This is a genomic window from Paenibacillus sp. PK4536, from assembly GCF_028594455.2.
Classification (GTDB): Bacteria; Bacillota; Bacilli; order Paenibacillales; family Paenibacillaceae; genus Saccharibacillus; species Saccharibacillus nuruki.
In genome coordinates this window covers 977,510-1,092,852 of sequence record NZ_CP126313.1, presented here as the reverse complement: position 1 = coordinate 1,092,852, position 115,343 = coordinate 977,510, and the positions used below count along the sequence as shown (strand labels likewise).

Annotated in this window: 105 protein-coding genes, 1 pseudogene and 4 riboswitches (2 of these 110 running past the window's edge); of the genes and pseudogenes, 68 read left to right on the top strand and 38 right to left on the bottom strand. The window is 40.0% G+C overall.

Annotated features, from left to right (window positions below):
* On the top strand, positions 1–935 hold the 3' portion of the coding sequence (locus PO903_RS05100) for a type II asparaginase (RefSeq protein ID WP_502921679.1). Its footprint begins 148 nt before the window's first position; only the last 935 of its 1,083 coding nucleotides appear in the window; the start codon falls outside the window, past its left edge; it ends in the stop codon at positions 933–935.
* A gap of 80 nt (positions 936–1,015) precedes the next feature.
* Here PO903_RS05100 and PO903_RS05095 read toward each other — a convergent pair whose 3' ends face one another.
* Positions 1,016–1,942 (bottom strand): prenyltransferase, encoded by a 927-nt coding sequence (locus tag PO903_RS05095; RefSeq protein WP_273592801.1) that lies wholly within the window; start codon positions 1,940–1,942, stop codon positions 1,016–1,018.
* Between the two features lie 272 nt (positions 1,943–2,214).
* Between PO903_RS05095 and PO903_RS05090 the strand changes: the two genes are divergently transcribed.
* From PO903_RS05090 to ulaA, 4 genes are all read left to right on the top strand, one after another.
* Positions 2,215–3,360 (top strand): glycerate kinase family protein, encoded by a 1,146-nt coding sequence (locus tag PO903_RS05090; RefSeq protein WP_273592800.1) that lies wholly within the window; start codon positions 2,215–2,217, stop codon positions 3,358–3,360.
* Between the two features lie 417 nt (positions 3,361–3,777).
* On the top strand, positions 3,778–5,844 hold the full coding sequence (locus PO903_RS05085; protein ID WP_137224673.1) for a BglG family transcription antiterminator: 2,067 nt from the start codon (positions 3,778–3,780) through the stop codon (positions 5,842–5,844).
* Entirely contained in the window at positions 5,841–6,107 is a 267-nt protein-coding gene (locus tag PO903_RS05080) for a PTS sugar transporter subunit IIB (RefSeq protein ID WP_069326492.1), read from the top strand. Before PO903_RS05085 ends, PO903_RS05080 begins: the two co-directional genes overlap by 4 nt.
* 25 nt (positions 6,108–6,132) lie before the next feature.
* Positions 6,133–7,401, top strand: coding sequence for a PTS ascorbate transporter subunit IIC (gene ulaA, locus PO903_RS05075; protein ID WP_273592799.1), 1,269 nt, complete (start codon positions 6,133–6,135; stop codon positions 7,399–7,401).
* A 105-nt stretch (positions 7,402–7,506) separates the two neighbouring features.
* Here the strand turns inward: ulaA and PO903_RS05070 are convergent, their stop codons facing one another.
* Positions 7,507–8,268: an AIM24 family protein gene (locus PO903_RS05070; protein ID WP_137224669.1), complete on the bottom strand. Its 762-nt coding sequence runs from the start codon at positions 8,266–8,268 to the stop codon at positions 7,507–7,509.
* A 173-nt stretch (positions 8,269–8,441) separates the two neighbouring features.
* Between PO903_RS05070 and PO903_RS05065 the strand changes: the two genes are divergently transcribed.
* The 5 genes from PO903_RS05065 to PO903_RS05045 all read left to right on the top strand — a co-directional run bounded on the left by PO903_RS05065 (position 8,442) and on the right by PO903_RS05045 (position 12,663).
* Positions 8,442–8,783 carry a zinc ribbon domain-containing protein YjdM gene (locus tag PO903_RS05065; protein WP_273592798.1) on the top strand — a complete coding sequence of 114 codons (342 nt, stop codon included), beginning with the start codon at positions 8,442–8,444 and terminating at the stop codon, positions 8,781–8,783.
* 166 nt (positions 8,784–8,949) lie between these two features.
* A complete protein-coding gene (locus tag PO903_RS05060) occupies positions 8,950–10,020 on the top strand; it encodes a bifunctional transcriptional activator/DNA repair enzyme AdaA (RefSeq protein ID WP_273592797.1) in 1,071 nt (356 codons plus the stop codon).
* Positions 10,021–10,046: 26 nt separating this feature from the next.
* A complete protein-coding gene (locus PO903_RS05055; RefSeq protein ID WP_273592796.1) occupies positions 10,047–10,829 on the top strand; it encodes an isocitrate lyase/PEP mutase family protein in 783 nt (260 codons plus the stop codon).
* A 160-nt stretch (positions 10,830–10,989) separates the two neighbouring features.
* Positions 10,990–12,042 carry an LLM class flavin-dependent oxidoreductase gene (locus PO903_RS05050; RefSeq protein ID WP_273592795.1) on the top strand — a complete coding sequence of 351 codons (1,053 nt, stop codon included), beginning with the start codon at positions 10,990–10,992 and terminating at the stop codon, positions 12,040–12,042.
* Positions 12,043–12,375: 333 nt separating this feature from the next.
* A complete protein-coding gene (locus PO903_RS05045) occupies positions 12,376–12,663 on the top strand; it encodes a hypothetical protein (RefSeq protein WP_137224824.1) in 288 nt (95 codons plus the stop codon).
* A 42-nt stretch (positions 12,664–12,705) separates the two neighbouring features.
* Here the strand turns inward: PO903_RS05045 and PO903_RS05040 are convergent, their stop codons facing one another.
* Positions 12,706–13,530 carry an SEC-C motif-containing protein gene (locus PO903_RS05040; protein ID WP_273592794.1) on the bottom strand — a complete coding sequence of 275 codons (825 nt, stop codon included), beginning with the start codon at positions 13,528–13,530 and terminating at the stop codon, positions 12,706–12,708.
* Positions 13,531–13,770: 240 nt separating this feature from the next.
* Here PO903_RS05040 and PO903_RS05035 point away from each other — a divergent pair, with 240 nt between their 5' ends.
* Positions 13,771–14,568, top strand: a complete 798-nt coding sequence (locus PO903_RS05035) for a class I SAM-dependent methyltransferase (protein ID WP_137224660.1) — start codon at positions 13,771–13,773, stop codon at positions 14,566–14,568.
* Between the two features lie 96 nt (positions 14,569–14,664).
* On the opposite strand, the gene PO903_RS05030 is transcribed toward PO903_RS05035, so the two are convergent.
* A complete protein-coding gene (locus PO903_RS05030; protein WP_273592793.1) occupies positions 14,665–15,546 on the bottom strand; it encodes an arylamine N-acetyltransferase family protein in 882 nt (293 codons plus the stop codon).
* A gap of 191 nt (positions 15,547–15,737) precedes the next feature.
* Between PO903_RS05030 and PO903_RS05025 the strand changes: the two genes are divergently transcribed.
* From PO903_RS05025 to PO903_RS05015, 3 genes are all read left to right on the top strand, one after another.
* Positions 15,738–16,313, top strand: coding sequence for a GNAT family N-acetyltransferase (locus tag PO903_RS05025; protein ID WP_273592792.1), 576 nt, complete (start codon positions 15,738–15,740; stop codon positions 16,311–16,313).
* A gap of 86 nt (positions 16,314–16,399) precedes the next feature.
* On the top strand, positions 16,400–17,341 hold the full coding sequence (locus PO903_RS05020) for a helix-turn-helix transcriptional regulator (RefSeq protein ID WP_273592791.1): 942 nt from the start codon (positions 16,400–16,402) through the stop codon (positions 17,339–17,341).
* Positions 17,342–17,404: 63 nt separating this feature from the next.
* A complete protein-coding gene (locus PO903_RS05015; protein WP_273592790.1) occupies positions 17,405–17,908 on the top strand; it encodes a GyrI-like domain-containing protein in 504 nt (167 codons plus the stop codon).
* Positions 17,909–18,065: 157 nt separating this feature from the next.
* Here the strand turns inward: PO903_RS05015 and PO903_RS05010 are convergent, their stop codons facing one another.
* From PO903_RS05010 to PO903_RS04995, 4 genes are all read right to left on the bottom strand, one after another.
* Entirely contained in the window at positions 18,066–18,431 is a 366-nt protein-coding gene (locus PO903_RS05010; protein ID WP_137224654.1) for a helix-turn-helix domain-containing protein, read from the bottom strand.
* A gap of 17 nt (positions 18,432–18,448) precedes the next feature.
* The gene (locus tag PO903_RS05005; RefSeq protein ID WP_273592789.1) at positions 18,449–18,835 is read right to left on the bottom strand and encodes a type II toxin-antitoxin system RelE/ParE family toxin; all 387 of its coding nucleotides are present in this window, start codon (positions 18,833–18,835) and stop codon (positions 18,449–18,451) included.
* A 179-nt stretch (positions 18,836–19,014) separates the two neighbouring features.
* The gene (locus PO903_RS05000; protein ID WP_273594622.1) at positions 19,015–20,535 is read right to left on the bottom strand and encodes a diguanylate cyclase domain-containing protein; all 1,521 of its coding nucleotides are present in this window, start codon (positions 20,533–20,535) and stop codon (positions 19,015–19,017) included.
* 208 nt (positions 20,536–20,743) lie between these two features.
* Positions 20,744–21,598 (bottom strand): alpha/beta fold hydrolase, encoded by an 855-nt coding sequence (locus PO903_RS04995; protein WP_137224107.1) that lies wholly within the window; start codon positions 21,596–21,598, stop codon positions 20,744–20,746.
* 262 nt (positions 21,599–21,860) lie between these two features.
* Between PO903_RS04995 and ypfJ the strand changes: the two genes are divergently transcribed.
* On the top strand, positions 21,861–22,703 hold the full coding sequence (gene ypfJ / locus PO903_RS04990) for a KPN_02809 family neutral zinc metallopeptidase (protein ID WP_273592788.1): 843 nt from the start codon (positions 21,861–21,863) through the stop codon (positions 22,701–22,703).
* Positions 22,704–22,771: 68 nt separating this feature from the next.
* Here ypfJ and PO903_RS04985 read toward each other — a convergent pair whose 3' ends face one another.
* Together PO903_RS04985 and PO903_RS04980 are read right to left on the bottom strand one after the other, a co-directional pair.
* Positions 22,772–23,311: a hypothetical protein gene (locus PO903_RS04985; RefSeq protein WP_069326513.1), complete on the bottom strand. Its 540-nt coding sequence runs from the start codon at positions 23,309–23,311 to the stop codon at positions 22,772–22,774.
* A 342-nt stretch (positions 23,312–23,653) separates the two neighbouring features.
* Complete coding sequence (locus tag PO903_RS04980; protein ID WP_273592787.1) at positions 23,654–26,233, bottom strand: winged helix-turn-helix domain-containing protein; 2,580 nt, start codon at positions 26,231–26,233, stop codon at positions 23,654–23,656.
* Positions 26,234–26,387: 154 nt separating this feature from the next.
* Here PO903_RS04980 and PO903_RS04975 point away from each other — a divergent pair, with 154 nt between their 5' ends.
* The gene (locus PO903_RS04975) at positions 26,388–27,155 is read left to right on the top strand and encodes a TIM barrel protein (protein WP_241669395.1); all 768 of its coding nucleotides are present in this window, start codon (positions 26,388–26,390) and stop codon (positions 27,153–27,155) included.
* 112 nt (positions 27,156–27,267) lie between these two features.
* Here PO903_RS04975 and PO903_RS04970 read toward each other — a convergent pair whose 3' ends face one another.
* Positions 27,268–28,626 (bottom strand): hydroxysqualene dehydroxylase, encoded by a 1,359-nt coding sequence (locus PO903_RS04970; RefSeq protein ID WP_273592786.1) that lies wholly within the window; start codon positions 28,624–28,626, stop codon positions 27,268–27,270.
* Positions 28,627–28,763: 137 nt separating this feature from the next.
* Here PO903_RS04970 and PO903_RS04965 point away from each other — a divergent pair, with 137 nt between their 5' ends.
* From PO903_RS04965 to PO903_RS22280, 3 genes and pseudogenes are all read left to right on the top strand, one after another.
* Positions 28,764–29,165 carry a GNAT family N-acetyltransferase gene (locus PO903_RS04965; protein WP_273592785.1) on the top strand — a complete coding sequence of 134 codons (402 nt, stop codon included), beginning with the start codon at positions 28,764–28,766 and terminating at the stop codon, positions 29,163–29,165.
* Between the two features lie 160 nt (positions 29,166–29,325).
* On the top strand, positions 29,326–29,682 hold the full coding sequence (locus PO903_RS04960; RefSeq protein WP_069326517.1) for a nucleotide excision repair endonuclease: 357 nt from the start codon (positions 29,326–29,328) through the stop codon (positions 29,680–29,682).
* A gap of 119 nt (positions 29,683–29,801) precedes the next feature.
* Positions 29,802–30,673 (top strand): annotated as a pseudogene (locus PO903_RS22280) (Abi family protein).
* A gap of 95 nt (positions 30,674–30,768) precedes the next feature.
* Here PO903_RS22280 and rluF read toward each other — a convergent pair.
* Both rluF and PO903_RS04940 read right to left on the bottom strand, forming a co-directional pair.
* The gene (gene rluF, locus PO903_RS04945; protein ID WP_273592782.1) at positions 30,769–31,476 is read right to left on the bottom strand and encodes a 23S rRNA pseudouridine(2604) synthase RluF; all 708 of its coding nucleotides are present in this window, start codon (positions 31,474–31,476) and stop codon (positions 30,769–30,771) included.
* Positions 31,477–31,592: 116 nt separating this feature from the next.
* The gene (locus PO903_RS04940) at positions 31,593–32,489 is read right to left on the bottom strand and encodes a TIGR01777 family oxidoreductase (RefSeq protein ID WP_273594621.1); all 897 of its coding nucleotides are present in this window, start codon (positions 32,487–32,489) and stop codon (positions 31,593–31,595) included.
* A 171-nt stretch (positions 32,490–32,660) separates the two neighbouring features.
* Positions 32,661–32,764: riboswitch (TPP riboswitch) on the top strand.
* 144 nt (positions 32,765–32,908) lie between these two features.
* Here PO903_RS04940 and tenA point away from each other — a divergent pair.
* From tenA to PO903_RS04920, 4 genes are read left to right on the top strand one after another with little or no spacing between them, the layout of a single operon-like run.
* Positions 32,909–33,595: a thiaminase II gene (gene tenA, locus PO903_RS04935; RefSeq protein WP_273592781.1), complete on the top strand. Its 687-nt coding sequence runs from the start codon at positions 32,909–32,911 to the stop codon at positions 33,593–33,595.
* A 17-nt stretch (positions 33,596–33,612) separates the two neighbouring features.
* Positions 33,613–34,209: an ECF transporter S component gene (locus PO903_RS04930; protein ID WP_069326610.1), complete on the top strand. Its 597-nt coding sequence runs from the start codon at positions 33,613–33,615 to the stop codon at positions 34,207–34,209.
* Positions 34,187–35,785, top strand: a complete 1,599-nt coding sequence (locus PO903_RS04925) for an ABC transporter ATP-binding protein (protein ID WP_273592780.1) — start codon at positions 34,187–34,189, stop codon at positions 35,783–35,785. Before PO903_RS04930 ends, PO903_RS04925 begins: the two co-directional genes overlap by 23 nt.
* Entirely contained in the window at positions 35,782–36,522 is a 741-nt protein-coding gene (locus PO903_RS04920; RefSeq protein ID WP_273592779.1) for an energy-coupling factor transporter transmembrane component T family protein, read from the top strand. The genes PO903_RS04925 and PO903_RS04920 overlap by 4 nt, the downstream gene beginning before the upstream one ends.
* Positions 36,523–36,783: 261 nt before the next feature.
* On the opposite strand, the gene PO903_RS04915 is transcribed toward PO903_RS04920, so the two are convergent.
* The gene (locus PO903_RS04915; protein ID WP_273592778.1) at positions 36,784–37,161 is read right to left on the bottom strand and encodes a nuclear transport factor 2 family protein; all 378 of its coding nucleotides are present in this window, start codon (positions 37,159–37,161) and stop codon (positions 36,784–36,786) included.
* A 168-nt stretch (positions 37,162–37,329) separates the two neighbouring features.
* On the opposite strand from PO903_RS04915, the gene PO903_RS04910 reads away from it, so the two are divergent.
* From PO903_RS04910 to PO903_RS04885, 6 genes are all read left to right on the top strand, one after another.
* Positions 37,330–37,647, top strand: coding sequence for an ArsR/SmtB family transcription factor (locus PO903_RS04910; RefSeq protein ID WP_069326524.1), 318 nt, complete (start codon positions 37,330–37,332; stop codon positions 37,645–37,647).
* 43 nt (positions 37,648–37,690) lie between these two features.
* Entirely contained in the window at positions 37,691–38,791 is a 1,101-nt protein-coding gene (gene rlmN / locus PO903_RS04905) for a dual-specificity RNA methyltransferase RlmN (protein ID WP_069326525.1), read from the top strand.
* Positions 38,792–39,039: 248 nt separating this feature from the next.
* On the top strand, positions 39,040–40,155 hold the full coding sequence (locus PO903_RS04900) for a glycosyl hydrolase family 8 (protein ID WP_137224081.1): 1,116 nt from the start codon (positions 39,040–39,042) through the stop codon (positions 40,153–40,155).
* Positions 40,156–41,061, top strand: a complete 906-nt coding sequence (locus PO903_RS04895) for a GGDEF domain-containing protein (RefSeq protein ID WP_273592777.1) — start codon at positions 40,156–40,158, stop codon at positions 41,059–41,061.
* A 32-nt stretch (positions 41,062–41,093) separates the two neighbouring features.
* Positions 41,094–41,237, top strand: a complete 144-nt coding sequence (locus PO903_RS04890) for a hypothetical protein (RefSeq protein WP_175425122.1) — start codon at positions 41,094–41,096, stop codon at positions 41,235–41,237.
* Positions 41,230–42,525, top strand: a complete 1,296-nt coding sequence (locus PO903_RS04885) for a glycosyltransferase family 2 protein (RefSeq protein ID WP_069326528.1) — start codon at positions 41,230–41,232, stop codon at positions 42,523–42,525. Before PO903_RS04890 ends, PO903_RS04885 begins: the two co-directional genes overlap by 8 nt.
* A gap of 88 nt (positions 42,526–42,613) precedes the next feature.
* Here PO903_RS04885 and PO903_RS04880 read toward each other — a convergent pair whose 3' ends face one another.
* Entirely contained in the window at positions 42,614–44,107 is a 1,494-nt protein-coding gene (locus PO903_RS04880; RefSeq protein ID WP_137224075.1) for a peptide MFS transporter, read from the bottom strand.
* Between the two features lie 263 nt (positions 44,108–44,370).
* Between PO903_RS04880 and PO903_RS04875 the strand changes: the two genes are divergently transcribed.
* The 3 genes from PO903_RS04875 (at position 44,371) to PO903_RS04865 (ending at position 46,347) form a co-directional block, all read left to right on the top strand.
* The gene (locus PO903_RS04875) at positions 44,371–45,048 is read left to right on the top strand and encodes a TIGR00266 family protein (protein WP_069326530.1); all 678 of its coding nucleotides are present in this window, start codon (positions 44,371–44,373) and stop codon (positions 45,046–45,048) included.
* 236 nt (positions 45,049–45,284) lie between these two features.
* Entirely contained in the window at positions 45,285–45,770 is a 486-nt protein-coding gene (gene greA / locus PO903_RS04870; RefSeq protein WP_069326531.1) for a transcription elongation factor GreA, read from the top strand.
* Between the two features lie 73 nt (positions 45,771–45,843).
* Entirely contained in the window at positions 45,844–46,347 is a 504-nt protein-coding gene (locus tag PO903_RS04865; protein WP_273592776.1) for a GNAT family N-acetyltransferase, read from the top strand.
* Positions 46,348–46,406: 59 nt separating this feature from the next.
* On the opposite strand, the gene PO903_RS04860 is transcribed toward PO903_RS04865, so the two are convergent.
* Positions 46,407–47,306 (bottom strand): PhzF family phenazine biosynthesis protein, encoded by a 900-nt coding sequence (locus PO903_RS04860; RefSeq protein ID WP_273592775.1) that lies wholly within the window; start codon positions 47,304–47,306, stop codon positions 46,407–46,409.
* A 249-nt stretch (positions 47,307–47,555) separates the two neighbouring features.
* Here PO903_RS04860 and PO903_RS04855 point away from each other — a divergent pair, with 249 nt between their 5' ends.
* The 4 genes from PO903_RS04855 to PO903_RS04840 all read left to right on the top strand — a co-directional run bounded on the left by PO903_RS04855 (position 47,556) and on the right by PO903_RS04840 (position 52,555).
* On the top strand, positions 47,556–48,662 hold the full coding sequence (locus tag PO903_RS04855) for a discoidin domain-containing protein (protein WP_273592774.1): 1,107 nt from the start codon (positions 47,556–47,558) through the stop codon (positions 48,660–48,662).
* A 135-nt stretch (positions 48,663–48,797) separates the two neighbouring features.
* Complete coding sequence (locus tag PO903_RS04850) at positions 48,798–49,373, top strand: hypothetical protein (protein WP_273592773.1); 576 nt, start codon at positions 48,798–48,800, stop codon at positions 49,371–49,373.
* A 191-nt stretch (positions 49,374–49,564) separates the two neighbouring features.
* Entirely contained in the window at positions 49,565–51,010 is a 1,446-nt protein-coding gene (locus tag PO903_RS04845; RefSeq protein WP_273592772.1) for a DEAD/DEAH box helicase, read from the top strand.
* Between the two features lie 450 nt (positions 51,011–51,460).
* Positions 51,461–52,555: a metallophosphoesterase gene (locus tag PO903_RS04840; protein WP_273592771.1), complete on the top strand. Its 1,095-nt coding sequence runs from the start codon at positions 51,461–51,463 to the stop codon at positions 52,553–52,555.
* A 148-nt stretch (positions 52,556–52,703) separates the two neighbouring features.
* Here PO903_RS04840 and PO903_RS04835 read toward each other — a convergent pair whose 3' ends face one another.
* The 5 genes from PO903_RS04835 to PO903_RS04815 all read right to left on the bottom strand — a co-directional run bounded on the left by PO903_RS04835 (position 52,704) and on the right by PO903_RS04815 (position 57,649).
* Complete coding sequence (locus tag PO903_RS04835; protein WP_273592770.1) at positions 52,704–54,596, bottom strand: FtsX-like permease family protein; 1,893 nt, start codon at positions 54,594–54,596, stop codon at positions 52,704–52,706.
* Positions 54,571–55,335, bottom strand: coding sequence for an ABC transporter ATP-binding protein (locus tag PO903_RS04830; protein WP_069326537.1), 765 nt, complete (start codon positions 55,333–55,335; stop codon positions 54,571–54,573). Before PO903_RS04830 ends, PO903_RS04835 begins: the two co-directional genes overlap by 26 nt.
* A gap of 101 nt (positions 55,336–55,436) precedes the next feature.
* Positions 55,437–56,432, bottom strand: coding sequence for a sensor histidine kinase (locus tag PO903_RS04825; protein WP_273592769.1), 996 nt, complete (start codon positions 56,430–56,432; stop codon positions 55,437–55,439).
* Positions 56,429–57,136 (bottom strand): response regulator transcription factor, encoded by a 708-nt coding sequence (locus tag PO903_RS04820; RefSeq protein ID WP_273592768.1) that lies wholly within the window; start codon positions 57,134–57,136, stop codon positions 56,429–56,431. The genes PO903_RS04825 and PO903_RS04820 overlap by 4 nt, the downstream gene beginning before the upstream one ends.
* Positions 57,137–57,280: 144 nt before the next feature.
* The gene (locus PO903_RS04815) at positions 57,281–57,649 is read right to left on the bottom strand and encodes a YxeA family protein (protein ID WP_273592767.1); all 369 of its coding nucleotides are present in this window, start codon (positions 57,647–57,649) and stop codon (positions 57,281–57,283) included.
* 182 nt (positions 57,650–57,831) lie between these two features.
* Here PO903_RS04815 and PO903_RS04810 point away from each other — a divergent pair, with 182 nt between their 5' ends.
* The 7 genes from PO903_RS04810 to PO903_RS04780 all read left to right on the top strand — a co-directional run bounded on the left by PO903_RS04810 (position 57,832) and on the right by PO903_RS04780 (position 65,223).
* A complete protein-coding gene (locus PO903_RS04810; RefSeq protein ID WP_069326541.1) occupies positions 57,832–58,863 on the top strand; it encodes a YdcF family protein in 1,032 nt (343 codons plus the stop codon).
* 115 nt (positions 58,864–58,978) lie between these two features.
* Positions 58,979–59,725: a dihydroorotate dehydrogenase electron transfer subunit gene (locus PO903_RS04805; RefSeq protein ID WP_273592766.1), complete on the top strand. Its 747-nt coding sequence runs from the start codon at positions 58,979–58,981 to the stop codon at positions 59,723–59,725.
* Positions 59,706–60,638 (top strand): dihydroorotate dehydrogenase, encoded by a 933-nt coding sequence (locus tag PO903_RS04800; protein WP_273592765.1) that lies wholly within the window; start codon positions 59,706–59,708, stop codon positions 60,636–60,638. Before PO903_RS04805 ends, PO903_RS04800 begins: the two co-directional genes overlap by 20 nt.
* Before the next feature lie 574 nt (positions 60,639–61,212).
* Positions 61,213–61,316, top strand: a riboswitch (purine riboswitch).
* Between the two features lie 182 nt (positions 61,317–61,498).
* Positions 61,499–62,131, top strand: coding sequence for a xanthine phosphoribosyltransferase (locus PO903_RS04795; RefSeq protein ID WP_273592764.1), 633 nt, complete (start codon positions 61,499–61,501; stop codon positions 62,129–62,131).
* Positions 62,125–63,486 carry a nucleobase:cation symporter-2 family protein gene (locus PO903_RS04790; protein WP_273592763.1) on the top strand — a complete coding sequence of 454 codons (1,362 nt, stop codon included), beginning with the start codon at positions 62,125–62,127 and terminating at the stop codon, positions 63,484–63,486. The genes PO903_RS04795 and PO903_RS04790 overlap by 7 nt, the downstream gene beginning before the upstream one ends.
* Before the next feature lie 174 nt (positions 63,487–63,660).
* On the top strand, positions 63,661–64,593 hold the full coding sequence (locus PO903_RS04785; protein WP_273592762.1) for a helix-turn-helix transcriptional regulator: 933 nt from the start codon (positions 63,661–63,663) through the stop codon (positions 64,591–64,593).
* A gap of 84 nt (positions 64,594–64,677) precedes the next feature.
* Positions 64,678–65,223 (top strand): DinB family protein, encoded by a 546-nt coding sequence (locus tag PO903_RS04780; RefSeq protein ID WP_069326548.1) that lies wholly within the window; start codon positions 64,678–64,680, stop codon positions 65,221–65,223.
* A gap of 42 nt (positions 65,224–65,265) precedes the next feature.
* Here PO903_RS04780 and PO903_RS04775 read toward each other — a convergent pair whose 3' ends face one another.
* Together PO903_RS04775 and PO903_RS04770 are read right to left on the bottom strand one after the other, a co-directional pair.
* Positions 65,266–66,231, bottom strand: coding sequence for a serine hydrolase domain-containing protein (locus tag PO903_RS04775; RefSeq protein ID WP_273592761.1), 966 nt, complete (start codon positions 66,229–66,231; stop codon positions 65,266–65,268).
* Between the two features lie 166 nt (positions 66,232–66,397).
* Positions 66,398–67,528, bottom strand: a complete 1,131-nt coding sequence (locus PO903_RS04770) for a glycoside hydrolase family 88/105 protein (RefSeq protein ID WP_241669389.1) — start codon at positions 67,526–67,528, stop codon at positions 66,398–66,400.
* A 382-nt stretch (positions 67,529–67,910) separates the two neighbouring features.
* Here PO903_RS04770 and mmuM point away from each other — a divergent pair, with 382 nt between their 5' ends.
* The 3 genes from mmuM (at position 67,911) to PO903_RS04755 (ending at position 71,481) form a co-directional block, all read left to right on the top strand.
* Positions 67,911–68,903 carry a homocysteine S-methyltransferase gene (gene mmuM, locus PO903_RS04765; protein ID WP_273592760.1) on the top strand — a complete coding sequence of 331 codons (993 nt, stop codon included), beginning with the start codon at positions 67,911–67,913 and terminating at the stop codon, positions 68,901–68,903.
* Between the two features lie 93 nt (positions 68,904–68,996).
* Positions 68,997–70,412 carry an amino acid permease gene (locus PO903_RS04760; protein ID WP_273592759.1) on the top strand — a complete coding sequence of 472 codons (1,416 nt, stop codon included), beginning with the start codon at positions 68,997–68,999 and terminating at the stop codon, positions 70,410–70,412.
* A 67-nt stretch (positions 70,413–70,479) separates the two neighbouring features.
* Positions 70,480–71,481, top strand: a complete 1,002-nt coding sequence (locus tag PO903_RS04755; RefSeq protein WP_069326553.1) for an asparaginase — start codon at positions 70,480–70,482, stop codon at positions 71,479–71,481.
* 95 nt (positions 71,482–71,576) lie between these two features.
* On the opposite strand, the gene PO903_RS04750 is transcribed toward PO903_RS04755, so the two are convergent.
* Both PO903_RS04750 and PO903_RS04745 read right to left on the bottom strand, forming a co-directional pair.
* Complete coding sequence (locus tag PO903_RS04750) at positions 71,577–71,927, bottom strand: KGG domain-containing protein (RefSeq protein ID WP_069326554.1); 351 nt, start codon at positions 71,925–71,927, stop codon at positions 71,577–71,579.
* 247 nt (positions 71,928–72,174) lie between these two features.
* Positions 72,175–73,980 (bottom strand): ABC transporter substrate-binding protein, encoded by a 1,806-nt coding sequence (locus PO903_RS04745; RefSeq protein WP_273592758.1) that lies wholly within the window; start codon positions 73,978–73,980, stop codon positions 72,175–72,177.
* 645 nt (positions 73,981–74,625) lie between these two features.
* Here PO903_RS04745 and PO903_RS04740 point away from each other — a divergent pair.
* A complete protein-coding gene (locus tag PO903_RS04740) occupies positions 74,626–76,206 on the top strand; it encodes a DUF4153 domain-containing protein (protein WP_273592757.1) in 1,581 nt (526 codons plus the stop codon).
* Positions 76,207–76,242: 36 nt separating this feature from the next.
* Positions 76,243–76,536, top strand: a complete 294-nt coding sequence (locus tag PO903_RS04735) for a hypothetical protein (protein WP_273592756.1) — start codon at positions 76,243–76,245, stop codon at positions 76,534–76,536.
* 132 nt (positions 76,537–76,668) lie between these two features.
* Here the strand turns inward: PO903_RS04735 and PO903_RS04730 are convergent, their stop codons facing one another.
* Positions 76,669–77,358, bottom strand: a complete 690-nt coding sequence (locus PO903_RS04730) for an SDR family oxidoreductase (protein WP_273592755.1) — start codon at positions 77,356–77,358, stop codon at positions 76,669–76,671.
* A 228-nt stretch (positions 77,359–77,586) separates the two neighbouring features.
* Between PO903_RS04730 and PO903_RS04725 the strand changes: the two genes are divergently transcribed.
* The gene (locus PO903_RS04725; protein ID WP_161594279.1) at positions 77,587–78,435 is read left to right on the top strand and encodes a GNAT family N-acetyltransferase; all 849 of its coding nucleotides are present in this window, start codon (positions 77,587–77,589) and stop codon (positions 78,433–78,435) included.
* A 99-nt stretch (positions 78,436–78,534) separates the two neighbouring features.
* On the opposite strand, the gene PO903_RS04720 is transcribed toward PO903_RS04725, so the two are convergent.
* Entirely contained in the window at positions 78,535–79,194 is a 660-nt protein-coding gene (locus PO903_RS04720) for a universal stress protein (protein ID WP_502921664.1), read from the bottom strand.
* A gap of 41 nt (positions 79,195–79,235) precedes the next feature.
* On the bottom strand, positions 79,236–79,694 hold the full coding sequence (locus PO903_RS04715; RefSeq protein ID WP_137224019.1) for a hypothetical protein: 459 nt from the start codon (positions 79,692–79,694) through the stop codon (positions 79,236–79,238).
* 393 nt (positions 79,695–80,087) lie between these two features.
* Positions 80,088–80,281: riboswitch (cyclic di-AMP (ydaO/yuaA leader) on the top strand.
* A 120-nt stretch (positions 80,282–80,401) separates the two neighbouring features.
* Here PO903_RS04715 and PO903_RS04710 point away from each other — a divergent pair.
* The 8 genes from PO903_RS04710 to PO903_RS04675 all read left to right on the top strand — a co-directional run bounded on the left by PO903_RS04710 (position 80,402) and on the right by PO903_RS04675 (position 85,712).
* Positions 80,402–80,797, top strand: coding sequence for a hypothetical protein (locus PO903_RS04710; RefSeq protein ID WP_069326562.1), 396 nt, complete (start codon positions 80,402–80,404; stop codon positions 80,795–80,797).
* 94 nt (positions 80,798–80,891) lie between these two features.
* Positions 80,892–81,608 carry an oxidoreductase gene (locus tag PO903_RS04705; protein WP_273592753.1) on the top strand — a complete coding sequence of 239 codons (717 nt, stop codon included), beginning with the start codon at positions 80,892–80,894 and terminating at the stop codon, positions 81,606–81,608.
* A 50-nt stretch (positions 81,609–81,658) separates the two neighbouring features.
* Positions 81,659–81,982 carry a hypothetical protein gene (locus tag PO903_RS04700; RefSeq protein WP_273592752.1) on the top strand — a complete coding sequence of 108 codons (324 nt, stop codon included), beginning with the start codon at positions 81,659–81,661 and terminating at the stop codon, positions 81,980–81,982.
* Positions 81,982–82,518: a hypothetical protein gene (locus PO903_RS04695; RefSeq protein WP_273592751.1), complete on the top strand. Its 537-nt coding sequence runs from the start codon at positions 81,982–81,984 to the stop codon at positions 82,516–82,518. Before PO903_RS04700 ends, PO903_RS04695 begins: the two co-directional genes overlap by 1 nt.
* Positions 82,518–83,075, top strand: coding sequence for a GNAT family N-acetyltransferase (locus PO903_RS04690; protein WP_273592750.1), 558 nt, complete (start codon positions 82,518–82,520; stop codon positions 83,073–83,075). Before PO903_RS04695 ends, PO903_RS04690 begins: the two co-directional genes overlap by 1 nt.
* Before the next feature lie 110 nt (positions 83,076–83,185).
* Positions 83,186–84,553, top strand: coding sequence for a sodium-dependent transporter (locus PO903_RS04685; protein ID WP_069326566.1), 1,368 nt, complete (start codon positions 83,186–83,188; stop codon positions 84,551–84,553).
* Positions 84,554–84,583: 30 nt separating this feature from the next.
* Positions 84,584–85,084, top strand: a complete 501-nt coding sequence (locus tag PO903_RS04680; protein ID WP_069326567.1) for a DinB family protein — start codon at positions 84,584–84,586, stop codon at positions 85,082–85,084.
* Positions 85,085–85,277: 193 nt separating this feature from the next.
* Entirely contained in the window at positions 85,278–85,712 is a 435-nt protein-coding gene (locus tag PO903_RS04675) for a DUF6526 family protein (RefSeq protein WP_069326614.1), read from the top strand.
* Between the two features lie 224 nt (positions 85,713–85,936).
* Here PO903_RS04675 and PO903_RS04670 read toward each other — a convergent pair whose 3' ends face one another.
* Positions 85,937–86,872: an aldo/keto reductase gene (locus PO903_RS04670; RefSeq protein WP_273592749.1), complete on the bottom strand. Its 936-nt coding sequence runs from the start codon at positions 86,870–86,872 to the stop codon at positions 85,937–85,939.
* Positions 86,873–87,379: 507 nt separating this feature from the next.
* On the opposite strand from PO903_RS04670, the gene PO903_RS04665 reads away from it, so the two are divergent.
* On the top strand, positions 87,380–87,715 hold the full coding sequence (locus tag PO903_RS04665; protein ID WP_273592748.1) for a DUF1475 family protein: 336 nt from the start codon (positions 87,380–87,382) through the stop codon (positions 87,713–87,715).
* Between the two features lie 167 nt (positions 87,716–87,882).
* Here PO903_RS04665 and PO903_RS04660 read toward each other — a convergent pair whose 3' ends face one another.
* A complete protein-coding gene (locus tag PO903_RS04660) occupies positions 87,883–91,719 on the bottom strand; it encodes an S-layer homology domain-containing protein (protein WP_273592747.1) in 3,837 nt (1,278 codons plus the stop codon).
* A 483-nt stretch (positions 91,720–92,202) separates the two neighbouring features.
* On the opposite strand from PO903_RS04660, the gene PO903_RS04655 reads away from it, so the two are divergent.
* The 4 genes from PO903_RS04655 to PO903_RS04640 all read left to right on the top strand — a co-directional run bounded on the left by PO903_RS04655 (position 92,203) and on the right by PO903_RS04640 (position 96,710).
* A complete protein-coding gene (locus PO903_RS04655) occupies positions 92,203–93,630 on the top strand; it encodes an ABC transporter substrate-binding protein (protein ID WP_069326571.1) in 1,428 nt (475 codons plus the stop codon).
* Between the two features lie 107 nt (positions 93,631–93,737).
* On the top strand, positions 93,738–94,820 hold the full coding sequence (locus PO903_RS04650) for a carbohydrate ABC transporter permease (RefSeq protein WP_069326572.1): 1,083 nt from the start codon (positions 93,738–93,740) through the stop codon (positions 94,818–94,820).
* Positions 94,820–95,923, top strand: coding sequence for a carbohydrate ABC transporter permease (locus PO903_RS04645; protein WP_069326573.1), 1,104 nt, complete (start codon positions 94,820–94,822; stop codon positions 95,921–95,923). The genes PO903_RS04650 and PO903_RS04645 overlap by 1 nt, the downstream gene beginning before the upstream one ends.
* Before the next feature lie 148 nt (positions 95,924–96,071).
* Positions 96,072–96,710 carry a methyltransferase gene (locus PO903_RS04640; RefSeq protein WP_069326574.1) on the top strand — a complete coding sequence of 213 codons (639 nt, stop codon included), beginning with the start codon at positions 96,072–96,074 and terminating at the stop codon, positions 96,708–96,710.
* 74 nt (positions 96,711–96,784) lie between these two features.
* Here PO903_RS04640 and PO903_RS04635 read toward each other — a convergent pair whose 3' ends face one another.
* Positions 96,785–97,408 (bottom strand): acetate uptake transporter, encoded by a 624-nt coding sequence (locus PO903_RS04635; RefSeq protein WP_069326575.1) that lies wholly within the window; start codon positions 97,406–97,408, stop codon positions 96,785–96,787.
* A 265-nt stretch (positions 97,409–97,673) separates the two neighbouring features.
* Here PO903_RS04635 and PO903_RS04630 point away from each other — a divergent pair, with 265 nt between their 5' ends.
* Entirely contained in the window at positions 97,674–98,822 is a 1,149-nt protein-coding gene (locus PO903_RS04630; protein WP_273592746.1) for a GGDEF domain-containing protein, read from the top strand.
* A gap of 140 nt (positions 98,823–98,962) precedes the next feature.
* On the opposite strand, the gene PO903_RS04625 is transcribed toward PO903_RS04630, so the two are convergent.
* On the bottom strand, positions 98,963–99,802 hold the full coding sequence (locus PO903_RS04625; protein ID WP_193555955.1) for a methyl-accepting chemotaxis protein: 840 nt from the start codon (positions 99,800–99,802) through the stop codon (positions 98,963–98,965).
* Positions 99,803–100,000: 198 nt separating this feature from the next.
* On the bottom strand, positions 100,001–100,843 hold the full coding sequence (locus PO903_RS04620; RefSeq protein ID WP_137223999.1) for a methyl-accepting chemotaxis protein: 843 nt from the start codon (positions 100,841–100,843) through the stop codon (positions 100,001–100,003).
* A gap of 336 nt (positions 100,844–101,179) precedes the next feature.
* Between PO903_RS04620 and PO903_RS04615 the strand changes: the two genes are divergently transcribed.
* The gene (locus PO903_RS04615; protein ID WP_273592745.1) at positions 101,180–101,890 is read left to right on the top strand and encodes a helix-turn-helix domain-containing protein; all 711 of its coding nucleotides are present in this window, start codon (positions 101,180–101,182) and stop codon (positions 101,888–101,890) included.
* A gap of 114 nt (positions 101,891–102,004) precedes the next feature.
* On the opposite strand, the gene PO903_RS04610 is transcribed toward PO903_RS04615, so the two are convergent.
* From PO903_RS04610 to PO903_RS04595, 4 genes are all read right to left on the bottom strand, one after another.
* A complete protein-coding gene (locus PO903_RS04610) occupies positions 102,005–102,274 on the bottom strand; it encodes a YkgJ family cysteine cluster protein (protein ID WP_273592744.1) in 270 nt (89 codons plus the stop codon).
* A 38-nt stretch (positions 102,275–102,312) separates the two neighbouring features.
* Entirely contained in the window at positions 102,313–103,431 is a 1,119-nt protein-coding gene (locus PO903_RS04605; protein ID WP_273592743.1) for a 5-methyltetrahydropteroyltriglutamate--homocysteine S-methyltransferase, read from the bottom strand.
* 63 nt (positions 103,432–103,494) lie between these two features.
* Positions 103,495–104,733: a peptidase T gene (pepT, locus tag PO903_RS04600; protein ID WP_273592742.1), complete on the bottom strand. Its 1,239-nt coding sequence runs from the start codon at positions 104,731–104,733 to the stop codon at positions 103,495–103,497.
* 210 nt (positions 104,734–104,943) lie between these two features.
* Entirely contained in the window at positions 104,944–106,500 is a 1,557-nt protein-coding gene (locus PO903_RS04595) for an NAD(P)H-binding protein (RefSeq protein ID WP_273592741.1), read from the bottom strand.
* 290 nt (positions 106,501–106,790) lie between these two features.
* Between PO903_RS04595 and PO903_RS04590 the strand changes: the two genes are divergently transcribed.
* Positions 106,791–107,393: a YjgB family protein gene (locus PO903_RS04590; protein ID WP_273592740.1), complete on the top strand. Its 603-nt coding sequence runs from the start codon at positions 106,791–106,793 to the stop codon at positions 107,391–107,393.
* Positions 107,394–107,503: 110 nt separating this feature from the next.
* Here the strand turns inward: PO903_RS04590 and PO903_RS04585 are convergent, their stop codons facing one another.
* Positions 107,504–108,328 carry a class I SAM-dependent methyltransferase gene (locus PO903_RS04585; protein WP_273592739.1) on the bottom strand — a complete coding sequence of 275 codons (825 nt, stop codon included), beginning with the start codon at positions 108,326–108,328 and terminating at the stop codon, positions 107,504–107,506.
* Between the two features lie 180 nt (positions 108,329–108,508).
* On the opposite strand from PO903_RS04585, the gene PO903_RS04580 reads away from it, so the two are divergent.
* The 3 genes from PO903_RS04580 to PO903_RS04570 form a co-directional block, all read left to right on the top strand.
* Positions 108,509–109,585: a branched-chain amino acid aminotransferase gene (locus tag PO903_RS04580; RefSeq protein ID WP_273592738.1), complete on the top strand. Its 1,077-nt coding sequence runs from the start codon at positions 108,509–108,511 to the stop codon at positions 109,583–109,585.
* Positions 109,586–109,730: 145 nt separating this feature from the next.
* Entirely contained in the window at positions 109,731–110,654 is a 924-nt protein-coding gene (locus tag PO903_RS04575; RefSeq protein WP_273592737.1) for a hypothetical protein, read from the top strand.
* 621 nt (positions 110,655–111,275) lie between these two features.
* A riboswitch (cobalamin riboswitch) is annotated at positions 111,276–111,475 on the top strand.
* A 171-nt stretch (positions 111,476–111,646) separates the two neighbouring features.
* Positions 111,647–115,343, top strand: partial view of an S-layer homology domain-containing protein gene (locus tag PO903_RS04570; RefSeq protein WP_273592736.1) — the 5' portion only. The gene runs 365 nt beyond the window's last position; 3,697 of the gene's 4,062 nt are visible here — the first part of the coding sequence; its start codon is at positions 111,647–111,649; its stop codon lies beyond the right edge, outside the window.

Sequence of the window (115,343 nt, the reverse complement as noted above, 5' to 3'; positions counted from 1 at the left end):
CCGAATCCAACACCGATGTAACTGGATATAAAGCAGGTGCACTAGGGATTGATGTACTGATCAATGCGGTACCTGAAATGAAAAAAGTAGCAGATATTAGTGGCGAACAAATTGCTAATGTGGGTAGCCCTGACATAGACAATGCTGTTTTGCTCCAATTAGCCAATCGGATCAATGAGTTACTGGCTTCAGATGATGTCGATGGGATTGTAGTAACACATGGTACAGATACATTAGAAGAAACGGCTTATTTTCTAGATTTAGTTGTCAAAAGTGATAAGCCTGTAGTCGTTGTAGGCGCAATGCGTCCAGCAACAGCGATCAGTGCGGATGGTTCATTTAACTTATACAATGCGGTCAAAATTGCGAGTAACCCTGAAGCCACTGGCAAAGGTGTGATGATTGCTCTCAATGATCGGATTGGCGCAGCACGTTATATTACCAAAACTAACACCACAGGAACAGATACATTTAAATCAGTAGAACAAGGTTATCTTGGTGTAGTATCAGGCAATAAAGTGTACTTTTATAATCAATCTACACGCAAACACACAGCCAATACTATTTTTGATGTGAAAGGCATAACGGAATTACCACAGGTTGATATTTTATACGAATATCAAAATAATGGTAGTTATCTGTATGATGCGGCAGTAGCTTCAGGCGCTAAAGGCATTGTAGTGGCAGGGAGTGGCAATGGATCGTTATCTACACGTTCAAGTGAAGGTGCCGCTAGGGCTGTTGATCAAGGAGTAACCGTAGTTCGTTCTACACGTACAGGTAGCGGTGTTGTCACTCCGTTAGATTCGGATGCTGAAATTGGAACACTATATGCAGATTCACTTAATCCGCAGAAAGCCCGTATTCTGTTGATGCTAGCACTTACTCAGACGAAAGATCCTAAGACCATTCAAAGTTACTTTGAAGCTTATTAAAAGTAGGACGTAATTAGAAATGTGTAATAAAAGAGTCGATACCGATGATGAAGCTAGACGGTATCGACTCTTTTTGTTATTTAGATAAATATGCCTAACCATACTGCATTGATCATAGCGAGCAATAACAATTTTTTCTCACAAGTAGTCACTTGCTCGGCATTCTGTGTATCTGTTTTGATAATAAAAAAGATAGACAAGATCACAATTATAACCACTCCGATTGCTGCCCATAACCGATCTGTACCTAACCATAATCCACATAATCCGATCAAAATCATATATACAATCGCAGGCAATGCACTATATTTTGGACCGAACATAGCCACTGACCAGACTACACTTGTCCGCTTCACCGGAGAAGCTTGTTGATCGGCTTGTAGATCAGGAATATGGTGAATCATTACCCATGCAATACAATAGAGCGCATTAATGACTGCATTTTGGACTGCCCATTCTGGAAAATCGCCTAACATGATCCAGACGCCTGCTAATCCTAAGAAAAAAGCAGATGGAAATGTACTTAACCATTCACCTGCCAATGGAATATAACTGAATCGTAACGGGGGTAGCGAATATGAAGCGGCTCCCCAGACACCGATTACCAGCAATAACGCTAACGGATAATAACCGAGTAAAGCAAGGATTCCAGCAATGACTAATAACCCGATTGCAAGACCATAACCGATCCATTTGAGTGTATGCGGAGCGATACGACCTTCTTGAATAACGCGACTACCCCCGGATAAGTAAGCAGGGCTATGTTGATCTGTCCCTGATAAGTAATCGGTATAATCATTCAGTGCATGGGTTAATGCGCCATGAATAACAAAGCAACCTACCAGTAACAACAAGGAGACAGCACTCAAGACTCCATTAGGCAGATCATAATAAGCAAACAGTGGAAAAACTCCTGAAAAGATAATGACGACACTAGAAGCAATAACAGCAACCGGTCGCAACAATCGTAGACCATTTTTCAAAAATAACATCGCCGATGGATTCAAGCAGTTAGCTCCTTTCATAGATCAAAGATAATATGTATTCTGTGATATGCTTCTTTGTCTATTACCCTCATTGAAATGAATTGGACGCATAAATATTCAAGCGATGATGATAAAATGTATAGGTCATTTGCACAATCCATTTCGTCTTTTTATCAATATTTTTTTGAATTTGATAGCGCTATACTGAGAGTATGTTTAACAAAACAATACGAGAAATGCAGATAGAAGAATGGACGATCCTTTACAGATTTATACTGTAGTGAGGTGAGAAGATGAATAAACCAACATTTTTATTAGCACCCGATTCATTCAAAGAAAGTATGACTGCCAAAGAAGTCTGTATCGCTATGGAAAAAGGGTTACGTAAAGTCTATCCAGAAGCACAATATATTCATGTTCCGATGGCAGATGGCGGAGAAGGTACGGTTCAATCGCTAGTCGATGCTTCAGGTGGACAATTGTATCAGAAAAAAGTGACAGGTCCGCTCGGAACACCCGTAACCGCTGTTTACGGTATTATGGGCGATGGTAGTACAGGTGTGATCGAGATGGCTTCAGCCAGTGGTATCCATCATGTCAATCAGAATACTCGTAATCCACTCATAACAACGACTTACGGCACCGGTGAATTGATTCGAGAGTGTATAGATCGTGGGATGAACAAGATCATTATTGGTATCGGTGGAAGTGCGACAAATGATGGTGGCACAGGAATGGCGGAAGCCTTAGGAGTGCGCTTTCTTGATGCTGAGGGGCAACCGCTTGCGCGAGGCGGTGGTGATCTGAATCGATTAATAACGATTGATATCTCTTTACTTGATCCACGTCTGCAAGAAGTGCAGTTGATTGTGGCTTGTGATGTCACCAATCCATTGTGTGGTGAAGATGGAGCTTCACGGGTATTTGGTCCACAAAAAGGAGCTACACCTGAGATGATCCAGCAATTGGATGATAACTTGAACCATTATGCTAGCATGGTCAAACACCAATTGGATCAAGATGTCGCTTATCTTCCGGGTGCAGGGGCGGCAGGTGGATTAGGTGCAGGATTGATGATTTTTACACAAGCTGTTTTGCAAAAAGGGATCGATATCGTGATCGAATATAGTGGCTTAGTAGAGAAATTAAAACAAGCTGATTTTGTATTTACAGGTGAAGGTGGAATCGATTCTCAGACCAAATTTGGTAAAACACCTTACGGTGTGGCTCGGGCGGCGCAGGCATCAGGTAAGCAAGTGATTGCGATTGCGGGTTATATTGGAGAAGGTATTGATACATTATACGATGAAGGGATTGATGCCATATTTGGGATCGTGCCTGGAGCGTCTGATCTTCCTTCTTTATTGCAAGCAGGGCCACACAATGTAGAACGTACCTGTGAAAATATTGCTAGAATACTGGCTTTGCATGATCAATAAAGAGAAGTAACATTTCACGAGCTAATCAGCTAATCAGCAGGTATTATCAACATATAAAAGGATTCCAAAGCGTTCCCGTAGAGATATTCGGGAACGTTTTTTGGTAGGAGTGATAGTGATTCCTAGTTGAGACTGATGACGGAATAAGAGAGCTCCAAATAAGGATAGGATAACCAATCGCTGGGTGAAACTTCTTGTTGTTGGAATGGCTTGATATATAAGACTGTTGTTTTGACAAGGAGATCAATATGATAAGCAGTAACTTCTTTTTAATTCCTGTGAATATGTTCCTTTTGAATCTGCTTGGCAAAGGAAGTGTATATTGTTGTGCAGATTAGTCGACAATAAAGGGACTCAAAAACAGTATAGATTTGTTATGTATTATTGTATCTTTATCACAAGGGAGGCAACACAAAGATGATTTTAGATGAACGAAGTGCCGGCATCTTACAATTACTCCAACAGTCATCTGCGCTTACGATGGTCGAATTGGAAACTCATATGGAGCTTACCCGAAGACAGTTGCAATACAGCATTAACAAAATAAATGATTGGTTAGTGCATCACGGTTACTCGGTGATCTCGTACGATCGGCAAGTGGGTTACTACTTAACGGATGTGATACGAGCAGAAGACGTACCTGTAAAGTTAACCAAGCGCTCGTATCTCTTTTCAGAAGGAGATCGGGAAAAGGTATTCGGACTGCTGTTGCTATTAAGTCCGGAATCGCTGTCGGTGTATCACTTTCAGTCGATCGCCAGCGTATCTCGTAATACCGTACTCAAAGATTTGCAACGACTCAAGTTGAAATTGCATACCTATAAGCTGTCGATCGAGTACTCAAAAAAAGATGGATACGTGCTCAAAGGAAGCAACCATCGCAAACGCCATTTGATCGAAGAATGGTTGCCAGAAGTGTTGAATAGCCCGAGTCATTTATTGATTATTCAATGTATCTGGGAAGAGCAAGCTGAACAGCTGGAACAGATCCGTCAGCAGTTGGAACATGTAGAGCATCAACTGGCTATTAGCTTTGCTGATGAGCGTCTACAAGAACTGACTTACCTGATGCTATGTACCGATCAACTGATTGGCAAAGGTTCTACTTTACCGGTACAACAAAGTTGGGAAGAGTTAACCGGCACACAGGAGTATCAACTGGTGAAGCAAATGGTTCAATCGTCTGCTTTTAGACAGCCATGGAATCAAAACGAATGTCTGTATGCGACGCTACATTTGCTTAGTATGAACCGCACGCGAGACATTTCACCACTACAAGAAGATAAAGTCATACAGCAGTTAATTCGTGAGATTGTGTCCGAATTTGAACGTTGGGCATGTGTCAGTCTGCAAGATCAAGAACTATTGTATCAGCAACTATATGTGCATTTAAGACCAGCTTATTATCGCATGTTGTATGGAATTTCATTGATCAATCATATGACCGAGCGGATTCAGAAGGTCTATCCTGAACTTCATCATTTAACTCACAAAGCGCTGATTCCACTTGAAAAAAGTATTGGGGTCAAAGTGCCTGAAGATGAAGCCGCTTACTTTACGATTCATTTTGGTGGATGGCTACGCAGGCAGGGGACGGTACTGGATGATCGTAAGCGAGCCATTGTCGTATGTGCGAACGGGATAGGAATCAGTCATATTCTGATGTATACGCTACGTGAAATGTTTCCTGAGCTGTTGTTTTTAGATGCTTTGTCGGTACGAGGTATGGCGAATTATAACTTGAGTTATGATCTGGTGTTCTCTACGGTACATTTGAGAACCTCTGCGCCACTGTTCGTGGTTCCACCGATTATGGAGATTCCAGATAAACAAAAGCTACGACAACAAGTGATGCAAGAATTATACGGATACACGATCGAAAAAGTAGATACTGCTTCACTGCTCAAAGTGATTGGTCAGCATGCTACGATTTTGCAACCGGATGAATTAGAAAAAGCCTTACAAGCACACATTTATACCTATACGCATAGAACAAATAAGCATTCCCTAGAGGGGGCAGAGAAACCTGTGCTGGAACAATTGATTACAGAAAAGACGATCACTTTCCAGTCGAATGTCAGCGATTGGAAAGAAGCGATTGCAGTAGCCTCTCAGCCACTATTAGAGATGGGTACGATCGAAGAAGAATATATTGAAGCGATGATCCAATCGATCGAACAAAATGGGCCGTATGTGGTGATTACACCAGGAGTAGCGATTCCACATGCTCGTCCAGATCAAGGGGTACGCTCGTTATCCATGAGCTTTTTGCGCTTAGAAGAAGCGGTTTATTTTGCCCCGGATAAGCCTGTACGTTTGATAATTATTTTGGCGGCGGCAGATCGTTCGTCTCATTTGCGAGCACTAGTGCAATTGACACATCTGCTTGGCGAGCCATCCAATATCGAAGATATTTTGAACAGTCCAGATAAAAATGTACTCATGCAATATATTCATCACTATTCTAAGGAGGAAACAGAATGAAAATTATGGTCGTATGTGGAAACGGATTGGGAAGCAGCTTTATTATGGAGATCAATATCAAGAAAGCATTAACTGAAATGGGCAAAGTAGCAGATGTGGATCACACCGATCTATCGTCAGCCAAATCCGAGCAAGCTGATATCTTTATCGGCGCGGCAGATATTATGGCACAACTCAGTGATGGGGGTCGTACTGTCGTATCCCTTGAAAATATGATGAGTATCCCTGAAATTAAATCCAAATTAGAACCGCTTCTAGCTTGATTTTAGGGAAGAAGGTAGAGCCGATATGATGAATTTAATAATGAACGATATTCTAGGCACACCGTCGATACTGGTCGGACTGTTTGCGCTTATCGGACTTCTTTTACAGCGCAAGCCTATTGCTACCGTCGTCTCCGGTACACTCAAAACGATTATGGGTTTTGTGATTATTGGAGCAGGGGCAACCGTATTAACAGGTGCTCTAGATATCTTTGGTCAAATGTTTACGCATGCTTTTCAAGTTCCCGGCATTATCCCGACCAATGAAGCGATTGTTGCGGCAGCGCAAAGTCAATTCGGAGCATCTACGGCTCTTATTATGGTCTTCGGGATGATCGTTAATATTATACTGGCACGTTTTACACCGCTAAAATACATTTTCTTAACCGGACATCATACTTTATTTATGGCTTGTCTCATTGCGGTATCTTTAACCGTTGGTGGTATGAGTGGTGCACCACTGGTGATTGTAGGATCAATTATTTTGGGATTATGTATGGTGGTATTCCCGGCGATTTTACAACCGTATGTACGCCAGATTACAGGTAGTGACGATTTTGCTGTCGGGCATTTTGGTTCGATCGGTTATTTTGTCTCCGCTACGATTGGTAAATGGTTTGGAAATAAAGAAAAAACAACCGAACAGATCAAAGTTCCCCAATCGTTAGGCTTTTTGCGAGATACTTCTGTAGCAGTATCTCTAACGATGTCGATCTTCTTTATTGTTGTAGCTTTATTTGCAGGACAAGAGTATATTCAGACGGAATTGTCTGGGGGTTCTAACTTTATCGTCTTTTCTCTGATTCAAGCGATAACCTTTGCAGCAGGCGTATACATTATTCTTGCCGGCGTACGGATGTTGATTGCAGAGATTGTACCTGCTTTTAAAGGGATTGCCGAGAAATGGGCTCCAAATACGAAGCCTGCCCTCGATTGCCCGACCGTATTTCCTTTTGCACCGAATGCAGTCATTATCGGCTTTTTGTTTAGCTTTTTAGCTGGATTGTTGTCGATGTTTATTTTACCGGCTGTCGGCTTAAAAGTGATTATTCCTGGATTGGTTCCTCACTTTTTCACAGGCGCAGCGGCAGGTGTATTCGGTAATGCAACAGGTGGACGGCGTGGAGCGATGATGGGTGCGTTTGCCAATGGATTATTAATTAGTTTCTTACCCGCTATACTGCTGATCTTCCTGACACAGTTCGGATTTGGTGGTTCTACGTTTGGCGATACCGACTTTGGCGCTGTAGGAATTATCATTATAGGTCTTATGAAGGTTTTCGGAGCGGCGTAATACAGTATGTAGATCTTAGAAGTTGGTCATAAAGTAAAAGGTAAAGAATGCTTAAAAGCGTTCTTTACCTTTTTGTGATACCACATGAGAAGAGTCTAATGTGTATTAGTTAGAAGGTGGAGCTAACCAGACCGTTCCTGTACCACGATAGACGTTCACTAATCCTTCGCCAGATGCCAAAGAACCCATTTTGGTTTTGCCTGATTTCTCGACGGTAAAGTTGAGTGTATTCGACCACATCATCGCAAAGTTTCCATCGACTTTGAGCACATCATTTTGCAGTTCAATCACTACTGCTTCTTCAGCAGGAACAGGTGCTTCGAGAGCAATAACACCTTTACCACTAGCGCTCATGTTAAATAATCCTTCACCACCAAGTACAGCAGAAGAAAAGTTACTACGGGCGACAACGCCGATTTTGAGTGTCGTCTCACAAGCCAGAAACAATCCATCATCCATGACAATTTCATCGTTATCAACATCAATTAACCAGATATATTTGTAGGTTGGTTCTAACAGAATCGTACCTGTTCCATTATAGAGTGGCTTGATCGAACCTGTACCTGTTGCCGCTCCACTAAGGAAACCCCGTACTGCTCCACCAGCGCCTTTGACGCCTGTCGTCATTTCCATATTACCGACCGTATATTGCATCGCTCCAGCACGCATCATAATTTCACTATTGTTAATCTCGATCATTAATTGTTTGCGGTGCATGTTGCTTTTGGACATATAATATTGAGCAGTCGCTTCGCCCACCGAGGTACAACTGAGATCTTTGATATACTCCAAGACTGTGAAGCTACCCACTTTGTCTTTGATCACCGTATTGCTGTTATCGGTAAGGTTATTAATCGTAAAAGCCATATGTAACGCCTCCTGTTCATATAGTAAAAGGATACCTCTAGTTTAACTAAATAAAGCGCAATAAGGAAATAATAGTTACTCTTGAATAAAGATTTGTACAACTTCCAACTCTATGGCAAAATATAAGCATAAACAGGTTGTCACATGAACCGAACGAATGGAGAAATGAAAAGATGTCAAGCTTGCCTAATTGCCCTAAATGTCATTCTGAATATACATATGAAGATGGTGATATGTTAATCTGCCCGGAATGTGCGTATGAATGGAATCCAACCGCTGAAGCTAATTCGGCTGACGAAGAAAAAGTCGTTAAAGATGCTAACGGCAATATTTTACAAGATGGCGATTCGATCACGATTATCAAAGACTTAAAAGTCAAAGGCAGTTCTTCTACACTCAAAATCGGTACAAAAGTCAAAAATATTCGTCTGGTTGACGGCGATCATGATATCGACTGCAAAATCGATGGCTTTGGTGCAATGAAATTGAAGTCTGAATTTGTGAAAAAGATTTAATCTACTGATTTAAAAAGGATTATACAGTCGTCTTTTAACAGCAATCAAGCTAAGCATTGTGCTTAGCTTTTTTCGTATAAAAAAAATCAATGCCTGAATTTCGGCGATGAAGATACAGTCGGGAAATTATAATCAACGTATCCACTTCTTGTAAAGGAGCCTCTCTATGATCTCACCTGAATACCAGCAAGAGTATTACCAAGCATTACTTGAAAAAAAGACAGAATACGAAGGATTGTTCTATGTCGGTGTCAAAACGACAGGTGTATTTTGTCGTCCGACGTGTCCAGCGCGTAAGCCGAAGTTTGAAAACTGTGAGTTCTATGCAACAGCGCAACAAGCATTACTCGCTTCCTATCGCCCATGCCAGCGTTGTCGCCCTTTATCGCATCCCAACCATGTGTCTGATGTGGTGCGTTTACTGGTTGAAGCTGTCGAAAAAGAACCCGAAAAGCGCTGGCGTGAAGAAGATTTTCGCCAATTGTCGGTAGATGAATCTACAGCTCGTCGCCAATTTAAAAAGCGTTTTGGGATGACATTTGTTGAATATGCACGGGCTCGGCGTATGGGATTAGCACTCAAACATATTCGTGCCGGACAGACTGTTATTGATACACAATTATCCGCAGGTTATGAGTCGAGCAGTGGATTTCGAGATGCTTTTGCACGCATTATGGGTGCAGCACCGACTTTACTAACAGAAGATCGTATACTCAAAGCTTCTTGGATCGATACAACACTCGGGCCAATGATCGCTATAGCAAGTGAAGAAGCATTATATCTATTAGAATTTGTAGATCGTAGAGGACTAGAACGTGAAGTCGAACGATTACGCATCAAGACCCGATCGGCGATTATTCCGGGTATGACCGAACCGATTCGCTTAATCGAGCAACAGTTGAATGAGTATTTTGCAGGAGCACGTACTACATTTACAGCACCGTTAGCGTTATTAGGTTCTCCTTTTCAACAACAAGTATGGGAGCAATTAATGAAGATTCCAGCAGGAGAAACACGTTCTTACGCTCAGATTGCGATAGCGCTAGGTAGACCATCTGCTTTTCGCGCGGTTGCTCAAGCGAATGGAGCGAATCCATTGGCACTTGTAGTTCCTTGTCATCGAGTGATTAATTCCAATGGAGAACTGGGTGGCTATGGCGGTGGACTCACACGTAAAGCATGGTTATTACAAAATGAACAAGCTCAAGTCACACAAGCTCAACGTAAAGAACAATAAACCAACATAGAAGGAGAGTCTGCTGAATGTCTACGCAAATACAGCAAGCACAAGTATTACATGATCTACATGTGAAAGGAAATCCGCTCATTCTGGTCAATATCTGGGATGCAGGTAGCGCAGCTGTGATTGAACGTACAGGCGCTAAAGTGATTGCAACAGGTAGTTGGTCAGTAGCTACTGCACACGGGTATGAAGATGGACAAGCGGTACCTTTTGCACAGGTGATCGCGAATCTTAAACAGATCAAGCACAACGTACAGTTGCCTATCACGGTTGATATCGAAAGTGGTTACGGGGATACACCTGAACACGTCTCTCAATCGGTACAAATGATTATCGAAGCAGGCGCTGTAGGGATCAATATCGAAGATCAGATTATTGGTGAACAACGATTATATTCGGTAGAAGAGCAGTGTGCACGTATATCAGCTGCACGTCAGGCGGCGGATCAGTTAGGGATTCCTTTATTCATTAATGCACGTACCGATATTTTCTTACAAGCCGATCCGCTATCTTCAGTTTCTATGCAAAAGGAACATACAGAACATGCTTTAATGCGTGCTACAGCGTATGCGAATGCTGGGGCTAATGGATTTTTTGTACCCGGATTAAGCGATGCTTCTTCGATTCAAATGTTATGTACTCACTCTCCATTACCGATCAATATTATGTTTACTACAGACACCCCTTCATTGAAAGAATTATCATCATGGGGAGTATCCCGAATTAGTTATGGACCTTCACCCTATCAGCAAGTGATGCATACGTTACAAAAAATAGGTCAGGACGCATTATCCTATGAATGATTGCTTTTTTATTCTTCTTTTTATCTATATTTGTTATAAAAGACTTGATATTCATCTAAAAAAGGTTCAATATAAAGATATTACTTGTAAAGTTAGTAAATAACAAATTTATAGCGATATAGATAAAAATAAATAGAATAAGAAAGCAGGGAATTTTTCCATGGAAATAGGTATAAGCACATTTGTAGAAACTTCACCCGATGCACAAACTGGTGAAGTGATGAGTCATGCACAACGTATTCGTGAAGTAGTAGAAGAGATTGTACTTGCGGATCAAGTAGGACTGGATGTATACGGAGTAGGGGAGCATCATCGGGAAGATTATGCGGCTTCTTCACCAGCGGTCATTTTAGCTGCGGCGGCTTCGCAAACTGAGCGTATTCGTTTATCGAGTGCAGTTACCGTTCTTTCTTCAGCGGATCCTGTACGTGTATTTCAAGATTTTGCGACACTGGATGGTATCTCGAATGGACGAGCTGAGATTATGGCGGGACGGGGTTCTTTTATCGAATCGTTCCCATTATTCGGCTATGATCTGGATGATTATAATGAATTATTTGATGAGAAGTTAGATTTGCTGTTAAAAATTAGAGCTTCTGAAAAAGTAAGCTGGCAGGGACAGCATCGTGCTGCTATTCATAATCTAGGTGTCTATCCACGTCCTGTGCAAGAGTTATTGCCAGTATGGATAGGCAGTGGAGGCAATACAGAGTCTGTGATTCGTGCAGGTATGTTAGGCTTACCGTTAGTCCTAGCCATTATTGGCGGACAACCTGCTCAATTCGCTCCATTGGTTGAGCTGTATTACAAAGCAGCAGCGCACGCTGGACATGATGCTTCAACATTGTCTGTTGCTTGTCACTCCCATGGATTTATTGCAGATACAACCGAACTTGCAGTAGAGCAATTTTTCCCTTCCACACAACAAAGTATGAATAAGCTTGGTAAAGAGCGTGGATGGGGTCCTTATACACGCAATAGCTTTGATGCTGCACGTAGTGAGCAAGGTGCGCTTTATGTAGGTGATCCAGCTACAGTCGCTCGCAAAATTATTAATTTGCGTAAACAGGTTGGGATTACTCGATTCTTTTTACATGCACCCGTCGGCACGATGCCACATGATCAAGTTATGCATGGAATCGAATTGTTAGGTAAAGAAGTAGCTCCACTGGTTCGTGCCGAAGTGGTAGAGTGGGAAGCAAGCAATAAATAAAGATCCCTATCACCTTCAGTGAAGCATTTATACGTAACCGTATATGTGACGCTGAAGGTTTTTCCTATTTGTCACCATCATCTTTATCTATTGTACAATGAGCGATGGATAATTTCTGCGATCTGTTTCTGGGTATCTACAGCGGTTAATGGTATAATAAGAAGAAGTATGTTATAGAAGAAGTCATAGTAAGTATCTACATTCTATTTTAGATGTAGAAGTATGGTGCTTTCTGTTGGAATAGCTTACAATAACAAGATGTTTGCAATCGAACGAAAGTTATCTATTGCTAAAACCCAATATAGGAGTGGTCATTTGAAAAAGCAAAAACCGATGTCAATGGAAGATTTGTTGAAAGATTTGCAAGGGCAAAAAGAAGCACAGGGCGAAGGATATGTATCTTTAGATATGTTGTTTAATCCAACGTTTATGAGCAAATACTCTAGTTTGAAAAGCTTTGAAGAATTTTTGAAAAAAGGTAACTTCCAAGCGGATACGCTAGATGAAATTCAGAATGTCGAAGGCGAACTATTTGATCGCCATGTGAATCGTGAGACTGATTTTAGCGATTGGAAATCCATGTTAAACAAAGCTAACGCAGAGTATACGCACAAGAAATAATTGAAAAAAGAGCAACGATAGCTAATTATCGTTGCTCTTTTTTTATTTTCCTGTATATTGAGCCATTTTATCATTATGATCTTGCAACGAAAGTTCAAAGTTATCCAGATTACCAATATCTGTTGTGACACCGCCACCATGCTTGGCGTATAACACTAACCAGTACATAATCGGATATTGGCGTAGCGGACGGCGCTTCGGTCCAATCATCACATCAGCAACGCGTTCATATTCGCTCCAACGATCGGCAATATTAGGAGTGATCTTGCGATGAGGCTTGCCACCGGGAATATATTCGCATATTTTTTCAGGACGAAGACGTTCTTTCCATGTGCCATAAAAGGTATGCGAACTTCCATGTGTTCGGCAAATAAAGGGACGTACAGGATACACACGACAAGTCCCTTTTTCTGCATCTAATAAAGGACAAGCAAAACTATTACGTGTAGCATGATGACGAATCGCATCCAATTCTTCATGCGTACTGGTTGGATTGGCTAATGAAGCATACATTGGTGGATTCTCGATACGAAATGTTTCCCAATCGGTAGCGGCTTTGGCAAAAGCTTGTTGAATATCAGCCTGACTCCAATTGCGCTTCATATAGATCAATAACAATTCAAATTCCACTTGGGAGATCGGCACATAATCTGAACAACAAGCACGGCAACCAGCCGAACAAGGAGGTTGCTGTACACTTGTCGCCCGATAATCTTCGATCGTCTGATCGACTTCTTGGTACAGGTGATACAGATGAGCAGCACGACTATCCGGTGCAGCTGTTTTATGGCAATGTTTCAGCTTTTGCCCGCTTCCACAAAAGCAGAGTTGATTTCGAGAAAATGAATAAGACATTGTATCGGACACAGATGAAGTCACGTCCTTTCCTGTTGCTAACGTTCGGTATACATATAGACTATTATATCGCTAATTGGAAATGAAGTTCTAGTTATCGATGCCAATGAGTCATGATACAGATGATATACATCCAGCACCGCTAGATCTAAATTCAATAAAAAGCGATAAAAATAACTACACCTATCAATAAGATGGTACGATAGGTAAAATAATATTTTTGTGCGTTATGCCTATTATGGAGGGTTTGTTATGGAATCATCGCAACAGAATAAGAATGCATGGAACAACGGTACGTATCAATCATGGGTTAACCGCTTTGGTACACCTGAGGAAGCGGCTGAGAAAATCAAACAAGATCCGCAAAAACGGATCGGGACTGCTTTTAAACATATGGAAGAACATATACAGGGCAAAAAAATCATCAATTTACTTGGTTCTAATGGTAATAAAGCGGTGGCTTTAGCGCTACTTGGTGCTGAACTAACAATCGTTGATTTCTCGGCTGAAAATGAGCAATATGCTCAAGATTTGGCACGTGCCGCAGGCGTACCTTTGCAATATATCGTGTCGGATGTGTTGCAATTGCCGTTAAATGAGCTTAACCATCAATATGATATTGTCTTTATGGAATTTGGAATTTTGCATTATTTTACTGACTTACAGCCATTATTCCATGTGGTGTCCAGCTTGCTTGCTTCAGGTGGACGATTGGTATTACAAGATTTCCATCCGATCTCAACCAAGCTGATTACGTCTAAAGGCACAACCGCTAATATCCGTAAGCACAAAGTGACAGGCGATTACTTTGATACTTCATTAACAGAAAAAGCGGTCTCGTATTCCAAGTATGCCGAATCCGATCAAGCGGACAAAGACGAGCAAAAAGTGTATTTACGTCAGTGGACGATTGGTGAGATTGTGACAGCAGTAGCGACATCCGGTCTGATGATCAAAGTACTCGAAGAATTGCCTAATCAATCATCAGAAGTGTTTGACAAAGGGATTCCCAAAACATTTACCGTAGTTGCAGAGCAATTGCATTCGTAATCAAAATACATGTATACAAACAGCAAAGCCACTCCCGATACAGGAGTGGCTTTTTAGTCTTTTCTAGATATAGTATCTACGTTTGTAGATAATGATTTACGAATAGCTTGGTAATCCTTTGGTCTGTTTCCATTGTTCATGTGCTTGCTGTACTCGTTTCCAGATATCATCTTTTTCAACAGCACTATAGCGGCTCAATGACTCACCGAACACATGATGTAATTGATCTATCCAGTCTTTTTGATTGGTAATTTCAGTATGCTGAACGCCTGTAACATCGATCGTTTTGAGCATACATCCACGTAATTCATGACTGGCATGTTCATCACGCTGGCGCAAAAGAAATACATCAAACCATGGAGACTGCGCAGAGCGACTGTAGAATTCATGATTCGCTTGAAAAGGTTCGAGATCGGATACCACTTGATGATCAATATCAACACCGACAATCGAAGCACGAGCATCATGCTCTAACCGCCATCCTTTGGGATCAATACTGGAAGCAGCCACTTGATATTGAAAAGGAGATTGAGCATAAGCACCATAACTCAAAGGCAGTGGCGTATACGGCATATCACCTAGTCCTACATCAATAATCCACGGTTGAGTTATGCCTTGCTCATCTTCGATATGAACAGTTAACCCCAGATGAAACGAATTGATACGTGGCTCTGTTCCTAAAGGTTGTACCCCTGCACGATGCCAGTCTACCTGATAACCTAGAGAGCGTAACAATGTACTGAATGCTCCGTTAAGATGAAAACAATATCCACTTCGTCCGCTTAACAGTAAAGGGATCGATTGCTCAAGATCTATACTTGCCGGATGCCCTGTGAAAATATCGACGGTTTGCCAGGAAAAGCGTCGTATATGAGCTTGATGCAGTTGGAAGAGATAGGTTAACGTAGGGGGTTGAATGTCTTCGATACCTAATTGCTTTAGATACATTTGAATTTCTGCTGTAGATAATGTGTACATAGATACTCACCTCAATTATATTAAATGTAATGGAATTAGAATGGTAAAATAGGAAGAGTAGAACTATATGTAGTATACGAGAAGATGAGATACCTTGGGCGACCTAAATCCCCTAACTGTAACGGTACAGATAACACATAGAAGCATTTGTCCACTACAATACATCACCTAAAAGGAGTATAACGATCATTATGAGCGACTTATTTGCATTTGAACAGTTCCCCCAGTTAGAGACATCACGTTTTGTACTAAGACAAGCACAGCCTGAAGATAGTCATGATCTATACGAATTGTATGCGGATGAAGCTGTAGTTGAATATATGCCATTTACTCCATTTACATCGGTAGATGAAGCACTGGATGAGATGAAATGGTATACACGTATTTTTGCAGAACAATCAGGGTTACGCTGGATGATTGAAGATCGTGAGCATGCCAAAGTGATCGGAACATGCGGATTTCTAGGATATGAACAAGAGCATCATCGGGCTGAACTAGGTTACGATCTATCTTCTGCGTATTGGGGCAAAGGGATTATGAAAGAAGTCGCTTTATGTATTATTCAGTTTGGATTTGAACAAATAGAACTGAATAAAATTGAAGCCAAAATCGAACCAAAGAATCAAGCCTCGATCCGTCTGATGGAAAAGTTAGAATTTGTACAAGAAGGTCTACTTAGACAACATGAATATGAAAATGGGAAGTATGTGGATCTTGCAGTATTTGCTCTATTACAAAGTGAATATGTAGCGAAGACGAAATCGTAAGATATTTTGCTTTGCAAAAATCACTTTTGACTGCACTAGAAGATGCCGCGCTTTAATTGCCAAGCGCTAAGAGGTAAGGAGATATTATGAAAATAGATCGATTACTTGCGATCACTGTACTGTTACTGAATCGACAACGAATCAGCGCCAAAGAATTAGCCGCACGCTTTGAAGTATCGACCAAAACCATTTATCGAGATATTGATACGCTCAGTCAAGCAGGTATTCCAATCGTTGCTCATCAAGGAACAACAGGTGGATTTGAGATTATGGAGCAGTATACGATTGCTCGTCAATTTCTAACCTTAAGCGAGATTGATGCGATGATCTCTGCGGTAAAAGGCATGACTACTGTATTTAATGATCAGATGTTTGCGACTTTACTGGATAAAGTTCAGGCGTTACTTCGACCGACAGATCGGATGCAGACACCGATTCAACATGCAGGCATTGTGTTTGACTTCAATCCGTGGGGGCAAAATCCAGCAACACGTGACAAAGTGAATCTATTGCGCGAAGCGATCACGAATACATACAAAGTACATCTACACTATCTCAATACAAATGGCATTGAAAGTGAACGAGCTGTCGAACCGTCCGCTTTGATTTTAAAAGGATATGTCTGGTATCTGCATGCTTATTGTACATTACGCGAAGAATTTCGCTTATTCCGCCTGTCTCGTATATTAGAATTAGAATGTACACAGGATTCGTTTAATCCACGGGCGATTCCTGATTGGGATCAGTATCAATGGAACAATAGCAACACTTATGAAGAACAACGACAAAACGTAACGTTACTATTTGGCGCTCAAGTGCGCTATCGTCTAAATGATATGTTTGATCCTGATTGGATTTCGTTGCAATCGGATGGACGTATTGAAGTTCAAGGTGCTTTTATAATCGATGATTGGTTCTATAATATGTTATTGAGCTTTGGAGATCAGGTTCGTATTCAGACTCCTGCGGAACTGATTCCAGAATTAATTGGACGAGCGCAAAAAGTCATCGACAGTTATTCTAACTAGACAGACTGTTGTCTATATTCCCTCTGTATACTTGAGATCAAAGAACAGAAAGAGGGATGAATAATGAATACAGTAGCGACAACGACGATTATCGACTTACCTGCTTTTGTCGTACATGGGATGGGTACACGCACTACGAATGTAGATGAATTAGGAATGGCTAATGCTCGCTTACCGCAGTTATGGGCATCCTACTTACATGCTAAAGCCCAGCATCCTTCGGCATCTTCGCAGTATGCTCCAACCTATGCGCTGTATACCGATTATGAAAGTGATGCTAGCGGAGCGTATACGGTGGTGATCGGGCAACAAGCAGACGATCATTTGGAGCAACCGATCACCAGACAACGGCAATTAGAGATCACTGTCCCTGCTAGCCGGTATATGGTATTTACGACATCGAAAGGACCTGTATTTGAGACAGTAGCTCAGACATGGGGCACGATCTGGAATTATTTTGAACATGCTTCTGAAGTGCGGACATATACAGGAGATTTTGAAGTGTATGAATCGACAGCCAATCCAGAGCAAGCGCAAGTGAAGATTTATATTGCAATTCAATCCTAGAAAGTATGTAATAAGTAAAAAAAGTTGCCTGTACCACTACAATTCGTATTATAAAACCCCAGTAAAGGATATTTAAACATTTCCATTACTGGGGTTAACTTATATAGATATAACTTAGTACACTAAAACCTTATTTTTAGAAAATATTTAAATTTGTTTAACTGAATGATTTTTCTCTTTTTGTTAGATTCTCATTCTCAATCGTTTGTTTAAAAGATTGTTTGATAGAAGGGTTAGCTAACATAAGTTGCATTAACCGAGTAGCAGATCCATTAGGAAGAGAACGTCCGATCTCCCAAGACTCTACTGTACGTGTAGATACACCAAGCACATCACCGAATGTTTTTTGTGTAGCATTTAGATCTTTTCTTAGCTCTTTAACTAAGGCAAAATCAATTTCGGGTAAATCACGTAATTTATAAGTGACAACCTCGACATGTTCTGTATTTCCCTGAGTATACTCATTCAATTGATTAACACTTTCTTCAAGAAAACTTTCAAAATTTATATTTTTCATACTCATATTTAAACACCACCCACTTATTGATTTTTTTTCAAATCTTTTATTCTATTCTTTATTATAGTTTTTTCTTTATCAGTAAGAGAGTCTTTGTCTGATTTCTTATAAATTATTAGCATTGAATATATACGGCGACCATACTTTGCATAAATAATTCGATAACCTCCACTTTTACCGGAGTTGTCATTTGAACTATCAAATCGTAATTTTATAGCGCCACCTGTACCTTGAACAATATCTCCCAAGACATTATTGGGATTTGTATTTGTTTCTTCATATAATCGGACTTGACTTTCAAGTCTTTTTTTATCTGCATCTGATAGTTCATAGAGCTCCCACAGTTTATTGAAAGCGTTTGGGTAAACAAATTGTAATTCAACATCTTCATTATACTTTCGTTTTCTCATACAGTGCTCTCCAGTTCTATAACCTTCGAATCTTGATTGTACGATTATATCGTATAATTCAACTATATACGATATAATGGTATGATTCAACTATATTAGTTTTTAGCAGGAGTTAAATTAATCCTAGAAATTATGTAAGAAAACCCGTTTATATCACAATCAGGTGATATAGACGGGTTTTATATTTTCAATTTACGTTGATGCTTATTACGATACATCGCTTTGTCTGCATGGTTCAATAGAGTATCGACATCTGTACCATCTTGCGGATAGATACTGGCTCCAGAACTCATTGAAATCGCTAATGTATCTTCTCCATATACAAATTGAGCTTGAGCAAATAGGGTATTGATCTGATTGAGAATTTTCTGTACTTGAATCTGGTGTTCGACAGGATGAATAAATAGAACAAATTCATCGCCTCCTAGACGTGCCACCATACCTGTATTTCCAACAGCTTGTTGAATAAGCTTGGCAGTATGCTGAAGCATTTCATCACCAGCTTGATGTCCATACCGATCATTGGTTTCTTTAAAATAATCGAGATCGATTAGAATAATAGCCAGTTGTTCTTGCTGTTGTTGAGCTTTAACCATACATTTTTCTAACTCTTGATAAAAGTAACGACGATTAGGAAGTTCTGTTAAAGAATCGTGATATGCAAGAAAAGCGATTTGACGTTGTTGCTCTTTTTTGATCGTAATATCACGCATAATAAGAATCACATGATCTTCATGATCCACAACGACATAATCCCCTTTGACCAGAATATCGATCCATTGCTCACCATTCCAGATTTTCGTCTCCATATCAATAATGCCTTGCTGTTGTTGGAGCTTCTTCCATAGTTCCTGACTTGCTATCGTATTCAAGTTGGTAATATCCAGATCGACAAATGAGAAGAGCTGTCTAGCACTTGGATTCGCTTCTTTGATCGTACCAGATCGACGTGCTAACAGAATCGCTGCTGGATTCATATCAAATAACTTTTTGTACCGATGGTGATTAAAATTTAAAAATTCGTACTTTTTCATGGCGACTTGTAATGTAAAACACCAGATCAATCCACCATAAAGATACGGATAAGGCGGAAGTTTCTCACCAAATTGGAAATATCCAAAAAAGGCAATCCAGCTCAAGGATAGGATCATACCGTATCTTAACACTCGATAGATCGCCTGATGTTCAGAAGAACGATTCGATGCTTGATAACGGGAAAGAAACACAAGTGAAGCAACACTGATCAGAATACTTGCAGTAAGAGCAGCATAATAAGAAGTATTATAAACAGGCAATTTCCAGATCCCTGCTGCGACAAATTGTTGTGAAGAAATATACTGCGTATCATTGATAATCCCTAACGGAATAATAAGGAGAGGAAGATAGAAAATATACGGATACAACCATTTTGGCATTTTGCGATACGTGCCAGAAATCTTGACGATAAAATGAAAACCCAACCCGGGTAAAATAATACCTACATTGGCGAACCAAAAAGCGGACAATACTGAACTATATTCAAGCGGTAATTGATAACGAACGTACTCTTCTAAAAAAAGTAAAAAGTAACATCCGATCGCAATACTCACCAAGCGATGTTCTGACTTTTTGGGATTACGTAACAAGACATCAATACCCATATAGAAAAAGAATAGCATCGGTAAAACATAGAGAACAATAGGAATCAGGGGTTCTAACACATTCAAACGTATATATCTCCTTTCCAATAGATTTAGAAGCAGAAGCCAACAGTGTATACCTGCTACACATACCTATTGTTCAATTAAAAATGAATAAGAGATACTATGTATAATATCGTCATTATGTGTCAAAAAATAAGCAGAAAAAAAGCTGACGATCATAACTGTATATCGCCAGCGTTTCTTTCTGTATCTATATTAAAATGACTTATAGATTATGGCTTGCTACGCCTGATGTATTATTGCCACCAGACATTTGATTCAAGAATAATAATAACTCTGAATTAAACTTCTCTTGCTCATCAAACATCATCGCATGACCGCTATCTTCAAACGCTACAAGGCGTGAATTAGGAATACTTTGTTGTGTTAATTCTGCTAACTTAGGATCACAGATTTTATCTTTTTGACCCTGAAAAATGACTGTCGGTACATTGATATGTGGCAAGTCTGCACGTAGGTCTTCATCACGTAGAGATTCTGCGGCTTTGATCGTGCCATGATTAGACGCTTGGAAACACAATAATTCTAACCATACCATCAGCGCTGCTCTAGACTTATGATGGGTAAATTTCAGACCAAATTGAGATAGCATTTTTGGACGATCTTCGTACGTCGGAATAATCAGTTGTGCATTCAGGTCTTCCTTCGTCATGTTATATTCAAAATCAGGACGCTGTGTAAATACAGGCGTTGCAGAACCCATCAATGCAAGGTGAGAGATGCCTTTTCCTTGATGACGTGCCATGTAACGAGTAGCCACTGCTCCACCCATAGAGAAACCAATCAATGCAGCGTTTTCAATCTGAAGCTCATCAATAACAGCTTTGAGATCATCTGCCATCCGGTCAAAAGAATAACTTTCCCACGGTGCATCCGATTTACCAAATCCACGGAAATCCATCCCGATACAGCGATATCCTTCTTTAGGCAAGATAGAGTATTGATATTCAAACATTTGACTATTAGCTGGCCAGCCGTGTAAAAATATAACAGGAATCCCTTCGCCAATATCTTCTACATAGATTTTCACATGATCTTCTACTTGTATATAACGTCCCATATCTGTCGCCTCCTGATGTGTAAGTGATTGTTACTGTATTAAACATATTTATTTGAAAAAAAACGCTATATTGCAAGATTAACTTTATTATGTAAAACGAATTTCTAAAAATCAGCGGGAAGATCATCTATGTAGATCCATACCAAATAAATAATTTATAGAGTGTAAACCAGAAAATTGGGATGTCCTAATTCTTTTGGGGTATATCATGTATACATACGTTAAAGCAAACGGTTTGGATCAGTCATTAGGGGGCAAAAAGATGAAGTTGCAAGGTAGAAGAACAAGTTCCAATGTAGAAGATCGCAGAGGTAAGGGCGGTAAAACGATTATTGGTGGAGGAATCGGCGGGATTATTATTATTTTGATTGTGACGTTGTTAGGAGGCAATCCTAGTGAATTATTGAACGGTACAACGTCGACAACGACCGAATCATCTGTACCCTATCAGGCAACTGCAGAAGAACAAGAGTTAGCGAATATGGTATCTGTAGTCTTAGCAAGTACAGAAGATGTCTGGACTGCCCAATTTAAAAAGCAAGGATTAACGTACAAGAATCCTACACTGGTACTGTATAACGATAGTGTTAATTCAGCTTGTGGTACAGCCAGTTCAGCAGTAGGGCCTTTTTATTGTCCGGGAGATCAGAAGCTGTATATTGATCTCAGCTTTTATGATGAACTTCAGCAAAAGTTCAAAGCGCCCGGTGATTTTGCCATGGCTTATGTGATTGCACATGAAGTAGGTCATCATGTACAGACACTGCTTGGAACTATGGATAAGATTCAATCTACCCGTCAAAATATGAGCGAAACGCAATACAACAAAGTGCAGGTTAAGTTAGAGTTGCAAGCCGATTATCTGGCAGGTGTCTGGGCACATGATGCGCAAGGAACGAACCTGTTAGAAGAAGGCGATCTCGAAGAAGCACTCACCGCAGCAAGCGCTGTTGGTGATGATACCCTTCAGAAGCAAGGACAGGGATATGTTGTACCAGATAGCTTTACACATGGTACATCAGAACAGCGTAAACGTTGGTTTTATAAAGGATTTGAGTCAGGCACGATCGCAGGTGGAGATACCTTTAATGCAAGTAGCTTATAAATAATTCAAAAAAAGTCTGGCAACAGGTTCTCTTTACCGAGGTAGAGAAATCCTGTAACCAGACTTTTTTATTGTTGTCCTTGTATAGCATGTTGTTTGCTATGTAAGTTCATAGCATAATGATAAAGTTGTTGGAAAGGAACCCGATATTCTTCAATTAATCCTTGTGGAGTGGCTAATGTAGAAGTCTTTTTCGCCAGCTTGGAACATAATCGCTGTAATGAAGGTTCAGAAGCAATCCAGAAGCGAACTTCTTTGATCCCCCGTCCAGACTGATCAATATGTTCTACTAAATGTTGCAGAGCATGTGTAAACATTTTGGTTTTACGATATTTAGGGCTGAAAATAATAGACTGAATCTGTATAACGTCGGTGTTATAGTAAGCATCTTCAGCAGTTCCATACAAGTAACTCCAAGCCCCTACCACTTCCTGATAAGCATCCAGACTGATAAAACATTCCTCTTCCAAAAGCAGTGGGAACGGTGTAAAACCAAGTGTGAATAATAAAGGATGAGGCGTAGGAAGCTTCACATGATTTTCCAAAACAAAGGTCATATATTGTTCTTGATACATAGCGTTGGAACAGACTTGCATACGATAGTTCATCATAAACGACTCCTTTGTGTATAAAGTAATGCCGACATAAATAACAACCATATCCCTTGGCTTCTAAGCTGAAAATAAGAGAAAAAGACCTCGATGTAATCTGCCGAATCGAGGTCTACAAAGATATGATGGGAGGAAACCGTTCGGATAGGTGTGATCATAGAAGAGATTCGAAAGATAACAGAAGATTTTATATTTAATGTCAATTATTCTCCCATGATCCGGGTTGTTTTTATTGTAGCAAACCAAGAAGTACGCATCTATTAACTAAAGTTAACTTCAATAGATTTTTATGACAGAGGAGTCACTTTTTTATGAAGTGTAATATATCATTTCATCAGATTAAGATTCTGAAAACAATTCCAATTCTTGTGATTTGAGCAGAGCTTGTACACGAGAATTCACTTCAAGCTTGTTGTATATTCGGTTGATGTATACTTTGATCGTACCGATGGTGAGTCCTAATTGATCCGCAATTTGTTGATTGGAATGACCTTGATGGATCAGCTTAAGCACTGCTAATTCTTTGGGTGTTAATGCTTCGATAAGATGAGTAGTTGTTGGAAAAGGCACTTTGCCTTCTGCTTCTAACACACGTAGTAACTTGGTAATATACTCAGACATCGTTGGATGGTTGGCTACGCTACGGGTATGGCTTAACTTTTGCAATAAGATATAGACAATATCGCCTTCATCTACAAATGTCCGTATATAGTCAAAAGGCAGTACTAATTCGATCGCTTGCTGAAGTAATAGCACAGCAGTATCGGTCTGTCCTTTGCGATAAGTACAAATAGACTGAAGCACAATAGACGTGCATTCAATATGAATTGCATGTTCATGTTCCGCTAAAAAACGAATCGAAGATAAGATTTCTAAAGCAGTATTGTATTCTTTTTTGACCATAAGTACACGTGCTAATACTGTAAATGCTAGAGATTGATCTAAAGAAACACGATGTTGTGGTGTGATCGCAATCGAATCGAGTGTATTAACCGCTTGCTCGATGTTGCCTTCGTATAGGTCTATCCATGCACTAAAAGCATAGAGATGTTTGCGCCAGTTATGATGTGCACTTTCTTCAAGCAGTTGCAAAGTGTTTTCCAGAATCGTCCGCGCTGTAATATACTGCTTTTCTTTTAGTTTCAACTTAATAGTCGTTAAGCGAAAAGGAACCAGTATTCCGGGAACCATACGGTAACTTTCTTGTTTGGATACCACTTGCAACCAGTGCATACAGGTCGTCAGATCATTGCGTTCATAAGCCCCTTCCGCAATCGCTTGCATAATATACTGACAGAGTAGGGACTGTTCTCCATGATGTTGAGTAAGAAAATGTACCATTTCTTTGCCGACATTGGCTGTTTGTTGGTTGAGCAGACCTTTCAGACCAAAAGCTGTATTTCGAACAAAAGGTTCACTTTTGTTATAATTAAAGTTGAAAAAAACCGATTCTTGAGGTAATTCGCGACCTGCATGATGCATAAAAGAAAACCATTCATCAAAGTTACGCGAGACAAAAATCATATTGGTTTTGACCAGAAATAAAATACCTAGATGCTTAGAAGCACTGCCTGTAAGACCTAGCTCTTGTATACGTTGCTCGCAAGCTTTGAGTAACTGTGCTGATTCTTCAAAACGATCTGTAATACTCAAAATAAAAGCATGAATCAAACACAGTTTAATCGTACATTCGTAGTCATCAGGGAACAAGGTGAACCAGTGCAGTAACGTATCCAGTTCACCTTTGCCTAGCCATTCTTCAATATGTTCATCTATTAATTGAGAAGCTTGTTCATAGTTATGCGCGATCAAAGAATGATCGATCGCTTCTTCGATCCAATGACGATCTTTGTAGAGTTGACTGGCTTTTTGATGCCCTTCGATCCACAGCGACTCAGATGATTGACGTAATACATTTTGCACAAATTCAGCAAACAAATGATGGTACCGATACCATTCTCCTTCTTCATCGAGCGGAATCAGAAATAGAGTCAATCGTTGCAGACGATGTAGTTTATCCTGACTATCACTGAGTCCGGTAAGTTGATCGCAGAGTTCAGCATTGATACGCTTCAAAATCGAAGTCTGTAACAAAAAAGATTGCAGTTCTTCGTCTAACCGACTCCACACTTCTTGAAATAAGTAATCGGCAATATTGCGATGCTTTCCATTAAAATCTAGAAAAAAGCGATGCTGATCATCACCTTGTTGAATTGAAATCAAAGCCAACTGAATACCGGCAATCCAGCCTTCAGTCTGTTCAACAAGCATATGAATCATTTCTGAAGGTAATGAATAGCCCATCGTTTGCTTGCAAAATAAAGATACTTCTTCTTCTGAAAAAGCCATTTCGCCAGCAGCTATAATATTTAATTGTTGTCGTACCAACCATTTGCCGATATGTACAAAAGGAAGAGCATGACGAGAAGAGATATACAGATGCACATGCCTCGGTAAATAGTCGATGAGATACGAAAGACTGTTGTGAATATCCGGACTTCGAATAAAGTGATAGTCATCCAAAATGATCGCTAACGGTTGCTCTACTTTTTCTAATTCATAAATAAACATATCGATAAAAGAAGTCATTCCGCTTATGGATGAACTGGACAATAGCGGTAACAATCGTTCTTCCAGATCAGGAATCCGATAACAAGATAACGAATAGATAACATAACGCCAGAATCTGCGCTGATCGTTATCTCGTTCATCTAATGATAACCACGCATACGGTTGTTTTTTCTCATATAGCCATTGTCCAAGCAGAGTTGATTTGCCGCTACCTGCTGGCGCATACACCATATTGACTCTAAAATTCATGCCTTGTTCTACACGATGAATCCATTCGGGACGGTCGATCGTATAGGTTCGAATCATCGGTTTAGAGACTTTTGTTTTTAACAATATAGAACTTTCCATAGATCCCGTCCTGTCTCCTTGGATTACGATAAAAGGTTTTTACAAAGGCTCTTATCCTAATTGATCAAGGTTTATTTCGTATATTGTAATATATAGATACATCAAAAACGATAGAATAGATAGAGCGAAAAAAGGAGAGAATACAGTGAATTATATGCGACTAAAAGGAAGCTTAGATCAGCCTAGCCTAGATAATCGGCTTTCCTATAACCCTGAGATTATTGAATTTTACCTGAGTGCTACAGATATGCAACGAACAGACTTTATTCGTACTCGAATACGCGAGTTAAAAGCCAGAGGAGTTACAGTATATTTACACCATCCATCCCGATATCAACATACCTTTTTAGATATTATGAGCACAAATTTAGAATTGCGCCGATTTTATCATGAATCGACTCAACAATTGGTTCAAATTTGTAAAGAAGAAGGAGCTAAATGTGTGTTACATGCACATTATGTACGCAGTGAGAATGCAGAAGTATCACGCGAACGAACGATAGCTTTGCGAGAAGAGATTGCAGCTATTTTAGAATACGGACGAGAACAGATTGTCTGGGAAGATTCAACAGAAGGACTGTTTTGCTATTCTAATCCATACTTAATCGATGATCTGATTATCCCATTATCATTGCCTTTAAATGTAGATGTCAGTCATACCTTTATCGCCTTCCGGGGAGATAATCATAAATTACGTGAAGTGCTTGAGCGTACAGCACCTTATGCAGTGTACTATCATCTGGTAGATAGTATGGGACAAGTGCATGATTCTTTACCGTTAGGAGAGGGTCTTATCGATTGGCAGATGGTGAAGCCGTTTGTAGAGGGGAAAGATTATATTTTTGAAATTAATCTTGTAGGCGATCACAGCGATTGTACACCTATGGTGGAAAGTGCGAAGTATTTTGCAGCATTATCATAAGTTCATAAGTACCTGATCCATAAAAAATACACCAATATCAAAATACAGAAAAAGACCTTAATCCATGCTAGACGGATATAAGGTCTTTTTTCTGCTTATCTATTGTTTATATTTATAGGACGCGTCCTGTCAAAATACCAGTAGCTGCTCGTCTGCCAGAGATTGCCGCACCTTCCATAGTAGCAAGTAACGGTTGGTCTGTATAATCGCCAGCTAGAAAAAGACCATCGATCGGAGTGATCTGTTTGGGACGTTTGTGTTCATTGCCTTTAGCCAGACGATAGAAATTCTCTTTCCCTCGTATAATTCGATATTGGGTCATCGTATCTACATTAGGTAGATCCACTTCGTGTAGCGATTTTTTGGTGATTTCCCAGACTTCTTCATCCGGCAGATCAATTAAGCTATCAGGATCAACCAGAATAATCGAAGCTCGTCCTGTTGGACGCTTAAATGTTGTACGGGATTGTTCGCTAAATGACCCTAATTGTGTACCCGGGCCAAACGTTGTATGATCAGCATCTGCTAATTTCTCTGTCGCTTCAAATTGTGCAGTTACATAAGGCATCGATTCTAATGACAAGAAATCCTGAAACCATTCATGATTATGGAAATGTTCAGACAATAACATTTGAGCACGGCGAATATTTGTGGCAACAACTACTTGCTCTCCATAAATCTGTGAACTGTCTTCTAACTGCACACCGACTACTTTTTCGTTATCATATAATAAATGAGACACCGTTTTACCTGTCAGCACTTGTCCACCACGTTCTTCGATCGCTTTGGCAAGAGGACCTGTCATCACATCGGTCATGCCTCCTTTGAAAGCCCCAATACGTACTTTGGGTAGACGCGGTAAAGCAGGAGCGAATAGACCGAAAAACGCATACGCTGAGTATTCTTCGATAGGCAAAAAGAATATGCCTGATGATAATGGTTGAATCAATCGTTCGATTGCATCTGTCGACACGCTATATTTTTCCGCATATGCTTTGATCGAGTATTGATCCAAGTAATGTGGTTTGCTGATATAATCTTTAAATCCAGCTGTAAAAAAAGGAATTAGAGACGCTTTATCGGCGGGGGAAATAAGATCGTTATTACCCAACGCGCCAGCAATCGTTTTGAGAGGGGCTTTGAACGGATCGAGTCCAAATGTACCCTGTGCTTCGGTATGACGAATATTGGTTGTTTCTTCCCAGTGCACCATGTCACTCATCGAAATGCCTGCATTTTTTAGAATTTCAGGAAGCACTGTATAATAACCTAGAAATTTATGAAATCCAGATTCCACTTCCATCCCATCTTCTACCCAGTTAGCAGTTCGTCCACCAATATAAGGAGCGGCTTCAAGTACCATAACACGCTTACCTTTATCCGCTAATTCAAATGCGCAACAAAGACCAGCAAGTCCTGATCCAATAATAATGGTAGGTTCTAGCGAAGAGTCATTTTGCATATGTACCATAATTAAGTTCACCAACCTTTTCATCTTTTACTAAAGTATTAACCATTAATAGGGAGCATCAACTTTATTTGTATACATTTGTATTCAGTATATAGATTCTTTGTTATGATTTGAGATAAAAAAGGGGTTGAAATGAGATGCAGATTATTCATCGTATTCCATCTGTGGAAGAGTATTTGGCTCTACGCAAGGTTTCAGGTTTAAGTGAAATGAGTGTCGAAGGAGCCACTAAAGGGTTGCCGAATACACTGTTTGCTGTTGTGCTTGAAGAAGAAGAGCAAGCGATAGGGATGGGTCGAGTCGTAGGCGATGGCGGATTGTTTTTTCATATTACCGATATCTGTGTACGTCCTGAATATCAAGGTAAAGGATACGGCAAAGCGATTATGCGTGAAATCAAAACATACTTAGAAGAGAATGCATCTCCTCAATCCCATGCGGTATTATTTGCAGATCCACCAGCAGATCAATTGTATGCTCAGTACGGATTTACTTATACAGCTCCTCATTCCTTGGGCATGTGGTGGAAAAAGGAATAGAATTTTTCAAACCGTTGGTTTTCACAAACGATACTGACTGCTAATCATTAGAAACCTATAGAGATGATAGTCTACAACATGGTAAGATGAGAGTATTCGTAGTTTTCGAGTGCAAATTATGATAGGATAAACACCTATATAGAATGAGGAAGTGACCATATTGATTAATATAACAATCCCAACAGCGGATGTTACCATTACGAAACAAATTAACCCTGAGCTTAGCCATATTTATGGATTTACCGATTTTCATCTGATTTCGCGTGAAACAGGCGGTATCTTTATGTTCTATAACGAACAAGATGAATTACTATTTGTTGGTAAAGCACGTAAGCTTAGACCACGCGTCAAAAAGCATTTCGAAGATACCGTATCACCGATCAAAGATCACCGTGATGAAGTGACGAAGATTGAAGTCTGCTTGATCGACAACGCTATGGATCGTGAGATTTATGAGACGTACATTATCAATACACTACATGCGAAATACAATGTAGAAAAAGTATTTTACAAGTAAAATGGTGTTGATAGATAGATATTAATCATTTATAATTAAGTTAACAGATCTCGCCACGCATACCTTAGGGTTGCGCACCAGGGCGAGACAATTTTTTTATATGGAGTTATTTACATACAATGAAAATTATCCCTCACTCTATTAAGCCTTCCAAAACTGTTGAAGAGCAACTCGATATTTTCAAATCAAGAGGATTAATTATTGAGAATGAAGAATGGGCAAAGAGCATACTGACTCATATTAGTTATTATCGATTAACTGCGTATACGTTGTCTTTAAAAAATGGAAATCAATTTAATAAAAAGGTCACGTTCGAGAATATTTATCATCTTTATGAGTTTGATCTAAAATTAAGATCTTTGGTAATGGAAGTTACTGAAACTATTGAAATCTCTATGCGTACACATATTTCTCTTACACTTTCCCAAAATATGATGGCATGGGTTATATGTATGCTGAAAATTTTATGGATTCAGATAAACATGATAATTTTATCAAAGAATTAAATAGAACCCTTGAGCTGTCTAAAGATGTTTTTGTTAAGCATTACTATTCGAAATATGCTGGTGAGTTTCCTGTATGGGTAGCTATGGAAATTACTACTTTTGGAATGATATCTAAATTGTTCAAAAACTTAAAGAAGGAAGATAAAGACTACATAGGATATATGTATTATGGCGGTATAAAAGGGTTTTATATAGGTAGTTGGCTACATTCGATTAGTAATCTTAGAAATATATGTGCTCATTATGGACGAGTGTACAATAGAAATTTTCCACATCCTCCTCAATTATTTAAAAAAGATAAGCCAAAAATTATAGATGATAAGAAAGTTTTTTCGACCATTTTGATTATGAAATACTTCATCCCAAACAAAGATGTATGGAATGATTGGTTAGAAAAACTTAAAAATTTACTTGATATGTATTCAGAAATAGATCGAACATTAATAGGATTTCCGCCAGATTGGTATACTGTTTTAAAAAAATGAAATAATAATCTAAGTGAAAAAGACCTCTTTTATTTGATCCGATACCTTACATTCGGTAACAGATCATCAAAGAGGTCTTTTTATTTTTCGTTGTATTAGCGTTTTTTCGGCGTATATTCGAGATCACGGAATAAGCGATTGAGTTCATCGGTGGTAAGATCACGCCACTTGCCTATTGGTAAGTTACCCAGACGAATATTCATAATACGTGTACGGCGTAGTGCACGTACTTCATAACCAAGAGCAGAGCACATCCGGCGAATTTGACGATTCAATCCTTGGGTCAAAATGATTTTGAATACATATTTGGATTGTTGAACGACCTGACAAGGCAATGTAACCGTATCGAGAATCTCTACACCAGACGCCATGTTTTTTAGAAAAGAAGGCGTAATCGGTTGATCGACCGTTACGATATATTCTTTTTCATGTTTATTTTCAGCACGTAAAATTTCGTTGACGATATCGCCATCATTGGTCAGCATAATCAAGCCATCCGAGTCTTTATCGAGTCGCCCGACATGGAAAATACGTAAAGGATGATTAACAAAATCAACGATATTCCCCCGAATATGACGCTCGGTTGTACTGGTGATGCCTACCGGTTTGTTAAGCACGATATAGACATTTTCCTGTTCCACTTGGATCGGCTTGCCATTCACTCGAACGTCGTCGCCTTCTTCCACCTGACTTCCAAGCTCTGCAACCACACCATTGATCGTGACAATACCTTCATTGATCCATTTATCAGCACCCCGGCGGGATGTAATTCCAGATTCACTAATATATTTATTAATTCGCACGTATAAGCACACCTTTAACTCTAATTTTTGAGTCAGCTATTCTGCTCGAACTCAAGTCTATCTCTACGATACCCTTTTTTGCTGTATTTTAAAAGAATCATTCACAGATCTATAGATTATGACTTGGTATGCAAAATATGTTGCAGTGCTTTTTCCAAGCGACCGTATTTGAACATGAATCCTTCTTTGATCAGGCGATTAGGAACCACCCAGCGGCTTTTAAGTACCAATTCAGGCTCGGTACGGATGATTCGAGCACCCAGATTCAGCATCCATGTAGACGCAGGCAGACCGCCTTTACGATGCATCACTTTGCGCATGGTCGCCATCAGTTCCCGATTGGTGACTGGATTCGGCGACGTACAGTTAAATACTCCTTCCAGAGATTCCCACTCTTGAATAAATAAAATAATTTGGAATAAATCTTCAACATGAATCCAGCTAAACATCTGCTTGCCTGATCCTTGATGACCCCCTAGTCCAAAGCGAACAAGATTTTGAAAAGGAGTCATAACTCCACCGCCTGGGCCCAGTACAATTGCTATTCGTAATGCCGCTTGTCGTGTATGAGGAAGGTTAAACGCGAAAAAAGCTTCTTCCCAAGCTTTGGCAACATTCACTGAAAAGCCAGTCCCGATCTCGCCTTTCGTCTCGGTCATCGGACGATCTTCTGCATGACGATAAATAGTCGCTGTACTGGAATTCATCCATACCGCAGGTGGATGCTCACAATCCAAGATAGCGTTTCCAAGAGTCTGTGTGGTTTCTACTCGGGAATTCATAATCTCACGTTTGTTCTGCTCGTTATAACGACAATTGACCGATTTCCCCGCCAGATTAATCACCATCTCTGCGCCATCTAACGCTTGCACAATCCCTTGATAATCATCCCATGCGATATGTGGAGATTGTCTGGAAATGATCTGAACATCTATATTCATAGCTGTAAATTTTTTTTCCAAATACTGCCCGATAAATCCGGTACCGCCTGCTAATACCACTTTACGTGTCATCCCCATCAACTCACTTCTATTCAGATATTTTAATCTGCGTGCAAATACCTAATAATATCTATATTTTACACCATTTTATAAGTGTATAACGGTAAAAAAAGGAAACCACAAGATTCTTATAGCAGTTGACAGTCTCTTCAATCGTGTGTACAGTAAGATGCAAATGAATCGAATGACCACTAGGGGAGCCTTTGTGTAGGCTGAGACGGGAAGATCCCGGACCCTTGGAACCTGATCTAGTTCATACTAGCGTAGGAAAGTGGAGACTGTGCAAGAGTACCTGTACAATACGTACACCTATTCTGCCGCTCCATCACGGGGCGGCTTTTTTGCATGTATTTTTCCATATATTCCAGCAGTGGTCCTTCTTTATTAACCAAGCATCGATCATGATGCTTCAATCTAAGGAGGATACAATCATGACATTTTCACAGGAAATTAGACAGGCAGCAGACCCTATTTTTGAAGCGATTTTCAATCATCCCTTTGTTCAAGGCATTGCCAAAGGTGATCTGCGTAGTGAGCAGTTAATCCATTATGTAAAACAAGATTTTGAGTATTTGAATTCATTTATGCGTATCTATGGAACAGCGATTGCCAAGTGTCCAACACGCGAAGATATGGCGATGTTTAATGAACAGATTTCATTTGTGCTTCATAGTGAAATTCATCCTCATAATAATTTCTGTGATGTAGCAGGCGTAAGATATGAAGATTTACAAGGATACGCGCTTTCGCCTTCGTCTCATCATTATATTCGTCATATGTTAACGGTAGCTCATGAAGGTGATCTGGGTGATATTTTGGCTGTATTATTGCCTTGTCCGTGGACATACTGGGAAATTGGTGTGAAGTTACTGGAAGAGGTGAAGCCTGATGCATCTCATCCTTTTTATGATTGGATCAGCTTCTATGGCAATCGAACAGATACAATAACGCATCAATTTTGCGCTCGCTTAGATCAATGGGCAGAGCAGACAACACCTACACATCGTGCACGTATGAAAGAACATTTTCTACTGAGCTGTCAATTTGAATATATGTTCTGGGACATGGCTTACACGCTACAAGATTGGCCTGTACCGATGGAGGTTGCACGCGTATGAATGCTCAGCCGATCCATATGACATGGAAAATGAAAGAGGTTGTGTTAACAGTTATTTTAGCCGTAGCTTGCGGTGTGATTTATCTAGGATGGTCAACGTTATGGATACCGATCTCAGCACTGGTTGGACCGGTAGGTGCAGGATTTATGTTTGGCATCTGGATTATAGCAAGCCCGATTGTGGCTTATATTATTCGTAAGCCAGGCGCGGCGCTAATTGCTGAAGTAGCGGCAGCGGCTGTAGAGCTATTAACCGGTAGTCATTTTGGCTTATCTGCCTTATTGATCGGTGTGTTTCAAGGGATTGGAGCAGAGATTGCTTTCGCTCTATTTGGCTACAAACGATATAACTTGATGACTCTCATGTTGTCTGGTGCATTGGCAGCGGTAGGTGGAGTCCTTTATAACGTTATTGCTAACGGATTCGGTTACTATACAACTCAGGTATTGCTGTTAACGCTGATTATTCAAATGATCAGTGGAATGATTTTAGGTGGAGGGTTAGCTAAGATTGTCGTAGAAGCTTTGTGCAAAACAGGAGTGTTGGATCAATACGAAATTATGAAAGCACGTCGGAAGAAGGGAAAACCTAATGGAATCGCTTCTGGAGTGTAAAGACCTGTCGGTACGCTTTTATAATCGAGAAGCTAACGTTTTGAACGGTATTGATCTGTCGATTTCACGAGGTGAAAAAGTACTTATTTTGGGACCTAGTGGAAGTGGGAAGTCGACACTATTATCTGTGTTATCAGGCATTATTCCTGAACATGTAGAAGCCGAGGTGGAAGGTGAGATTCGATTAGCCCCTCAATGTGGAGTCATGTTCCAAGATCCAGATTCCCAGTTCTGTATGCTTCATGTGGATGAAGAGATCGCTTTTAGCTTAGAAAATCGCTTGATTCCCCGTGCTCAAATGGATGCCATGATAGAGACTGTCATGAAGCAAGTAGGTCTGGATATAGATGTGCATACGCCGATCGAGACATTGTCTGGTGGCATGAAGCAACGATTAGCATTAGCATGTCTGTTGGCACTTGAACCAGAAGTTCTTTTTTTCGATGAACCGACCGCACAATTAGATCCAGTCAGTCGTAAAGAAATCTTTCAATTGCTACATGAACTAGCAGATCAGCATGGACAGACAATGGTATTTGTCGAGCACACTTTAGATGGCTGTATACAGTGGATGGATCGAGTCATTCTTATGAATGCACAAGGCAGTATGATTGCGCAAGGAGAGCCAGCAGAGATGATCCAGCGATATCGTGCAGAGATGCAAGAAGCAGGCATCTGGCAACCCAAATTATTTCCGTATACATGGGAAGATGTGCAAGACTATCCTTCGCATCCATTAGCCCAGCGATTGCAACAGACTTTACAACAACGACGTGCTTCTGCATTAGATGCAGACCAAGAAAGTAAAGGTGGGTCTGCTATCATCGTAACCGAGCAACTGGATATCGGTTATCGTCAAAAGTCTGTGATGCGTGATATGAATATCCGTATTGCGTCAGGGGAATGGGTAGCGATTGTCGGTGCGAATGGAAGTGGCAAGAGCACATTTCTCAAAAGCCTGATCCGTCTAGAATGTATCCGTAGCGGACAACTTTACTTTCAAGATATCCCTTTGAAAAAGTGGAGTGATCGCGATCTATATGAGCAAGCAGGATTTGTTTTTCAAAATCCTGAACTGCAATTTGTGACAGATACTGTATTTGATGAGATTGCTTTTGGAGGACGACAACGCAATTGGAGCGAAGAAGAAGTGTATGCCAGAACGGTACAGTTGCTACAGGAATTTGGCTTAGAAAACTATCAGGATCAACATCCATTTACACTCAGTCTGGGGCAAAAGCGGCGCTTGAGTGTAGCGACTATGTTGTTATTTGACCAATCTTTACTTCTATTAGATGAACCGACCTTTGGACAAGATGCACGTACATCAGCTGAATTGATCAAGCGATTACAACAAAGGCAAGCACAAGGTACTACGATTGTGATGGTGACACACGATATGGATCTGGTCGATGAATACGCCAATCGAGTGATTGTGTTTGATCAGGGCAAAGTAATCTACAATGGTGCGCCGTATCATCTATTTACACATCCCGAATCTATCGGTCATCATGCGATTATTGCTCCGCTTCATTATCAACTGATGAAGCCAGAGAAGGAGCGGAGTATTATATGAAAAGCAATGACTCCTGGTTATCAACATTGAATCCGACGATCAAGTTGGTAACTCATTTGTTAGTGATGTGTGTATTGATGGCGGTGACTGATCCTCGGATCACCTTAGCGATCTGGATAGTAGCACTGGTGATTGGATTGACGCTAGGTGGATGGCGTATTCCTTATTTGCTCAAACGGTTATTGCCGTATACGATCTTTTTTGTGATGATTTTTTGGATGATGGCAGCCTTTGGTAAAGGGGAGCATACTCTGTGGCAATGGGGATGGTTCCATATCACCGAAGAAAGTCTAAACAATGGACTAATGATCGCACTTCGTATGCTTGGCTTTGTCACGTATGGCTTGCTGTTCACATCTACAACCGATCTGACTGCTATGATTATGAGTCTGGTCCACCAATGCCGATTGTCGCCTAAATGGGCTTATGGACTGTTAGCTGGATTTCGCTTTATCCCGCTTTTTCAGACGGAACTAGCTCAAATGAAATCAGCACATAAGATTAGAGGATATAAGCAGAAGAATAGTTGGAAATCCTTCATCCGCTACGCCCTACCGCTATTCACTCAGGGTATTCGGAAGTCTGAACGAATAGCGATAGCTATGGAAGCACGCGGATTCACAGGCACGCGCCAGCGCACGTATTATCTGACTCCGCAATTAACGGGGAAAGATGGATGGTATTGTGGATTATTGTTGGTAGTTGTTCTGTGTATAGCTGTAGTATTAAAAACATAGATTCATAGAAGGAGCATCTTGTTGTAGTCAAGATGCTCCTTCTTTTACCTTCTATAGTATTTGCATGCCGATCACAGCTTATGTAAACTTACTATAATTACCAATAGTCTTTAATAAAAAAGAGGTGAGCCTTTTGCATATCGTATGGAGCAGTTTGTTTATTACGATGGGAATACTGATTGCTATCGTTGCACTATTTACATGGATCACAATCACAGCTGTCAGATCCTATCGCAATAAACATTAATCTACATAGAAGTATCAATATTTACTAAAAGCATCTTGGTTTTCTTGTACATTTTCTAAATAGACAATCTGACCTTCTTCATTTACACGAGCAATATCAATGCCTGTTTTGGCATATACGGTTCCTTCGCTCGACATTCCACATACTGCCCAGCGGGATTCGTAGGTTCCGTTGTTTTGCAGTTCCCACGGTTCATGCATATGTTTGATATCGATATTATATTGATAGAACATGTCGATAAAGTTTTTGAATCCTTTACGTGATGATCCATTTAATACGATCTCTACATCAGGAATAAATAAATTCAGTAATTGTTCCATCGCTTGTTCATCAGTACGTGAAGCATCGAATAAGCGAAAATAGTCATTTAGTGTGTGTACTGCGGTTGTCATTTTACAAATCTCCCTTTGATTAAAAACACAATCATACCGTTATTTTGATTAATAGTTTGATGAAAATCGAACTAATAAAGTGTAGCACATTTTCAAAGTAATAAATAGTTCGACCAAAATCGTACTTTTCAATTGATAGTTGCTCCAATAAATGATAAGTTGAAGAGTATGAAAATATTAGAAGCTGTAGCACCGACACCAATCAAGCTTGTAGACGTATTCAGTGCACTAAGTGATCCTGTGCGACTGAAAATACTACTGTGTCTTGCCCATCATGGAGAAAAAAGCTGTGCAGGTTTTCAGATGAGTCATATTTCCAAATCAACATTGTCTCATCATGTTAAAATATTACGCGAAATAGGGCTTATCCAATTACGCATCGAAGGCAGACAGCATTTTTATAGCATTTGCCGCAGTGAACTAGACACTCAATTTCCTGGATTACTAACATCGATTCTTCAAACCGAAGAAGAAGATCTAGTGTAATCTGTATATTCTCAAATTTATTCGCTTTGAAAGAAGGTATACCATGAATAAACCGTCCATTTATGGATTAACATTAGATCAATTATCAGCATGGCTAGGTGAACGTGGACATAAGAAATTCCGCGCAAGTCAAGTCTGGGATTATTTGTATCGTCAGCGTGTAACTGAATTTAATAACATGACTGAAGTGAATCCTGCTTGTATCGCTTTGCTTACCGAGCACTTTGCGATTCAAACATTAACTGAACATGTGAAGCAAGAATCTGCCGATGGTACAGTAAAATTTCTGTTCCGTTTGGAAGATGGCAACTTGATCGAAACCGTATTGATGCGTCAGAAGTATGGTCAATCGGTCTGTGTCACCACGCAAGTAGGCTGTAATATTGGTTGTAGCTTTTGCGCTAGTGGTCTGATTAAGAAAAGTCGTGATCTAACCGCAGGTGAGATTGTCGAGCAGATTATGAAAGTACAATTTCATCTGGATGCAGCCGCGCAAGACCAATTGGTGACTCATATCGTAGTAATGGGTATCGGCGAACCATTTGATAACTTTGAAAATATGGTCGATTTCTTAAATATCGTGAAGGACCGCAAAGGTCTAGTTATCGCTCCTAAACGAATCACTGTATCTACAAGTGGTCTGCCTGATAAAATTAGAGAATTTGCAGATAGCGATCTTCAGGTCAATCTTGCACTTTCATTACATGCACCGAATAACGAATTACGTACACGTATTATGAAAATTAACCGTGCGTATCCGCTAGAGCAATTAATGTCTGCTGTAGAGTATTATCTGACCAAAACGAATCGTCGTATTATGTTAGAATACATTTTGCTACGTGATGTGAATGATCATCAAGAACATGCACAGCAATTAGCAGATCTGATCGCTCATATGAACAAATCAGCGAGTGTCAATCTAATCCCTTATAATCCGGTGGATGAGCATAGTCAGTATCAACGTAGCTCCCAAGAATCAATTATCACCTTCTATGATACGTTGAAAAAGAATGGTGTGAACTGTACGGTTCGCTTAGAGCACGGTACAGATATTGATGCCGCTTGCGGACAATTGCGCAGTAAACAGATCAAAAAAGCAGCACAAGCAGAAAAAGAAGAAAATCCAGTAGTTGTCGGTTCTTAAAAAACAGATGGATAAAGCCTTTCTTATCGTTAACTAGATAAATACGTGAAAATGCGAGCTGTCGGTCAACTTCGGCAGCTTTTTTTTTAATTTATTTTATAATGCATCGATCGTAGCTCAATCATAGTCAGATCGCACATCTTGTCGAATTTTGAAATAAAAAGTAATTATCTATCAAAAGTTAGCCGATAAATAGAGTATCATCACGAGCTAACGGAAAATAAGAACATACACCATAGGAGAACGATATGAGAAGAAATCAACATCATTTTGTAAAGAAATGGATGTTCTTTATGCTAGCATTCATTATCGTCATCGGAATTATATGGGGAGTCTATACATACCGGTCTCAACCCAGCATCCCCCCTACAGCAACCTTTATTACATCACACATGGTCAATGAAAATGGAACGTTAGCCAGTCGTCTTTTACCTGCTCCTTCAACCAATCCTGATATTGTCGCAGGGAAAGAAGCCTTGTCTGAATCGTTAGGATTATGGATGCAATATGCATTAATGACCGATGATCAGAAGAGTTTTGAACACAGTTATACGTTGTTGAATCAGTATTTTTTGAATCCAGAGAAGCATTATATTTATTGGAAATTAGAGCCGAATGGCCAGTCCAAAGTGAATACGAATGCACTGGGTGATGATCTGCGAATCGTAGGTGCATTATTACAAGCATCTACACAATGGCAACAGCAGAGTTATACCACAACAGCCAAGCAAATTGTCGATACATTACTTGCTTCAGATCAACAACATGGTTATCTGGTAGACTATCATGATTTTGAACACGGATATTCTGCAGATGTCCTGAGCTTAACGTATATTGATGTCCCTGCTCTGGAACAGATGAAGCAGACAAATATGATTTCTGCTGAAGAGTATAACAAGTACACCGATCTATTGCGGAATACTCCGAATGATGGAGTGTTTTACCCTAGAACGTATAGTGTAGCTACAGGCAAATACAATTATGACGATACGATTAATCTGATTGATCAATTGATTTTGGCTCTGCATCGTAGTGAATTGGGGCAACCTTCATTCGAATTGACCGCTTTTATGAAAAAAGAATTTGAGCAACACCATCAATTAGCCGGTCGCTATAAGCGTGCAGACCAGACAGCAGATGTGGCTTACGAATCACCAGCAGTCTACGGACTCGCAATCTTATTAGCCCTTCAGGAGAAAGATCAGGCTTGGGCAGAACAGTTATATGCTCAAATGTTGACGATGCGAGGCTGGGATCAAGCTTATCCGGGGGGCTATGTATTTGATGGCGACACCCATATTTTTGATAATTTATTTCCTCTTTTAGCGGAGACACTTTTGCAGAAGGGCAGTGAAACGAAGTAAATGAGAACGAGTCGGAAACGTAAAGAATTAAGTACGAATACGAGCCTTATTAGCCAGATGACATGGGGTTATATTATTTTGATTGTACTTGCGATGGTGCAAGAAATTCTTGTTTTTTTCAATATCTATACCAGCCACTCGTATAGTCTGCTAGAAATATCTTTAAATATCGTTGCGATGTGTGCTTTATTATTCGGATTTGTAGTTTCTATGGGCATTGCAGTAGTTGTTATTTTTATATTTTTAGTGACTTATTTTGTATGGATGGTGACATATGCGCCTGTAAATACGTTGATCTTTTTTGAGTTGTTTTTGATTCCTGCCAATATTCTAATAGCCGCGTTTATCAAATCGACATTGATCCGTAACAAAAGGGTCAGTGAGCGCCTAGAAGTTTTACGTAAACGTGATCCAGAAGTGGATTTGTATACATCGTTAGGTAATAAAAAAGCATTAGGCGATACGGTAGTGAAGCAATCGAATTTAGCCAGACGTTATTCAGATAGATACACATTCTCGGTAGCGATGTTCAAGATCGAATTTTTGGCATTGGTACAAGAATCGTTAGGCAGTCAGCTATACTCGCAACTATTGCTAGAGTTGTCCGAGACGATTCAGAAGCAGATTCGTTATGAAGATTATAAATTTTCGATTGAAGATGGACGTTTTATTATTTTGTGTCCTATGACAGATCAGCAGTATTTACAATTACTAACCGATCGGATCAAGAATGCCATGATGGATATGAAATTTTTGGACAAAAAAGGCAATGACTTGAAGCTGGTTATTCGTGCAGGAGCTTTCGTATTTCAAAAAGAGCAGTTTAGCACATACGAGAATATTGATGAGATTATTGCTGCTTTGGAACGCAACACCGAGACGGATTTGATTGCAGAATATATCTAACACAATGTCTATTGAAAAGGAGGTAATAATACATGGAATATACGAGTTGGTTTATCCCGCTTTGTATTGTAATTAGCAGTTTATTTGGGATCGCTATTATTGTATTGACGATCATGACACTGGTTTTTCGTGCCAATGTAAATAGAAAGTATGACCGGGGGAAAAATCATGTCTGATGCTATTTTACTCATCTCGATTATGAGTATTTGGATCGCTGTATTTGAATCCATTGTGATTATGTGGGGCGCGATTCGTTTTATGTTTAAGCAGAACAAAATCCCGACGGTGATTCCTGAAAATATGGATCATTTCCCAAGTGTTACCGTGATCGTACCTGCTCACAATGAAGAGATTGTGATCATATCTACTGTAGAGCATATTCTCAAGCTTAATTATCCACCAGAAAAAGTACAGATTATTATCGTTGCTGATAATTGTAGCGATAATACAGCAAGTCGCCTGCGAGAGTTGAAAGATAAGCCGCCTTATCGTGATCGGGACTTTACCATTATGGAACGTACCGGTAGCGGAGGGAAATCAGGAGCATTGAATGATGCAATGGTCATTTCTAAAGGGGAATGGTTATGTGTATATGATGCAGATGCTGCACCTGAGAAAAATGCACTTCTTTTTCTTACTCAAAAAGCGATGGAACAACCGGAGAAATATGGCGCTGTATTTGGTCGTAACAAAGCACGGAATCGCAGTCAAAACTTTCTATCCGGTTGTATCAATCTAGAGCTGATTACGATTCAGCGTGTTCATCACACAGGCATGTGGGAGTTATTTGGACTTGGAACGATTCCGGGTACGAACTTTATCGTACGCAAAGACTTGATGGAAGAGATCGGTGGTTGGGACCCTCAGGCGATTACCGAAGATACCGCAATTTCATTTGAAATTTTGACCCGTGGCAAGTTAATTGCACTGGCTCCACAAGCTGAAGCGTACCAACAAGAACCGGAACTACTTAGTGTTTATATGAAGCAACGGGAACGCTGGTCGAAAGGCAATTACAGCGTAGTTATGGACAATATTCATCATTTGTTCGATAAAACAAGCTGGCGTATTAAGCTTCATGTGATGTATTATGCGGCTAGCTACTTCTGGTTTATGATTGCGATTATCGTCTCGGATATCATTTTCCTCGCCAATATTGTGTATCAGATCATTGAGCTATTTAATCCAGCAGTGATTTCGCCATTCCAATTTGTAGGCGATGTGTATGTGTATCTCGTGATTGGTTGGGCACTGATGTATTATATCTATGTATTGCAGATTAATATGGCACTGGCGACAGATATCGGACAAAGTAATACACGTAACTTTATTTTATCGTGCGTCTCGTACTTCACGTATTCGCAACTGTTCCTGATTATTTCGGTCAAAGCATTCTTCTCGATTACGTATGATCGAATTACAGGTAGAGAAAGCAAATGGTACAAAACCAAACGCTTTGGCTAAAATAATAAGCTTTAATTATAAAAACAAAATAAAAGCCAGTCTCTATTGTAGAGGCTGGCTTTTATTTATTAGAGTGTACTTATTTATTTTACAGTACGCCCTTCATAAAGCTTTGAATTTTAGGTCCCATAATAAACAGAATAACACCTAACGCAATCGACACGCCGCCGATCACTCCGAAATAGATCATTTCTGTATCCGGGCTATAAAATTGCACAAGAATCGCATTAATCGCTTGCGCTGCTGCATTGGATAAAAACCATAGACTCATCGTTTGCGCAGAGAAAGCCGCAGGAGCAAGCTTAGTGGTTGCAGACAGCCCGACAGGAGAAAGGAATAATTCCCCAACGACAATAATAAAATAGCTCAGTACAAGCCACAGCGGGCTTACAAGTGCATTTTCACCACCGAAGTAAGAAGGAATAAGAATAACCAAGAAAGACAACCCGGCGAACAACAATCCTAATGAGAATTTACGTGGAATAATCGGTTGACGATTACCAAGCTTCAGCCAGATTGCTGCAAACACAGGTGATAACGCAATAATAAATAACGGGTTGAGCGATTGGAACCAAGCAGGAGCAATATGAATACCCATAAAGTCCAATTGCGTCCGTTTATCTGCATAGGTTGCGAGTACAGTTGATGTCTGTTCTTGAATCGACCAGAACATCACAGCCGCAATAAATAATGGAATATAAGCAAGTAGACGCGAACGCTCTACATCAGTTGTTTTTTTACTGCGATACATGGTGACAAAGTAACAGATTGGAATAAGTACTCCGAGTACAGCCACTACAGTTACAAAAGATTTTAACGTTAACCAGCCCATCATAATCGCTATAGCGACGATAATCGCAATAATCACAGCACTGATTGCAAAAATTTTGATCGTTGTTTTCTTCTCGTCAGCAGATAATGGATTACCCACGACTGTACCTGCTAGACCTAAATTTTTCTTTTTCGTCAACACAAAAACGACTAGCCCGATAAACATTCCGATAGCTGCTGTAGCAAAGCCCCAATGGAAGCCATAACTGGTCTGCAATCCACCGACGATCAATGGTGAGATAAATCCACCCAAGTTAATACTCATATAGAAAACACTAAAACCGGAATCACGACGATTGTCGCTCTCCGCATACATTTCGCCGACCACATTCGAAACGTTTGGTTTGAGTAATCCTGTACCGAGTACGATTAAGCCCATTGATACGAATAATAGCGGTACACTATTTGGAATAGCGAGCACAATATGACCGATCATAATCAAGACTCCGCCATAGAAGATCGCTTTGGATGAGCCAAATACCCGATCAGCTAACCAACCTCCAATAATACCGGACATGTAGACGAGTGATCCATAAATGGACATAATCGCAAGTGCGGTTGCTTCATCGAAGCCGAGTCCGCCTTTAGATACTTCATAGTACATATAGAATACAAGAATCGCTCTCATTCCATAATAAGAGAATCGCTCCCAGAATTCAGTGAAGAATAAAGTGAATAATCCTTTCGGATGACCGAAGAATCCTTTCTGCGGTACACTGTCTACAACTTGTTGCTTATTCACATCTGACACAAATGAACCTCCTGCTCTGAACATCTTTTATTTTCATGATAGAATACAGAATAGAACGTTAAATATTTACATATCATCATATAGGGCTATCGAAAATATTTACACGTCACTTCAGCAATCGAACCATCAGAATACAACATATTCTTCATATCATCAATGAGAAATTGCCGAGACGATTGAACCGAGCGCATATATACAACGCCAAAGGTGAAATGTCATAATATAAAATAAGCTTGATACATTGAGAGGATAGGTGAACAAAGATGAAATATGATATTTTGTATGAAGGCGCGTTTGCCATGTTGAAGGTACATATAGAGCAAGGAGAAGCGATCAAAGCCGAGTCAGGCGCTATGGTCTCTATGTCTCCAAATGTAGATATTAAAGGAACGATGGATGGCGGACTGATGGGCGGTCTAGGTCGTATGTTAACTGGAGAAAAATTCTTTTTTCAAGAATTGCGTTCCACTCGTGGCCCAGCAGAAGTATTACTTGCCCCTTCCAGTATAGGAGATGTTACTGCTGTTGAATTAGATGGATCCTATAGTCTGTATGTACAAAAAGACGGTTTTCTTGCTGGGACCGAAGGCATCGAAGTCGGCACACAGATGCAAAATCTGAAAAAAGGGTTATTTTCAGGTGAAGGATTCTTTATTATTGAAATTCGTGGAAAAGGCACAGTCTTCTTATCTTCCTACGGGTCGATTCATGCGATTAATCTAGCTCATGGGGAAGAAGTGATTGTCGATAATGCTCACCTTGTCGCATGGCCGGGTTATATGAATTATCAGATCGAAAAAGCATCGAAAGGCTGGTTATCCAGTGTCACCAGTGGAGAAGGAATCGTTTGTCGTTTCCGCGGTGAAGGTGTGATTTTGATCCAATCTCGTAATCCTGCTGGTTTTGGTAGTTGGATTAAGCAATTTATTCCGAATAAATAAGCATTTTACCGAAAAAGCTAAGCTAACTCAGATTCTCTGAGATGTGCTTGGCTTTTATTATTGAGATACAGATCTAGAAGGCAATAACAATAAGGATGAAAGTTGATGATTAACCAATGTATGCGTTTTATTGCGATCAGAACAGCATACCTCTTAAATTTAATCACTTTATTTTACAATTAAAGTAACGAAAGTGTGCCAATATAGCGTATACTGTTAAAGAGGGAGTTGAGCACATGGCTAAGGAAAAAGAAGAAATTATATTGACCCGAGAAGGTATCAATAAGCTGGAAGATGAGCTTGCAGAACTGAAGGGACCACGCCGTAAAGAGTTGTCACAACGTCTGAAACTGGCAATCAGTTATGGAGACTTGAAAGAAAACAGCGAATACCATTCGGCAAAAGACGATCAAGCATTTATGGAGACACGAGTTCTGATTTTAGAAAAAATGTTACGTAATGCACAGGTCGTAAATGCAGATAACTTGGATCTTTCCAAAGTCAGTATCGGTTCTACGATACTCCTACATGATTTGGAGTTCGGTGAAGATATCGAATACCAAATTGTCGGACCTGCTGAAGCAGACGTTATTAACAACAAGTTATCTTATGAAAGCCCGCTAGGTAAAGCGTTGATCGGACAAAAAGTCGGTAACACGATTACTTTTGAAGCGCCTATGGGAACATTCAAATATAAACTGTTGGAAATCAAAATCGTATAATTGCAGTTCAAAAGGCAAAGCCAAAGATTTTCTGAGGGCTTTGTTTTTTTATATCAGGGTAGGAGGGGATAAGATGGACATCAGACGTTTAACAAGTGAAGATGCAGTGTCCTATCGTGCACTTCGATTAAGGTCATTACAAGAAAATCCTGAAGCTTTTTTAGTTACATATGATAGCGAAGTCTCCAAACCGATCGAAGAGATACAACATAAGCTTCAACCCTCAAGTAAACGATTTACATTAGGTTGTTTTGATAAGCAAGAGCTTGTAGGAATGGTGACTTTTGTTAGAGAACAACATCTTAAAACGATACATAAAGGCAACATCTATGCGATGTACGTATCACCCGCTTGTAGAGGTCAAAAGATAGGCAAAGCGTTGATGAAAGAATTGGTACAAAGAGCCAGTGTACTGGAAGGATTAGAGCAGATCGGATTGACTGTCATTTCTGGAAATAGGGCAGCTAAGCAATTATATAGGAGTCTAGGCTTTACAGTATGTGGCTTGGAAAAGAATGCGTTGAAGTATGAGGGGCAGTATTGGGACGAAGAACGAATGGTATTGGAACTCGATTAACGATAAAAAAGGCAAAGCCGTATATACTAAGAGCTTTGCCTTTTTCTATTCTATCTAATTTAAATACTTAATTCCCCTCGGATCGTGATCGTTGCTGCTCCAGCGACTTTGATGATCGGATTATCTACACCTTTAGGGATAGCTTGTACATACAGTAGACCGGGTCTGCCAATCGCATGCCCTTGCGCGATCTGAAGTGCTGTAGTCCGATCTTGTGGAATAATTCCATTTAAATATAAAAAGCCTGCTAAAGCTCCATTTGCCGCACCTGTTACTGGATCTTCAGCAATGCCTATCGCAGGCGCAAAATCACGAGTATACAGATCATATTCTTGATGTGGCGTAAATGTGTAGAGATGGGTGGTCGCAATCTGGTGCTGTCGATTGTGTTGACTGAGAGCGATAAGGTCAGGGTTAGCTTGATCGATCGCTTGCTGTGTATGTACAGGAATAAGTAGATGCCAGTTCCCTGTATGGGCGAGTTGAATCGGATAAGCAGGATCGATTGCATCAACAGGAACACCAATCATAGCACTAAGTGTAGTAAGGTCTATAGTAAAAGGCTGAATCTGTGGGGTAACTTGTGTCATTTCGACCCGTTGTATTTTGCCGTCTTGTTGATGCCATACGACTGGAATTGCACCTGCTTGTGTACCTAGAACGACGCCATCTTGTTGCTGAGATAGTCCAAGTTCTGTAGCTAATAACCATGTTAAGCCGATCGTCGCATGTCCGCAAAAAGGAATCTCTTCAGTAGGTGTAAAATATCTTACTTTATAATCTATATCTGCTTGATCGGAAGGAAGTAAAAAGACCGATTCGGATAAGTTCAATTCTCGCGCAATCTGTTGCATTTCTAGACTGCTTAAATGTTCTGCATCTAATACCACACCTGCGGTATTACCCGTGAAAGGTTGATCTGTAAAAGCATCGACATGATACACTCTAATGGTTCTCAAAGAAAATCACTCCTTTTTATATAATAGATATATCGAGATAATTCGATATAAACATCATATACGTTGTTGAAGCATTTGTAAAATAGTTCGTTGAATCTATTAGTGAAAAGAAGTCAATCCCGTATGTATTTCATAGATTTGTATAATAAAGAATTTTACTCTAACAAGTGGTAACTCAAATACCGATAAACAATAAGGCAATATAAATAGGTTGAATAAATACGAAATCAAAAGGGGAAAATTCAGATTATGAAGAAGAAATTATTAAGTGCAATTATGTTTTTGAGCTTTATAGCAATACTAGGATGGAGTCATTCTACATATGCTGCAACAGATACGTATACAAGTCTTATTCCTACAATGACTACAGATACTTCTACTGTAGGAAAAGCTAGTGCTAGTGCAGTATATAGCGGATTGCCTGCTTGGAAAGCATTTGATGGTAAAAAATCGTATAGTACGAAAGTTCCGGATGCTTGGACAGCTTGGGGAACAGGATCAACTACTGGTTGGTTAGCATTTGAATTTAATCAGGCAACTGTAGTATCAAAATATACTGTTTATTATGGTCCTAGTGCTTCTGCTCGCACTCAACCTTTTGATACAGGGACTCCTAAAAACTGGGATTTTCAAGCTTCGAACGATAACACAGCTTGGACAACATTAGATACTCAATCTAATATCTCTGATTGGAAAGATCCAACCGCTAAAGAAATTACTTTAAGCAATACTACAGCTTATAAATTCTACCGTATAAATATTACGGGTAACAATGGAAACGTATCAGACAATGTAAAACTTTCTATTCACGAAATGCAGTTATTTGGAAAAGATGCTCCAGTGATGCCTAAAAATCTAGTAGCTACACCTGACAAAGCTACTTCAACAGTTGGCTTAACTTGGGATACATTGCAAAATGCTACAGCATATAATGTAAAACGTGCTATTACTGCTGGTGGCCCATATGAGACAATTGCTACAAATGTAACTGAAGCTACTTATAAAGATACTAAAGCAGATAAAAACCAAGCTTATTATTATGTAGTTTCAGCAGTTCTACCTACAGGCGAAAGCTATAACTCTAACGAAGTTAATGCAGAACTAACAACAGGAACAACTACGCCATCAGGTGGTCGTGTTCTGTTGGTTATTACTATGGTTAATGGTTTAGAAAAAGAATATGATTTGAGTGGTTCTGAGTATGCTCAATTTGTATCTTGGTATGATGCTAAAGCTAATGGAACAGGACCTAACCGTTATACTTTCAACAAAACATGGAATATGGGACCTTTCAAAGCAAGAACTGAAAATGTAGTATTTGATAAAATTATTACTTTTGATGCTAACGAATATTAAAATAAAAAAGTAGTATGATAAAGGTAGTTATCGAATTCCATTTGTGGAATAGATAGCTACTTTTTCCTTTATGAACGTAATGGGTAAGGAGTTGTATTACGTCTATTTTGCTGGATTGAAGGAGATATCGTTACTATGGATCAACTACCTACTCGTATCCATTTGGGAAAAGCTACACGACAAATTGCCAGATCACTTATTCGTTTGCCTCAAAGCGAACGATTTTCTCTTGCTCAGAAGTCTTCGTTGCTATTATCAACCAAAGAAATAAATACGATCAGCGCGGAATTATATTGGTTCCGACTGACTGCTTTGCAATTAGCATTCCTACTACATATGCAACACCAACAATACGCTCTCAATCGATACGAAGCCAGATATATGATGACGACGGCTATCGAATTAGCTTTTCAAGATGCAGATTTATCTCGTAAAGACACGACTAAGATTCGCAGTAAATTATCCGAGGAACTGGATTATTATTTTAACCAATTGGAATTAGATCACTTGACTGGAAAAGGTGTAGATACTTCAGCTATTATGCATGTGTTTGCAAGAAGAACGTTAGCTATTTGCCATCCTCTTCAAGCAGGAAATGATACAGATCGTCAACATGTGTTAGCGCAAGAAGCGACCATCATCTGGGATAAAGTCACAACAGAAGTCGAAGAATTATTAAAAAGGATCACTATTATTGAATTTGAGAAGTAAGATACTGCTTTTTTTACTATTTTCTCAAATGTTACTTACCAATATAGCGTATACTGGATAGAGTGAGTCAAAGTAGATATGATCTGTTACATGATCGCTGGGTATCGTTATCCAAGTAAGTGTATGTTCATTATTCAGCATGTTGGGTCGAGCGATCGAACATGTTAATTTATAAAAAGAAGAGGTATTTCATGAGTCAGTCTAATTTTCAAGAGTATGAATTAAGTGAAGATATTTTAAAAGCATTACAACAACTGGGCTATACACAACCTACTGAAGTACAGCAAAAAGTCATTCCAGTTGCACTAGAGCGTCAAGATCTTGTCGTGAAATCGCAAACCGGTAGTGGTAAAACGGCTGCCTTCGGGATTCCATTGTGTGAGCTAGTGGATTGGAACGAAAATAAACCCCAAGCGTTAGTCTTAACCCCTACACGCGAGCTTGCTGCACAGGTGAAAGAAGATATTACAAATATCGGGCGCTTTAAACGAATCAAAGCGACAGCCGTTTATGGAAAACAACCTTATGCGAAGCAAACACTTGAATTAAAACAGAAAAGTCATGTCGTTGTCGGTACACCTGGACGTGTATTGGATCATATTCAGCGGGGCACACTGGCTTTGGACAAAATAGAATTCCTCATTATCGATGAGGCCGATGAAATGCTAAATATGGGCTTTATTGAGCAGGTTGAAAATATTATCAAAGCATTGCCTAAAGACCGGACGACGTTATTGTTCTCTGCAACATTACCACAAGATATCGAACGTCTGTGTCACCGTCATATGCGTCAGCCTGAGCATATTGAGATTCAAGCGACAGGGCTTACGACAGCAACGATAGAGCATGCATTATACGAAGTGAAAGATTCAGACAAATTCACATTATTGCAAGATATTACAGTCGTTGAAAATCCAGATAGCTGTATTATTTTCTGTCGTACACAGGATAACGTGAATATGGTAAGTGAGCGGTTAACCGCTAATGATTACACATGTGCTAAGATTCATGGCGGAATGCTGCAAGAAGATCGCTTTGCTGTGATGGAAGATTTCAAACGTGGACAATTCCGTTATCTGGTAGCAACCGATGTGGCTGCTCGTGGAATTGATATCGACAATATTACACATGTGATCAACTATGATCTACCGCTGGAAAAAGAAAGCTATGTGCATCGTACAGGACGAACAGGACGTGCAGGCAAAAGCGGTCTAGCGATCACTTTTGTGACTCCGTTTGAAGATAAATTTTTGCGTGAAATTCAAGACTATATTGGATTTGCCATTCCGCATAAAGAAGCTCCTGATGCGGTAGAAGTGGATCGTGCGCGTGAAGCTTTTGAAGGTAAAATGGGGATTCGTGCAGAACGTAAACCTGCCAAAAGTGAGCAGTTGAATAAAGAAATTATGAAATTGTACTTTAATGGTGGCAAAAAGAAAAAACTGCGTGCTGTCGATTTCGTAGGGACGATTGCTCGTATCGAAGGCGTAACCGCTGAAGATATTGGAATTATTACGATTCAAGATAATGTGACATATGTTGAGATTCTGAACGGTAAAGGTCCTCATGTTTTGAAAGTGATGAAGGATACGACAGTTAAAGGTAAACTACTCAAAGTGCACAAAGCGTTGAAATAAAGTTGAAAAAAAGAGCCTATCACTATTGATAGGCTCTTACTTATTTCTATACCTTGTTCAATTCCTTTTTGAAAACCAGCTTCAACACCACGGCGTTCGCCTTCTGCCATTGCAGAATCGACAAGTGAAGCTTCATCATGCAAAAATTTCTGGCGGCTTCATAGCGCACACGAGCTTCACGATCCTAACTTAGAAATTCCAGAGTAGTCATCTGCTCTAACTTGAGTAGTTCAAGAGGACCAAGTAGTTCAGACGCAGGATAGTAACCTCCGATAGCTAAGTAAGTAGTAGAAATGAAGTCTAGCTTAGTATGTATTTACGTATTTTTGTAATCAAGAAATAAATTATACTTTTATCATTTGGTACATGATTGTATATCGTATATACTTATATAGAGATAGTAACAAGCAAAAAGTAATCATTATATAATAGAGACAGGAGTCAACCTATTTGTTAATCGGAATCATTGTTTTTGTTGTGTATAATCTGATCTTGCTGTATATGGGATGGAATGGTTGGGTATGGTTTGGACAGGTTTTACCAGATCATCATTTTGTAAGATATATCTTTGTTGTGGTGTTGCTTATTTTAGCTTATTCATTCTTCTTGAACTTCTGGGTACGTGAAAGTATCACCATTAAGTTAATAAGTGCATTCTGGTTTATGATGTTATACATTTTGATATTGTGGCTACCCGTAATGAACTTAGGAGTATTGATAACTCGTTTTACATCCTTATCTCAACATCTAGTCATTGTATGGGCGGGATGGAGTACATTGCTTGTGTTTGTGATTGTAGCGACTATCGGAATGTTTAATGCTTATAGTCCTGTCGTACGTAACTATGATATTCAGATCGATAAGCCGGTGACAGGCAAGTCAGATATGAAAGTCATTGTGGTATCCGATACCCATTTCGGTGTACTATCCAATGAATCTCATGCGAGACGAATGGTAAAAATGATCAACGAATTAAAGCCGGATCTGGTATTATTCCCGGGCGATGTGATCGACGATAATTTACCGTACTTTGTCAAAACCGATATTCCGAATATTCTTAAAGGGATCGAAGCCCCTGTATACACGTCTCTTGGGAATCATGATCGTTTTGAAAAAGGGATCAATTTGATTCAAGTGCTGGATGATAGTGATCTGAATATCCTGTATGATGAATCGATTGTGTTGGATAATGGCATTACACTGGTGGGTCGTCAAGATTATAGCGATCGTCCACGCGCCGAATTAGCGAAATTGCTAGAATCAGTCGATCATTCAAAGCCGATTATTGTGATGGATCATCAACCATATGAACTGGATGCTGAGCAGACATTAGGAACCGATCTAGTCGTCTCCGGTCATACCCATCGTGGACAGGTCGCTCCAGCACAGTTGATTACAAATCGTATCTATGAGAACGATTGGGGCTATTTGCAAAAAGGGCAACTTCATTCGATTGTATCGTCAGGATATGGATTCTGGGGAACACCGATGAGAATAGGCACACGCTCAGAGATTGTCGAAATTGATATTCATTTCCAAAAATAAAATCAGATCCGATACAGCACTTGATTAACATCATGCTGTACGTATCCTATGTAGTGACAATATACGTAAAAAGCTTCCTGATGACACGCCAGCGAATGGTGGTGAACAGGAAGCTTTTTTTGTTATGTTATTGCATGTATTTTAACATCTAGCGCAAAGCTGATTTTACTTGTCCGATATAAAAGTGACGTACAATAAAGAAGTAAACCATTTGTATAAGTAAGAAAATACCTAGTACAATACTGGATTCTTTGAGCAAGGAATAGTGGAACATATTCGATAATGTAGTCAAAGCAACCGCTCCATGAATCAAAGCAACCGCAATCGGAGCGAAAAACAGTAAGGCAATCTGCCAGTTTAACACTTTAGTTAGTTCTTTGGTGGTTAGCCCTAATTTAGAGATTGCTTTGAACTTCTGCTTATCTTCTTCTAGATCACTGTATAGACGGAAGTATAAGAAGCTACCTGCGGAGACAAAAAATACAATACCGATAAATAAACTCATAAAGAGTGGTAAGCCAAATTGTTGCTTCTGGCTATATACTTCATACTCTTTAGCAAAGAAGACATAATGGGCTTGATAAGGCTTGACCGACTGTTGAATGTCTTGCGCTAATTGAATAGCCGTAGACGAATCCATTTTTCCATTCCACACATCAATTTGGTCAGTTGTCGTCGGGTGTTGTAGTTTTTGATAAAATATATCAGGGACGACGAGATACTCACTTAGCGCGGGTATAACTTGAGATAAAGTCGCTTGAGAAGCGGTCTGAATCGAAAGCCCTTTTTCTAAAGTGATGTTTTTGTTGATCAGTTCATCGTTAAAACGATTGCCAATCGTTGATGTTGTTCGAATAGCCGTTTGTTGATCAGTCAATGTTATTGTAGGCTCTCCTAACAAAGTAGCAAAGGCATTATAATCGGACAGACGAACAATACTGACTTGATCCGCAGACTCAGAAATTTTATAACGTAATACGTGTAATGTAGCAGGGGTTAAGTCTATCGCATGTGTATTCAATGTATCGTTAATATACTGAAGATGTTGTGCTCGCGCAGTATCTTTGGCTGTCGAGAAATACGTTATTGGATAAGTGCTATACGATGTGGTATTAGCGATCAACACCGATTGAATACCATATAACGAACCAATCGCGCAGAATGAGACGGTCGATACAATAGCGACAAGGAAAAATGTACGAGCATTATCTTTCATCCGATAAGCGAGATCGGAAAGGAGTAACATATTGGTTTTGTACCAGAAAAAAGATTTGCGTTCTTTAAGGCGATGAATTATATATACGCTCAATTGTGTGAATAACAGATACGTTCCGATACTCACCATAATGATAATAGGCACTAGTAAATAAATCGCCTGATCACCTGAAGCACGTAGCGAGATCAAGTAACTACTTCCAATCAGCAGTATGACAATAAGTGATAACCAGATCGATGCTTTAGGTTCTCCTTTAGAGGTCTTATTGCTTTTGATCAGCGTAATTAATGTACGATTACGTAGGATAGCTGTAATAAATAAGCAGATCAACACAAACAGAATCATAAATGAAATAAACGTGATAATAATTGCCTGTATAGGAAAGTAAAAAGATAGTGTTTCTTCCAGTACAAGCATCCGTTCACCGATTAACAGAATCACTTTGGCGAACACAAGCCCCAGTCCAATTCCACCTAACGTGGCGGCAAATCCAATAATCATATTTTCCAAAAAAACCATCTGGCGTAATTGCCCTGTAGACATCCCTTGCATCATCAATAATCCAAATTCTCTTTGCCGTGATCGTAAAAAAGAACTCATCGAATAAAGTACAAAAAAGAATGAGAATACATAGATTACCCATTTGGCGGCAGATAATCCAGCAGCGGCATTTTGACTCAGTCCATTACCGTTTAACGTAGGATGATACGCAAAGATCGAAAAGGTGAAAAAGACCATAACGGTAAACATACTGCTTAGAAAATAAGCGGCATACAAGCGCTTATTACGGGCGACATTGTTATACGCGAATTGACGAAATGTCATTAGCGTGACCCCCTAGCAGTGACAAGGTATCAATAATCTTTTGGAAAAACGTCTGACGATGTTCGCCACGATGAATCTCGCTATAGAACTTACCATCTCGTATAAAAATAACACGCTGACAATAACTAGCTGCTAATGGATCATGAGTCACCAGCATCATTGTTGTCTGTTGTTCTTGATTGATCTTTTCCAGTAGTTCCATAACATCACGAGCAGACTTGGAATCCAGATTTCCTGTAGGTTCATCAGCTAGTAAAAGATGGGGAGCATGAATCATGGCGCGCGCAATAGCCGCACGTTGAGCTTGTCCGCCCGAGATTTCATAGGTGCGTTTATTCATAATCGCAGAGATGCCTAATTGTTCGGCGATGATGGCTGCTTTGGATTTCATTTCGCTAACTTTAGCGCCATCGAGTGTAAGGGGTAGAACAATATTTTCTTCGACCGTTAACGTATGCAGTAGATTGAAGTCTTGAAATACAAATCCTAATTCCCGTCTTCTAAACTTCGCAAGTTCATTTTTATTCAATTGATTAATATTACGATCATGGATCAAAATCTCGCCGGTTGTTGGTTCGTCGATGGTAGCAATCATATTCAGTAGGGTCGTTTTGCCACTTCCTGATGGACCCATGATTCCGACAAATTCACCATCTTCTATCGTAAATTGAATATTAGAGAGCGCTTGATACGCTATTTTACCTTCATAGATCTTGCTAACCTGATTGACTTGTAGCATGTCATTTTCCTCCTCGGTGATTGATTACATAAGTTCAGTATAGATAGAACTTGGAAGAGGAACTATCGATTTCTCTTTCAATCACCTTACAGCGGTGTAAGCTAGTGTTTACGTTGATACGATGGGAAAATAATACGTACAGTCGTACCCGCATCTACCGTCGATTCTAGCTCTAACTGATGATTCAGACGCTGAGCGGCTTCACGAGTTAGATATAACCCCATCCCTGTAGATTCACGAAAACGCCGTCCATTTTCGCCGGTGAAAAAAGGTTCGAAAACACGCTTGATATCAGAAGCAGGAATGCCTACACCCTGATCTTTCACTTCTATAACCGCTTGCTGATGACGAATATATGAAGAAATCATCACTTTATGATGAGTATGTGCAGAATATTTGACAGCGTTAATCACCAGTTGAGACAACATAAAAAATAGCCATTTCTGATCAGACTCTGTCCATAAATCACCATCTTTGATCTGTACATCAGGATACACTTGATTGCGAATAAATAGACGCTTGTGTTCTTGTACCACTTCGCGAATCACTTCAGATAAAGAGATCATGCGAATATGAAAATCCTGTTCAAATGTCCGCAATCTCGCCATATACAAAATCGTATTCAACCCTGAACTCATCCGTTCTAATTCTTCACGAATACTAGCAAATTCAGGTTCATCAATATCCTGTACGGTCAGTTCGATCACTGACAAAGGCGTTTTCATCTGATGTACCCATTGGTTCATAAAGGTGAGATGTTGTTGCTGTTGCTGTTGAATCGTAGCAAGCTGTTGTTGATAATACCGATATTGCTGGCGTAACAACTGCTCTAACGCTTCTGCCACAGGAGCTTGATCCAATCGCTGTATCGAGTCATCTAACGATAGCAAAGGTTCTTGTAAGCGGCGGTAATACTGACGACGACTATAATACTGATATCCTAAATACCCACTTAACAAAAATAAGCCCAACATAATCGAATATAGTGCAGGCCCTGTATGTCGATAGCCATCCAACCAATAAATGCCCATCACAGCACTAAATTGAATGATTTGAATAATGATCAGTAGCAGATGTTCTTTGAGAAACAGCTTCATAATGAACTATCCTTATTCCAGGCGACATGAAGACGATACCCGATTCCTCGCACTGTTTCTAAAGCATCTATGAGTCCGAGGTCTAGAAACTTTTTGCGTACACGGGTGATATTGACGTTAAGTGTATTTTCATCGACATACGTCTGATCATCCCATAGCTTTTCAAGTAATGCTTCCCGACTGGCTACCCGTGGATGGCGTTCGATCAGACTTTCGATAATATCAGCTTCCTTTTTCGTTAATAAGACGCTTTGATTGTTGTAATGAAGTTCAAGCCGTTCAGGATACAAGGCTAGACCTTCTTTGTGCCAAATCAATTCTTCATGTTTGGATGCATATTCACCATATGCACGCCGTAAATGACTGCGAATTTTCGCCATAACGATACCATAATCAAATGGTTTGGTAATATAGTCATCGGCTCCATTTTCAAGCGCCATAATCTGATCCATTTCACCTGCACGTGCAGAGATAAAGATCACCGGACAGATTGAATGTGCACGAATCTGTCTGCACCAGTAATATCCATCATAACTGGGAAGATTCACATCCAGCAGAACCAGATCAGGTTGCTCTTGTTGAAATTGTTGTAGCACATGTTCGAAGTCTGTGGTTACAATAACATGGTAGCCATATTTCACAATATACGATTGTAATAACTCAGCAATCTTACGATCATCTTCCACGATCAAAAGGGTCTGCATATTTATTCGCTCCTTACATCAATGTTCTTATTCATCTTTGACATGAGAAAGAACTCTATTCTGTTCCATGTTATCGTAAATAGAAGCAGAAAGAGAGACCTTTTTTGGTGATACCCTGCATTTCAATAGAAGCTATTTGGACGGTTAACGATGCAAATGTTGCTGTGCCAAATCGGGAATCTGCGGATAAGCTATTTCCTGATAAGAGAGCACTTCGTTATTTTTGAGGATCAATTGTAGATAAGTACCTTCCCGTAATGGATGTATACCGGAAAATGTAATCGTTTGAGCGTTTCCTTTGTCATCCCATGCGGGTAATGTGTATTCGACAGTACTGTCTGATGAAGAAGATTGGGTAGATGATGAATGATGAACCTGTACATAATAATGCTGCTTGGGTATCCACGGATTAAGCTTAGCAAGATCCCGTTCAGATAATTGACTAACCAGTGTAATCACAAGCAATATAAAGATCGTAAGTACAAATAGTAAAAGCTTGGTTCCGTTACGCATAGTGATTTTTCCTTTCGTATAGCAATACTACCGTTCACTTTACGCTTAACAGATAAGTGACACTATCGATTTGCCTTACGTCTATCTTACAGCGTTGTAAGTTGATGTATAACTTGAACTCGATATGCTAAAAAAGAAAAAGGACGACTAGAAACGGAACATAGACAACAGGAGGAAGATACGTGATTTATATATACAGTTTGACTGTTTTTTTTCTTATCTTGTTCGTTATCAATTACGCAATCGATCAGCGGCGGGTACGAAATGGAGTCTTTCTGACGATAGGAATATTGCTACTTTTATTCAGTTCAATTGTGTATGCAATTAGTAATCTGGATGGCGTTATTCCCTATATCGGTCTGCTATTAGTGCTTATTTTGCTACTACTTTCGCCTGTGATGTTGTTAGTGATTGGAATAGCACTGATCTACAATGGACGAACGCTATTATCCAAAGAAGGCTGGAAATTACCTAACTTGCTATCTTTGCTTGCGGGGATTGGTATTGCCACTTTGCCAGTGATTACTTTTCTTATGCCTTCAGTCGGTATTTTGCAACCATTTATTATTTTTATTCAATTGTGTTTTGTTTATTATGGGTTTTTGTTTATCTGTTATCTTGCCTCTTCGACATTGTACAACCTCAATCGAGTGAAGCTTCGTCAAGAATTTATGATTATTTTAGGAAGTGGATTAATCAAAGATCGTGTTCCTCCTTTATTAGCGAGTCGTATTGATCGTGCGATTGCTTTTTATGATCGTCAACGCAAAATACATACACCGCCTCTATTTGTTGCTTCTGGTGGACAAGGTAGTGATGAGACGGTTGCTGAAGCTGAAGCGATACGTGACTATCTATTGTCCAAAGGTATCCCCAATGACCATATTATTGTCGAAAATCAATCGGTTAATACGCTACAAAATATGCAATTTTCCAAACAAAAAATGGATGAACGCATGGCAGGAAAACCATATTCCTGTGTTTTTGTGACGAACAATTTCCATTTATTCCGTGCTGGTATCTATGCACGAGAAGCAGGAATCAACGGTGATGGTGTCGGCTCACGTACTGCTTTTTATTATTTGCCGAATGCATTTATCCGTGAATATATAGCTATTCTAGTGATGTACAAAAAAGTCCATGTGATGATGACCGCATTGATTTTACTAACGGTTGTGGGGCTGAGTCTGTTCAATATCAATCTGGTACGTTAAAAAGATCTAGATTCAAAAAAGATCTAAATGCAAAAAATCAAAGACTGTGAAAATAGTTACAACCAAATACTACACTTCCCTGTAAGATAGTGAACGGTGAAAAGGGGAAGTGTGTATGGCGAATATTATATCGAATATACAAGTAGCTCCAAGCGTGTATGTGATCAAGGTAGCAGGGCAGTGGGCAGGAGCCATGGGGCAATTTTATATGGTACGACCTTGTGCTATGCAAGGGATAGCGATGACCGATCCTTTGTTATCTCGCCCACTAAGTATTCACGATCAAGGCGATGATTATATCGCTTTTTTGTATAGAGTGACAGGTAGAGGGACAACGTTACTTGCGAATGTACAAGCAGGGCAAGAGATTCAACTGTCCGGCCCTTTTGGAAATGGATTCCCGATCGTAGATGAGCATGAATCGGTTGCTCTCGTTGGTGGCGGAATGGGTGTAGCGCCACTACTATTAGCCGCCAAGCATTACCATCAAGCAGAGATTTATTTAGGATTTAATCATCAGTCTTTTGCAGTTGAATCGTTCGAGCAGATGGTAGATAGAGCCGATCAGATTCATATCACTCAAGGACAATATCATCAGATAACTGATATCATTGATCCTACATTGTATTCAGTAATTATGGCATGTGGACCTGCGGGAATGTTACAAGCATTGGCGAAGAAAATAAAAGCAATGCGTGCTTCCACATTACTCTATATCTCGACTGAGAAAAGAATGGCATGTGGCATCGGCGCTTGTCTGACATGCTCCATCCAGACGGTTCATGGGAATCGGCGTGTCTGTAAAGAAGGCCCTGTATTTACAGCTGAGGAGGTGAATTGGAATGATCTCTCTCATATGTAATCTAGCAGGTGTTGCTTTACGTAATCCGATTATTATGGCATCGGGAACTTTTGGATTTGGACGAGAATATGGTGAACTTTACGATCTCAGTATACTTGGCGGTATAGCCAGCAAAGGTCTGACGTTACATCCACGTTCAGGCAATACCGGTTGTCGGGTACAAGAGACACCTTCAGGCATGATGAACAGTGTCGGTCTAGAGAATCCAGGAGTCGCTTCTTTTTTGGAAAATGAATTAGATTATATGGTAGCCAGCAATACAGCTGTGATTGCCAATTTGGGTGGAGCGAATCTGGAAGAATACGTAAATGGTGCGGCGCAGATCAGCGAAGCTTGTGACTTACGTCAACGTCAGGGGCAACAAGCGGTCGATCTTTTAGAATTGAATATCTCATGCCCTAATATCAAAGAAGGCGGTATTCAATTCGGAGTAGATACCGAAGTGGCTCGCCAAATTGTGCGAGAAGTCAGACAGGTTACTTCTATTCCATTAATGGTCAAATTATCGCCCAATGCACAGGATATTGTAGCGATGGCGTATATGTGTGAGCAAGAAGGTGCGGATGCGGTATCACTCGTAAATACCTTTTCGGCGATGAAGATTGATATTTATCAGCGACGCAGTGCTTTTCATAATATGTATGCAGGTCTATCTGGCCCTGCGATCAAGCCGATTGCTTTGCGGATGGTGCATCAAGTCTCCCATGCTGTATCGATTCCAGTCGTAGGGATGGGCGGTATTAGCTCTGTAGAAGATATCGTTGAATACATTATGGCTGGAGCGGAAGCTGTGCAGATCGGGACGTATAATTTTGTGAATTTGCATGCAGGCGAAGAATTAGTCGCAGGTCTTACCGCTTGGATGGAAAAAGAAAAGGTGCAATCGCTAGATGAGATTCGTGGAATAGTGTGATACTGTTTAGAAGTATTTTATAACTATAGTATTACAATTTACGATGTAGGAGGAGAGCAAATTGATATACATTTATTACATTTGGATGATGGCATCTGCTATTCTTTCTTCCTACGGAGTAATCGTGCATTGGCCAAGTAGTTCTTTGTCAAATGAGTTCTTATTATTTTATGATCTCGCCATATTGATTATATTTATGCCTGCTTTCTATATTTTATTTTTCTCTACGTTATTACAAGTTATTTTATATTTCAATTCGCATCCCAAAAGAGTGAAAATGTATATAGGTAGTGTATATATCCTTAATTTTGTAGTATTGATGATCATCTTAGGATACAGAGAATATGTGATTTCGGGTATATTTATTGTGTTTGTAGCTTCTACTATCGGGTTAGCTCATTTGTTTATCTCTGTTCTATTGAATCCTATATTGAAGCAGAAAATAATTTGAAAAAATGGTTTGTCGAAGTAGAATAGGTTATAAAAAAATGCCTTCTTATGAAAATATGAAAATTATTCTTGAAACGTTACATGAATACGTGTAGTATACATATATAATTTTATACAGATTGTGCGAGAAATCGGCAATCGACCTCATATAATATTGGGAATATGGCCCAAAAGTTTCTACCGGATCACCACTGTAATGATCTGACTATGAGTGAAGCATGTATTTGGCATTGCGATAACGTTCGCTTTGGATCAATACATTGTTATGCAGATCGTATTTTTATAATTGGACATGATGATTATAGATGATCGATACAGACAGACTTCACTTGAGAGCAATCACTCAAGGAGGTCTGTCTTTTTTTATTTCCCCCTCAAATCGCACTGTTATTCTAAAGGAGAGAAACCATATGAAAGCATTACAAGAACGGATTCGTCAGGAAGGACAGATTTTGTCCGAAAAAGTATTGAAAGTGGACTCATTTCTTAACCATCAGGTAGATACAGCATTAGCTGTGGAGATCGGCAAAGAATTTGCACGGCTTTTCGCCCATGAGAAGATTACTAAAGTATTAACGATTGAAGCAAGCGGTATCCAATTTGCGATGGCAACAGGAATCGCTTTAGGTGTCCCTTTTGTATATGCCAAAAAGAAAAAAGCAATCACTCAAGGAGATGTGGTCTATGCGGCATCTGTACATTCTTTTACCAAGCAAGAAACGTATCAGGTCACGATTGTACAAAGTTATCTCAATAAAGAAGATCGCATCTTGATTGTTGATGATTTCTTAGCGACTGGAGCAGCACTAGTGGGCTTGGCTGATATCGTAGAAGCTTCAGGAGCGACACTGGTTGGTGTGGGTTGTGTGATTGAGAAGACGTTCCAGGAAGGACGAGGATTACTGGAAGAACGCCAGATTCCGATTCAATCGTTAGCACGTATTTCATCAATGTCTCCAGAGCATGTTGATTTTATTGATGAGACACCACTAGTACCTGATCTGGTAACGGTAGCCTTTAGAAATGAGGAGTCTTCATGTTAAGTAGACGCAAAATATTTACATTAGGGCTTCAGCATGTCATGGCGATGTATGCAGGAGCGATTGCTGTACCGCTTATTGTGGGTGGAGCACTTCATCTGACTGCTGAACAAATGGCATATTTGATCGCCGCCGATTTATTTACGTGCGGGATTGCTACATTATTACAAGTGCTGGGTACACGTTATTTTGGTAGTGGATTACCTGTTGTTTTGGGATGTACATTTACTGCTGTAGGCCCGATTATTGCGATTGCTTCAACCTCTAATCTCGCCACCGCCTATGGAGCGATTATTTTATCTGGACTGTTCGTGGTCTTGATCGCTCCACTGTATGGTCGATTGCTTCGCTTTTTCCCAAAAATCGTAACCGGTTCGGTAGTAACGATTATCGGATTGTCTTTGATTCCCGTTGCGATGAACAATGTAGCAGGCGGACAAGGAAGCAGTGACTTTGGTGCACCTCGCAATCTAATGCTAGCCCTGATAACGTTATTGGTGATTTTATTGGTGAATCGTTTGGCTAAAGGATTTTTACGCTCGATTTCGGTATTGGTTGGATTATTTGTTGGTACTGTGGTCGCTTACAGTATGGGCATGGTGCATTTCGGATCAGTCGGCGAAGCTTCGTGGGTACGGGTTGCTCAACCTTTCTACTTCGGCATACCGGAATTTAGCTTAACCGCGATTGTCACGATGGTGATTGTGAATATTGTAAGTATGGTGGAATCGACAGGAGTATATATTGCTGTTGGTAAAGCGATTGAACAGAAAGTGGAGCAAAAGCAGATCGTCAATGGACTACGTTCTGAAGGTCTTGCGATTATGTTAGGCGGATTTTTCAATGCTTTCCCTTATACAGCATTCTCTCAAAATGTAGGTCTAATCTCGCTCACGAAAGTCAAAACACGTAATGTGATTTTTGCGGCATCGGGTATTATGATCGTACTTGGTTTATTGCCTAAATTAGCAGCACTCACGACGGTTATTCCAAATGCTGTATTAGGCGGAGCCATGATCGTGATGTTCGGATCGGTAGCGGCATCGGGGATCTCGATTCTGTCTGAAGTGAATCTGCGTAATGATCGTAATCTGATGATCGTGGCATGTAGTATTGCTGTCGGATTAGGTTCAGCAGTATTGCCAGATATGTTCGGACAACTGCCAAGCTTTGCACAGACATTATTGCAAAATGGAATCGTGACCGGTTCGATCACAGCAGTACTGCTAAATATTATTTTATCGCGCAAAGGCGAAATGTTTGACAACGCTGAAGAAGATGAAACAACCAGTGGAATGGCTTCAGATGCAGGAGATAGCACGCAGATGAAAGCAGGAATCTCTTCACAAACCACCTAAACGATAAATGATAACAAGATATCAGCCGTTACTGTGCAAAAGGCAGTAACGGTTTTTTGTTGTTGTTCGGTCATCGTTAAAAATACATAGGTGCTCAGCTAACAGTTGGTCAAAGCAAGCAAATACAGTATAGTATCTGTAGCCATTATATTGTGAGCGGATGAGGTGAAGCAGATGAATAAAACAGAACGCATGTTAGCGATTGTATTGGAGCTTCAGCGTAGATCATGGATACGTGCGGAAGATTTGGCAGCTACTTTTGAAATGAGTGTCCGAACGATCTATCGGGATATGCAAGCACTGAGTGAAGCGGGTGTACCGTTGCTGGGATCTCCGGGGCAAGGGTACTCGTTAAGCGAAGGGTACTTTTTGCCACCGATTCACTTTACGGCAGAAGAAGCGGTCACATTATTGCTAGGTACCGATTTTGTAGAACAGCAATTCGGACAACATTATCGTCATAATGCAGAGTCTGCTCGTCGTAAGATCGAATCGATTTTACCAGAAAGAGTACGGGAACAATCAGACCCAATTCGTGAAGGAATTCGGTTATTAGCGCAACGTCAAACTTTATATACCGTCGATGATCGGCAATATGTAGAACCGATAGGACAAGCGATCGTACAAAAGCGTAAGTTGCAGTTCGGATATAGCAAACCACATCAGCAGTTTATTACAAGAACCGTCTGTCCTTATGGATTAGCGTTAAATATGAATCATTGGGTATTGGTAGCTTACTGTGAACTAAGGCAGGATATTCGCCATTTTCGGCTATCTCGTCTATCGGATTTGGTTGAATTAGATGAACATTTTATGATGCCAGAAGATTTCAAATTGGCGGAATATCGACCACCAGATCATCGTCATATGGTCATACGTCTACAATTTGAATCTCATATGACAGAACGTATTCAGGAAGTCGGTCACTTTTATATGGAAACGATCGAACCGCAAGAGCAATATACTATAGTGACGATGCGTGTACGCCACTTTGAAGATGTGCTTTATTGGATATTAAGCTGGGGAGATTCGGTGACAGTGTTAGAACCTGAATCGCTGCGCCAACATATGATTGAAAAAATAAATAATATGCTAAAACGCTACTGACAATATGGTGTCAGTAGCGTTTTTGTATAGTAGATACAAATGAGTCGCTTAGATCAATCGCTAAGCGCACAAGGAGGATATTAGATGAACACCCAAACCATATTGCAACAATTTGAACAAGAGGTAGAGCGGTATATTCAAGCGTTGGAACCGTACAGTATCGAACAACTAACCTTACAACCCGATCCACAGCAGTGGTCACTCGGGCAAATGTATAATCATTTGATACAATCTGCACAACGTATGCATCTGGCGAATATTGATACGTGTATCAAGCGTCAGCAAGCAGGAGAAGCGATCACAGAGACAACGTACAAAACACATGCAGGCGAACATATTATAGCAATGGGAAGCTTTCCACCGATTCGTGTTCAAGTGCCTGCTTCGCCTATGTACACACCTACACAACCGCATACCAAAGCTGAATTGCTAGAAGGATTAGAGCAAGTACGATTACGCATGAGAGCAATAGAACCTTTGTTAGCGACAACCGATCCGCAGTATACAGTAGCTCATCCAAGATTCGGGCAATTAAATGCTACAGAATGGTTTGCGATTATTGAGATGCATTACCGTCATCACTGGCTTCAGAAAGATCGGTTAGATCAATTTCTGGGGATGACCGTATAAGCAAACAATCTTATAGATGAATAGCAAAACAACACGACAGCATCAATTCGCAGTCGTGTTGTTTACATTTTCCAGCAAAGGCACTACAAAATCACGAAATACATCAAGCGGTGTGCGTTTGCGCTTGAAGCGGTCTGCGGATACGGTGACGACTAATTCATAAGAAGGAACAACGACAATATATTGTCCACCGAATCCTAAAGCATAATAATACGGAATATCGACTTTAGGCTGACTGTCCAGTGTAAAAGAAGAGTGCCACCAATGCCAACCGTAATGAGCTTTTTGCGGGCTATCTACAGCAATCAATGGGCTTGTAGCATGTTCGACCGTAGAAGACTGAATATGTTGTTGATTGCCTATTTTGCCCTCATGCAAATACAATAGCCCAAATTGTAGCATAGCCGATGGAGGCAATTGCAATCCAAATCCACCTGTGTGTACACCTTGAGGATCAGTCTCCCAGACATATTCAGTAATACCCAGTGGTGTAAACAGATGCTGTTCAGCAAACGAAGCAACCGATTGACCGGAAGTCTGTGCCAGAATAGTCGCCAATAGTTGAGAACAACCGGAATTGTATTCCATCACAGTACCCGGCTCATGCACAAGTGGTTGAGAAAGCACAAAGTCGATCCAGTTGGACGTTTTGCTCATCGTGGGAAAAGAATGCTGTCCTCCAAATTCCGTCCAGTTGAACCCAGCAGACATCGTCAGTAACTGCTCAATCGTGATCTGAGCTTTACGTGGATCAGGGTCTGTATGCAGCTGTGGGAAAAAGGTAGAAATCGCTGTATCTGGAGCAGGCATAATCCCTTGGTCGATAGCGATACTGACCAAGCTAGAAAGAATACTTTTGGTACACGAATTGATTTTGAGTGGAATCTCTTTCTTGTCAGGTTCACGGTAGTAATCTAAAATCTGTACGCCATGTTGGACGATCAGACAACTATATAATTCACGCTCAACCAGTTGATTGACGAGCGGTGCAGTATCGATAAATGGCATAGAAAAGGACCCTCCTTTGAGATCATTGTTCTTCTCATCATAAAACAAAAATAAGCGTTGTGAAGCGATAACAGAATCGTTACGGCTTCACAACGCTTATTCTATCGTACTATTTGTTTATGAATACTCGAGTATACTTTATTAATTTTATCTGCTTAAAGTCTATTTATTGAGCAGTTTTATTCAACAGCTCCGCTTCAGCCATTGCCAGAATAAAAGCACCGATTCCTTTCGGATCATTACAGATAATCGGTTCGCTAATATAGTAAGCATACGTACCGTCACGCTTATCTTTGCCACCTAGACCAGCCACCTGACAGGTTTTGTTGAGGTTAATCAGACCTTCTTCTGTAATCGTGATAAATTCCTCGATAATACCTTTGCGAATCTGCTCGGCTTTGACTTGATAGCGCTCGGGTAGATATCCTTTACGCAGACCTTTAGCAACGGCGTACAGAATCATACACGAAGCTGAAGCTTCTAGATAATTGCCTTTGGCATCAGGTAGATTCAGCACTTGATAAAAGACACCACTTGCCTGATCCTGCACCTTCATCAGTGCTTCCATCGTTTCGCTCAGCATCTGGATAATCGTTGCCCGATCTTCCTGATCTTCTGGCAAAATATCCAGTACATCCACCAGTGCCATCACAAACCAGCCCATCGAACGTCCCCAGAAGTTTTTGGATAGACCGGTTGTAGGATCACACCACGGTTGTTCCTTTTTCTCATCCCATGCGTGATAAAGCAGTCCTGTCTGCGCATCACGGGTATGCTGATAACATAATTTGAATTGTTGCGTAACATCGCTATAGTCTTTGATATCTGCAAATTCACGAATGTACTCCGCGTAAAAAGGAGCACCCATATACAGTCCATCTAACCAGATCTGGTAAGGATAAATTTGCTTATGCCAGAAAGCCCCTTCACTGGTACGAGGATGCTTCATTAACTGTTGACGTAGCAAATCAGCAGCTTGGCGATATCGCTCTTCTCCTGTTTCACGATAAAGAGGAAATAATAACTTTCCATTATTCACATGATCGATATTGTATTCATCTACACGATAACTGCGGATACCGCCTGATTCTTCAATAAAGAAATCCATATTAGTACGAATATAATCTAAGTATTTGCGATCTTGAGTCAATGCATAGACTAATTCCATGCCTTTGAAAATAACACCATTATCATATTCCCATTTATGCTTCAATTCAGGATTACGCTTTATTACGGAATCACTCATTTGTGCCGCCCAATTCTGGATCGTATCTACATCATATACTGTGCTTGTCATTCCATCATTCACCTCGATCATCAATTTGTGTTCTATACGGTTTCCATATCCATCTACAAAGAGTATTCTCCGACAAAATGTTAACGTGAACAAAAATGATCTACAACCTTTTGATTCTTAAGGAAAAACATAATTGCTTTGACCTGCTTCATATAAAGAACGATAAACATGTAGCTAACATTATTTTACATCATTTATGAAAAGGCTTACAACATTTTTTTACAGCAGATCTTTTTGAATTGGTATATGATATGTCTTTCAAATAGAAAACGAGCCTGATGCAAGGCGTATTTTGCGAATAGAGATGAAGGTTTACAAAGAGGATATAATCATCTAAAATACGTTCAGACTCATTCACATTACCGCATAAAAGGAGTAAAACATGAACCCTATACAATATATTTTGCAACACTTTCCGTTTATGGTGCTGGATGGAGCGATGGCAACCGAATTAGAACGCAGAGGTGCTGACCTCAATAATAGTCTGTGGTCGGCTCAATTATTACTAGAAAATCCGGAATGGATTGCTGATGTACATCGTGAATATTTTGAGGTAGGTGCTGACTGTGCGATCACAGCTAGCTATCAAGCTACGATTGAAGGTTTTGTCCAAAAAGGATTAACAGAACAAGAAGCGATTCATCTTATTCAACAATCAGTTCAGCTTGCGGTAGAAGCACGTGATCAATTCTGGGCACATTATGTACAGAAATATCGTACCGAGCAACCGATCGAAGGTTCAGCAGATACGTTACAACCGACTGATGATTATGATCGTCCTAAGCCAATAGTTGCCGCTTCGGTAGGGCCTTATGGTGCTTTTCTAGCCGATGGTTCTGAATATCGAGGAGATTATGATCTGAATGAACAGCAATTGATCGATTTTCACCGTCCACGTATTCAGTTATTGATCGAAGCCGGTGCAGACATTCTAGCTTGCGAAACGATTCCGTGTCTGGTCGAAGCCCGTGCGATTGTCAAAGTATTGGAAGAGTTCCCGGGTTCGTATGCATGGATAAGCTTCAGTGCTAAAGACGGACAGCATATTAGTAGTGGCGAATCTATAGCTGACTGTGCGAAATGGTTACATGCTCATGAGCAAGTAGCAGCGATAGGAGTCAATTGTACAGCATTAGAATATATTCCTTCATTGATTGAGCAGATTGCGACAAGCACAGATAAGCCGATTGTGGTCTATCCAAATTCAGGTGAGCAGTATGATCCTGTAACCAAAACATGGCATGGTGCTTCTTGTGAGCAGAATTATGGACAACAAGCACAACAATGGTATGCCAAAGGCGCACGTCTAATCGGTGGTTGTTGTCGTACTACGCCGAATGATATTGCTCAAATTAAAGAAAGTATGTTGTATTAATCTATACTTATCTGTCAAAGGTTTGATATTTGGTCGCTATACCATTTCTCAATTAATCTCTATATAGATAAGGTGATGAAAGGTCGGGGTACGATGGCATTAGAGCAAGAGCGAGTGGAAGAAACAGGTACAGAAGAAGGTACATTTCAGCGCAAAATGAAAAGTCGCCACCTTGTGATGCTGTCATTAGGTGGAGTAATCGGAACAGGGTTATTTCTAAGTTCGGGTTATACGATTAACCAGGCAGGACCGCTAGGAACGATTCTTGCTTATCTAGTCGGCGCTGTCATCGTATATCTAGTGATGCTTTGTCTGGGAGAACTATCAGTACATATGCCTGTCACAGGAGCTTTTCATGCGTATGCCGCCAAGTTTATCGGACCGGGTACAGGTTACATGGTCGCATGGATGTACTGGTTAACATGGACAGTCGCACTGGGGTCTGAATTTACAGCAGCAGGGTTATTGATGCAACGCTGGTTCCCGGATACCTCGGTATGGATGTGGAGTGGTGTATTTGCACTGCTTGTGTTTTTATTAAATGCCTTTTCGGTACGCTTTTTTGCAGAAGCCGAATTCTGGTTTTCAGGTATCAAAGTAGCTATTATTTTACTGTTTATTATACTGGGCGGAGCCGCTGTTTTTGGAGTGATTCCGATGCGAGAAGCAGGCGCAAGTGCACCGCTATTCAGCAATTTCACCAGTGATGGAGGGCTTTTCCCGAATGGCATTTTGCCGATCTTTATGGCGATGTTATCCGTTAACTTTGCTTTTTCCGGTACTGAACTGATCGGGATAGCCGCAGGGGAAAGTGTAGACCCTGACAAAACGATTCCGCGTGCGATTAAAGCTACAGTAGGAAGATTGATTATCTTTTTTGTAGGAACGATTTTTGTATTATCAGCATTGATCCCGTGGAGAGATGCAGGAGTGATTGAGAGCCCATTTGTTATTGTATTTGATCGAATAGGGATTCCTTATGCGGCAGATATTATGAATTTTGTGATTATTACAGCGCTACTGTCTGCGGCTAATTCAGGATTATATGCTTCTTCACGGATGTTATGGTCATTATCCAAAGAAAAAATGTTACCTTCGTTATTCTCACGTCTCACTTCATCAGGGATTCCACTGAATGCGATGATTATTAGTATGGTGGGCGGTGGATTATCGCTGTTATCGAGTGTTGTCGCACCAGATACGATCTATATTTTCTTGGTCTCGGTATCCGGATTTGCTGTCGTGGTGGTCTGGATGGGGATCGCTGCTTCTCAATTTATGTTCCGGCGGCAATTTATACGTGAAGGGCATCAGTTAAGTGAACTGAAGTACCGGACACCATTGTATCCGATTGTGCCGATTGCTGCTTTTGTACTATGTCTAGCTTCGTGTATCGGGATTGCATTTGACCCGAATCAAAGTCTTGCTTTTTATTGCGGAATTGCCTTTATGGTTCTGTGTTATGTAGCGTATTATATCCAGAATAGAAGAGGAAAAAAGGCAGTTTGAGTGATATACTGAAAACAGAAAGCAAGGCTAATGGAGCGGTACAAGAACAGCGAAGGGACTTACAATAATGAAAAATATTTTGTTTATTAATACAGGCGGTACTATCTCTTCTTCAGGCGAACAAGGTGGGGGACTTACACCCACTCAATCCGCAGAACATATCGTTGCCGCTGTACCTGAACTGAAAGATATTTGTACAATTGAAGCGATGACACTCATGAGCGTCGATAGTACCAATATTCAACCTGAAGAATGGGTGACTATCGCGCAGACGGTACATGAACATTTGCCTCATTATGATGGGATTGTCATTGCGCATGGTACCGATACGATGGCATATACAGCAAGTGCACTTAGTTTTATGTTAGGGGCACTCGATAAGCCTGTAGTCATTACAGGGTCGCAGGTGTCTGTACTGGCAGAGCATAGTGATTCACGGATCAATATCAAAGATGCGTTCCGTACAGCAGCTACAGCATTATCTGGCGTGTTTGTCGTGTTCAATGGCAAAATTATTAACGGCGCTCGTGCTTCCAAAGTCAGAACCAAAAGTTACAATGCATTTGAAAGTATTAACCATCCCTATATCGGGTATCTGGAAGAAGATACGATTGTATATAATGAGATTCCTGAGAGTATTCGTCCAACCGGGCATGTATACAATGATCATTATTCACCGAATGTATTTTTGATCAAATTAATTCCGGGGATGCAACCAGATATTTTCGATGCAGTCAAAGCGTTAGGTTATAAAGGTATTATTGTCGAAGGGTTCGGTATGGGCGGTGTGCCTTTCAAAGAAATCAATCTGATCGACAAGATCGAAGAATTGGTCAAAAGCGGAATAAGTATCGTGGTTACCACTCAATGTCTGTATGAAGGTGGCGACCTGACGATCTATGAAGTCGGACAGAAAGTACTCGAAAAAGGCGTAATTCCTTGCTACGATATGACCACAGAAGCACTGACCACCAAAATGATGTGGGTACTGGGTCAGACCACCACTCCAGCTGAAGTAGAGCGCATGATGGCGACCAATTATGTAGATGAAATTACAATTCCTCAATAATATCAATATGTATAAAAAATACCTGCTTCCTTCTATTAAAGGAAACAGGTATTTTTCTATTCTATAATCTTCTCACTTTACATCTGTAACGCAAATCAGTCATCGTTACGTTGTTTCGCACGCGCTTCTCCGCCTTTGCGGCCTGCTTCTTCACGGCTCATTTTGCCATCGTTACCGTCGGAATCACTACGAGCTTCTCCACCCTTTTGCCCGATCTCTTGATAGAACTCTTTATCATGAGAATCTGAAGTAGCTTCTCCGCCTTTTTTACCGATTTCTTCATAGAACTCTTTGCCATGCGATTCCGAAGTGGCTTCTCCACCCTTTTGCCCAATCTCTTGATAAAATTCTTTGTCATGATTGTTAGAAGTGGCTTCTCCACCTTTGCGACCTGCTTCTTCACGACTCATGTTGTTGTTGTCGTTGTTGCTCTTGTTGTTTGCCATTTTCTAATTCACTCCTCTGAAATTTTTTAAGATATATGGTGCTACGATATTATATTAACCAGCTTATTTAATGTTAAAAATTTCATTTTATTCTTTTTATTGGTAAATAAATGGATATCATCAGCTTGGTTGGTGACTATATACGACTATAAATGCTTTGGTATCAAGCTTTTATACATTATTATTAACCGGATTTTTTGAATGAATTTCAGTTTTTCTTCAAAAAAACAAAAAAATAATTCTTAAATTATATTTTCGGTGGAAACCAGATGTGACGAAGGTCAACCCAACCCTGACTATTGAATGTAACACCACGAACAGAAGGTAAATAGGTCGTCTGAAAAGGCTTTTCGTATAAAATATGCAATTGATATTCAGAAATTAATCGATCTTCAATGTGCTGAAAATATTGAGTACGTATTAACGGATCCGGTTGACGCTGAATCTGTTCTAACAGTGTCTCAATATCAATAACCGTATGATGTTCTACATGACCTGCTAACGTGCGATATAGATCAAATAGTCGCAATTGTTCATCTTGATCCCGTGTCAGTGAGAAGACAATTAGATCAGATTCCATCCGCACACTACCTTTAAATTGCTCAACAGGTGTAGACACGACAGTACATTGATATCCAGCTTGCTGTAACGTATTTGCGATCCAGCGTGCATCTTTGCGATATTGTGGAATTGTCAAAATACGTAATGATGTAGTCGATATCTGCACTATCTTTTCTGGATTCAGTTCCGGTAGAAGGGCGGTAGGATTAGCACTACTTTGCAGAGTCCAAAGATCATCAGACAAGGAGGAGGAACTATCGTTAGCGATTGGATGAGTGAGAGCTCCAGACTCTGTTTCACGTGCTAATTGTAGACACTGGCTAATATGAGCACGAATATGCGGATCACGAAGTAGTCCTTCTTTGCGCGTATTATACGTAACAAATTTGCGTACCGTGACCGGTGAATGCATCTGACTCCATGCGCCTTGTTCTGAGGACGATCTGGATGTATGCTGATGCATCATATGAAAAGGAGATTGGCGATCCGGCTGTTCTAGTTGATCGGGTGCGACATTCCAAGGAATATGAATAATTTCTACCTGATCCAGATGCGCTCGACCTTGGAAATGAGGCTTAAACACTTCCAGTACACAGTTATCTTTACTCATTTCGATCATACGAAAAGGCCCTGTACCGCTTGGTTTTACACCAAATAATTCTTCTCCCCGTCGATTCAATCCGTTAGGCACAATAGCCGCTCGACTGGTACATAAAAAAGGCAAAAACAATTCGCTCGGTTGCTTCAAAATGATCTGTACCGTATTGTTGTTGAGCGCTCGTACCGATTCTATTTGTTTGGCGATAAAGCGATATAGCATCGGTTGCGAAGTCTGTCTTAATCGCTGAAAAGTATAGACCACGTCATCGGCTGTCATCATTTGCCCATGATGGAACATGACTTCTTTGCGGAGAAAAAACGTCCATTCTGTCCGTAATTCGTTGACTTCCCAATCATGTGCCAGATGCGGAATAATCTGCTGTGTATGGGAAGCTTGCCGTACCAATCCATCAAAGATATGGCTAGAGACAAAAGACTCTGCCAGCAAATTCATATACAGCGGATCAACGGTATGAATCTGTTGACGAATTGGCAAGCGCAACGTATCCACCTGACGATTACGTTGCATTTCTGAATGAGGGCCGAAATATCCAAACAACCAATCTTGTACTTTATTTTCCAACGTTGAAGATTGGGCATATTGACGGATCTCGGTTAAGGTCTGCTGAATATCTTTGCGCTGAATGGTCTGCATCATAGACTCAATCGCAATTTCTTCGGGTTGAATTAAAAAGGTAAGTGTCGATCGTCGTCCGCGTCCACGTTGTGAATTCCACTTGATCCAACCTTGCTCTGCCATCCGTGTGATCAAATTTAGAGCATTACGATGTGTGCATTCAAACGTTGTGGCTAGCTCATCTAATGTGATCTGTACTTCGATATGTTGACCATACTGCGAATGTAACAATAAAAACTGATGATGTAATTTCATGGGGATTACACTCCTTGGGTTACATGCTGAAAGTACGCTCCGTGAAAGGAATCGTCCTGCCGATCGCTGTTGTAGCCGGATTTTCTGAACAACCGCTCTAGCGGTCAAAATCCGGCTACAAAGGCGAACGCTTCGCTTCTTATGGACGATTCCTTTCCCTCCGCTCCGAGCATGGAGACACCCGAATGATTGTAAAGTGGGGTGGGCAGGAGGGAAGAGAGCCTTCAAAAGTAAGAGAAAGATTAAGAATAGTAAGAACAGTAAAAGTATTAAAAAAGAATAAGTGTTTTTAGATATTTAGGTTAGGATTCAATTTTTAGAATTTAAGAGTTGCTGATGTATATGGGAGTACGAATGAATGGTTTGATTAGTCATCTTTTTTAGATAGATGATGATAAAATAAAATAGGAAATTTTATAGAATTATTCTTCTCTTTATCTTCGTATTTTATCATCTACAATAAATATAACAACAGGGCTATCTCATCTTATAAAAAGGGCTAGAGGAATAGATAGATGATAGGAGCAACAAAAAACACATAACGAAACATTACAGAACATCATAGAACATAACGGGGTTGCTAGTAAGCTAACAAATGACAAACTGTGGAGCGCAAGGCTATTGCTCCAAAAAAGGAGATTTAACATGTATGAGAAATTGATTGTGGCGAAGCATCGGACTTGGATAGCATTACTTAGTGCTTTGGGGCTTGCTACAGTGCATCAGTATTTATTTTATGGACATCAGCTAGGGATTTCGTATCCAGTCTTTATTATTTTGTTTTACTTGTATATGTATACTTATGCAGGCGATAAGTTACGGCAAGGGACATGGTTTAGCCGTTTTTCGATGACGGTGATTATTTTGCTGTCTTTGACGTATGGATTATTTACGAATCCGGTCTTTATGGTGCTGAACGCATTGATGATACCCGGTCTGATCTTTCTTCATCTGGCGTATATGCTTAGTCATCGTCGATTAACATGGTATCAACCGATGCTGATTGTTGATGCACTGGATCATCTAATTCCGCAATCGGTAAGACATTGGGTCACCCCTTTTCGAATACTCAAAAATGTCGCTATAAGCAAAATGGAAAATGAAAAAAAGAAAATTATCACTAAAATCCTAATCGGTCTGGTGATCGCATTACCGTTACTTTTGATTATTATCAGTCTGCTAACATCCGCTGATCGCATTTTTGGTGATCTATTATCAACATTACCGAACTGGATCGATAGCTTGTCTTTTGGTGAAGGAAGTTTCCGTTTACTTTGGATTGTTATTGGTGGGTTTATCTTTTTCGGATATTTATGGGGGTTTGTTCAACCTTATCTGTATCCACCTGTAGCGAATTACAGACCACATCCTTTACCTGCTTCAGCCGCCACTCCAACAGGGGCAGTTCTATCGACACCGACCGTATACGGGCCTCAACCATTGTCTGCGTATCCTTCGGTTCAGCGTAAGCCTGTACGTATTGATCCTATAATTATGGCAACAATATTGATCTTGATTAATATCGTGTATGTGCTGTTTGTAGTGATCCAATTCTCGTATTTATTTGGCGCAGGACAAGGGCAGATTCCTGATGGAAGTTCGTATGCAGAATATGCTCGTAGTGGATTTGTCGAATTGGTGATGGTCACTTCGCTCAACTTTATAATTATGGTATGTGTACTGCTCTATATGGCAGAAAGTCATCGCATTTTGCGTCATATCAATAATAGTATGTTGTACATTTTGGTTATTTGCTCTGGAGTGATGTTATATTCAGCCTTTACTCGTCTTATTGTATATGAACAAGCGTATGGCTATACGTATATACGGTTTCTTGTTCATGCGTTTATGATCTTTCTCGGGGTACTGTTGTTGGTGGCTGGTCTGCGTATTTATTGGAAAAAGCTACCGCTTGCTAAATGCTATATCGTGCTTGCGCTTACTGCTTATGTCGTAGTCAATTATGTAGGCATGGATCGAATCATCGCTGTTCAGAATCTAGATCGGTATGAGCAGACAGGGCAGATTGATTTCGAATATCTAAATGGACTATCCAGTGATGCGATTCCTGTATTGTTACAGCGAGGAGCTACATTATTACCCGAGACGTATCAGACATTCCGTCAGGATAAAGCTTATTTATTTGAAAAAGAACAATCATGGCAATCCATTAATTGGGCAGACTATCGGGCGATACGTGCACTTCGTAACGATGTACATTCATAAATTTAATATAGAACAGAACAAAAGGAGCCGAATAACATGGTGACTCAAGCATTGATCGAATGGAATATAGATCCAACGTCGTTGCCACAGCAGAAATGGTTAACTGATCAACAACTTAATCTCGATCTATCGCATACAAAAGTCGATCCTACAGAAGAAGGATGGACAATTCAGATACGTATTACCGAATCGCTACCTGATTCATGGGATACGTATGCAGAAGTCCAATTTCTTACTGATCCTGATGATCCGTTAGAAGAAGGGTTTACCTTTTTATTATGGGCAGGTTCATATGTTGCTGATGTGACGATTGTCGGTATAACACATTAATAGATCACGTCCAAAAAGCTCTCCAGAGAATAAGGAGAGCTTTTTGCTATGTCTGGTTCTAATGTTATATCAAAATATATATCTATAGTATAAGTCTAATTTTGAGCTTAAGGAGCACATAGTAGAACTGATTTAACTTTGCTGTTGAGTGGGAGCTAGTGCAATCTCACGAATATTAATACTTTGTGGCTGGCTAAATGCAAAATAGATCGTATCTGCAATCGTTTGAGGCATTAAGTTAAGTTTGGCTTTTTCGCCTGTGGTCTGATCGTTCCATTCAGTCTCAATCAATCCTGGAGAGATCGTTACAACACGTACATTGTGCGGAGCTACTTCTTCACGTACATTTTCACTAATTGAATGAACTGCAAATTTAGTCCCACCATAAGCGACATGATCTGCAAATGTTTTTTTACCTGCTATTGAGCTGATATTGATAATCGTACCTGACTTTTGTTCGATCATAGACGGTAGTACTGCTTGCATGCCGTTAAGAAGTCCAATCACATTCGTATTGTACATTTCTTGCCATTCAGCAGGATCTTGAGTCGTAATATCTCCAAGCAACATCCGACCTGCATTATTCACTATTCCTTTGACAGGTCCAAAATGTTCTTCAGCTTCAGCAATCGCTTGATCGAGTGCCGGACGATCTGTAATATCAATAATCGCTTTCATCACCTGACGACCAGCAAAAGCTTTTAAACGGTCTTCCTGGCGAGAAAGTAACAACACATTATGTCCTTTAGCAATAAAAAGTTGAGCCGTGGCTTCTCCTATACTTGACGATGCACCTGTAATGACAACGAATCCTGTTTTCATAATTCAATAAACTCCTTTATTGATATGAGATAGTGGAAGGGAATACGTCAACATTATCATGTCTATATAAGAAGCACAGTGAGAAAGCTTATACTTTGAAAAGAATATTTTAAAATAAATAATAATATCTTTTTAAGGTTTAAAAAGGGGGTTTCAAGTCTTTCTCATCCGGTTTGTATGGTATAGTGTGCTTAAGTCATGAAGCAACATTGGCAGGAGGATTTGAAAATGTGGCAAGTATTTGATCCAGATGATGAGGTATTGAAGCAAGAGTTTTTTCTGGCAGATGAGGTTCCTTACAATCTGATTCATCATATTATCGATTCACCTGAGGCTATGCTGCTCAAAACAGAAGATCATCGGGCGATATTTGCTCAGTCACCCGGTCATAATGCATGGTTATGGATTTCTCCTATACCTGCAATACAAGCCAGACGTCTATTAATACAGGAATTAGTTCATCATTTATATCGCAATCAGCATCCTGTTCTCTGCGGAATTACTGGAGATCCAGCGGTTGCTGAATTATTCGCAGCATCGTATCAAGATGTGAATAAGATCTATAGCCGTTTTCATGCCAGTATTGAGTCACATAGTTGTACCAAAGTCAGATCGCTTAGTCATATTGCTGGTGAAATGATCAAGCCTGCTTTTGAGCATATAGATGTGATTGCACAATATATGTGCGAATTTGCAGATGAAGAATTCGGTGTTGAGATTGCAGCCAAAGATTATGCACATGCAGCGGCTCGTGCAGTAGGAAGTGGAAATACATACTTGTGGATAGTCGATGGGCAACCTGTGGCTACTGCAAGTATTGCGCATCGTTCTCCTCGTTATGCACGAATTAATGGTGTCTATACGCCACCTCATCATAGAGATCAAGGTTATGCCGAAGCGATTATTGCAGCGATATGCGGTGTACTGCATGAAGAGGGAAGACGAGCGATGTTATATACAGATCAGACGCAAGTTTCTTCGAATCAGACCTATGGTAATGTTGGCTTTGCGATCAAAGGAAAAGTAATTGATATTCGCTTTCGCGATGTGTTAGATCCTCCTTTAATCTCAAAATAAACATGCTTTTCTTATAGCAATAGTGTCAAATAACCTGCAACCCCTTCTTTTTAGAGGGCTACAGGTTATTTTCGGTAGGCATTATCCTGTTGGACTAGATCACAGCGATTGTGGTTCTAGCACAAGTTCATCCATTAATTTGCCTTTAAATACTTTCAGATACTGATATTCTCCGTTAATACATAGCTTCAATAATCCATTATCAAAGTCAGTATGCATGTCTTTGAAAAAGATACCTTCGATCACGATCGGTCGACCATGTGTCTCATAGGCGATTTCATAGCCGCGTGTGGTCTGAACGACTTCTACATCTACACCTTCTTCATGCGTTTCTTCTAACTGCGCTTGCATCCGCTGTACGGCTACAATATGTAGATCAATCGCTCCCAACTTTTCCAATAGATCATTCACGATAGAACCTTTCATGATTTCTTGCCAGCGTGTCTGAGCAGATTGTCCAATAATCAATTGCGTCACATCATGCTTTTGAGCAGTTGAAGCAATAATATCAGCAGCTTCTTGTCCATGACTTTCTAAAAGGACAAATGTACCTCCTGCTTCTTCGGTCAATTTGCACCATGCCTCTACATATTTCTCTTCTTGCTGATCCATCTCATCGATCGGGTGATCAATCACACTGAGTACACAGAGTGGGGACTGAATCAATTGAGATAAATGAATACCACGCCTGATCAACCGTTCTCCATTGGGCCCATAATACACACACACCATAATCTTTTCAGAATTCAAGAAAGGCACACTCCTTTATTTCGTAGTTATGATCCATTAACCAGAATTGTTCAAAAGGAATAATAAGCGATGGTGTAATCTAACAAAAAAGCATGATTAATAAGCGCATCTGACGATGTCCACACATCAGGTGAATCTTGTAGTCGAATCCGCAGTTCAGTCAATGCTTCTAAAGCAACCTGACTACGTACACTTCCCCAATTCTGTTGCTGCTGATCGATATGAGAAAGTGCTTGATCTAGAGGGCATTTTTTGAGTGATGTAAATACTCGACTCCATTTCACCAGATCCAGATGCTGAACTTGATCTGTAAATGAATATTCCGCCCAGCCTGTAACTCCATGACTTGCGATTTTTAACAGCCCACAGTGTAGATAGCCATCCATTTCAGGTAAGGCTAGACGGCGATTATCATACTGAAATACTTCAATAGAATGAATAACATGGACAGATGTGTTGCTAGTGGATACCGCATGAGTAACAGGTGAAATGGCCGATAACAGACTCATCAAAAATCTACGCTCCTTTAATATGATGTTTCTTTGCCTAATCCAATCACGATCCGTGTATCTGTCTATAACGGTATACTTGATGTCAGATATTGTTAGCAATCATAGTCCGCTCAGAGAAAGAAGTAAAATCAGACCTGAGTATTAAAAAGATCATATATCTGTGAAAACAACCATGTAATCGGATTCATTCTATTCATTCATACGGTAATGTCTTGTATACTCATCAATGCGTCGGTTTATCCATTTATCCTGTAAAAGAAAGTAAAACAGCGCTAGATGAAGGAAATAGAACATTAGAACCCTACAATCGACTGGATTGCTCTATATCCGAATATAGCGAGCTTCAGTACTGCTTTACAAACGAAAAGAGCGGGCGTATGATTTCTTTCAAGTTCATTACAGCTTAATGGCTGAAAAGGGTATCAATAGACCTTTCAATCAGCGGGGGAACCATAAGAATAGACACTATGCTAGTGAGCTATTCAGGGGTGAATCAGAGCAGTTGGTGAAGACCGATAACTCTGTAGGGAGACTCTTACTTCCGAATCCGTCAGCTAACCTCGTAAGCTGCAATAAGAGAGACGACAATAATCAACTACGCCATGATAAGATGCCGCAGGCACTTGTCTTAGAAGCTGATGAAGAGGTCCTCTTCTAACGGCTTTTTTTTGTTGTCTACAATGGGTGGAGGAGCGCGAACAAGGATGGAATATGAGCAGGAATTTGTACTGGTATCACCGGCTACTGTAGCAGGGGAGCAATTTATGCAATTGTTAAAAGTGAAAAAGATTCCATTTGCAGTGATCGTGAACAGTCAAGCCGATCAACTTCGATATCAGAAAATGGGGATTGAACATGTGCTAGTGATCGACACACAGCGACAAGAGTTATGGCGGATTCCAGAGTTGAAGATTGGCAAAATTTATTTATTTGAACGCAGTCTACCGCTCTGTTGTCGTTATATCCAGATCTGCCGAACATGGTCATCACAGCAACTCTATGTTATTACAGAAGGCAACCAATCCCGATTGATTTATCGTGGACTGGGCGCCGATTACATTATTCATACGAATGGGAGCAGTGCTTCCTTTTTGTTATAAAAAGGGGCTGTAGATCGATCGCTCATTTTATTTTGCAATTTGCTGATGATATCTTGATAATGAAGAAGATAGGGAATCAAGGCGATGCGCAGAAATGGAGATGATCGTGATCGGTAAAACAGCATTAGTCGCAGGAGCCACAGGTCTAGTAGGCAAAAAGTTGCTGCGCCAGTTATTAGAAAGTACAGAATACACTCAAGTGATTGCTCTTGTCCGCCAACCTGTGCAACAACTGCAACATATGAAGTTGCAACAGGTTGTGGTGGATTACAATAAATTGCAAGATTATCGAGCGGATATGAAAGCAGATGATGTATTCTGTTGTCTGGGAACAACGATTAAGCAAGCAGGAACACAGAAGCAGATGATCGAAATTGATGTTATTTATCCATTTGCGGTAGCGCAGATTGCGTATGAGCAAGGAGCCAAACAGTTTATCGTTATCAGTTCTATGGGGGCCGATCCGAAGTCCAGTATCTTTTATACACGGATCAAAGGAGAACTGGAACAGCGATTACAACAGATTGGATATACCTCGTTGTCGTTGATTCGTCCATCTTTATTGCTTGGTAAGCGTAAAGATAGCCGTGCAGGCGAGCAATTTGGCACTGTCATCTCTCAGGCATTATCTTTCCTTATGGTGGGTCCTCTTCGTAAATATCGGGGAATAGAAGCAAGTGCAGTCGCTCTAGCGATGTATCGAATTGCACAGACCGCCAAACCCGGATCGCATGTGTATCTTTCAGATCGTTTGCAGCGGATTGCCGATGAATCACAACCTACGACTTCTTCTACTAAAAAACGGAGTTGACGTCATCATTTGTACGTATTAGTTCAATTATAGAAATGGAGAATTATAATATGCCTCAATTAGAACCTAAGCAAGCAGCTTCAACGATCGAAAAATGGATTTCTTTTTACGATATGGATAATGCCAAAGCATGGGATAAAGACGATTATCCATTTATCCAATCTTCCTGCAAAGTGATGCGCAGTGCAATTCAAGCGTTACGTGGTAAAGCTCCAGCACAACCGAATGAGCGCCGTAAAATAGCGACTGGATTAGAAGAATGGTTAGATGACTCTTTTATGGATGATCCAAATGAATGGGAAAAAGAAAATAAAGCGTTTGTACAAGAAGCGTTAGAAGCGATTCAGTTTACGATTCAGTTTCTACAAAAATAATGAATAATGAGCAGACATACTCTATACCAGATGGATATATCCCTTTATCCAGCAGTGAGATTGGCGAATTTTATATCGCTTTTGAACCTCACTCGCATAGCTTCAATATCTATGTACGTGCAGTAGAACCTTCTGCGACTCCAGCTATCGATCAGCCTGAGTCTCCTGTGTCGATGGTATTGATCGGCTATTTGAAAGTGACGTATTCGCAAGCATCCAAGCCTACCGAATCAGACGATGATCCTCATGAAATCACACAAGGGCTTGATGCTGTCTATATTAGTGATTTTCAGATTTATTTTAATTATCAAGATTTGAAATTAGCCGTTCCTGTTATTACGGTATTGCGAGATACGTTAACCACTCAAGGCTACCGTTTACTTTCTGCTCATCTATTCAAAAGCGAACGTTCCTATGCTAAATTACGTCATACCTATATCGACCGCTGTGGAGCCACTATACGGCGGGAATATAGCGATTATTTGATCATCGAATGGCGACTCAATCCAGAAGAGCATTCTGAAAGGGGAACGTAATGAGCGATAATCATACAGACCTTATCCAGATCACTCTTTGCCGTGAAGAAGAAGCGCATATCATTTGCAATATGTATCCTTATTATCTGTATGATCTGTCAGAGATCTGGGAACGATTGCCGAACTCGCAAGGTATTTTTGACGACGAAGAATATGCGACCCTTCATCAACAAAGCGATGTTTTTCTGATCTGGTGGCGACATCCAGGCGTTCTTTATCCGTGGATTATTCGTGTGAATGGCGTACCAGCTGGCTTTGCGTTAATAGCGACGGCTCCTTATTTACCGGATGGTTCTAAGGCGCAGTACTATTTAAATGAGTTTTTTGTGATGCGTCCATTTCGTGGACAAGGTGTTGCCCGGCAAGCCGCTAGTCACATTTTTGACCAATATAAAGGGGATTGGGAGCTACAGACCAATGCATCCTCACGAAATAGCCATGCTCAATCATTCTGGAATCATGTATTGTCACAATATACAGACAGCCAGTACAGTCAGCAGGAAATCACCGACGAAGATCAGCAACAATTGCTGTCTTATTGCTTTAATAATCAATGAAAAAGTAGCCCTTTTTGACTTTTTTCAAATTGTTACTTTCTTTTCATGGACAATATATAACGTTTTGTGTAACATAGGCATAATTCACTTTATTCATAAGGAGTATACCTATGGCACAAAAAGAAGGTTCAGGTTCATCAAGTACAGGCAGCGGCAAGATCGAACGCTTTTCAACAAGCGGGTTTATTTTAGCAGCAATTGGTAGTTCAGTAGGGTTAGGAAATATGTGGAAGTTCCCGTATATCACAGGTAAATACGGTGGAGCTGCCTTTTTCCTGATGTTTATTATCTGTCTGATTGTAGTAGGTCTACCGATTTTATTAGCAGAAATGGCTATTGGTCGAAGTGGACGGGGTAATGCTGCGGCTTCGCTTTTCAACATTACAGGGAAGAAGCATTGGAAATGGATTGGTACTGTTCCTGTCGTTACGTCATTTCTAATTATGTGTTATTACGGTGTTGTTGCAGGATGGACATTACATTATACCGTTTTATCTTTTAGCGGTAGTCTATCTGATGTGAATACTGATTTTACAGCAGCCTTTACGAATTTTGCAGGTGGATATGCACCGTTATTCTGGCAAGCAGTTGTGATGCTAATTACAGGTATTGTTATTGCTAAAGGGATATCGGGTGGAATTGAGAAGTACAACAAGATTCTGATTCCGGGATTTCTGGTGATTTTGCTCATCTTAATGTTCCGTTCATTGACGTTACCTGGTGCAGGAGCAGGGGTAGAATTTTTCTTAGCACCTGATTTTTCTAAATTAAGCCGAGCTTCGATCTTAACAGCATTAGGACATGCATTCTTCTCTTTATCTCTAGGGATGGGTTGTATGTTAACGTATGGTTCTTATGTACGCAAAGAGCAATCTTTAGGTAAAGCAGCGCTTGCGATCGGCGCAGGCGATTTATTCTATGCACTTTTAGCAGGATTGATTATTTTCCCAACCGTATTCTCTTATGGATTAAAACCAGATCAAGGTGTAGGGCTAGCATTTATGGCTTTACCTGCTGCTTTTGCACAAATGCCTTTAGGTGCTTTTTTTGGAGGTCTATTCTTCTTATTGCTCGCGATTGCGGCAATCACTTCGTGCTTCTCTATTCTCGAAGTACCTGTAGCTTATGCGATGGGACAATGGAATTGGTCTCGTAAAAAAGCAGCTATTCTCGTCTGTGTGTTTTCTTTTATACTAGGTGTACCTGCTGCATTATCTGTAGGCGGTGTGCTTAGCTTTATTTCATTAGATGGCAAAAGTATTTTTGATCTATTCGACTTTGTGACTTCATATATTTTGATGCCTGTAGGTGGATTTATTGTCACGATCTTTACAGGATATGCATGGAAACGTGCAGGAGAAGAAGCAGGAATATCTGGCTTCTGGTACGACACATGGATGTTTATTCTACGTTATGTGGCACCGATCTTAATTATTCTGATTTTCTTATATTCGGTAGGGATTATCCAACCAGAATAACCTGAATACAACAATCAAAGGAGCACTCTCATGACTATTTCTTCACAAGAAGCTTTTTCCAAAGCGTTAGTGCAATCTTTGATCGGAGAAAGAGGGCATTTGCCGATTGCACGTGCGTTATCAGATATCGATTTAGAACTATCAGGTCGATCTTTGGAGAATTCTCCATATACCATTTACCAGTTAATTAGTCATATGAATTACTGGCAAGACTTCATGTTAACTCATCTTAAAGGTGAAAAGCCTCAAATGCCTGCGAATGTTAGTGAAAGCTGGCCGACTGAAGTACAAGCAGTAGATGAAGCGACATGGCAAGATGTTTTGGATCGTTTTCTTCAAGGGATCGATTATGCGTGTGAATTAGCGCGTACAATGAATTTGGAACAACCATTAGTCTATTTCCCGGGCGAAACGGCTGCTGGATTGTTGCGTAATATTGCTTCTCATAATACGTATCATTTGGGTGAAATTGTATTGTTACGTCGCTTGTTTGGCGCATGGCCACCACCAGGTGGAGGATATCCAGCGTAAGATTTTATTTCTGATCATATTCATCATTTTATGTAAGATTTCGTTGGGTTACTTTTTGGGGTTAATTCAAGGTGGTGTTGTCCAGCTTGATTGCGAATGAACATATCTTTCTTACGCAACATGATAATATTTCCAGTGATTGGTGTAATAATACATGGGAAATACATTTGCAGTAGGAAAAGGATGTGTAATCATGGCAACACCACCGAAAAAGAAATCGATTCGTTATGATTGGCCGTATCATTTTGTGGCTTTGCCTCTTTTATTAGTAACGTTTGTACTTACTGTAATCTACTGGGTAGAAGCGATTCGTTATGATGAGCATGTATTGTTATCATGGTTATTATTGATATTAATGGTGTGTTTATTTTTCGCTATTCCACGAATTCGAGTCTATGCGACCAAAACGCAGGATCGAATTGTACGCATTGAGGAGCAATTCCGCTATTTCCGTTTAACTGGAAAAGAATTGGATTCTCGTCTATCCAAATCTCAAATTATAGCGCTTCGTTATGCAAGTGATGAAGAATTCCCTGCCTTATGCGAACGTGCAGCCAGTCAGAATCTATCTGGTTCAGATATCGAAAATGCGATTACGAATTGGCGTCCAGATACGATGCGTATCTAACTTACACTGAATCAGATGCATATCCACATACGATATAGTTCTAAATCATATGAAATACAGACCAGAAGTCGCTCGATATAGAGCGGCTTTTTTTTGTATATGCAAGTGAAGGGAAGTAAAGTAGCCAGTCATATATCGTTGCTAGAAAACACTAAAAAAGCCAAGTGCCTACACATAATGCAGGTACTTGACTTCGATTATAATGATTAGATGACGATATTCATTTAGCTAAAAATCGAATCGATATGCTCTATTTCTTGCGGTGTTAATTGGACTTGTAATGTTTTGAGATTGTCTTTGACTTGATCCGAACGCTTCGCACCCGGAATGACTGCATCTATCGAATCGCGTGTCAGATACCATGCCAGTACGATATGAGCGACATCCACACCTTTGGACTGTGCAATCGGACGAAGTTGATCTACTTTTGCCAGATTTTCTATAAATGCATCTCCTGTAAAGAGTGGATCTTTGGCACGAATATCATCAAACTTGGTGTCTTTGGTATATTTACCACCCAGTAGACCGGAAGCAAGTGGGAAATAAGGAATAAACGTGATTCCATTTGCAGCCGTATACGGTAACAGATCTTTTTCAGCATCCCGATGGAATAAATTATAGTGACCTTGAAGGACGTCCACATCGCCGTTTGTGTTCGCTTCTTTCAACTGTTCTAACGAGAAGTTAGACACACCAATAGCTCGAATTTTGCCTTCGTCTTTTAGCTTTTTCAGTTCAGCTACAGCTTGATCTTTCGGTGTATGTTCGTCTGGAAAATGAATATAAAATAAGTCGATATAATCGGTTTGTAGGCGTTTGAGACTGTCTTCTACACTTGAACGTAGAAATTCAGGTGAGTTATCAATCACAACGTCACCGTTATCTGTGAATTTGTGAGCGCCTTTGGTCGCAATAATGACTTCGCTACGTTTACCTGTTTCTTGCAGCACTTCACCAATCAATTCTTCAGAGCGCTTAGGCCCATAAATGAATGCAGTGTCTAGAAAATTGATACCTTCTGCGAGTGCAGTACGGATCATTTCTTTACCGACTTCTTCATCCAAATTAGGATAAAGATTATGTCCACCAACCGCATTCGTACCCAGTCCGATTGGATTTACCCATAGATCGCTTTTACCTAATTGTTGTTTTTCAGTCATGATTCATTCAGCTCCTTTGATCGCTTTGCTTGATTACTCTTTTTATTTTAACAGAATATCATGTGGAGTTAAAATATCGGGATAATTGGTTTTAAATCATTGGTTTTTATGATGGGTAGGGGAACGCTCCAGAAAATAATTTGTTCTTGCCGTCGCTGGTGAAGTCTAATCCCTTGAATGACTGACAAGCAGTCGGGATTTGACTTCAAAGGCGACTTTCAGAATAAATTATTTTCTTGCGCTCTGTGCTAGGAGGCATGGAGGGGGGTAATTTAAAACAGATGCTTATGATTCCTTCCTTTATGAAGGGGAGGCGCAGTAAGGAAAAGAGTAGATGAAAAGAATGGATATAGAAGTGAGTATATTTATAGATGGTATAAAGTAAAAATAAAAGTATGTATAGAGTAAGTTAGATAAATAGATTGTAAGAAGATGGTTGTGAAATATGTTCATTGATCCGTATAGGGAATGAACATGTACGTTAGGGAAGGTAGGAGAAGAGGATAAATGAAAACGGCTAAGGTGTTGAGTTTGGTTTTATTTCTTGTGATGATTTGCAGTAATGTGTATGGGGCTGTGTTTGGGGATGTTTTGCTAGAAGGGCAAATGTTGTTGTCCTTGTTATGGGGTCGGTTGGTTTTGGTCGATTTTTATGTAGGGATGATTTTGTTTATTTCTTGGATGATTTTTCGCAAAGAATCGGGTTGGAGATTGCTTCTTTGGATCGTATTATGTATTTGTTTGGGTAACTTCTCTACGTCGCTATATATTTATCTAGCGTTGCGTCATAGTGATGGGGATTGGAATCGATTCTTTTATGGCAAACGAGTGATAGGACACTAATAGGCAATGAAGTGAAATGCACAGCTAAATGGTAGAGCAACTGTAGAAAAAAAGCATATTCTACCGCCAAATTGCTAACGAAAAAGATCATTAAAAAAAGGACAACTTCCTACGAATAGGAGGTTGCCCTTTTTGGGTTATACCATAATCACGTCTTCTTCTTTTACTTATTTCAATGTGTAGGAGTTAGAAGCGTCCATGATGTCTGCATATGCCCAGTGGCTAGCAGGAACGTCTTTCCATGCTTTGTTGCCAGCTGTTAAGTTAGCTGTTTTTTCTAGAATTTTATTCAAAATCGTTACAGCTTGAGCACGAGTCAACGGTTGATTTGGTTGGAAGCTAGATGGAGATACACCTTGCATCAATCCAGCAGTCGTTACACGCTTGATATCGTTCGCTGCCCAGTGTCCGTTAATATCGTTAGCAAATGAGCTTCCTGTGCCTGTCAGACCCTGCCAGCGGCTTACGATTGCAGCCATCTCCGCACGAGTGATCGGTTGAGCAGGAGCAAATTTACCGTTAGTTAGACCTTTCATCAATCCAGTGGATTGCATAGAAGCAATCGCTTGGTGTGCCCAGAACGTAGTAGATACATCTGAATAGCTTCCGTTGCCACTAGCTGATGCATTTGGTGCGCTAGCTTGTAAACGGTACAATAGTGAAGCCATTTCAGCACGAGTAATACTGTTGTTCGGACGGAATGTTTGATCAGGGTAACCTTGGATATAAGCAGGTTTTACTACACCCGCTGTTGTATCTGTATTGACGTTATTATTGTCAGGTGTTGAATTGTTTGTTGTAGACGCTGCTAGGTTCTGCATATCTACAATTGTAAACGTACTGAATTTGGTCACTGTAAATTGTAGACCTGTTTTGCCATTACCATAATCAACTACACTTGGTTGTACCAATTCACGATCGCCATCACTATGCTCGATAAAGATACGCAATTGATTTAACCATTGTTGTTTAGCTGTTGCATCTTGTGGAATCGCACTGTTCTCAATCGGCATGACCAATTGAACCGGTTGGTTTTGTAAATTCGTTTCGATCGTCATCGGACGACCTACTACCGAGATATTACCATTGCCTAAAGATTGTTTAACGATCTCTTCTTGTTTTGCACGATTCGCCACTGCATTTTGTTGTGCTACCGTTTTAAGAGGTACAAAGTGGAAGTAAAGATCGTTAGTGATATTGTTCAATGAAGTGGAAGCAACAGACAATTTAGCATCGTTAGTGCTGATTTCCAAGTTCATTGCTGCGTTTTTCAAATCTTTTGCTGCTGTTAATGGTAACGTGATATCGGTTTGAGCCACTTCATCACTGCTATCTGGAACAACCAGACGAACGGTTTGTTGAGCTGCTTCTTTTAATTTCGTAATCGCTTCGATCACTTTATCGGTGGAGAAAGTAATCTGATCTTGTTTTTGACCACTTGCTTGTGTAGTACGGTTAACGACTGCTGTAGCAGGAATCGTTGTTTTACCTTTACCATCATCTACGTTAAGGGTGATTTTTTGGGAGCCACCTGAAGATGACGTTTTATCATCGGATTCTTTAACGGTTACTGTTGCACTTGCAAATAATTCTTGTTGAGATACAGAGTAAGCACTGATGATCGCTGTACCTTTACCGATTGGAGTAACTACGCCATCGGTTACAGTCGCTACGCTTGGATTGCTGCTAATCCATAATACCGTTGAATCTGTAGCATTATCAGGAGTGACAGTCGCTTTTAACGTTTGAGCAGCGCCTTTTTTCTTGAACTCTAATGTTGATTTGTCTAACGTAACACTTGTTACTGGAAATACTTCTGCTTCGTCTAAGAAATCTAATTTAGTTAACGTATTCGATTCTACAGAACTTGTATATCCTGTACGGTCTGGTAAGAAGGTAACACCATAAGCAAAGTTTGTTTCGCCCATCACTTCAAAATTCTCTGTTGCAACTGGAAGATTTTGAAGTAAGGAAGCTTTAGCTTTGTAAAGATAAGAGTAACCAATATTTACATACAGATTACCAAGCGGGCTAATTGTAATACCGCGAATTACAGTTGGATACGATGCTACCCATTCAGGTTTTGAATTAGAATCGGATAGACGGACAATTTGAGAATCGACCTGATGGTAACCATCTTCTCTAGTAGCTACATACAAACGATCTTGTTGATCGAGAGCAAGTCCTGTAATCTCTATCGTACTCTCAATACCTTGAGTTGCAATGATATTAGATTGTAATGATTGAATCGATGCACTGTAATAAAGAGTACTATACTCTTCTAAATCTGAAGTCGTATAAGGCAGTAATTCACTGTCTTGTAGATACTTATGATCTAGCACCCATACACGATTATCGTTAGATTTGGCATAGTACAGGTCTCCAGCTTTGTTTAAAGTTACAGCAACGATATTATTACCTTTAGCGATATGAGTTACTTTTAGTGTTTTGGTAGAAACTTTGTAAAGCCCGCGATCATAATCGGCATAGTACACATCACCATTGAAATAAGCTAATTCAAATGGACGATTAAGTTCAACTTGTGTAAGGTCAGTCGGAATAGCTTTGACTGATACATAACGAGTCATTTGGTTTGCACTCAAACCAGAGCTGTTTTGTACATTGTAATGAACAATATATTCACCTACAACAGAGGTGTCAATAGCATTTACAGGTTCACCATTTAACGTATAAGTGATCGTTGCTTGCAGATTACCATCGACTGCGTCGCTAATCGAGAATCCTGGATCAACATAAGCATCACCTTGAGTCAATTGAATATAAGAATCACCAGCCAATGTGATCACAGGAGGAGTGACTTTTTTGAACGGTTGAATAGAATTACCATTACTATAATATCCGGTACCATTTGGTAAGATAACGAGTCCTTGTGCAGAATAAAAATCACTTTGGTAAGACTCAATAAGTGAATTATCTACAGGCAAGTTTTGCAAATGATCAGAACTTATCTTTTTAAGTCCCATGCTACCCATACCTAAAAATCCGGTAGTGCTATAAAATAAATTTCCTTTGGCATCTGTAGTGATTCCCAAAACACCATTATAATAATAATTAGAATTTGTATTATTATTTATGAGTACATTCTGTCTTGCTTTTGTTGTCAGGTTTACTTTGATAAGGCTACTGTCAGAATTGAAATTGGAATTAAAATTGTAGCTGTTGTTGCCAATGTACATATTGTCATTGTTATCAATAGCCAACCCATACATATTGCTATTATTATATGAATCGAAAGCCTCGGATACTTCATTAAGTTTTGTTGAATCTAATGGAAAATCTTTAAGATATTTTGCAGGTATTTTGTAAACATGTGCATCTATGTTTTTGGTATAGAATAGATCGCCTGCTTTATTTAAAGCAACACCGAAAAAATAACCTGATGATTGAACGACATGTTCTACTACACCTGTAGTTACGGATACACGATCAATCCCTTGTTGATAAGAGGATACATATACATATCCATTGTGATAAGCCATACCATACGGACTTGGAATATTTGTTTTAGCAAGATTAAAATAACCGCTGAGTGCTTTAACCGTAACTATACGAGTGACTTCATCCGCAACTTGTTCTTCCGGATTGATTACATTGTAATGAACGGTATATTCACCAGCAATACTTGTATCCACAGCGTTTACAGATTGGTTATTTAAGGTATAAGAAACTTTTGCAGTAAGATCTTTGTAGACATTATCTTGTACAGTTACGCCTGGATCATTAAAAGTATCGCCGACATTCAATTGAATCTGTGCATCACCAATCAACGTAATCACAGGTTTATTGACTTGATTAGAAGTAACGCCAGTATTTGTACTTTCGACATGAGTGACAGGAGTGCCAGAAGAGTAAGTATCATTGCTAACTGTGCTTGTGTTGCTACTTGTTGTACTGGTTGAATCGCTCTCAGCAAAAACATTTGTTGTTGCTGTCCCCGGCAATGCAATCAGTGCAGCTAAGCATAAAATCATCCATTTTTTCATGCTGTAAATATCCCCTTTGTTTTTAAATCATGTGACATGTATTCACTATATCGAACAGTACTGAACAATTTCTGAACATTAATTTTAAATAATCATAAATTGATTTTTATACGTTACATATATGTTAATGATTTACTGGAATATATCGTACAGATAAGGGTAAATTTAAATTATTTTCATTGATGAAAATAACTCTTGCTTATGTATCAATCATGTCCTAAAATGAGGTTGCAGATGTATGCAAGCGTTTGCAAAGAGGCGTATAAGTACATTTATAGATGTAGTGCATCTCTTTCAGCCATGCTACTTTTTACTGCATAACAGGAATTTGAAAATATTTTGATAGCGTTATCAGATTCCTATTTACTTTTCACCCAATACATAAGAAAATGGGTAAGAAGTAAAAAATATCTAATTTTGTTATTTACGTTCTTTTTATTACTTTTTTATTACAGGTGTAATCAAAAAAAAGGGGCTGAGTACATGAAGCGTAAGTTGAAAAAAAGCAGCACAATGTCACTGATGATGGTTTTGTTATTTTCAGTTGTCATGAGTGCATGCGGAGGAACAACAAGTAATACGGCTACACCAGAACCCGCTGCAACAGGAACAGATACAACAGCTACAGCAACAACAGGCGCAGATATGATCAAAACAGCTAAAGTTCCAGCTGGATCTGAATTAGAGAAAGCCTTAAAAGGTGAATATAAAGGAACCAAAGTAACGATGTATGGTCCATTCGTAGATGCGGATGAGCAGAAATTCAATGCAAGTATCAAAGCATTTGAAGATCAGACTGGTATTGATATCGCTTATGAAGGTTCTAAAGAATTTGAAGCGACTATTAATGTACGTGTAAACGGTGGTAATGCACCGGATATCGCTGACTTCCCACAACCAGGATTGTTAGAAGGATTCGCTAACTCTGGTAAAGTGGTCGATGTATCTAGCTTTATGGACGAAAGCTATTTGAAAGAGCAATACAAAGATAGCTGGCTAGATATGGCGAAAATGAAAGGTGAAGGCGGTAAAGAATTGACTGCGGGCGTATGGGCACGTAGTAGTGTGAAAAGCTTAGTCTGGTACAACAAAAAAGCGTTCGCAGATGCTGGTTATGAAGTACCTAAGACTTGGGACGAAATGATGGCATTAACAGAGCAAATCGCTAAAGATGGCGATCCTGCTTGGAGTATCGGTATTGAAAGTGGTACAGCAACAGGCTGGCCTGCAACAGACTGGATCGAAGATATTATGCTTCGTACAACTACTCCTGAAAACTATGACAAATGGTTAACAGGCGAATTGCCATTTACAGATCCAATTGTTAAAAATGCAGTGAAAAAAATGTCTGATATCTGGTTTAACAAAGATTATGTATACGGTGGACGTAGTTCAATCGTAACAACGAACTTCGGGGATTCTATTCAACCGTTGTTCACAGATCCTCCTAAAGCTTGGTTTAACCGTCAAGCAGGATTTATCGTATCCTTTATTCCTGAAGGCGTAACAGCAGATGAGTATGACTGGTTCCCGTTCCCATCGATCGATGAGCAATATGGTACACCTGCTATGATCTCTGGTGATATCTATGCTATGTTCAATGACCGCCCAGAAGTACGTGCAGTTATGGAATTCTTCACAACAGCAGAATCTCTACAAAGCTGGATTCAATCCGGTGGGGTAACACCTCCAATGAACGGTACTCCTGATGATTGGTTCGCTAATGATCAAGAACGTCGTATGTCTCAGTTTGTACAAGAAGCCAAAACAATCCGCTTTGACGGTTCTGACTTGATGCCAAGTTCTGTAGGCGCAGGAACGTTCTGGAAAGGTATGACGGATTATGTGAGTGGTACAGCTAGTCTAGATGAAGCGATGGCTGAAATTCAATCAGGCTTCAAAAAACAATAGTATTGCACTCCAGATACTATAGGTATGGATAGCAGGTATACATTGACATGAGTCAGAACGGGCCGATGCTATCGGTCCGATTTTGGCTTGATTAAGGGGGAAAGCCGATGGACGTGCGAGCCAATCAAGGGTCTATGTTGAAGTTGATTTTATTATCGATACTGGTGCCTGCTGTAAACTTAGGCTTGCATTTCTCGATCTTTTTATTTTTTAGAAGCTCGGATCTTCCACCAGTTTTAAATGCTGTGCTTGCTGTAATCTGGGGAATATTTGGGATCTATTCGATTTACTGGTCTCTGAACTGGGTGGTTGAGCAATACTCGGATAAATGGAAAGAACGTATAATTCCTTATGTATTTGTAGGACCTGCTGTATTGTTGCTAGGTTGGTTGCTCTTTTTACCGACACTACGCACATTATACTTAAGCTTTTTTAATGCTGATTCTACCCGCTTTGTAGGGCTGGCTAACTTTGGGGCTGTATTTACAGACCGACTATTGTTAACAGCGCTACGTAATAACTTGCTCTGGGTGGTATTCGGTACATTAGCATGCGTAATTTTGGGTATGTTGGTCGCTGTACTGGCTGACCGCAGTAGCTTTGAGCGTCTTGCCAAAGCGATTGTATTTATGCCGATGGCGATTTCATTCGTAGCCGCAGGCGTTATCTGGAAATTCATTTATTACTATCAACCAGGCGATGACCAGATCGGTCTACTTAACGCAATTATGGTGCAGTTAGGACTCCAGCCGCAGGGCTGGCTCAGTATGGTGCAACCCTGGAATAACCTCTTCTTGATTGTCATATTGGTCTGGATGCAGACCGGGTTTGCAATGGTTATCTTTTCCGCTTCGATCAAAGGAATACCGGAAGATATGTTGGAAGCGGCACGTATGGATGGCGCAGGCGAAGTGCGTATCTTTTTCAAAATCATGTTGCCTGTGATCTCCAGTACCGTTCTAGCAGTAACCACAACCATTATTGTATTCACACTGAAAATATTCGATGTCGTTATGATTATGACGGGCGGACAGTATGGAACAGAAGTGGTTGCGACTGAGTTCTACCGTCAATTATTTATGTATCAAAATGCAGGCTATGGTTCTACGCTTGCGATTGTGTTGCTGATTGCAGTTATTCCGGTTATTATCCTGAATCTGCGCCAGCTTCAGAAGGAGGGAAGCTTCTGATGGCTAAACGAAAACATAAAGCACCCAAACGCAAAGCGAGTTGGTTGGTTAATACGATTCTAGCGATTATCTGTATTATCTGGTTTATTCCTACGCTAGGGCTATTAATCTCATCTGTACGTCCAGCCGCCGATATTTTACAAACCGGATGGTGGACAGTATTCCCTCATCGCCAGTGGGCAACTGAAGAACAAGTCAAGCTTCCAAAAGATACCGACCTTCGTCAGCCGATTACAGTTAACGGACAGACATTCAGCGATGATCAGCTCAAAGCGGGTGTAATGCAAGGCGACAAACGTCTGGTCTGGGAAAATCGCCGTTCACGTACGGTCGATGTTCAGGACAAAAAATGGAGCGGAATGACGCTTAATTTCACCACTCAGAACTATGAAACGGTTCTAGGGGGGAAACAGTACAAAATCACGCAACCGGATGGCACGGTCAAAACCGAGCAAGGTAGCGGCATGGGTAGATCGTTCTGGAATACGATTGCTGTTGTTATTCCATCGACCGTGATTCCGATCTTTATCGCTTCTTTTGCCGCTTATGCGTTTGCCTGGTTGAAATTTAAAGGACGACGATTCTTTTTCGTTATTGTGATCGCATTGCTCGTCGTACCTTTACAAGTTGCCTTAATTCCTATTTTGCGCGATTATACAGCACTCGGACTGAACGGAACATACTTTGGTATATGGTTAGCCCATACTGCTTTCGGGTTACCGCTAATCACCTACTTTATGTACAATTCGATCAGTCAGCTTCCTCGTGATCTGTTTGAATCGGCTTATATGGATGGAGCAACTAACTTTACCATCTTCTCCAAATTGATTCTTCCATTATCTGTACCGGCATTGGCTTCGATCAGTATCTTCCAGTTCTTATGGGTATGGAATGATTATCTGGTGTCGCTTATCTTCCTCGGTTCTCAACCGGAAGTACAAGTACTGTCAATGAATATTGCGAATATGGTTGGTTCGCGTGGTAGTGACTGGCATTTGTTAACCGCAGCTGCTTTTGTCTCCATGTTAACACCACTTGCTGTATTCTTTGCACTACAGAAGTACTTTGTACGTGGTCTATTGGGTGGATCGATCAAAGGATAATAATCTTACAAAGAACAACTATAAAAACCACTTTCCTATCTACAGGGAAGTGGTTTTATGGTTGAGGATAAATATAGAAGAAACTGGTATTTCATAGCCGGGAATTGTATCATAAATAGACTATCATTTATAAAGGAGTAGAGCATCTATGGATACTGGATCGTTGGTCGTATCGACTGTATTGCTGGTTGTTGTATTGATTGCTGTATTGTCGATCGTGTATTATAGCTGGCGTAATGGTATCTCCCCATTGCCTGCTTCTGCACTGATCCGAAGCAAGATTGCTGAAGAAGTATTACGCTTATCCAAAATACAAGAATTGGATCGTCCATTATTCAAGTTAAAGACCGATGATCCAGTTGAGCGATATTCAACTATCCAACAACATATGGACTACAAAACACGTCCCAAAACTATCATCGAAACCGGGTCAGGTTGGGGAACATTAGCGATATTTCTAGCGAAGCATTGCCCTGAATATAAAGTCACAGGCATTGAGAACTCGTTCATACCGTTCTGGATTTCGAAGCTCTGGGCACGATTTGAAAAAGTATCGGTGAACTGGATTCGTGGTGATATGTATCAGTATCCGTATGAAGAAGCCAATATGATTATTTGCTATTTGTTTCCGGGAGCCATGAAGCGATTAAATCCTATTTTGCGTGAACGTGCCACAACCTATACATATATTATTAGCGTGTATTTTGCATTACCGGATTGGACACCTGAGAAAGTCGTTCAGTGCGTTGATATCCATCGCACCAAAATCTATATCTATAAAGTATAAGCAACCAAAAAACACATGTAGCTTAATGCCTACATGTGTTTTTTTGGATATATTTCGTTCAGTATGCTGTTGTATTAGTTGTGATCTTTGAAAATACCGAAAGGCTTACCGATTGGTAAAAAGGTTTTGCCGAAATGCGTATTCAATACCAATGCGCCTGTACCGTATAAAGATACAATGCCGATACCCATTTCTGCATAAGCCGCAAGTGTATGGAAAATATGAGGAGCTACACCAAACGCATCAAAAGTCAGCCCTAAAAATAACAAATCGATCAAGCAGAAAATAATAAACAATACTTTGTGTGTTTCCATAGCACCAATCGTCATAAAGAGAACAAACACTAGATAACCGGCAAAAGCAAAACCTAACTGTTTACCATCTACATCACTCGCAAGAGCTGTTCCGAATACACCCATTTTGATCATCCAGTTGCCTGCCATAGCGAACCAGAAGAAAGCAAATGCTCCAAATGCAGTCGTACCAAATGTATTGTTTCGCTTGGAATCTTGAATACAAGCGAATAATTGAGCGCAAGCACCTAGAAAGATCGCCCAGGGAATAGCATAACTTAGACCTGTAGTCAGACCTAGCTTTTGAGAAGAAGCTACCAGAGTAACAATAGCCAGACCGAATAGGCCGAGTGCGCTAGGATCAGCATTAATGATCTTAACTTGAGTTTGCGAAGAAGTTTGCATAAGGATTTTAGCCTCCAATAATTGTTAGGTATGTCTAACGTTTCGTCAGACATACCTCAAGCATTGTACCTGAAAAGACGCAGATAGAAAAGAAATATTATTATTTACATATAAATTGCAGTAAAGTGTATGTCACTACAATTTATTTATTCCAATTCGGGTAATGATTTGACTATTTCCGTTACTCAAAACTTGTTATACTGATACATAATTAAATATCATCGATTAAGGTGTGTGAATAAGACAGATGGATTTCAATCTGGATATGAAAACAGTATTCATTTCGCTTGTATTTGGACATATCTTTACAGTTATTTTGATCCGAGCGTATCGTCAGAATTATACAAAAGATCGTGCTGTGAATATGTTCTATGCCTCTAAGTGGGTACAAGCGATTGCATGGTTTATGTTACTTTTTCAAAATACAGCACCGGACTTTTTCTCAATAGTGGCAGCTAATTCATTGTTGTTTATCGGGGCGGCATTTGAGCCTGCATCATTTCTGGTATTGCAAAAAGCATTTTCTAGAAAAGTCTGCCATTTGTATATCGGATGGATGGTCATCATCATTATCGGTTTTGTATCTATATACCTCTTGAATGTGACAGAGACGACTCGCATTATTTACGCTTCTATAGCTACATCTCTATTTATCCTCTATCCCGCCTATCGTATGATTTCAGATCGCCAAGCGTCCTCGCTTCAACACTTAATGGGGTATTTGTATAGTATTGTTGCAATCAGTCTATGGTGTAGAGCTATTTCTGCTATTTATTTAGGGAATGAGGTTGGATTATTTACAACAGGCATGTATCAAACGTTTACGTTTCTTTCACTTTATTTAATTATGATCTTGGGAAATACCGGATTTGTGCTGTTATCCAAAGAACAGGCGGATGTTGAGCTGTTACGAATTGCTAGCTATGATGAGCTGACTGGTATTTTGAATCGGCGTACATTTATGATCCAAAGCAAAAACTGTATTCATACATTAGCCAAAAAACAACAATCGATTTCTTATCTTTTATTCGATATTGATCATTATAAAAATATTAATGATACATATGGTCATCATGTAGGAGATCGCGTACTACGAGATATGGCAATACTTATTGCAAATAGTTTAGAAGAGCAAGCTATATTTGGAAGATATGGTGGAGACGAATTTGCTATTCTTCTACCAGATACAGATGAACAACAGTCAAGCCAAATAGCAGAACAGATACGTTCTACTATTGAAAATCATCGCTTTCATGCTTTACCGTTGTCCTATACGATTAGTATCGGTATTGTCACTGTACTCGCTACTTCAGATACTCATCTGAGTATGTTATATCAGCGCAGTGATTATGCATTATACCAAGCAAAGCATGCAGGACGTAACCGAATCGAACGAAGTGTTGTGACGATATAAGAAGATAGGAGATAATCGTTACTTGTGATCAACGAATACAGCATCGCTATAGTAGATAGTAGAAATAGATCGACAAAAAAAGCGCCACAATCGCTGTTACGGATTGTAGCGCTTTTTACTGTTTATAGAAGCACAATAGATTATTTTTGCTGACTGTTATAGTAGTAGATATTTTTAGTGATATCTTTCATCGATTCGCCTGTAGCTTGTAGACGGTCGATAACTTCGGTAAAGGAACCTACAAGAGTAGCTTGTTCTTGAGAAGAAGTGGTAATTTGAGTGATCTCGTTTTCCATTTGACGAATAGATTCTTGTACATCACGTAGAGCGGTTTCGATATCGCCTGTAGCTTTTTTAGAGTTAACAGACAATTTACGTACTTCTGTAGCTACGACACCGAACCCTGCACCAAGTTCTCCTACACGAGCCGCTTCAATCGCAGCATTTAGACCAAGCAAGTTGGTTTGTTCTGAAATGTCTTTGATCAAGATCGCTACTTCATTGATTTTGCTTGATTTTTCAACCGTTGTTTTGGTGTTTTGCAAGATTTGCTCGCTAGTTGCTTGCAATTGTTGAGCATGAGCAGCGATATGTTGTACCATGTCGACAAGATTTTCAGATACAGCAACGTTTTCTGTCATAACGCCTTGTAGATCTTCTTGCGTTCTTTGGTCATAACTGATTGTCATAACACCAACGATTTGACCATTATCATGAATAGGCACATTAATACCTTCTAAAGACACACCGAACATTTCTTTAGGAAAAGGAGTGATGGATGGATTCACTTTATCTTTAATTCCAGCAAAGTTTTCAAAGCCAGGAGCTAGAGGGCCGTTAGAGACGAATCCTAGATCAATGCCTCCAAATTGTTCATAATAGAGAATTTTCTCATGATCATAAAGACAGATCGTAGCTCGCTCGCGTAAAAGTTTTCCGATGAACGGCAAAGCGGTTAATAGTGCATCCATTACTGGCATAATTCTAATCATCCTTTTCGTACTCAATTTTTGATAGTATCTATATGTATTACTATCGGATAGAAGCGCCTTATAGTAAAGGCTAATGTTTTTAAGGGACAACAACTAGACATAGGTGTGAGTGAAAAAAGCTCTATAATCATAGAGCTTCTATCGTTAAATAACTCTAGTAGGTAGATTAAAGTAGGTAAATGAAGATTATTTTTTGAGAGGAACACTGTAACGATAAAGGTTGTCTGTTATCAATTTCATGGAGGTACTCGCTGCTTGCAGACGTTCAATAACATCAGTAAAGGAGCCAACCAGAGAAGATTGTTCTTGAGAAGAAGTGGTAATTTGAGCAATTTCATTTTCCATATGACGAATTGATTGTTGTACATCACGCAGAGCGGTTTCGATATCACCGGTCGCTTGTTTGGCATTAACTGACAATTTTCGCACTTCAGTCGCAACAACGCCAAATCCAGCTCCAAGTTCGCCTACACGAGCCGCTTCAATTGCAGCGTTTAGACCGAGCAAGTTGGTTTGTTCTGAGATGTCTTTGATCAATGTAGCCACTTCGTTAATTTTACCTGATTTTTCAACAGTGATTTTACTGTTTTGCAAAATTTGTTCACTGGTTGCTTGTAATTGCTGAGCATGAGCAGCAACATGTTGTACCATATCGACAAGACCATCAGCAGCAGAGACATTTTCTTGTAAAACAGAATCTAAGTTTTCTTGCGTCGTCTTATCGTAACTTACAGAAAGAACAGCGATAAGTGTACTGCCATCATAAATAGGTACGTTAATTCCTTCTAAAGGAACGCCAAACACTTCTTTAGGATAATAGCTGATTGAAGGATTAATTTTATCGGTTAAGGAAGCGTAATGATCGAATCCCGCTGGAAGAGCATCCCCTGTTTTGAATCCAAGATCGATTCCATCTAGTTCTTCATAATAAAGCATATGGGTCTCGTTATAGAGACAGATGGTTGCGCGTTCTCTCAAAATTTTACCGATGTAAGGAACAAACTTTAATAAGGAATCCGTCGTACTCATTCATTCATCACCCTTTGATCACAATTTTATAGTGTACATACTCCTATAATATCGGAAATTCAGGTCGTGAAATTAAGGCTGAAACGGCGAGAAAGTCTGATAAATCGCGCTAAATCGACAATTAAATTTAAAATTTTAACTTTTTCATACAGTAAAATATATTTATTTATATATATAGAAATAATTACATTGTCGGGACAATATAAAGACTATTTTGCTTAGTTAATAAGGCTTCAAAACCTTTTTGTAAATAGCTTTTCTATTTTTTTCTAATCAGAGACTCTCTTGCTATACTGAGAAAAGGTTATATTGAGATGTAAATAAAGGTTGGTAAGGATGGCGCGATATCAAAAAGATGAAGGTGAGAAGACGATCATGAACAACGAAATAGAGCAGAACGCATTAATTACCGAAGTTATCGATCATATGGCTGCGATTCAACAGCGGTTTCAAGCTGAAGGGGAAGATGAAGAAAAGAAATGGATGATGATGCATACGTCTGACTCGGATGTCATCGCTTTTTTAAAAGTAGCGACTGTACAGATGCTTCATGTGATTGATGCGATTGGAGAGTTAGAGCCTGTAAATGGGATTACTATTTCCAAGCAATATAACATTCCTAGAGGCAGTGTATCCAAAATTACACGCCGATTAGCAGATATCTACATGATTCAGTTCGAGCCTGTACCAGATAATAAAAAAGAAGTGCTGTTTCGATTAACGCCTTTGGGCAAAAAAATATTTATATTACATCAACAATTACACCAGCATATCCATCACAATATGAGTCATTTTCTTCATCAATATAAAATAGAAGATATCCGCTTTCTTGTATCTTTGATGAAAGATGTGATAAGCACTTCATGGGTTCAGATCGAAGAGAAGGCCATACAGATCAATGAACCAGCTCGTATACTTTCTTCTAAAGTGGAAATTTCGAGTGAGTCCGCAGAAAAGGATGATATTGTTGCGATGTTACAACAATTAGACGCCAAAAAATTAAACCGTGCCAAACAGTTAATCCAGCTTGCCTTTTTTGAAGATTAAGATCAGGAATAGACACAAAAATCCCTTTTACAGACCAAGTATACGTCAGCAGAAAAGATGCTTGTATTCTGATCATCTGTAAAAGGGAAATGGTTAAAGCGATGATGTATGATGCTATGATCTATACTTGGTAGGAGCTGTTGCTTGTTCTAAGGCTTGTAGATAAGCAAAAGCTTCTTCATTTGTTGTACCGCACATCTCTAAAGAAGCTGGTAATCCACAACATACGTCTGGACGCTCCGGTCGACCGAATAATCCGCAACGGCGCTCTGTAGTTAGTTGGGGACAAGGAACTCCAGCAGGTTTACCTTCCGGCATCCCCGGGATCGGTGAAGAAATAGAGATTGCGATACAACAGGCGGCACAGCCAACCCGACATTCCATAATAATTCACTCCAATATTTAATGCACACATGCGATATTTATTTCCAGACCTCTTGCGAGATTTGGATAACATGACGTAGTTTATCCCATTGTTGCTCTTCTGTTAATAAATTACCTTCTTCTGTTGAAGCAAATCCACATTGTGGACTCAAGCATAATTGATCTAGATTCACGAATTTGGATGCGGCATCAATCCGACGCTTAATCTCATCAGGATGTTCTAATTCTCCATATTTGGAAGTAACTAGACCCAGTACAATTTGTAGATTCGGACGTTTCACAAAGCGAAGCGCATCAAATGATCCTGAACGTTCGTCATCATATTCCATAAATAATCCATCCAGATCCAGTCCATCCAAAATGGTCTCGGCTGCGCCATCATAACCACCAGATGCTGCCCATGTCGAGCGGAAATTACCCCGGCAAATATGCATTGTAATCATCATATCTGCTGGACGATTAGCAATCGATTCATTGATTAATTTAGCCGCATCTGCAAGCATTTGATCTGGATCTTTGCCATCGTTACGCAACTTGGCTTTGGCTTCTTCTGAAAAGAATGCTGCCCATGACGTGTCATCCAATTGCAGATAACGGCAACCTGCGTCGTAAAAAGCACGAATAGCTTTTTGATACGCTTGTGCTAGATCATGCAAAAGAACATCACGATCCTCATACAAATCGGTTTCAATTTGACCACGGAATAACAACATATTTGGACTTGGAATCGTCATTTTCGCTGTACGACCTTGACTCACGATGCTATGCAGAAATGCGTAATCATCCACATGCGAATGAGTAGTGAAGTCGATTTTGCCTGTGACTTTGACTCCATGTGCTTTGGTCGTTGTATTGTGAAATTGAATACCACCTTCAGTGTCGTACCCCTCAACTCCATCCAAACGCTCTAAAAAGTCAAAGTGCCACCATGCCCGGCGAAATTCACCATCTGTAATCGATAATAAACCGATTTCTTCTTGCTTCGCTACGATTCGGCGAATTTCTTCATTTTCAATCTCACGTAGCTGCTCTGCATGAAGTTCACCGCTTGTGTATTGAAGACGAGCTTGCTTGATCGTATCGGTGCGCAGTAGACTACCTACCTGATCTGCACGAAAAGGAGCTACTGTGCGTTGAAGAGAAGTCGAAAATGTCATAGAGTTATACCTGCTTTCTATCGTATTTAGATGGATTATAAGTTATTCGATCCAGACGGAATATTACGCTTGATTGGGTTTGGCAAATAATTGAGCAATTTCAACAATCACTTCTGTGGCTTTGACCATATTATTTACAGACACGTACTCGTATTTACCATGATAATTTTCGCCACCTGTAAAAATATTCGGGGTAGGTAGACCCATATAAGACAATTGAGCACCATCGGTTCCTCCGCGAACAGGTGTAATGTGAGGTTCAACACCTACATTTTTCATCGCTTGTCCTGCTATATCGACGATATGTTTTACAGGCTCTATTTTTTCACGCATATTGTAATATTGATCTTTCATTTCGATCAAAATATTGTTTTCACCATACGTTTGTCCAAATTCTTCGACAATGCTAGTTAATAGATTTTTTCTATGTTCAAAATTTTCACGGTTAAAATCACGAATAATATAAGATAATTGCGTTTCTTCTACATCTCCTTGAATAGAAGAAAGATGGAAGAATCCTTCATAACCATCTGTAAATTCAGGAGCTTCACCTGCTGGAAGACGACGATGCAGTTCCATCGCAATTTTCGCTGCATTCACCATTTTGTTTTTAGCTGTACCGGGATGTACATTACTGCCTTTGCAAGTGACTTTAGCGGAAGCGGCATTGAATGTCTCATATTCAAGTTCTCCCAGTGGACCGCCATCTACGGTATATGCATATTCTGCACCAAACTTCGCTACATCGAACAAATGCGGGCCTCGACCAATTTCTTCATCCGGTGTAAAAGCTACTCTGATTTTGCCATGCTTGATTTCGGGATGATCGATCAAGTAGTGCATCGCTGTCATAATCTCAGCAATCCCTGCTTTGTTATCCGCACCAAGTAGTGTAGTTCCATCGGTAGTCATCAGTGTATGACCTTTATATTGCTCCAATTCCGGAAAATCTTTTGGTGAAAGCACAACGCCTACATCAGCATTCAGTAGAATATCGCCACCATTATAATTTTCAAGAAGCTTTGGTTTTACATTCTTGCCTGTAAAGTCAGTCGCTGTATCGACATGAGCTAGAAAGCCGATCACAGGTGCTTGTTGATCTGTATTCGAAGGCAAAGTCGCCATGACATAACCGTTGCCGTCTAGAGTGACATCTTCCATACCGATCTGTTCTAATTCTTCAACCAATTGATGAAGAAGCGTCCATTGTCCCGGAGTAGAAGGGCAAGTCTCACTATCCTCGTTGGATTGGGTATCAATTTGCACATAAGAAGTTAAGCGTTCAATCAGTTCGTTTTTCACAGTATAATAAGCTCCCTTCGGCTTGTAGTATCTATCGTATTTATTTATTTTATCATGAATATACAGATCATCCCAAAAGGAGATTCAGATCCTTGTTTATACATGTATTAATCGACGATATAAAAAGGTCTGAATCTATTCATCATGACAATGAATGTTCAGACCTGTGAAATCCTATGATGCGTTCTATCCTACTTATCGACAAAGATATTAAGGCGTACTGTGGGTACCGCTTATCGCATGCGTAGGGGCATGTTGCGAATCTTGAGATTGTTGACCGCCCGGGAATTCATGTTGCTTGCCTGTTTTGATCATTCGTTTCAAATGACGACGGAAAGCATACATGACCCATAGATGTACTTTGGCTTGAGTGAATTTGTAGATAAACCACGGTAAAGAAGGAAGGTAATCATGGATAGCAATAACACAATCCTGGGTACCCGGAACTTGTAAAAATTCCAATCGTCCTTCATGATTTTCTTTGGTTTTGGTAAAAGCGCCGCCTGTAATATGGTAAACTGCACTATCTTCACTGCTTAATTCAGGAGAATAGGTTAACTCCAAAATAGGCTGACGGGAAGGGCGAATATAGACACGGTAAATACTGCTACCATCATATTCAGTACGGATCAAGAATTTGGCTATGCCGCCTAACCACTCCATATAATACTTACCCGCCCAATCGGCATTTTTACCGTCAGGTAAAACGACACGTTGGATAGAGCGTACATCTGACACTGATTCCGTTGCAGGAGCTGGCGCAGAAGAAGCACTAGCCTGTTCTTTTTTCTCTTTGGCTTTTTCTTTTTCCTTCGCTTCTTCTTCCAGTGCAGATTTGGCAGACTCTTCAAATGTAATCTGTCCATCGCTGATGCCTTCGACTTTGCGTTCAGGATTCGCTACCATGGGATGCGCTAGACTTTCAACGAGTGGATATACCATCTCTTTGGGCATTCCTGTCACCAGTGTAACCCAGAGACGGGATAGATGGATCGTTAGAAAAGGAACGTCATGGAAGGCACGTTTTTTCTCCATCACATCTGCGGTTTTCATCATCATTTGTTTGTATGTCATGATATCAGGGCCACCGACATCTATCGCGCGATTATATAATTCGGTACTACCGATACTTTTTTTCAAAGCTTGCAGTACATCAGATAAAGCAATAGGATGCGTCTCTGTACGTGTCCATGTCGGTAATGTCATCACGGGTAAACGTTGTACCAACTTGGCAAGGATCGGGAACGAAGAACCTTGAGGTCCGACGATCAGCCCTGCACGAATAGTTGTTACAGGTACTCCATAAGAGCCTAGAATCTGTTCCACTTCCAGACGACTACGTAAATGACGTGATAATTTGTCCCGTGGAACTCCTTCAGGAATAATACCACTTAGATAAACGATTTGTTTGATTCCATTTTTTTTGGCTGCCCGTGCAAAATGATCTGCTAAAATAACGTCCATATCTTCAAAATGAGCCTGGGTTAGCTTGGCAGTTGGCATCATAGAATGTACAAGATAGATCGCATAGTCTGCACCTTCTAACGCTTTTTCTGCATCAGATATCGAGAACAATTCACAAGAACGCCATTCAACATGTTCACTGTTTTCTTTATCATCGCCATGTCTGGACAAAGCAATGACATCGTAATGATCGGTTAGTCGCTTCAATAGATTGTGCCCGATATAACCACTTGCTCCTGTTAACGCAATTCTTGGACGATGTGGTATAGTCGTTTCTTCGCTTGTTGTTGTCTCCATATCCATTGTCTCCACCCCTGTTCATTTTAAAGTCTGTAGCTGTTAAATACCCTTTTCTCTAGAACTTCAACCTCATGTTAATAGATGAACATAGCGACCAAAGTCCTATGTTGTTGACAGTAGAACACTTTAAAAAGTATACTCTGAAATGTTAAGTATAAGCGCTTATACTTTCGGTATAGATAAGTATATAGTTACTTAATCTCTATCACAATGAACAGACTATCGTTGGAATCAAGCAACACACACATGAATAAGACATAGTTTATAGCCTTATTCACAAGGAGGAAATGAATATGAATACTCAAAAATCGATCAAACAAGTCATGCTTACAGCTACACTTACAGGTGTATTGGCTGTCGGAACGCTTGGACTCACCAGTGGATTCGCTTCTGTACAGACGGTATCTGCGGCTACACCTAGCAAAGTTACGACTAGCGATAGCCAAATGGCTTTGAGAACGCTAAATAGCTTCTACAAACCAGCTTTAAAAGGACAATTTCCGGGCAATGCCAGTGCATTTACAGTCGGCAAAACGACTAGAGATCAAGTGGTAAAAGCTTTTGGTAAACCGGACAAAGCGATGACCGATGCTGACGGATTCGATACGTATCATGCAGAGATGGGGAATCCGGGTTATGCATTTAACTATAAATTGACCAAAATTCGTGAGATGCGTTATTTCGGTACTACTGTTGAACGTCAGACCAATATCGGTGGGATCACGATGAAAATGTTACTCAAAAACTGGTACACGCCAAGTGCTACAACAACAATCAAAAACGGCAAAATGAAGCAAACAAAAGTTACGTATGTGCGCGGAGCTTATCAGTTAGAATTTATTTTTAATAGCAGTACAGAGCTAGATCATATCAATTTACGTGAAAAAGGGTTGTAAATGAACCTGAAAATATAGTAGCTTGAAGATACGTATTCTTCACAACAAAAGCACTGAACATTAGTTCAGTGCTTCTTCTCATTTCTAACCATATTAAATCTAAATTTCAATCAACGAATCCCGAGTCTCATCCGATAACTGAACATGGCATTGGTGACTCCACCACGGAAATAATCATCTGCCATCGCTTGGAAAATATTAATCTCGGATTCTAAATAATCAGATTTTAATTGAAGTGCTGCTTGAATTCCCCCCTGACTGAGCAAAATCCCTACATACCGTTCTGCACTACATGCTTCGATATTGTGAAATACAATTTCTTTGGTAAATCGGAAGTAGCCACTTTGCTCAATCTGTTGAAGATGGTTGTCTTTGTTACGTTTATGAGCAACTTTGTGAGGGTCTGCTTGTTCTGCAATAATACGCTCTGAGATCGCTAATAAGTTGTTGTATTCGCGTTCCAGTTGCCAGTTGACTGTAGGTGGCCAGTCACAATCATATGTCGCAAAAATACCACCTGGCACCAGCACACGAGCGATTTCTTTGAGTGTACTGACAGGTTCCATCCAGTGGAACGACTGAGAGCATGTGACGATATCGGTGCTATTGGAATCTAGAGAAAGCTGATTCGAGTAGCCTTGTTCAAATGATAAATGATCGGCTTGTGTCGTCAGACTGAGCTTATACCGAGCTTTATTTAACATATCCAGATTCGGTTCTACCCCAATAATTCGGTCTGCCCGATCCCGCCATATAAAAGAAGATAACCCTGTACCACAGCCCACATCGACCACAAGTCCGGGTTTCTTTTGCAAATAATTTGAAAGGATATCAACTACAAGATTAGGCGCCACTGGACGATGCTGATCATAGACATCTTCAAAACCGGAAAACCGCTCGATATTGTTGATTGAATTATTTTCAGGAATAGTCATAACAGATCTTGCCTCCTTGTTTGAATGTACTGTGATTTATTATAAAGGAAAAAGAGGCATTGAGTAGAGGCTAAAGTTGCTTTGACAGCTTACCTATCAACTTATTGTTTTTAAGTATTTTCGATTTGGGATAAGAAGTGATATGATTTAGGGAATAATTTGTTTAAGGAGATATAGACTATGAGTATAGAGATCACTGTTGAGCATACAAAGAATAAAAAAGAGAAACCGTCATCAATGGATGGGGTAGTATTTGGTACACAATTTACAGATCATATGTTTATTTTGGATTATGATGCAGGGCAAGGTTGGCATGATGCACGTATCGTTCCGTATCAACCCATTATGATGGACCCGGCGGCAAAAGTATTCCATTATGGACAAACGATTTTTGAAGGACTTAAAGCATACGCAACCGAAGATGGACGTGTTCTCATGTTCCGTCCTACCAAAAATATAGAGCGTCTAAACATTTCAAATGAGCGTATGAGTATTCCAGAAGTTGATCCTGAATTGGCACTTGAAGCTTTGCGTCAGTTGATTCTAACGGATCGTGAATGGATTCCAGAAGGTGAAGGTAATTCACTGTATGTGCGTCCATTTGTTATCGCAACTGAACCAACTCTTGGTGTATCTCCTTCTCGTCAGTATAAATTTATGATTATTCTTTCACCTGTAGGTGCTTATTATGCAGAAGGCATCAATCCGGTTAAAATTTTCGTTGAATCTAAATATGTACGTGCTGTTCCCGGCGGTGTAGGTATGGCGAAAACAGCAGGTAACTATGCAGCAGGACTTAAAGCACAAGAAGGCGCTACAGAATTGGGTTACTCTCAAGTGCTATGGTTAGATGGCGTGCACCGTAAATACATCGAAGAAGTCGGTAGTATGAACGTCTTTTTCAAAATCAACGGTATCGTGGTAACGCCTGCGCTAAACGGTAGTATTCTTAGCGGAATTACGCGCGATTCGATTATTCAATTGCTGAAGCACTGGGATATTCCTGTGGAAGAACGCATTCTTTCGATTGATGAATTAGAAGAAGCGCACAAAGAAGGCAAATTGGAAGAAGCGTTCGGTACAGGTACCGCAGCGGTTATTTCTCCAATGGGCGAATTGAACTGGCAAGGTGAAAAAATGATCATCAACGAAGGCAAAACAGGCGAATTGTCTGCCAAGTTGTATGAGACATTAACAGGCATCCAAAAAGGCGTAGCCGCAGATCCATTTGGTTGGACGATGGAAGTTAAAGCGTAATACATTAATGTTAAATATATAATTTAATAAAAACAAATTAAACCGTAGTGTTTCCATTATTATAGGAAATACTACGGTTTAATTTTTTACGAGTAGGGTAATATAAAATGGTAATTATGATGTAAAAAATATAAAAGGAGGAAATATGAATTTTAAAAAATTATTACCTATTTTATTCACTATGTTTTTAGTAGTTCCATCAGTTTCATTAGCAAGTACAACATTAGATCGTGATTCGTTAGAGAACGAGGTTGTAAAAAAATATGGCATTTCTAAAGAGTTTGCTCAAGATTTAAATGACACTGATTTATCGGTATTTAACTCCACAGTACCTATTTCTAAAACTAATACTGATGAATACTTTAGAATTGTCACTCCTGTATCCAATACTTATGGTTCAAACAATAGTATTCAATCTTTTACAGTATCGGAATCTCATCCTATAGTTACTAAAATTTCTAAAGAGCAAGCTTTTAAAGAGGTTGCTTTGTCTGAACAAAAGGATGATACTATTTCTACACAATCAGTTAATGATGCTGATACGGTTAGTACAAGTTGGTTAAGATTAGAAACAAATATTACTTTGTATAATGAAAATGGGCAAGTATCAGCAAGATATACTTGGTTAAAAAATGCAGGATATAGAGGTAACGATGTTATTGGTATAGCTCTTAGTAATAACATGGCTCCACTTAATAACACTGCTAGTTATGTTCATAAAGCAGATATTTACAATCCTTCTACTTTGAAGTGGTGGGAATATACTGAACCATCTGCTAATGCAACTAATAAATATCATTCTGGTGGGGTTACTTCAAGTTTTTCACTTTTTGCTCCTGCTTTTAATTACAAAAATGAACGTGGGTATCTAACTTTTAAAGTATCTCCGCGAAATAGCAATGTTTGGACTAAAAATGCTAAGTATGATGCTAAGGGAAGTTATGCTCATCAATCCAAAACTATTTCAGGAGGAATTGGAATTTCTATTCCTTTAGGAGGAAATCTTTCCGTCACTCCAACCGATCGTTTTTCTAATGTTGATACATTTGCGCAAGTTACGTACAAATAAAACATATAAATTTAAGGTGGTGTTTTGAATAAAATTATTTAAAAACAAGTCAATATACCTTATCTTATTTGTTATTCTTACTATAGTTGGAATAAGTAGTGCTTATCATTATCAACAAAAAAGTAGTAATCTTCAAGAAAGTATTGATCTTGAATTTGTAGCTCAACTTTCAAGATTAGATCGTCAATTAGACAAATCTAACCCTGATTCAATATCTCAAAATTTATATGTTTTACAAAATTATTCATCGAAAGCTAACACACTTTCTAAATTTACATCATATTACGCAATACAAACTGAAATTAATACGTTTACTAATCTATTAGAAAACTTTTTTGCTAACTATTTGGCTGAAAACAAGAATATGAATAATGATCAATTTCAGCAGTTAACATCAGGATTAGATCAGTTAATTAAAGATCCTGATAATTCTGATCTTATTCAGAAACTAAATGAAATCATAATAAAAGTTCAATAAAGAAAAGAGACTTCATTACGAAGTCTCTTTTCTTTATTGATAAGTGATACAAAATCAGAATTTTTCATATATTTTCTATAAGTAATTTAGCGTAATTCGTAGACAAAGCCCTGTGCTATCGCTATGATAAATACGACAATTACATATATTCTATTGTCCAAGGTGCAGATACGAATATAGTTTTGTATCCGCTTAAAAGGGAAGTCCGGTGTATTCCGGCGCGGTCCCGCCACTGTAAATGCTGAACAACTCCAGTAGTACGCCACTGTTGCATAAAGCGATGGGAAGGTAGGAGGATGTGATGAAGCAGAGCCAGGAGACCTGCCTTGCGAGCAATCGTTTCTATCATCTTCGGAGCAAAGAGGAGAAACAGTCATATCATTCTAAGCCTACACTATAGATAGGCGATGAAATGCTGTACTGTTATGCCTTTTAAGTCACTTCCGCTGAAGTGGCTTTTTTATGTTGTACTGTCGTTATGTCCATTTTATTAAAACAAGAAAGAAGGTCTCATATGAAATCATCCCCATCTCGTCCGTGGATCGCATTCATCTTAACACTGGTGCTTACGATCTCTACGCTAGGTTCATCCGGTGTATTTTCTGCTTCTGCTTATGCGGCAGACGAATCAAGCCAGACAACAACACCTACCGTATCTCAAGCCGTTTATACTAACAACGATTCAACCGTCAACGCTACTGTAAGCCAATCGGTCTACAGCCAAGCGATTGCACAAGCAATGCAATATATAGACGCTAATGGTGGAGTAGATGGCGATTGGATCGCTGTGAGCTATGCACGCACAGGCAAAGCGTTACCGGCTAGCTACTATAGTAGTCTGAGAACAGAAGTAACCAACTTATGTGCTCAAGCCAAGCCTTCGGTAACCGAACTAGCACGTATGGTGATTGCTGGAACATCCGCAGGCTTGAATGCGACGAATATTTCTAACTGTAATTTGATCGACAAATTAGTGAATCATGACAATATTAATCAACAAGGTGTTAATGGGCCGATGTTTGCCTTGATTGCTCTGGATTCAGGCACTTACCAAGTACCTAATGGTGCGAAGCAAGGGCGCGATACACTGATTAATAGTGTAGTAGCAGCGATCAATGGACCCGAAATGGCAACAGATTATTATGGTATGGCACTTAGTGCATTAGCACCTTACAAAGATCGTGCTGATGTACAGACAGCAGGACAAAAAGCCGTCAATTGGTTGATCCAGAAGTCAGACGATTCGAGCAGTGAATCGATTGCTCAGACGATTATTGGTCTAGCTTCATTTGGACTCAATCCAACTGACCTTCAATTTGAGAAAAATGGAAAATCGTTAATCGATCGTTTACTTGCTTTTCAAAATAGTGATGGTGGTTTCCGTCATGAACTTAAAGCAAGCACATCAGATAAAGCTTTTTCAACGGATCAAGCATTACGAGCATTAATTGCTTATGATCTATATACACAAAATGCAGGGGTACTATACACGAATCCTAATCCTCCTGTAGCACCACAACCTGAGCCAGACCCAACGCCTACTCCTGAACCCGGACAAGGCAATAAAGTACAAGCTTCTGTAACCGTAGAAGGGCCTGCTGCACCTGTAACAACAGGAGTGACAGATGCTGTCTATGCGCTGGATGCTCTTCAAAATGTAGCTTCGCAAAACGGGATCAAGTTAACAATTGCCAGTGCTTCTTTTGGTAAATATGTGACTGGTATTGCAGGCATTAACAGTGGTGATCTAGACCCATCCAGTGGTTGGTTATTTGCGGTCAAACGTAATGGTCAATGGATATCTCCAGATGTAGGTATGGACGCATTTGTATTAGAACCTTCGGATCAAGTGTATGTGTATTTTGGAGCTTATGGTATCTCATTAGTAGAGTCTGTCACGACATCACCTGCGTTACCGAAATCAAGTAGTGGCTTCAACGTTACGGTACAAAAAGCAGATTGGGTATGGAATAATGATACCTTTACCAGCGATAAAGTAGTAAGCCCTGCGGCAGATGTACAAGTACAAGTCGGTAACCAAACGGTAACGACCAATGCACAAGGGATCGCTTCATTTAATAAAATGAGTGCAGGATCATATACGGTAGCTGTCACAGGATATCGGAGTAATAATGTACCCGTCATTGTTCGCAATACGTCTACATTAATTGTTGCTAACGATAACAGTACAGGTGGAAGCACAACGACACCGACTGCCAATACAATAACGATGTCTGTTACAGGTGACAGTACTATCTTGCCTACGACTTCGATTACATTGCAAAATAGAGATACCGCTTTTAGCGTATTACTACGTCAGTTAGGTTCAAGTCGTGTGAGTTATAGAGGTAGCGGAGGTACAGCTTACGTTACAGCTATTGATGGACTCAGTGAATTTGATAAAGGACCATTAAGTGGTTGGGTATATACAGTCAATGGACAACAACCGAATACAGGAGCAGGGGCGTATACGTTAAAAGCAGGAGACAATCTAACATGGCGTTATAGCGATGGTACAGCTACTGTTTCTGGCGGTGGTGGTGGAAGTGCTAATAACAGTCTAGGTGTCGCTTTCCCGGCAACGATTCCTTCTCAAGTCGAAAGTGAATTGTCTCAATTGAAAGTGAAATCGACTAACCAATTGCCTGTCCAAGAAGCAGGGCAGACGACGACAGTGCTCAATTCAGGTTCACCGATGACAGCAAGCATAGCCACTTCGATTGCTAAAGCATTAGAATCTGCGCCCAAAGTCAGTGTGAGTACAGAAGTAAAAGCAGATCAGAAAGCAACACTTGCTGATCCAGCAGGTAAAGTACAATTTATCGTGCCAGCAAATAGTGTGAAAAGCAACACTAGGATTGGCATTGAAGAAGAAATGGGTAGTCGTCCAGAGCTAGTATCCAGTCTGTACGAATTTACACCAAACGGACAGCAGTTTGAGAAACCGGTCTATCTTTCATTCAAAATTCCTGTCTATAATAATACAATGTCCAAGCTAACGATTGCATGGCTCAATGAAGCTACCAATCAATGGATTCCTGTTCCAACTGCATTGGATGCCAAAACAGGTATTATTACAGGAACCGTTTCTCATTTTACCAAATATGCCGTTATTAATAGTGATGTATTAGCCAGTTCTGCTGATCTTCAACAATTAACAACAGATATTAATACAACCGTCAAAAATGTATTAACACATGACTCGTTAACTGAATGGGAAGCTGTCGGTATTGCACGCGCAGGAGGAACATTACCTGCAAGTTATTTAACTGGGGCGACCGCTCAGGTGAAAGAATCCGCAGGTTCGTTCCGTAAAGTGACCGATCTGGAACGATTGATTCTAGGGATCAAAGCAGCAGGTGGCAATCCGACCGCTGTAAATGGTGTGAACTTAATCGACAAAATGGTCAACCATGAGAAAATGACAGCTCAAGGAACCAATGGGCCGATCTTTGCTCTAATTGCACTCAACAGCGACAACTATAACGTAGCTTCTACAGCAACATGGAACAAAGACAAGTTAGTGACATGGTTGTTAAACGCGCAAAATAGTGATGGTGGATTCCCACTCGCAACAGGTGAAGCTAGCAGTGTCGATATGACCGCTATGGCAGTTGCGGCGCTTGCTCCTGAACGCACACAGACTCAGGTACAGACAGCGATCGACAAAGCAGTCCAGTATCTGTCTACGCAACAACAAGCGAATGGTGGATATTCTGCTTATAACGATGATAGTAGTGAAAGTGTATCTCAAGTGATTGTTGCACTGGCTTCAGCAGGCATTAATCCTAAAGACGCACGCTTTACCAAATCAAGCGGTGATCTGATGACACGTCTTAGCCAATTCCGTCAAAGTAATGGTGCATACAGCCATACAGTAGGCGGTGCAGGTGACAATATTGCAACAGAACAAGCATTGCTTGCTTTGGTGGCGTATCAACAGTATTTGAGTAGTGGTAATACGATCTATAATCTAGCAAATTCATCGACTTCACCTGTAGATACAGGCACAACAACAGCGGTGACATTTACAGATGAAAATACGATTTCAGCATGGGCTACTGATTCGGTACATCGTGCTTATGATGCAGGGCTAATGCTAGGGGTAAGTGATCAGGAACTTCGTTTCGCTCCGAAACAACAATTAACACGCGCTCAATTTGCAGCCTTGGTGGTGCGTTTGACGGGAGCAACAGAGTCTAGTAATACGC

What these genes read in the sequence shown, in the direction of transcription:
- PO903_RS05090 (WP_273592800.1), top strand. Translation starts at nt 2,215, where the DNA reads ATGAATAAACCAACATTTTTATTAGCACCCGATTCATTCAAAGAAAGT.
- PO903_RS05085 (WP_137224673.1), top strand. Translation starts at nt 3,778, where the DNA reads ATGATTTTAGATGAACGAAGTGCCGGCATCTTACAATTACTCCAACAG.
- PO903_RS05080 (WP_069326492.1), top strand. Translation starts at nt 5,841, where the DNA reads ATGAAAATTATGGTCGTATGTGGAAACGGATTGGGAAGCAGCTTTATT.
- ulaA (WP_273592799.1), top strand. Translation starts at nt 6,133, where the DNA reads ATGATGAATTTAATAATGAACGATATTCTAGGCACACCGTCGATACTG.
- PO903_RS05070 (WP_137224669.1), bottom strand. Translation starts at nt 8,268, where the DNA reads ATGGCTTTTACGATTAATAACCTTACCGATAACAGCAATACGGTGATC.
- PO903_RS05065 (WP_273592798.1), top strand. Translation starts at nt 8,442, where the DNA reads ATGTCAAGCTTGCCTAATTGCCCTAAATGTCATTCTGAATATACATAT.
- PO903_RS05060 (WP_273592797.1), top strand. Translation starts at nt 8,950, where the DNA reads ATGATCTCACCTGAATACCAGCAAGAGTATTACCAAGCATTACTTGAA.
- PO903_RS05055 (WP_273592796.1), top strand. Translation starts at nt 10,047, where the DNA reads ATGTCTACGCAAATACAGCAAGCACAAGTATTACATGATCTACATGTG.
- PO903_RS05050 (WP_273592795.1), top strand. Translation starts at nt 10,990, where the DNA reads ATGGAAATAGGTATAAGCACATTTGTAGAAACTTCACCCGATGCACAA.
- PO903_RS05045 (WP_137224824.1), top strand. Translation starts at nt 12,376, where the DNA reads ATGTCAATGGAAGATTTGTTGAAAGATTTGCAAGGGCAAAAAGAAGCA.
- PO903_RS05035 (WP_137224660.1), top strand. Translation starts at nt 13,771, where the DNA reads ATGGAATCATCGCAACAGAATAAGAATGCATGGAACAACGGTACGTAT.
- PO903_RS05030 (WP_273592793.1), bottom strand. Translation starts at nt 15,546, where the DNA reads ATGTACACATTATCTACAGCAGAAATTCAAATGTATCTAAAGCAATTA.
- PO903_RS05025 (WP_273592792.1), top strand. Translation starts at nt 15,738, where the DNA reads ATGAGCGACTTATTTGCATTTGAACAGTTCCCCCAGTTAGAGACATCA.
- PO903_RS05020 (WP_273592791.1), top strand. Translation starts at nt 16,400, where the DNA reads ATGAAAATAGATCGATTACTTGCGATCACTGTACTGTTACTGAATCGA.
- PO903_RS05015 (WP_273592790.1), top strand. Translation starts at nt 17,405, where the DNA reads ATGAATACAGTAGCGACAACGACGATTATCGACTTACCTGCTTTTGTC.
- PO903_RS05010 (WP_137224654.1), bottom strand. Translation starts at nt 18,431, where the DNA reads ATGAGTATGAAAAATATAAATTTTGAAAGTTTTCTTGAAGAAAGTGTT.
- PO903_RS05005 (WP_273592789.1), bottom strand. Translation starts at nt 18,835, where the DNA reads ATGAGAAAACGAAAGTATAATGAAGATGTTGAATTACAATTTGTTTAC.
- PO903_RS04995 (WP_137224107.1), bottom strand. Translation starts at nt 21,598, where the DNA reads ATGGGACGTTATATACAAGTAGAAGATCATGTGAAAATCTATGTAGAA.
- ypfJ (WP_273592788.1), top strand. Translation starts at nt 21,861, where the DNA reads ATGAAGTTGCAAGGTAGAAGAACAAGTTCCAATGTAGAAGATCGCAGA.
- PO903_RS04985 (WP_069326513.1), bottom strand. Translation starts at nt 23,311, where the DNA reads ATGAACTATCGTATGCAAGTCTGTTCCAACGCTATGTATCAAGAACAA.
- PO903_RS04980 (WP_273592787.1), bottom strand. Translation starts at nt 26,233, where the DNA reads ATGGAAAGTTCTATATTGTTAAAAACAAAAGTCTCTAAACCGATGATT.
- PO903_RS04975 (WP_241669395.1), top strand. Translation starts at nt 26,388, where the DNA reads ATGCGACTAAAAGGAAGCTTAGATCAGCCTAGCCTAGATAATCGGCTT.
- PO903_RS04970 (WP_273592786.1), bottom strand. Translation starts at nt 28,626, where the DNA reads ATGGTACATATGCAAAATGACTCTTCGCTAGAACCTACCATTATTATT.
- PO903_RS04965 (WP_273592785.1), top strand. Translation starts at nt 28,764, where the DNA reads ATGCAGATTATTCATCGTATTCCATCTGTGGAAGAGTATTTGGCTCTA.
- PO903_RS04940 (WP_273594621.1), bottom strand. Translation starts at nt 32,489, where the DNA reads ATGACACGTAAAGTGGTATTAGCAGGCGGTACCGGATTTATCGGGCAG.
- tenA (WP_273592781.1), top strand. Translation starts at nt 32,909, where the DNA reads ATGACATTTTCACAGGAAATTAGACAGGCAGCAGACCCTATTTTTGAA.
- PO903_RS04930 (WP_069326610.1), top strand. Translation starts at nt 33,613, where the DNA reads ATGACATGGAAAATGAAAGAGGTTGTGTTAACAGTTATTTTAGCCGTA.
- PO903_RS04925 (WP_273592780.1), top strand. Translation starts at nt 34,187, where the DNA reads ATGGAATCGCTTCTGGAGTGTAAAGACCTGTCGGTACGCTTTTATAAT.
- PO903_RS04920 (WP_273592779.1), top strand. Translation starts at nt 35,782, where the DNA reads ATGAAAAGCAATGACTCCTGGTTATCAACATTGAATCCGACGATCAAG.
- PO903_RS04915 (WP_273592778.1), bottom strand. Translation starts at nt 37,161, where the DNA reads ATGACAACCGCAGTACACACACTAAATGACTATTTTCGCTTATTCGAT.
- PO903_RS04910 (WP_069326524.1), top strand. Translation starts at nt 37,330, where the DNA reads ATGAAAATATTAGAAGCTGTAGCACCGACACCAATCAAGCTTGTAGAC.
- rlmN (WP_069326525.1), top strand. Translation starts at nt 37,691, where the DNA reads ATGAATAAACCGTCCATTTATGGATTAACATTAGATCAATTATCAGCA.
- PO903_RS04900 (WP_137224081.1), top strand. Translation starts at nt 39,040, where the DNA reads ATGAGAAGAAATCAACATCATTTTGTAAAGAAATGGATGTTCTTTATG.
- PO903_RS04895 (WP_273592777.1), top strand. Translation starts at nt 40,156, where the DNA reads ATGAGAACGAGTCGGAAACGTAAAGAATTAAGTACGAATACGAGCCTT.
- PO903_RS04890 (WP_175425122.1), top strand. Translation starts at nt 41,094, where the DNA reads ATGGAATATACGAGTTGGTTTATCCCGCTTTGTATTGTAATTAGCAGT.
- PO903_RS04885 (WP_069326528.1), top strand. Translation starts at nt 41,230, where the DNA reads ATGTCTGATGCTATTTTACTCATCTCGATTATGAGTATTTGGATCGCT.
- PO903_RS04875 (WP_069326530.1), top strand. Translation starts at nt 44,371, where the DNA reads ATGAAATATGATATTTTGTATGAAGGCGCGTTTGCCATGTTGAAGGTA.
- greA (WP_069326531.1), top strand. Translation starts at nt 45,285, where the DNA reads ATGGCTAAGGAAAAAGAAGAAATTATATTGACCCGAGAAGGTATCAAT.
- PO903_RS04865 (WP_273592776.1), top strand. Translation starts at nt 45,844, where the DNA reads ATGGACATCAGACGTTTAACAAGTGAAGATGCAGTGTCCTATCGTGCA.
- PO903_RS04855 (WP_273592774.1), top strand. Translation starts at nt 47,556, where the DNA reads ATGAAGAAGAAATTATTAAGTGCAATTATGTTTTTGAGCTTTATAGCA.
- PO903_RS04850 (WP_273592773.1), top strand. Translation starts at nt 48,798, where the DNA reads ATGGATCAACTACCTACTCGTATCCATTTGGGAAAAGCTACACGACAA.
- PO903_RS04845 (WP_273592772.1), top strand. Translation starts at nt 49,565, where the DNA reads ATGAGTCAGTCTAATTTTCAAGAGTATGAATTAAGTGAAGATATTTTA.
- PO903_RS04835 (WP_273592770.1), bottom strand. Translation starts at nt 54,596, where the DNA reads ATGACATTTCGTCAATTCGCGTATAACAATGTCGCCCGTAATAAGCGC.
- PO903_RS04830 (WP_069326537.1), bottom strand. Translation starts at nt 55,335, where the DNA reads ATGCTACAAGTCAATCAGGTTAGCAAGATCTATGAAGGTAAAATAGCG.
- PO903_RS04825 (WP_273592769.1), bottom strand. Translation starts at nt 56,432, where the DNA reads ATGAAGCTGTTTCTCAAAGAACATCTGCTACTGATCATTATTCAAATC.
- PO903_RS04820 (WP_273592768.1), bottom strand. Translation starts at nt 57,136, where the DNA reads ATGCAGACCCTTTTGATCGTGGAAGATGATCGTAAGATTGCTGAGTTA.
- PO903_RS04815 (WP_273592767.1), bottom strand. Translation starts at nt 57,649, where the DNA reads ATGCGTAACGGAACCAAGCTTTTACTATTTGTACTTACGATCTTTATA.
- PO903_RS04805 (WP_273592766.1), top strand. Translation starts at nt 58,979, where the DNA reads ATGGCGAATATTATATCGAATATACAAGTAGCTCCAAGCGTGTATGTG.
- PO903_RS04800 (WP_273592765.1), top strand. Translation starts at nt 59,706, where the DNA reads ATGATCTCTCTCATATGTAATCTAGCAGGTGTTGCTTTACGTAATCCG.
- PO903_RS04795 (WP_273592764.1), top strand. Translation starts at nt 61,499, where the DNA reads ATGAAAGCATTACAAGAACGGATTCGTCAGGAAGGACAGATTTTGTCC.
- PO903_RS04790 (WP_273592763.1), top strand. Translation starts at nt 62,125, where the DNA reads ATGTTAAGTAGACGCAAAATATTTACATTAGGGCTTCAGCATGTCATG.
- PO903_RS04785 (WP_273592762.1), top strand. Translation starts at nt 63,661, where the DNA reads ATGAATAAAACAGAACGCATGTTAGCGATTGTATTGGAGCTTCAGCGT.
- PO903_RS04780 (WP_069326548.1), top strand. Translation starts at nt 64,678, where the DNA reads ATGAACACCCAAACCATATTGCAACAATTTGAACAAGAGGTAGAGCGG.
- PO903_RS04775 (WP_273592761.1), bottom strand. Translation starts at nt 66,231, where the DNA reads ATGCCATTTATCGATACTGCACCGCTCGTCAATCAACTGGTTGAGCGT.
- PO903_RS04770 (WP_241669389.1), bottom strand. Translation starts at nt 67,528, where the DNA reads ATGACAAGCACAGTATATGATGTAGATACGATCCAGAATTGGGCGGCA.
- mmuM (WP_273592760.1), top strand. Translation starts at nt 67,911, where the DNA reads ATGAACCCTATACAATATATTTTGCAACACTTTCCGTTTATGGTGCTG.
- PO903_RS04760 (WP_273592759.1), top strand. Translation starts at nt 68,997, where the DNA reads ATGGCATTAGAGCAAGAGCGAGTGGAAGAAACAGGTACAGAAGAAGGT.
- PO903_RS04755 (WP_069326553.1), top strand. Translation starts at nt 70,480, where the DNA reads ATGAAAAATATTTTGTTTATTAATACAGGCGGTACTATCTCTTCTTCA.
- PO903_RS04750 (WP_069326554.1), bottom strand. Translation starts at nt 71,927, where the DNA reads ATGGCAAACAACAAGAGCAACAACGACAACAACAACATGAGTCGTGAA.
- PO903_RS04745 (WP_273592758.1), bottom strand. Translation starts at nt 73,980, where the DNA reads ATGAAATTACATCATCAGTTTTTATTGTTACATTCGCAGTATGGTCAA.
- PO903_RS04740 (WP_273592757.1), top strand. Translation starts at nt 74,626, where the DNA reads ATGTATGAGAAATTGATTGTGGCGAAGCATCGGACTTGGATAGCATTA.
- PO903_RS04735 (WP_273592756.1), top strand. Translation starts at nt 76,243, where the DNA reads ATGGTGACTCAAGCATTGATCGAATGGAATATAGATCCAACGTCGTTG.
- PO903_RS04730 (WP_273592755.1), bottom strand. Translation starts at nt 77,358, where the DNA reads ATGAAAACAGGATTCGTTGTCATTACAGGTGCATCGTCAAGTATAGGA.
- PO903_RS04725 (WP_161594279.1), top strand. Translation starts at nt 77,587, where the DNA reads ATGTGGCAAGTATTTGATCCAGATGATGAGGTATTGAAGCAAGAGTTT.
- PO903_RS04715 (WP_137224019.1), bottom strand. Translation starts at nt 79,694, where the DNA reads ATGAGTCTGTTATCGGCCATTTCACCTGTTACTCATGCGGTATCCACT.
- PO903_RS04710 (WP_069326562.1), top strand. Translation starts at nt 80,402, where the DNA reads ATGGAATATGAGCAGGAATTTGTACTGGTATCACCGGCTACTGTAGCA.
- PO903_RS04705 (WP_273592753.1), top strand. Translation starts at nt 80,892, where the DNA reads ATGGAGATGATCGTGATCGGTAAAACAGCATTAGTCGCAGGAGCCACA.
- PO903_RS04700 (WP_273592752.1), top strand. Translation starts at nt 81,659, where the DNA reads ATGCCTCAATTAGAACCTAAGCAAGCAGCTTCAACGATCGAAAAATGG.
- PO903_RS04695 (WP_273592751.1), top strand. Translation starts at nt 81,982, where the DNA reads ATGAATAATGAGCAGACATACTCTATACCAGATGGATATATCCCTTTA.
- PO903_RS04690 (WP_273592750.1), top strand. Translation starts at nt 82,518, where the DNA reads ATGAGCGATAATCATACAGACCTTATCCAGATCACTCTTTGCCGTGAA.
- PO903_RS04685 (WP_069326566.1), top strand. Translation starts at nt 83,186, where the DNA reads ATGGCACAAAAAGAAGGTTCAGGTTCATCAAGTACAGGCAGCGGCAAG.
- PO903_RS04680 (WP_069326567.1), top strand. Translation starts at nt 84,584, where the DNA reads ATGACTATTTCTTCACAAGAAGCTTTTTCCAAAGCGTTAGTGCAATCT.
- PO903_RS04675 (WP_069326614.1), top strand. Translation starts at nt 85,278, where the DNA reads ATGGCAACACCACCGAAAAAGAAATCGATTCGTTATGATTGGCCGTAT.
- PO903_RS04670 (WP_273592749.1), bottom strand. Translation starts at nt 86,872, where the DNA reads ATGACTGAAAAACAACAATTAGGTAAAAGCGATCTATGGGTAAATCCA.
- PO903_RS04665 (WP_273592748.1), top strand. Translation starts at nt 87,380, where the DNA reads ATGAAAACGGCTAAGGTGTTGAGTTTGGTTTTATTTCTTGTGATGATT.
- PO903_RS04660 (WP_273592747.1), bottom strand. Translation starts at nt 91,719, where the DNA reads ATGAAAAAATGGATGATTTTATGCTTAGCTGCACTGATTGCATTGCCG.
- PO903_RS04655 (WP_069326571.1), top strand. Translation starts at nt 92,203, where the DNA reads ATGAAGCGTAAGTTGAAAAAAAGCAGCACAATGTCACTGATGATGGTT.
- PO903_RS04650 (WP_069326572.1), top strand. Translation starts at nt 93,738, where the DNA reads ATGGACGTGCGAGCCAATCAAGGGTCTATGTTGAAGTTGATTTTATTA.
- PO903_RS04645 (WP_069326573.1), top strand. Translation starts at nt 94,820, where the DNA reads ATGGCTAAACGAAAACATAAAGCACCCAAACGCAAAGCGAGTTGGTTG.
- PO903_RS04640 (WP_069326574.1), top strand. Translation starts at nt 96,072, where the DNA reads ATGGATACTGGATCGTTGGTCGTATCGACTGTATTGCTGGTTGTTGTA.
- PO903_RS04635 (WP_069326575.1), bottom strand. Translation starts at nt 97,408, where the DNA reads ATGCAAACTTCTTCGCAAACTCAAGTTAAGATCATTAATGCTGATCCT.
- PO903_RS04630 (WP_273592746.1), top strand. Translation starts at nt 97,674, where the DNA reads ATGAAAACAGTATTCATTTCGCTTGTATTTGGACATATCTTTACAGTT.
- PO903_RS04625 (WP_193555955.1), bottom strand. Translation starts at nt 99,802, where the DNA reads ATGCCAGTAATGGATGCACTATTAACCGCTTTGCCGTTCATCGGAAAA.
- PO903_RS04620 (WP_137223999.1), bottom strand. Translation starts at nt 100,843, where the DNA reads ATGAGTACGACGGATTCCTTATTAAAGTTTGTTCCTTACATCGGTAAA.
- PO903_RS04615 (WP_273592745.1), top strand. Translation starts at nt 101,180, where the DNA reads ATGGCGCGATATCAAAAAGATGAAGGTGAGAAGACGATCATGAACAAC.
- PO903_RS04610 (WP_273592744.1), bottom strand. Translation starts at nt 102,274, where the DNA reads ATGGAATGTCGGGTTGGCTGTGCCGCCTGTTGTATCGCAATCTCTATT.
- PO903_RS04605 (WP_273592743.1), bottom strand. Translation starts at nt 103,431, where the DNA reads ATGACATTTTCGACTTCTCTTCAACGCACAGTAGCTCCTTTTCGTGCA.
- PO903_RS04595 (WP_273592741.1), bottom strand. Translation starts at nt 106,500, where the DNA reads ATGGATATGGAGACAACAACAAGCGAAGAAACGACTATACCACATCGT.
- PO903_RS04590 (WP_273592740.1), top strand. Translation starts at nt 106,791, where the DNA reads ATGAATACTCAAAAATCGATCAAACAAGTCATGCTTACAGCTACACTT.
- PO903_RS04585 (WP_273592739.1), bottom strand. Translation starts at nt 108,328, where the DNA reads ATGACTATTCCTGAAAATAATTCAATCAACAATATCGAGCGGTTTTCC.
- PO903_RS04580 (WP_273592738.1), top strand. Translation starts at nt 108,509, where the DNA reads ATGAGTATAGAGATCACTGTTGAGCATACAAAGAATAAAAAAGAGAAA.
- PO903_RS04575 (WP_273592737.1), top strand. Translation starts at nt 109,731, where the DNA reads ATGAATTTTAAAAAATTATTACCTATTTTATTCACTATGTTTTTAGTA.